We start from the raw sequence: 107,765 nt of genomic DNA, 5'->3' as shown, positions 1-107,765 counted from the left end.
GCCAGCGCCTAACGATGAGGTCGAGGGCCAGTGGCTCCCAAGCACACCACCACTGGCTCTCTTCCGCACGATCGGTGGCTCTGAAGCGCAAGATTGGGTGGCTCTCAAGGCATCAAATACTCAGCAGACACCCTGCTGGAATTTCTGGAAGCCTCTGAGTTATTGCTTTTCCAGCACCTCCCCGGCCCTGAGCTGCGGGTTCAGGCAGACCTCGGCATGATCTGGACAGCAGGATAATCACGCTCGAGCTCCTTCAGTCGGACTCGCTCCGAGACCGTCCGATCCACCTCGGTGCCGCCGTTTGGCCTCGCGGTACTTGACCTCTAAGTATTTGAAGCTTTGAGCGCCACTATTCGTGAGGTTCAGCGCCGGGTTTGTGCGAGAGAGCGCCAGCGGTCGCGTGGCCTGGCGCCTCTGACGCCCTTCGTGACAGTTGCGAAGCGTCTCGGGGCCGACACCGTACGCGGTGGTCACGTTCTTGATCGGCTTGGACGTGTTACCACCTTGCGGCACAGGTCGTCCTTGAACTCCTGGGTAGATCGTTTACGTGATGCGGTCATGCTGATCTCTACTTTCGGTAGACCCCCACTTAAAGAGGGCCCACTGTCCGAGATCTCCGTGGCAGCATACTCGCCGGTGGCGGGGTCATGGACGACGTCGAACGTGCCGCCGTCGAACACGTCTCGTCACAGTCCGCCGATCAGACGATTGGTCGGGATGGAAGCGGTCAGCGCTACCTGCCGCCCACGGGTGACAGCAGGGGCCTGCGCAAGCGATCTCCTTAGGAAGAGGTCGTCGGTCGGAAGCTGTCGCTTCGGCGGTATGGGCCGGCTGCGCGCCGGTTAAGAGTCAACAGGGACCGCCGGGCTGTTAGACCAGGCGTCGGTTTGCGGCGACAAGAAGAGTGGAAGGCATTGAGTTTTCTGTGTGGTTCGGCGCCCTCGTCGGTTCAGAAAAGCTAAGACTGCGGATCAGATAAGGATCGACAGAGGATTCTCCATGCGCTGCTTGAACGCAGCCATTAGGCGGGCAGCGACTGCTCCGTCCACAACCCGGTGGTCGGCAGAGAGGGTGCAGGTCATGACAGTGGCGATGGTCAGTTCCCTGTTGACGACGACGGGTCGTAATTCGGCAGAGCCGACGGCCAGAATACCGGCCTGCGGAGGGTTGAGGATCGCCGTGAATTCTTTCGTCCCGAACATGCCCAAGTTGCTGACGGTAAACGTTCCTCCGGAAAGTTCGCCGGGGCGGATTTTTCCAGTCTGGGCCCGCGCGGCGTAGTCTGCGATGGTTGAGCTGATTTCGGTGATCGAAATCGTATCGACGCTGCGGACGACGGGGGTGACCAAGCCGCCGTCAGTGCTTATGGCGACCGAGATGTCGGCGTGACTGTACCGGATGATGCTGTCGCCGTTGAAACTGACGTTTGCATCCGGTTCGTCACGCAACGCCAGACCGATTGCCCTTACGACAAGGTCGTTGACCGTAATTTTGCGGACCGCGGTGGCATTGACCTGCTTGCGCAGCTCGAGCAGGTTATCCATGCGTACGTCCACGGTGAGGTAGAAATGCGGGACACTTGTTTTGGATTCGGTCAGCCGGCGTGCGATTGCGTGGCGCATGCGGGTGAAGGGGATAGTTTCACCGCCCGGCTGAGCGGGTCCCCGAACCGGGGCCGGGGTGGCAGCCAGAGGAATAGTCGAAGCCACCTGGTCCGGCACGGGGGCAGGCATTGCGGCCGTCGATGTGGGCTGCGCCGCGATTACGCTTTCGACGTCTTGGCGGATGATTCGTCCGTCGGGTCCGGACCCGTTGAGCGCGGATACATCCAGACCGTGTTCACGGGCAAGTCGGCGGGCCAGCGGGGAGCTGAACACGCGTGCTTTGTCGACGTCAGGGCCGGAAGCCGCGCTGTCGTGCTGTCTCGGAGTTTCGCCGGGTTGGGAGAAAGCGGTCGCCAGGACGGCCTCGATGTCCTTCTCTGCGTCGCCGACCGCCGCGATGACGGCGATGGGGGCGCCAACGGCGACCGTCTGACCGGGTTGAGCGATGAGCCGGGCGAGGATGCCGTCCCCTTCAGCCTCCATTTCCACGGTGGCTTTCTCGGTTTCGATTTCGGCGATGGGTTCGCCGGCAGTGATGGAGTCGCCGGTGGATTTGAACCACTTGTAAAGCACAGCCTCGGTCGCGTCAGCGAGGATGGCCGGCATGTTCAGCAATGTTGCCATAAGAGTTTCTCCAGAAACGGGTAGCCGTGGGGCGGCGGGAGGTAGGAGCGGTAAAGGGCAGGCCTTAGCGGGCCAGATTGTGGGCGGCAGCGGCCAGGCCCTTGTCCATTTCGGCGCGGCCTGCGAAGGCTGCCCGTTCAAGGACCTTGGAGATGCTCGGCGACGCTTCCGCCCCGGTGACGCGCTGGATGGGCTGGTCCAAGTAGTCGAAGAACCGTCGCTGGATTTCGTCGCTGAGCCAGTTGCCGTAGGAGGTGCCGCGGGCGCCTTGCTCGGCGATCAGGACGTTGTTGGTCTTCTTGATGGATTCGCCGATAGTGTCCCAGTCGATGCTTGCCGCGTCCAGCCAGCGTAGGTCAATGATCTCGGCGTCGAGCTCGGCGAAGGCGGCTGCGTCCAGGGCGGGCTGGACCATAGCCAGGTAGGTCAGCACGGTGATGTCGCTGCCTTCCCGGCGAATTGCGGCCCTGCCGAATGGAATCTGGTAGTCAAAGTCGTTGACGGGGGCTGCGCCGCTGGTGGTGTAGAGGTCCACATGCTCTATGACGACGACTGGGTCCTCAAGCTGGAGTGCGGTGTTCATCAGCCCAACGTAGTCGAATGGGGTAGACGGGGCGACGATTCGCCAGCCGGGCTGGGTCGCGAAAATGCCGGCCGGGTCCATGGAGTGCTGCGAGCCGTAGCCGGTTCCCATTGCGACCTTGGAACGAAGGACCAGCGGCATTTTTCCTTCCCCGCCGAACATGTGGCGTGCCTTGCCGATCTGGTTGAAAAGCTGGTCGGCGGCGACCCACATGAAGTCCGCGTACATGAACTCGACCACGGGCTTGTAGCGTCCGTCCATAGCCATACCTCCGGCGAGCCCTGCGAACGCATTTTCACTGATCGGGGTGCCCAGGATCCTCTCCGGATGGGCTTCCTTGAGTCCGCGAGTGGCACCGTTGGTGCCGCCTTTGAGCCGGTGGACATCCTCGCCCATGACCACGACGGATTTATCACTGTCCATCCGTGCGTGCATGACGTCAGCGACCGAGTCGATGAATTTGCGCTCGGCGAGCTCACCGCCGAACGTGGCTTCCTCCTCGGTGCGTGCCCCCTCGAGTTCGGAGAGATCGCCGCGGATGCCGACGTCAACGAAACCTGGATCTGGCCACAGCTCGGGACGGATCCTTCGTTTGCCGGGCTTGGCTCCGGGGTCCTGCTCAGTCAGGGCGGCGACGGCGTCGTCGCAGGCGTTCTTGATTTTCGCGTTCATGTCCTTGATGGCTAGGGCGTCCATGTGCCCCATATTCTCGAGTTCCTTTGCGACACGAAGGATGGGGTCACGGTCTCGCCATGACTTCTCCTCGGCCTTGCTGCGGTAGCCGAAGGCACTGCCGGGGAATGGGCCATTCTGATGGAAGTAGCGGTAGACCTCCGCTTCGATGAGCGCCGGGCCGTTGCCGGAGCGCATGTGTTCGGCGGCTTGTTCCATTGCAAGGTGCACGGCCAAGGGGTCCATGCCGTCAACCCGCCAGGACCGGATACCGAAGCCAGGGCCGCGGCCGGACAGGCGGGACTCCCCGGTCACTTCCGCTACGTGCGTGGACACAGCATAGAGGTTGTTCTCGATGAAGAAACACAGCGGAAGCTTCCACGCTGCGGCGAGGTTCATCGTTTCCAGCGCCGAACCGATGTTCGTCGCCCCGTCACCGAAATACGTCACGGTGAAGTCAGTGTCTCCACCGGTCCGGGCGCCGTCGTGCTTCTGCGCCCAGGCATTGCCAGCGGCCAGCGGCACACCGCCGCCGACGATCGCGTTCGTCCCCAGTGCCCCGGCCTCCGCCCACTGAAGGTGCATAGAGCCCCCCCGGCCACGGCTGAAGCCCTGCTCCAGTCCGAGAATCTCTGCCAGCGTACGCTGAAGCAACTTCCTGACATCTTCTCTGAGAGGAGAAATCGGGTCCACACGCCCGCCCGTCTGCCGCGCCAGATAGGCAAGCGACTTGGCCAGGAACTGATGATGGCCTCGGTGAGTCCCGTTAACACCGTCACCGGGACGCAGATCAATCGCAGACCCAACGGCGCCGCCCTCCTGCCCGATGCTTGAGTGCGCCGGCCCATGCACCAGGCCCTCACCGGCGAGCTCAAGGACGCTCTCCTCGAAAGAACGAATGATCTGCATCTGCACCAACATTGTCTTCAGCAGCGAAGGGTCTGCCTTCTTCCAATCAGCCTCACTAGTGCGCAGTTCGACCCATTCGACATCGGGCGTGAGCGGTGTTGTTTCAGCCATCGGAATTCTCCACGGAACGTATTGGGGGCCATACCGGAACGAAGGATCCGGGCGGGGTGACTCGGGTCACTAGATTCCAAGATACTTATTAGTCGGATCCAATGCAAGCATTATGTTGGGCAAAACATTCCCAAAGAGGGGATCGGGACGTAGTATTGGATCCAATATTGATACACGTCAGCGTGACTTGGACAGGAGTTTCATCAATGAAGAACAATCTGCGGCCCCCTGTTGCTGCTATCACGGGAGGGGCTTCAGGCATAGGCCTGGAGTCCGCCAGGCGCTGGATTGCCGACGGTGGAACGGCTGTGCTGTTAGACCTTGCACGGCCGGCCTTGGATAAGGCGCTGGCGGAGCTCGGTGGTCGAGCCCGGGGAGCCGTTGTTGACGTTGCTGACAACGCCAGCGTCCTCGCCGGCTTCCAGAGCATCCGAGAAATCGAAGGCCGACTGGACGCCGTAGTCAACTCGGCTGGGATTGCCCGGCCAGGCCCCAGCAGCGAAGTAAGCGACGAGGAATTCACGCACATGCTGGATATCCACCTCACCGGCGCCATGCGTTCGTGTCGGGCGGCATATCCGTTGCTGAAGAGGACCGGGCGCGGTACTATCGTCAACCTGGCATCCGTGGCGTCGCTGACCGGCATGCCGGGGCGGGCCAGCTACACCACAGCCAAGGCCGGCATCGTGGGACTGACACGGACACTGGCCGTGGAGTGGGCACCCGATGGGATCCGCGTGAACGCGGTCGGGCCCGGCTATGTGCGCACGGCGCTTACTGACACGTTGGTGGCCGAAGGCAAGCTTGACGACGCCTTGATCAAGGCCCGGACCCCGCTGGGTCGCTTTGCCGACCCGGAGGAAATCGCCGAGGCCATTCACTTTCTGTCCACCCCGGCGTCCTCGTACGTCAACGGGCATCTGCTTATGGTCGACGGCGGCATGACCGTGGACGGGAACTGGTACTCATGAGCAGAATGGATTTCGATTTCACCGGCAAGGTCGCACTGATCACCGGCGCTTCCGGTGGCATCGGCAAGGAAGTGGCCCGGATCTTTTATAACGCCGGGGCGCACCTGGTGTTGATGGACTTGCACGAGGTCCCCCTGCGGGAACTGGCCGAAGAGCTTGGGGCTGGCAAGCGGATTTGCGTGGTGGCCGGAGATGCTTCCAACCCGGCTAATATCTCGACCGCTCTTGAACTGGCGCACACACGATTCGGCGGATTGGACTTCGTCATTCCCGTGGCCGGGATCTACCCGGAGTCTCCGGTCGTCGAGATTAGCGACGACCAATGGCGACAGGTGATGTCCGTGAACCTGGACGGTGTGTTCCAGCTTCTGCGCGCCGCCATCCCCATGGTGCGTTCGGGCGGTGCAGTGGTGAATTTCGCATCTGTTGCCGGCCACCGCGGAAGTAAGAACCACGGCCACTATGCGGCCAGCAAAGCCGGCGTGATCGCCCTGACTCGGAGTCTGGCCCATGAGGTTGGCCCGGGGATCCGGGTCAACGCGATTTCGCCAGGCACCATCGAGACTTCTATGGTCGCCGACCTGGTCAAAGCCCGGGGGGCTGACATGCTTGCCGGCACGCCCCTCGGACGGTACGGAAAGCCGGAGGAAGTGGCCGCTGTGGCTGCATTCCTTTGTAGCGGGGCCTCCAGCTTCATCACGGGCGAAACTATCCATGTCAACGGCGGCCTGTTCATGGCCGGCTAAGCGGCATATACCGTCTCTTCCGTCGTGAACACCCTAAGCTGAACGACATGGCGTTGAACGGTAAGCACAGTCCGGTAAAGGAGGCTGTTAGCCGCCGCATCGCCGAAAGCCTGCGGTCGAAAATTCTCAGCGGCAGTCTCCAGCCGGGCCAGCGTATCCGGCAGGAAATCCTCGCCGAGGAATTCGGCGCTAGCCGCCTGCCGGTCCGCGCAGCGCTGAGCATCCTGGAATCCGACGGGCTGGTCACGCTGGTGCCAACACCGGCGCATGGGCGATGAACGTAAAGGGATGTACCGAGTGCGATCGGATCCAGGAACGGCTGGATCCCCTTTCTGCCCGTATCCGCGGTCGTAAACTACACAGACGACGACATCACGCGTCAGGCGGAAGTAGCCGCCAGTATCGAAGCCGCCGACGGTGTCGAACAATGTCCAAAGCTGAACCGCAGCTTCCATCTGGAGAGCTACCGGGCCGTGCGAATGCCAATGCCGTAGTCCATGGTCGAGCGGCTGTGGAACACGACACAGCATTGCCGCCGGACTTACACCCAGTTGATCGGATGGGATGGACTCCGACTGACGCACTACGAACACCGGCTGATGGTGGAGACGTTCAGGCGCCGCGACGGCAAACAAGCCGAGCGGCTGATGTATGGGCACCTCCGGCGAACGCGCCTGGAACTGACCCGCCACCCCGATATTTTCTACGGAAAATGATCCTCCGATCTTCAGGCGCGAGTGTCCCACAGCCTCACGGCGGCCTCTTTTTCATAGGCCTTACCGTTGGGGAAGCTCACGAGTTCACATTGCATGCCCCACGGGGACAGGAAATACACCCAGCGTTGGCCAAAGCTGGGCCCAGTGCTGGCCGTCGGGTTGCCCAGCACACGGATGTCTTTGGACGCCAGATAAGTTACCGCCGTGTCCAGGTCATCAACGTAGAACGCCAGATGGTGTCCGCCGACGTCACTGTTGCGCGGCAGCACGGTGTTCTGCGCAGCCGTCTCGTACTGGAAGACCTCAAAGTTGGAGCCGTTGGCGCACCGGTAGAACCGGATCTCGCGCATCGTCGTGTCCCGGTCGACGTTGAGGTGCTCGGCCATCCAGTTTCCGTTGGGCAAAAACGGCCCGAGCGAGTAGACGTGCACACAGCCCAGGACGCCAACGAAAAATTCGTGTGCCTCTTCCATGTCCGGAACGGTAAGTCCAATGTGGTCCGCGCCCCGAAGCCCGGGCAATCCTTGATCGCTATTCATCTCTCTCCTTCATGGGGTTGTCGGCGTCGAACTTCCATATTGGATCCATATTCAAGAATGTGAAGTGTAATGACGATATTAGGTAGCTCTTTGAATTGTCATTGGATCCAAGGCGTGTCATTCTAGTCCAACGTAACGCACGTCACCAATGTCGGTGACCATCCCCAGGAGCTTCCATGTCAGACTTCCCGTCCTCAACGACGGTCCAGGACCGGCCCCCGGTTCTGTCCGCACGGCCCGCCTCCAGATCCAAGGTCAGGTCCCTCGTCGCCAGTACAGTTGGCAACGTCCTGGAGTGGTACGAATGGAGCGCGTATGCGGTGTTCGCGCCCTTCATCGCCCAGGTCATGTTCGAACCGTCGAACACGGCGTCCGGAATCCTGGCCACCCTCGGCGTCTTTGCCGTCAGTTTCCTCTTCCGCCCACTCGGCGGCGTCGTCTTCGGCTGGATCGCCGACCGCAAGGGCCGCAAATTTGTCCTTGTAACCACGATGCTCATGATGGCTGCCGGAAGCTTGATTATTGGAGTCATGCCTACCCACGACAGCGTGGGCGTCTGGGCTGCGGTCATCCTCCTTGTCGCCCGGGTTATCCAGGGCTTCGCCCACGGCGGCGAATCGGCAACGTCCACCACCTATATCGCGGAAATCGCACCGAACAACCGCCGAGGACTGTGGTCCTCGGTTATCCACGTGGCAATCGTCGGCGGATCCATCCTGGCCTACCTACTCGGAGCGGTCATCACCGATGTACTTGGCAAAGAAGACGTCATGGCCTGGGGCTGGCGCATTCCGTTCCTGCTCGGCGCCGTCCTGGCCGTCGTTGCCCTGCTGCTGCGTCGCCACATGGACGAGTCGGACGTGTTCGAGGAAGGAGCCGCCTCGCCGGCGCAGGTTCAGGCCGAGGCCAAGGCGTGGCCGCGAACGCGCATCATCAAGACGGCTACGCGCATGGTCCTTTTCACCGCAGGCATTACGGCTGTGCACTACACCTGGAGCAGCTACATTTCCACCTACGCCATCACCAGCCGGGGCATGGACCCGTCGCTGGCCTATTGGATGAGTCTGTCCGCGCAGGGCGTAGCGCTGATCAGCCTGCCGCTGTTCGGTATGCTTTCGGACCGCATCGGGCGCAAGCGCCAGGTGCTGTTCTTCGCCGTCACCTCCTCCGTTCTGGTATTCCCGCTGTCCGCCATGGTTTCGGACACTTGGTGGTCCCTGTTCATCCCGCAGGCGATTGCGCTGACCCTTTGGGCGCTGGCGTCCTCCATCTTCGCCGCGATGCAGGCCGAGAATTTCCCCACGAGCATGCGCACGCGGGGGATCGGTTTCGCCTATTCGCTTGGCGTCGCGCTCTTCGGCGGCACCGCACCATACCTGAACCAGCTCTTCGTAGGGTGGGGCCTTGGCTGGATCTTCAGCGTCTACATTGTTGTGCTTTGCATGTGCACCCTGGTCGCGACACTGACGATGAAGGAAACTCGCGGAATCGACCTTCGCGAACTGGATAAAGCGGAGTAATCCGCGCGCCGAACAATCGCAAATTCGTCGGCGCAACGCGTCCAACACGCCGGCGAGGCAGCGATACAGCCGTCTCGCCGGGGACCCGTGATGAAAGATGGGCCGCACCGACGGATTTAGATGGATACCCCGATATCCCCACGTGGCCGCTTAGTAATCCTGTAGAGGAAGACCGGGGCAGGTCGTCGGGAACGAACAACTACCCGTCTTGCCAGGACTGAAGGGTTACGCGACACCTAAAGAGTGGAGGGGGCGCACTGCCTCTGCCACCTCCGTTGGAATGGTGACGGCGGTCATGCGGCTGTCGGTTAATCGGACCATGAAAGGGCTGAAGGGAGGTGGAATCGCAATGAAGGACCAGGGACCAAGAGTGCACTGCGGCCTGCAAAGGATTCCCGCAATGAGCGCGGGCATGACCCGATTACCGCAGAGCGTAGGGTGCCTCCAGCAGTATCAATACGCTGAAGAAAAAGAAGTGCCGCAGGTGCCGCACCCCTCGTCGCGGCATGCGGCATGCGGCAGTTGGCGTGAGGGCCATTAAGCGGAGAATTGGGGGTGTGGACAGTGTCCACACTTTGGGTCCCGGACTGGGACGTACCTGCGCCGGACTGCGCCGGATTCCGGATGTTTCCGGGGGAGTCCAGTGTTTGCAAGGGCCGGAACCCGGTTCGAGTCCCACCTCGGGCACGTTTTCCAATGTCAGGGGCCCTTTTTGGGCCTCTGACGTGGTGACGGGGTACACGTTTGTCCGAGAAGACCGCTTTGACGGGTGTCGGTCACGCCGTGTTTGTCGGCAGCCTTTCTTGTGGCGGTTCCTCCCGTGCGTCGGGGCTTTCCGCTGTCTTAATGCTTCATGGGAGCTTCCGGCCGGGACGACATGACAGGGCAGGTTCCGGGGGAGTGGTGCACGGCTGAGCGATGGTTTTCTTCATACCCATTCATTTCGCTCGGGTGGGATGGCTACATGACATAGCCGCTGAAATGTTCGGGTGTCATCCGATTGATTGTGCGAACGACCGGGGCCAGGTTGTTGCGCCGGCCCGTAGTGCCAAGCAGGGGTCTGCTCGGCGACGGATAGTTCGTCGAGGAGTATTCCGGGATCCATTCCTGGGTCGAATGCCCGACCCGCAACACCGTAATCCATTCCCGCGAGGTCGCAATCCTGTCCGTGGACAACCGGCCAGGAGATGCCATCGCGTTCCATTACGACATCTTGGGCGCCGACGACCGGTAAAGCTACTTCGACTTCCCGTATGGCGGCATCTGTCAGGTTAGCGCATTCCACTGCCGTTGCTCAGGGGGAAGCCCCTGAGTGGCAGCACTAGGTGTCAAAAGCGCTGCCCCTCAGGCTGCCTTCCTACGGAGAGGGATCAAGAGCCCGGTCCCCTCACGCGGGCCTCGGATTCTTTAATGGCTCAGGGGCGCGCTTCGAAGACGAAGAGTTCGGTTCCAGCGACTTCTTCGCCGTCATCGGGGGCGGCGAACAGGCGCAGCACGCCGCCGTCAGATTCCAGGGCAACCGGGTTGCGGGTAATCGAGTGCCCGGCGGTGGAGAATTTCTGGAACGGGACCTCGTGGACGATCTTTCCATCTGTGAGGTCGGTCAGGGCGAGGCCGCCGAGCTCGAACGGGTTACCGTCAGCAGTCTTGAGGCCGGTAACACCCGAGCAGAGCTGGTGCCCGGCTCCGGCGTACTCGCAGTCCTGGTAGTCGATGAAGTGGCTCGGGTTGGCCTGCGTCCCCAGGAGCCTGCCTTGGTTATTCCATGTGAACAGCTTGCGGGAACCCCAGCTGACGCCGCTGATTCGGTTGGTCTTGCGGTCGGCGACGACACCGCCAACGTGGTCCGCCTGACGGAACTGCTCCGTAACCTCGTAGGTGTCTGGATCGATTGTGTAGACGATGGAGCTGCTGTTGGGCCGGTACTCGGCCACGGGAACCCAGACCTTCTCGCCGTCGAAGTCCGTGCCGCCCGGGTGGTAGATCGTGTCCTCACCCAGGACGATGTCTTTCAGCAGCTTTCCCTGCCGGTCGATGACGAAGACGTGTCCGCGGCCCTTGCCGGTAGTGCGGTCGTAGCCGTCGACGGGCGAGGGGTAGCGCATGGTCGGTTCAAGGATCTCGACGCTGCTGAGGAATATTTTGTCGCCGACCAGCGACATGCCCTGCGGGTGGAAGGTCGGGAAGTCCAGCTTGAGCTTCTGGACCTGGTCCCACTGGGTGTTGCGGTCCACTTTCGTGAAGGCCGCTGCTTCTGCCGTGAGGCCCTTAGGGGTTTGCCCGTTGGTGGCCCCAGCGGAGGTTCCGGCTGTCAGGGTGGCCGCTGCGACTGCTGCGATGGCGAGGACGCGCTTCATCTTCATGTCTGCTCCAGGTGCGTGATAGTGGTGCCCGGTGGCCGGGTCCGATCAAACTTAGGCGCCCGGGATGGCAAGACAGACAACGGCAGGTGTCGAGAGGGTGAAGCAAGCGACCCGGGCCGGGGACACCCCGGCCGTCGGCTTGACCAGCAGCGGGCAGCCCGGATCTGCCGGATGGAGGAGTGCAGGACTGCTGGGATAGCCAGGAGCCCGGCACCGCGGCCGAGTCCTTCTAGAAGCAGGTTGGCACCGAACTGATCCTCGTGTCCACAAGTCCGGTCAACAGGGCCGCGTCGGACGTGGACATGACGTTCCCTGGAAATGTGTTGACCAGAGCGCGAAACTTCTGCAGATCAGCATCTCAAATCCTCTGGAATCGGCGCCGGGCATGGAGGGTTCCAGAGTCAAGAGGGACCGTTGCCCGCATCTGGTCCGGCACGGGGCGGGAATTTTCGTTCGGGGCCGGCGTTAGGTCTGAGTATGAAAGCAATCGTGTACCGTGCCACGGGCGATCCGTCTGTCCTCGAGCTCGTCGACCGCGAGAGCCGCGATCCGGGGCGCGGCGAGGTGCGCATAAGGATCATCGTGTCCGCAGTGAACCCTACCGACTGGAAGTCGCGTCGCGGCGCCAAACCGGGCGAGCCCCTGCCCTTCGCGGAGGTCGTGCCGAACCAAGACGGCGCCGGAGTGGTGGACGCAGTCGGACCCGGCGTCGAGCATCTCCACGTCGGTGACAGGGTTTGGCTAGCCCTGGCTGCCTACCAGCGCGCCGACGGCGGGACAGCCCAGGAGTTCGCCGTCCTGCCGGCCGAGCGGGTCTTTCCGCTCCCGGACAACGCAGGGTTCGACCTCGGCGCAAGCCTGGGCGTTCCCGCGATCACCGCCCACCGTGCCCTGACCATCGCTGAGGACGGCCCGCGGCGGCTGCACCCGGGAACCTTGGACGGCAAGGTAGTTCTCGTCGCGGGAGGGGCCGGCGCCGTGGGACATGCGGCAATCCAGCTCGCCAAGTGGGCCGGCGCCGTCGTGATCACGACCGTAAGCGGACAGGCGAAGGCTGCGCTGGTCACGGCCGCCGGCGCCGATCACGTCATCAATTACCGGGAAACCGACGCGGCCACGGAGATCCGCCGGATCGCTCCCAACGGCGTCGACCAGATCGTGGAGGTGGCACCCGCGCAGAACGCCGAACTCGATCTGGCAGTGATCCGCAACCGCGGCTCTATCGCGGTCTACGCCAACAACGGCGGCGACCAGATGAGCCTGGACGTGCGCAAGCATTTCAGCCTCAATGTCCGCTACCAGTTCGTGCTGCTCTACACCGTTGGCATGGCGGCGGTGCACGCCGCCGCCGAGGACATCAATGCGGCCATCGTCGACGGCGCCCTTCCGGTGGGAGAGACCGCAGGCCTGCCGCTGCATCGCTTTGACCTGGCGGACACGGCTGCGGCCCACGCAGCGGTGGAAGAGAGCATCGTCGGCAAGGTGCTGATCGATGTGTCATCGGGCTAGCCGATAACGCATCGGGGGCCCCGCGGGGAACATCGCGCCGTGCAGCCGAGGAACTGAGCGGGTCGATCAGTCGGGACTGCGGACGGGTAGCCCGTTACGGAACGCCTCGGCCTCCGGAGCGAAGAAACCGGCCCCACAGCCGATCGCGGGCAAGGTCATTAGGATGCCAGCCACCGGAGCCCACGCTGGACCTGTCGCCGCGATGGACCCCCGAGCGCTTCCAGACCCGAGGAGGTCCTGCGATAGCCGCGACTCTGGCACACTCCCGCCAGGTCATCGGAGCTGGTTGGTCGATGGCCATCGTCGAGCGTACGCCCCCATAACCCCTTCGCTTGAGTCCCCCCGACCCGCGTAGGGGTTCTTTAATGACAGGACCTCGGAGCAGACGCCCCGCAGCGGTCAGCCGGTTGACCTGAGAACCAAGGAGACCGTTTGCGCGCCAGGTTGTCATAGTCGTCGGTATCGGCGCTCTTGAATTCCCGGAAACGCTGGGGCTAAGCGGCATCCGGCCTCAAGCGTGTGAGTCGCTTCGTCGTAGCCCACCGTAGCCACGTTGCTGCTCGCAACCGGAAAAGCGCCTCATCAGTTGACTTCGACTCCCCACTCGCCAGTCTTAGGTTGCTCCATCTCGGCAAACCTGGCGCCCATTGTCGCGTTGCCTCGTGTGAGCTTCCTAATCGTGAGGTCTTCGGCCTTGTCGTTCGCAAGCCGCAGGTTGTTGGCCGACTTATGCAGCGCCGCTTTCGTCTTCTCCAAGTCTCTGATCGCTTCGTCGATGCGCTTGACCGCCTCCTCGAAACCGTCGGAAGCGAGCCGCCAGTTGCGGCCGAACGCGCCCTTGAAATCCTCGATCTGCTGCTCGAAGTTTGTGATATCGATGTTCTGCGCCTTTACCAGCGCGAGCTCAGTCTTGTACTTGAGCGAGTTCATTGCGGCGTTGCGCAGCAGCGCGATCAACTGGATGAAGAACTGCGGCCGGATGACATACATCTTCGGGTAGCGGTGAGAGACGTCGACGATCCCGGTGTTGTAGAGCTCGCTGTCGGGCTCGAGCAGAGAGACCAGCACAGCGTACTCGCACCCCTTCTCGGTGCGGTCCTTGTCGAGCTCCTTCAAAAAATCTTCGTTCTTGTGCTTTGTCGCGGTGCCGTCGTTTTCGTTCTTCATCTCGAACATGACCGAGACAATCTCAGTACCAGCGTCGTCGGAGTCGCGGAATATGTAGTCGCCCTTGCTACCAGTCCGGGAATCGTTGTCCTTCTCGAAGTAGGCGCGCGGGAAGGCCGTGGCACGGATGCGGTTGAACTCGATCTCGCAGTGCTGTTCAAGGGTTTCACCGACCATCTTGGTCGACAGCTTCGCCTTCAGGTCTCGCAGCCGCTCAATCTGTTCTTCACGGTCCTTGATCTGGGTTTCGTACTTATCCTTCAGGGACTTCTCAACGAGCTGCTTCTCTAGCCCTGCGAGTTCGAGACCGCTCTTGAATTCGTCCCGCTCCTTTTCGACGGTGCTGACTGCCTCGGTGATCGCAAGCCTCTGCGCGATCTCAATAGCCTCGAGCTTCGCCTTGAGGTCTTGGATCGCCGCGTCCTTCGTCGAGGCGGCCTTCTGAAGTTCGTTGACGAGCTTCGCTTCGGCCAGCTCCACCGATGACTGCTTCTCCTGCTTCGTCTGTTCGAGCTCGTTAGCAAGCACGTCCCGCTCCTTTTCGAGGGCACTTAGGGCCTCGGTCACGGCAAGCTTCTGCGTGACCTCACCGGCATCGAGCTTCGCCCTCAGCTCCTGGATCGCGGCATCCTTAACCGCAGCAGTCTTCTGAAGTTCGTTGACGAGCTTCGCTTCGGCCAGCTCCACCGATGACTGCTTCTCCTGCTTCGTCTGTTCGAGCTCGTTAGCAAGCACGTCCCGCTCCTTTTCGAGGGCACTTAGGGCCTCGGTCACGGCAAGCTTCTGCGTGACCTCACCGGCATCGAGCTTCGCCCTCAGCTCCTGGATCGCGGCATCCTTAACCGCCGCAGTCTTCTGAAGTTCGCTGGCGGCCCTCGTCTCCGCCAGTTCGAGAGCGTTGGTCTTATCCTGCTCGGCCAACTCGAGCCGTTCGTGGATCTGCTGTTCGAACTCAGCGTCACGAACCTGCTTGACGATGTCGGCGTAGCCGGCCTCATCGATAGTGAACGTCCGTCCGCAGTGCGGGCACTTGATTTCATGCATAGCTGGAACCCCAAATCAGGCTACGTCGGCCCGAATGGCCGCACTTGAGTGTCCCTCTGGTCTCTCAGAGGGGAGAAGAATTGTCGAGATAAGCCCGTCTCCGGCTCGGCGGCATATGAACCGACCGCCGGAGCGACGAGTACCGTGCTGGGCTGGTTACGGCGCGGTGCCGAGTTGCCCGTCGGTCATAGACCCCCAAACCTCCCCCATGAACGGCGCCTATCTCGTGATGCTACTGGGCCGTGGCGGAAAACCTCCCTGCAAAGGCGCAGCGTTTCCCGAGGATTGCGCAGGTTTCCTCCTAGCTACAGGGAGTCGTGGCAATTGCACAGCAGTGGTTCAGGCGTGATTGGCGAGTGCTGCGGGCGACCCCCATGGATGCGGCCGCTAGGTGGTGGCATGCAGAGGCCGCGTCAAGGATATAACGTCGGCTATCAGCTGCCTGCCGCCAGTCGGGCACCTCTTGGCCGGGGAAAAGGCGGAGTTGCGGTCGGCTCCCCTGCGGCTGTCGTGGTCCACGCTCACTTCCTGGAGGCCGGCCTGTGGGCTGATCATGCAGGTTGCGTTCGCTTCTCCATGAGACGGTTGGAGAGGAGAGACCCGCCACCATGATGTTCATCGATTTCCAGCAGGCGGGCTGCACAGTAGTCATCCGGGATCGGTCCGGTTCCGGAGGCCTACCCTTCATGTTGAAGCGAAATCGGCGCCGAAGTGGGCAAAAAGAGGGTGTGCACAATGTGCACACCTTGGGCTTCGGATCGGGTCGTACTGCTGGCGGACTGGGCCGGATTGCGGAGGTTTTCGGGGGAGTGGCGGAAATTCAAGGGCTGGAGTCCGGTTCGAGTCCCACCTCGGGCACGCATTCCCCCTCGTCAGAGGAGGTTTTGCTTTAACGTGTGTACCTTGACCCTCCGCGGGTCCCTCTGACTGTGGCCGCGGTCTGTGCCTGGCGCTGCGGCGGCCTGCGAAGTTGTGTGGGTGGCGGGTTCAGGATCCTGGCTGTTGGCCCCTCCGCCTGCAGGGTACAGGGCTACTTGTCCTCACTTTCTGGGTTGTTCTGATGGTCGTGGTTGGCCATCACTCATTCATGGCGATGGGTTGTGCTGACGACATGACCAAGGCAATCTGGCTTCCAAAATCTTCGTCGGAAGGCGGCTTCCTTCGGGCTCCCAGCGTGCGATCATCGCGTGTTTGTCCGGCCAAAGCCGTGTGCACGTTGTGCGCACTATGAGTTGGCGGGCGACTGTTCGGCTTACATCGTGATCCCGTTCCGCAGACTTTGTGGCTGATAGCAGTTCATGCGTCCGGCCATCCCTGGGTGCATGACCTGCAGGGATCCCGGGCGCAGGGGAGACCCCGGAGCCCACAACGGATGCCGGCGTGTGGGACCGACACTCGTGGGGGGCGCAGTGTTGTCGCAGCTCAGGGGGATTTGAGGTCCGGCGTGTGTACAGATTCCGGTGAAGCGTGGACGAAGCTCGCGCGTTTTCTTAGCTGTGCGCGGATTCACCAACGAGGCAGGCTCTCCCACGGGGAGGTCCGGCCCGGCACTTCGGTTCGCTAGTGCATTGGCCGATACAGCAGGCGGTGTGCCCGCTCTGCGGAAAAGGGTCCGTTACTTTCATTCGGCGGCGTGCTGACATGTGCTCGGAGCACGTGCATCCCGGAGGACCAGCAATTGTTGGAAGGCGTGATTGACGCGACCGTCATGGCCGGACCGATACTCGCTGAACGGCCGCCTTGAGATCCTCCGGTGACGGCAGGCCAGCCAAACCGCCGGCATGCCGATAGAGCCTGCAGGTCAGGGCTGGTGCTGCCGAAGATGGGAACAGATCCATCCCCGAGGCAATGAAAGACGGTGAGCCGTGGAAGCCCAGAGTCTGGGCTTGTTCCTCGCTGCCCAGCTCGACAACCACAACGTCGCCCTCGACGCCCTCGGCTGCCAGGACCTGGACGAAAAGGTCCAGGGCAGCGGCGCTGTTGGGGCAGTCCGCGATGATCCGCAGCTCGTAGTCCATGTGCTCAGTCTTTCAGCCAATATCCCGCGGGGCGAACACCAGTGAGCCGGCGACAAACACTCCGCCATAAGCGGCGAGGATCCGGCCGAAGTGCGCGTCCGGCTGCAGCGTCGCGACGAAGCCGTAGATGCCCAGCGCGATCACGCCCAGTCCTGCCCACCACCATTTGGCGGCCTTCCCTGACTGAGTGCCAGACCAGCCACGCCCCGCCGATTTCGGCAGCCGCGGCCAGCGTGAACAGCAGGATTGTCTTCGCGATAGTCACAAATCCATCATGGCAGTCCCCGGTACAGGTTTGCGTGAATACATCGAGGAATGTACTTTTGTGCCATGGAAACGCTCACGCAGGCACCGGTGCTGGCCCGGTTCGGGTACGCGGTCTCGGACCCGACCCGCGCCAGGATACTTCTGGCCCTCTCCGACGCCGCTGCATACCCCGCTGATCTGGCCGACATCCTGGGCGTGTCCCGGCAGAGCATGTCCAACCACCTGACATGCCTGCGTGGCTGCGGCCTGGTCGTGGCCGTCCCAGACGGGCGGCGGACCCGGTACGAGCTCTCGGACGCCCGGCTGGGTCATGCGATCAAAGACCTGCTGGGGGTTGTCCGGGCTGTGGACCCTGCCTGCTGCGCCCCGGACGGGGAGTGCTTCGCATGACGGCGCTGACGCAGGCGCCCACGTCGGAACGCCGGGCCGTGCTGAACAGGCGGATCCGGCTGTTCGCGGCCGCGACCATTACCTACAACCTCATCGAAGCCGTAGTGGCGCTCTGGGCCGGCAACGTTGCCGATTCCTCAGCGCTGATCGGATTCGGCCTGGACTCTGTCATCGAGGTTGCCTCCGCCGTGGCGTTGTCGTGGCAGTTCTCCGCGAAGGACCCGGAACGCCGTGAGCACCTGACCCTGCGGATCATCGCCGTCTCGTTCTTCGCCCTCGCCGCGTTCGTGATCTTCGATGCTGTGCGGGCTTTGACGGGCGGGGAAGAAGCCCGGCACTCCACCCCCGGCATCGTGATCGCTGCGCTGAGTCTGGCGATCATGCCGGTGTTGTCCTGGGCCCAGCGCCGGGCCGGACGGGAACTTGGATCCCGGACGGCAGTGGCAGATTCCAAACAGACGCTGCTGTGTACCTACCTTTCTGCGGTCCTGCTGCTCGGCCTGGTCCTGAACAGCACGCTGGGCTGGTGGTGGGCTGATGCCGGCGCCGCACTGATCATCGCCGGTATCGCCGTCCGGGAGGGCATCAACGCCTGGCGCGGAGAAGCCTGCTGCGCCCTCCCGCACACCGACGACACCCACGGCCATGGGCGTGGGCATGGCGAAGAAGACGATGACTGCTGCGCACCCACAACCACCGTTACCATCGCGGCAGCACCGGGAGCTCTTGCTGATCCTGAGCAGGAAGGTGCCTGCTGCGGCGGGTGCCAGTCCGATGCCAAGCCTGCGTCGGTGACCTTGACTCTCGGGACGAAACCGGTGAATCGTTGAGTGCCGTCTCGACAACCGTTCACCGTGAACAGGCCCGCACCCGCCGCGCCCGCGGCAGCAACGGATGCGCAGCTGGTCAGGGAAGACAGCCACCGCGTCACGGCCCCCTGGTCGGAGAAGGCCCAGCTGGTGGAGTTCCTGGACTTCGAATGCGAATCCTGCCGCGCCGCCGAACCCCTGGTCCAGGAACTAGAGAAGGAGTACGGGGACCGGATCACGTTCATCCACCGGTACTTCCCGCTGCCCGGACACGCCAATTCCGGAACCGCGGCCCTGGCCGTGGAAGCCGCAGCCCTGCAGGGCAAGTACGAGCAGATGACCGCCAGGCTTTTCGAAACCCAGCCGCACTGGGGTGAACGGCAGGACTCCCAAGCCCCACTGTTCAGGACCTACGCCGAAGAACTCGGCCTGGACCTGGCCCGTTACGACACGGATGTCGCGGCCGAAGCAACCAAGGAACGGATCCGCCAGGACATTGCAGACGAGAAAGCCCTCGGCGTGACCGGAACCCCCACCTTCTTCCTCAATGGGGAAAAGCTCACCCTGAACAGTGAAGAACAGTTCCGCAACCTGCTCGACGACGCTGCACGATAACCTCGCCCCGGTTCCCCGGTTCCCCGGTTCCCCGGTTCCCCGGTTCCCCGGTGCGGAAGCCGGTCCCGCGAAGACTAGAGGAACGCGACCGCCATCCCCTAACCGAAAAGGCTCCCTAAAACGCTGACGATACCGTATTCTCTTATTCCATGGAGTCATGGAATAAGAGCTCGGCGGATGGGGAGAAGCTGGAAGTCTTCGATCAGCTCGCCAGGGTGGCGAAGGCGATGTCCAACGGCAAGCGGCTGGAGCTGATCGAATTGCTCGCTCAGGGCGAGCATCCAGTCGAAGAACTCGCGGCAAAGCTGGGGATGGGGGTGACGACCGTCTCGGCCCACCTGCAGCAGCTGAAGCAGGCGGGCCTGGTGGATACCCGGCGGGTGCGGACCAGCATCCTGTATCGGCTCGCCGGCGATGACGTCGCGGCGATGTATCTGGCCATCAAGCGTGTGGGCATGCTGCGTTCCGCGGCCCTGCGGGAGGCACTTGCGTCCTACCTCTCTCCCCGCGGCTCGGAGCCGGCCAGCACGATCGATCCGGCAGCTGTCACCTCCGAGATGACCGTTATCGATGTCCGGCCCCGGTCCGAGTACGACACAGCCCACTTCCCGGGCGCGGTCTCGATCCCGCTGGAGGAGCTGGCGGAACGCTACGGTGAGATCCTGTCAGGGAATCCCGTCGTGGTGTACTGCCGTGGCGAGTTCTGCAAACTCGCCCGGGACGCCGCGGCGTGGTTGTCCGCCCGAGGCATCCCGGCGATGGCCATGGACGAAGGCGTCATCGAATGGCGGGCCACACACCAGGTGGATCTCGATGCCACCGCGTGAGCCGATGCTGCTGCTCGGGGAGAGAATCCGCGCCGACGCAGCCGTTCAGGAAGTCCTGCACCGCCGGACCCTGACGGTGGTCGCTGCCAGCCAGGTCCTGGGCGGGGCAGGCCTTGCCGCCGGCGTCACCGTCGGGGCTTTGCTGGCCCAGGACATGCTCGGCGGGAACGCCGCCGCCGGTCTTCCCGCGGCCCTGTTCACCCTCGGTTCCGCACTGGCGGCCTTCCTGGTCGGCGCCGTCACGCAGCGCCTGGGTCGCCGGACCGGTCTGGGCCTGGGCTTCGCCGCCGGGGCCCTCGGGGCGCTCGGCGTCGTCGCAGCGGCTGTCCTGGACAGCATCCCGCTGCTGTTTCTGTCCTTGTTCATCTACGGGGCGGGCACCGCGACGAACCTGCAGGCACGCTACGCCGGCACCGATCTGGCTCCGGCGTCCCGCCGGGGCACGGCCGTCAGCATCGCCATGGTCTTCACCACCCTCGGCGCGGTCCTCGGCCCGAACCTGGTCGATGTGCTGGGCCGGTTCGCCGAAAGCCTCGGCATTCCCGCTCTCGCCGGCCCGTTCCTGCTCGCAGCCGCCGCATACGCCTCCGCCGGGGCCGTGCTGTTCGTCCTGCTCCGGCCGGACCCGTTCCTGCTCGCCCGGGAACTCGAGATTGCCACACCTTCACCGGGAACCTCCGACACGCCGCCCGCACCGGTCCGGTCGGGCACCGGGGTCTACGTGGGGGCCGCGGTCATGGTCCTTACCCAGATCGCTATGGTCGCCATTATGACCATGACACCGGTCCACATGCGCGCCCACGGCCACCACCTCTCCGAAGTCGGCCTCATCATCGGAATCCACATCGGCTCGATGTATCTGCCTTCCCTGTTCACCGGCGTCCTCGTGGACCGCATCGGCCGCACCCCGATGGCCATCGCCTCCGGCCTGACCCTGCTCGCGGCAGGCCTCACCGCAGCCACGGCACCTGCGGACAATCTCGGGCTGCTGATCGTGGCTCTGGCCCTGCTGGGGCTGGGCTGGAACATGGGCCTCATCTCCGGAACCGCACTGGTCGTGGACGCCACCGTCCCCGCACACCGTGCCCGCACCCAGGGAGCCGTCGATGTCCTCATCGCCGTAGCCGGTGCCGGCGGCGGCGCGATGTCCGGGCTCGTCGTGGCCCAAACCAGCTATGCGGTGCTCTCGATCGCCGGCGGGGTCCTGGCGCTGCTGCTGATTCCCGTCATCTTCTGGGCCCGAACCCGGTCCGGGACGCTGGCGGCTGCCTGATCCCGCAGCCACAAACATCCTCACTGCCATGAAGCCACCGGCAATCACGGTCGCGGATCCGGGGTACGGCTGGGTTTGCGGCAGAACCTGGCCCAATTCGCGCTCCTCGTCGCGGTAAACGCTTCTGGTCGGCGGGACCCTGGGCCAGGAGCGCACGGTGCTGCCGCTGCTCGCCGGGCAGGTGTTCCACCTTGACCTTCACACGGCGGCGCTGACCTACATCCTGGCGTTCGGTGTGGCGAAGGCCGGCACGAACTACGCCGCAGGTGCCCTGGCCGACACGTACGGCCGTAAACCGGTCCTCGTGGCCGGCTGGCTCATCGCCATTCCCCTTCCGTTCATGCTGATCTTCGGCCCGTCCTGGGGGTGGATTGTTGGGGCCAACGTGGTGCTCGGCATCAGCCAGGGCATGACGTGGTCCGCCACCGTGATGATGAAGATGGACCTCGTCGGTCCCCAACGGCGCGGCCTGGCCATGGGTCTGAACGAAGCCGCCGGCTACCTCGGCGTCGCCGGCACAGCCCTGGCCACCGGCTACATCGCCGCACAGCAGGGGCTCAGGCCCGGACCGTTCCTGCTCGGCGCCGCGTTCATCGCCGTCGGCCTGGGCCTGTCCGTCCTCACGATCCGCGAAACACGCGTCTACGCCAGACTCGAGGCAGCATCCCACGTTCCCGCCAACGCCGGCAACCACGCCCAGCTGACCAGCCGCGACGTGTTCATCCTCACCAGTTTCCGTGACAGGTCACTGTCGTCGGTCTGCCAGGCAGGCATGGTCAATAACCTCAACGACGGCCTGGCCTGGGGCCTTTCCCCCGTCCTCTTCGCCGCTGCCGGGCTGGCCGTCGACAGCATCGGCATCCTCGCCGCCGCGTACCCGGCCGTCTGGGGAGCCGGGCAGCTCCTCACCGGCGCACTCTCGGACCGGATCGGGCTCGCAAACGTCTGATCACCGGCGGCATGCTGGTCCAGGCCGCGGGCCCTAGCCATGATCGCTGCCGGGCAGGGCTTCGGGGTCTGGCCGGCCGGGGCGGTCCTGCTGGGCGCCGGTACCGCCATGGTCTACCCAACTCTTCTGGCCGCTATTGGAGACGTCGCCCATCCCCAATGGCCTGCCCGGTCAGTGGGTATCTACCGTCTGTGGCGCGACGGCGGATTCGCCGTCGGGGCCCTGATCTCCGGAATCATCGCCGACACCCTGGGCATACCGGCCGCCGTCACCACAGTCGCACTTCTCACCGGGGCCTCCGGCATCGTCGTGGCCTTGCGGATGCGCAGCACCGACCACCTGCCACGGTGACGACCGGCTCCTGACCGGCCGATACTTCATCCACGACCGTGTTAACCCCCTCGAAAATCCAGCACAAACGGTGCCCCAAACAGGGCTGTTGACACCCCACCCCGCCCGGCGTGTACTTGAATCGGCGCCTGTATTAACAGAAGCCAAGCCACGGAGCGGCCTGACCTTTCCGTGAGGCCGCCAAAGACGGAGGTCTAAAAATGGGACAAGCACGCGAGGCAATGGACCGCTTAACCGCAGCCGTGACGGCGAGGGACAAACAGACACAGGCAGCGTGTTACTCAGCTGATGCGGTGGCCTTCACGCCCGAGGAGGGCAAACTCGTTGGGCCCGAAGCCATCAGCAACTACCTGTCGCAGTTCGGGGAATCGTTCCCGGACATCACCTACGAGTACGCCGACAGGTACGAAGCCGGAAATGTGGCGATCGATGAGGGCTTTGTCGTCGGAACCAACACCGGGCCGCTGCTCATGCCGTCCGGTGAAAGCCTGCCTCCCACGGGAAAGAGCATCCGGGTCAGGAGCTGCGATGTCGCCCATGTCGAAGATGGCCTGATCACAAGCCACCACTTCTACTTCGACCAGATGGAGTTCCTCGGACAACTCGGGCTGCTTCCCGAATCCCTTTCCAAGTCCTGAACCCGCGGGACGGGAGCCCGCGGCCGCGTTAAGTTCAAGGATGCAACGACGACGACCGGCAGGTCCGCCTGCCCGGTCGGGGCGACCCGCCCCACCCGGACGTCAATGGAGAGGTAAGGTGACGGCATTGACCGGAGGTTCCCTGATCCGGCGGGTGAAAGAGGCCTACGAGAACCTCCCGCTGCCGCTCCCTGTTGTCGCCGCGATTGTCCTGGACATCCTCCTCGCCAGGCTCCGTCCGGTGCCGCTTCCCGGTCCCCGCGCCCTCCACCGGACCGCGGGGGCGGGACTGCTGCTCGCCGGCGTCGGCCTGAATATTTGGGCTCTGGCTGAACGGCGGCACCGCACTACTGGCGCGTTCGCGCTGGAGCGGCCGGAGGACCTGGTCACCACCGGCCCCTACACCATCACCCGCCACCCGATGTACATCGGATGGTGGCTCATCCAACTCGGAGCGGGAACCTTGGCTGGCTCATCCTGGGTCCTCGCGACCTTTCCTGCCGAACTGCTGGTCGAGCACCGCGCTGTCCTGGATGAAGAGGCCACGCTTGCCGAGCTCTTCGGCCGCGCCTACCTCGAATACTCCGACAGCGTTCCCCGCTACCTCGGATCCCCATTCCGGGCACAGAGCCCGTTCGATTCGAACAGCTGAAACTCCTCACCCAGCGACCGATCCAGGGCCGCTGGCGACAACCTAAGATAGGCATTGCCGCACCGCTGCAAACCCCAAGGGGAGAAGCCGATTCCAGAACAGGTGTCGAAACCGTCGTCATCGGCGGCGGCCAAGCCGGCTTGGCCACGGCCTTCCATTTGGGCGGACGTGGCCGTGACTTCATCATTGTGGATGCAAACCGCGACATCCGGCGACAGTTGGCGGTACCGCTGGGATTCGCTGCAACTGTTCACGCCCGCCGGATTCAGCCACCTGCCCGGCCTCAAGTTCCCGGCGCCACGGGCAGACAGGCCGACAAAGGACGCAATGGCTGACAGGAGCCGAAATTGCCCTTGATCTTGCCAATCCAGGTGACGCTGGGCACCATCGCTGGGTGTATCTCGCCGGCCGCGACGTTGGCTATTTGCCGGCGCTGGGCAGGTGGACCTACCCGCTCCTGCGACTACTGGGCAGGGCAGGCTCTGAACTGTCCCAAGGCGCCCTGAAGGGCGGAGCGGAACCAGTCGGCAGAATCTGCCCCGGCGCACTGGAAGCAGCTGGCATCACCCGGATACCGAATATCACCGGCTCGCGGAACGACTTCCGGTAACCGAAGACGGAAGGACCGTCAACGTGGACGCGGTGGTGTGGTGTACCGGGTTCGCTCCCGACTACCGATTCATCAAACTGCCCGTCTTCGACCACGCCGGCCACCTCACACACCTCAGGGACTTACCAGCGAACCAGGACTCTACGCCGTCGGCACACCACACCAGTCCTCCATCACATCCCACCTCGTTGGGGGTGTCGGCAAGAACGCCGAATACATCGTTAAACACATCACACGCACGGGACATCACTGATGAGTTCCGCTTCGCCTTCGAAATCCGCGCAACGGAACCCCCGGTGGAGGCGCCGCCTAACGACCCAAGCAGAAGGGCACGGTGCTGGGTGTGGAAACACATCCGCAGTTGGCGATGAAGGCGGCGGCTCTGATGGAGTCTGTGGCTCGGTTCAATCCGCTGATCGACGGCAATAAGTGGACTGCGTGCGAACGCAGCGGCGGTTTCGGAGATGGCCGGGGCGGAATTGATGACCGCGTCCCCAGATGAGCCGGAACGTGATTAGCCAACGCCCGTCGCCCGAACGTGCGAGGCGCGTCAGGCCCCGAACCAGCGGGCGCGTCGCACCGCGCCGAACTCCGCCTTCTCATCGGCGTACGCCGGCGACGGCCCCAGGAGCGGCGCGGTCGGCCCGCCGTCAGCGTGGAAATCGACGTCGACGCGACCGACGTCGCCGTGGCCGAACTCCAGGTAGCAGAGCCCGGTGCCCCCGGATGCAAGTCCGCCGGCGCCTCGGATGCTGCGAACGATGCCGTCCGCGACGACGTGGGCCGCGCTCTCGGCGAAGGTGCCGGCCTTCGGGATCCCGGTCTCGGCGCAGTCGCCGATCGCATACACCCCGGCGTACGGCGTTTGCAGCGTCACGGGGTCGACCGCGACCCAGCCGTCCCGCGCCAGACCCGCCTCGACGAGCACGTCGGGCACCCTGTGGGTCGGGATGCCAATGAACAAGTCGTACGGCTCGTCGTGGTCCTTGAACTGCGCGACCCGCGCGTCCGGGTCGATCCCGTGGATCCGGTGGCGTTTCGTGTACCCGATCCCACGCTCGGCCATCGCGCGTTCCAGCGCGGCGGATGCCTGGGGTGAGACCGGGATGGGCGACGGCTGCGGACTGACCAAGTGAAGGTTGCTGCCCTCGCGGATGCCGCGGGCGACGAGCCGGTCGTGGAGCAGCAGGATCGCCTCGTATGGCGCGGGCGGGCATTTGAAAGGGATGGAGAGCACGGCAAGCATCACCCGGCCGCCGCGGAACGCCGCCAGTTCGTCGCGCAGCCGCTCGGCGCCTGCGACCGTGTAGTACTCGAACCCTCCTTCGGCGAAGCCGGGTGTCGCGGCGAAGTCGTAGTCGGCACCGAGGGCGACGACGACGAAGTCGGGATCGTAAACCGCAGCATCGGTGACGACGTGCCGCGTCCTCGGGTCGATCGCGAGCACCCGCTCCTGGCGGAATTCCACGCCCGGCGTGCGGATCTCGCTGTAGAGGATCCGCACCTGTTCCGCGTTCTGGTGCCCGAAGAGGACCTCCAGCTTGGAGAAGCCGAACACGAAGGCGTCGTGCTGGTCGACGAGGGTGACGTCGACCTCGCCGGCAAGGCGCTCCGACAGTGTGCTCGCGAGTTCCAAACCTCCGAAGCCGGCGCCGAGGACCATGACGGTTGTTGTCATACACCTCATCTTGCGCTTTGGACGACCTTGCGTCCATGCCCGATGGGTGATGCCCGTCGAGCCGGTGGGCACCGGGTGCCGCCCTAGGAGCAGAAGACACAACACTCACAGGGCCGGGGGTTTGCTGGTCGCACCGCAGGCGGTGCAACGGTAGAAATAGACGCACGCGTTCGTCGGCAGAGACATCAGTTTGAGGCGGGCGGGTGTTCCGGGCCAGTGCTGGTCCAGTGGTCCGATGCCCGCTTTGCCGATGGTCGAGCGGAAGGCCTGGGCCACAACGATGACGTCATCGGCGTATCCGATGACCGGACAAAATGACGGGCTCGCTTGGGGCCTGTTCCCAGTACTGTTCGCCGCGGCAGGCCTGACGGTTGAGAAGATCGGCATCCTCGCAGCCGCTTACCTCGCGGTCTGGGGAGCCGGCAGCTCGTCACCGGCGCCCTTTCTGACCGGATCGGGCGCAAACCCCTGATCGTCAGCGGGATGCTTGTCCATGCGGCGCATTGGCTATGGTCGCCGTCGGGCAGGACTTCGGGATCTGGCTTGCTGCAGCTGTGCTGCTCGGGGTCGGCACCGCCATGGTCTACCCAACACTTCTCGCCGCGATCGTTGATGTCGCCCACCCAACTGGCGGGCCGGATCCGTCGGCACCTATCGGTTTTGGCGCGACAGCGGGTTCGCCGCAGGTGCCCTGATCTCAGGGATTGTCGCCGATGCTTACGGCCTAACCGCCGCCGTGGGGGTCGTTGCCGCCCTTACCGGAATATCTGGCATCATCGTTGCCGTACGAATGCCGCATCGACCACAAACCCATGCACCTGAGACAGGCACATCCTCCCTCAGGAAGCAATAAGCCCCGCTCGGACTGCCCGGTCGTTGGTCAGCGCTTCAGTAACAGCGGGGGATAGTCCCTGTTCTGGGCGTGGCGCACGTGTTCCCAGCCCAGGGACTGCCAGAACGCGTCTTCGCCTCCGGGCGGACGGGCGAACACCGTCCGGCCGGGATGCTGTTGGCGAAGCAGGTCGATGGCCCGGGTGCCGAGCCTCTGTCGGCGGCGCCCTTCAGTGACTTCCATGAAGTCGATCGCTAGCCCTTCTGCCGCCTCCGGACCTCGTCGCCGGGATCCGGAGGCGGATGATCGACCATGATCATCCGGACGACTTTCTCGCCGCCCCGGTGAAGCTGTAGAAGAGGTCCGAGCGGGAGGCAACGATGGCTTCGTTGGCCTGCCAGCAGGCTTGGGTGAAGTGCTCCCGTGCCTCAAACGATTAAGCGACCGGTGAGCACCTGCTGTGCGGTTGAGGCGGCACAGGCATTCGCAGGGCAAACCGTCGGGAATCCACGAATTCGCTGCGATCAGCCCGCACGAGCTGGCATTAATCCACCACCAGGAGGACTCTCGCCAGTTCGCAGTCTTGGATGGACGCCGCTCATGAGTCCGACTGTTCTATCGGCAGCCCTGCCGCCTTCCACTCCGGGAAGCCCTCCTCCAGTCTTGTGGCGAGGTGCCCTTCGTCCGTGAGAAGCCGCACGGCCTCGTCCGCATACAGGCAGTAAGGTCCGCGGCAGTAGGCGACAATTTGGCTCCCTTGGGAAACCTCGTGCAGCCGAGACTTAACGTCCGAGAAGGGCATGGAAAGCGCACCCGGGATATGTCCGGCCTTATACTCTTGCGCCGGCCGCACGTCCAGCACAACGACGTCGCCCTGCCGCAGCCGCAGCCGCAGTTCGTCGCGCGTGATCGTGCTCAGGTCGGCGCGATCGCCGACATAGGCACGGACGAGATCGCCCAGCTCGCGGGCGTGCGCTTCGGCTGTCTCCCGAAGTGCCCGCCACAGTCGCTCGACCGCCGTGCCGGCAAGGGAGTAGTAGATCCGTGTCCCGGAGCGTCGGGAGCAGACGAGGCCGGCTCGCAGCAGACGCTGCAGGTGCTGGGATGTGTTGGCCACAGTCTGGTGGATCTCTACGGCCAGCTCCTCAACGGACCGCTCGCCCTGCCCAAGGATATCGATCAGCTCCGCCCTCCTGCCGTTCCCCAAGGCCTTGGCAGCTTCGACGAGGGCATCGAAGAGGGCCTCCTTGTCCTGCTGGTCGGCCACTCGTGTCTCCTATTCAAGAGTTCTCTTGACAAGATTACCGTTGGGGGATTCTTATTCAAGTACCTACTTGAATAAGAAAGGGGGTGGTGGCCGTGTCCACCATCCAAACTCCCCAAGGGCAACAGTCCCGCCTTCGGACAGGTGCCGCTCTCATGACGCTGGCTGGGCTGGCCTTCGTCGGTTACGCCGTCATCTTCCTGGTACTCAACTTCACGGACGCCTTCCTCGAACTCGGCATCGGCCCCGATCAAGTGGACAAGGGGAAAGCGGAGATCGAGGCGTTCAGCCCGCAGCTGTATCACTACATCAGTCATCTGCACATCGCGGTCAGCGGCTTCATTGCCGCGACCGGGCTGGCCGTTGCAGGCCTGTCCTGGTACGGGGTGCGCCGCGGAGAATGGTGGGCCTTCGTCACAGCCGTTATCGTTCCGGTCGTCGGGCTCGCCGTGGCCCTCCCCGCGCACTACCCATGGGGTCTTGCCACGCTTGGGCACCTCGGCCTGATCTACCTCGCCGTCCTCATCTTCCTGGTAGGGGTCGTGGCAGCCTACAGCGGAATGCGAAGCCCCACTACCACACACCACTGACACTCACACAACCGACTGAATCAACCTCCAGCGGCTACGACAACGACGGAAACCTGACCTGGCCTTGTTCCTGTCAGTGCTGCACGGCGCAAGCATTCCATGTGCGACCATTTGGTCACTGAGCCGGGCCAGGCGGTACGCGGGGCTCTAGGTCCAGAATTTCTGGACATGGCAGGTCTTCCATCTCATGCCACCCACGATCAGGTAGCTAACCTCGGACGTTCGTGCCATCCGGCATTGTCGTAGCATCTAATTTTGCCATCGTGGGCTCTTGGCGTGGTGTGCGCTCTGTCAGTTCTAGGTGGGGGCGGGGCGCGTCGTGAGTGATGGGCTGATGAGTGCGGCCAGTGCCTGGCGCCTAGACCCGACCCTCCGGCCGGTGGGAGCTGGGGTAGTTTTGGATCTCCTTTGGGTCCTCAGCGAATCTCTTGGCGGGCCGCCGGGTCCACTGCCATCACGCCCGTGTAGACGTTGTCGAAGTCCACGAACATCGCGGCGCGGATGCCGACTGCCTGAACTGGGGAGAGGATCACTCAGCTCGGTGCGCCGACTGCAGTGCCGTTTTGCCCTCGCGTTTCTGGGCCTTCTGGAGCGTCCACGGAGGTGATGGGGCGGACCGGGCCTGCGACTCCGGCGCGACTTTCAGCGCCGCTGGTGACCACGCGGTCTCATGACGTCGGTCATTCCTTGGGTGCTACTGGGTAGGAACTGGTGAGGGCGATTCGGTTGAAGGTGTTGATGCCGACCGTCATCCAGGTGACCGCTGAGACCTGCTGAGGGGTGAGGAACTCGGCGGCTTCGTCGTAGAGGGGCCGGTTCGCATGCGAATCGGCTATGCCGGTGACGTACTCGCTGAGGCTCAGCGCGGCCTGTTCCTGTTCCGTGAAGTAGGACGTCTCCCGCCATGCCGACAGGACCGCGAGACGTTCAATGGTCTCGCCCTTCTTGATGGCGTCTCCCGTGTGGAGGCGCAGGCAGAAGGCGCAGCCGTTGATCTGCGAGGTCCTGATCTTTATCAGTTCGATTAGCAATGCCGGCAGGCCGGCGTCGCTGGCGGCAGCATCGGCCTGTGCGGATAGCGCAATCGCCATCTTGTACAACTCGGCGTGTTCCTTGGATACGTTGATGTTGATAGGGGTCATGACAGACATAGACTTTTCAATCCTGTTCTTGTGTAAGTCCGGTGAGGGGCTTCCTCAGCTGTTCTTCCAGTCTGCGAAGTCATGTGACCAGAGCCAAAGAAGTGGGACGAAGTTGCCGGTGGCGTGCCACCTGCATTCATGCCCAGGGGCGTGACCAGAGCAAGTCGCAAGGGGTTTTAGGTGTTGCGGTGCGGAACTCCTTTCGATCGGGCGTTTGGCCGAAAGAGAGGAAAACTCGCAGGCTATTTCGCCCGGCTCTGAGCGTGTGCAGTGGAGATTCCGCGTAGTGCAAGGTCGGTCAGCGCAGCAACGAAGGGCTCATCAATGCGCTGCCCGCTGACGAGCAGGCGGTGATGGACTGCGCCGTAGATCGCATCAATCGCGGTTCCGAGGTCCGCTTCCTTCCTGATCTGTCCGCGGCGCTGGCCTTTGACGAGGATGACCAATAACGATTTCCGGCGTTCCTGCAACAGGGTTCCCCGATACAACTGGGCAAATTCGTCGTCGTTGATCGCGTCGACGATCAACCCCGAGACGGTGGAGGCAGCGCCGGCGAAGTTCAGGCAGTAGGCCAGCTTCATCAGGTATGTCCGAAGGTCCTCGATCGCGTTCCCCGTGTCCGGCACAATGGTGAGCTTGTTGGTCTTATAGGTGTAGGCCTCGAAGATGAGGGCCTGTCGGGAGGGCCAATGCCGATAGATCGTTGACTTGCTGACGCCGGATGCGCGCGCCACGGCATCGATGGTCACCGACGGATAGCTGAGGCGGTCTATGAGATCGGCGGTGGCCAGAAGCACCGAACGCCGAGTTTCCGTCGTGGGCCCACCGACCTTCCCGGTCTTGCGGCCCGATCGGGAAGTCAACGTGACCCCGTCACCTTGGACGTGCAACCGGTCCTCCTCATCCCCGCAATGGCATCGCATAGTGTCGCCTCTTCAGCTTTACACCCACCAAATCAGGCTCCACAAGGCCATATCGCCGACGCCGTCCCGGAAGGAACGTCGTTCGTTCTTCTCTTCTTTGTTTCCGACCGGACCCGCGTGCTGAGCGGCGGGCGCAGGTCCTTCTCCCCTGCTTCCGACCGTGCCCTTCACGGCGAAATGCCCGCCGGCGATCATGGTGGCAAAACCGAGGACACCGACGACGATGTTCGGAACGACGCCCGGCAGTGCTGCACCCAGCAGCACGAGCAGAAATCCAGCAACGGCAGTGGCTGCCCCGATGACGACATGGAGGGCGGAGCGGCTACGGGCTCTTTCCGGTTCCATCGCCGTGGCAAATTGCGGGTCTTCGCCTCTGAACTGCTTCTCGAGTTGCTCCAGCGAATTCCTTTCGTGCTCCGTGAGGGCCATCAACGCCTCCCGGCTAAGGGGGTTTTGCGAGTCTCGCCGGATTTGACGTGGACTCTATGCGGACTTTGAGCCATTGGAAATTGCCTATCGCTGTGGTCGGGAAGTAGTGGGGCAGAGGCGCAGTCCGGAGATCCCCGGCTGCCAAAGGTTTGGGGCGTCGAATTGCGGGGACGGTGCCCGGTCCGCCTTCCGGCGGAGTAGCACCGTCCCTGCCGGGATAAACCCCTTACTGGGGGCGCCCGTATGTTTCGAGGAGTCGCAGCCAGACCTCGTTGACGGTGGGATAGGCCGGGACGGCATGCCACAATCGGTCGAGCGGTACTTCTGAGACGACCGCGATGGTCGCGGCCTGCAGCAGTTCGCTCACGTCCGGGCCGACGAAGGTCACGCCAAGTACTACTTGTCGCTCTTCGTCAACGACCATCCGGGCAGTGCCGGTATAGCCGTCGGCCCGCACACTGGCGCCAGCGACGTGCCCAATCTCGTAGTCGACAACACGGACGGAGTAGCCGCGCCGACGCGCCGCCGCGGCGGTGAGTCCCACGGAGGCGATCTCGGGGTCAGTGAACGTGACCTGTGGCACCGCCTCGTGGTTGGCCGTCGCCACATGGGTTCCCCACGGCGCGTCCGAAACTGCTGTTCCGGCCGCGCGGGCTGCGATGACGTCGCCGGCTGCCCGGGCCTGGTATTTGCCCTGGTGCGTGAGCAGGGCCCGGTTCGTCACGTCCCCGGCAGCATAGAGCCAGTCGAATCCCGGAACCAGCATGGTGTCGTCAGTCTCGATCCACGCCCCGGGCTTGAGCCCGATCGAATCGAGGCCTATGTCCCCAGTGCGGGGTGTGCGACCGGTCGCGACGAGCACCTCCTGGGCGGAGATGGTCCTGCCGTCCCCGGTCTCGACGATCACGCCGCTTTCGTCCCGGGTGACGCGCGTGGTTTTCGTCTCGAGGATCACGGTGACACCTTGGGCGCGGAGGGCTTCCGCTACGAGCTCACCGGCGAACGGCTCCATGCCCGAGAGAAGCCCGCTGCGGGAGATCAGGGTTACCACCGTGCCAAAGGCTGCAAAAGCTGTCGCCATCTCGGTGGCAACAACGCCGCCGCCGATTATCGCAAGGCTTTCAGGAACAGTCTTGATGCTGGTTGCCTCCCGGCTCGTCCATGGCCGGACATCAGTGAGTCCGTCAATGTCGGGCAGGAGCGCATCTGATCCCGTGGCAACCGAGACGGCATGACGTGCGGTGAGCACCGTCGTCGAACCGTCCGTGCCCGTGACGGTGACCTCCTTGGACCCTGTCAGCCGGCCCTGACCGCGCAATAGGGCTATGCCAGCGCTTTCGAGCCACTTAACCTGCCCACTGTCGGACCAGTTGCTGGCGAATGAGTCCCGGCGTGCCAGAACAGCGTGCACGTCGAGTTCACCCGTCACGGCCTGCGCGGCCCCGGGAACCTGCCGGGCTGCCCGCAACACCTGGACGGAGCGTAACAGCGCCTTTGAGGGCATGCATGCCCAGTAGGAGCACTCGCCACCGACGAGCTCATTTTCGACAATCACGGCGGTCAGGCCGCCTTGGACGGCACGATCGGCGATGTTCTCTCCGACGGCGCCGCCGCCGAGCACGATCAGGTCATATTCTGCTGATCCGATGTGGGTGCTCAACGTCCGGGCGCCCGGACGTTGATTTCCTGAAGGAGCCAGCTGTTGCCGTCCGGATCGCTGAAGGAGGCAAATGACTGGTAGTCGGCGCGTTCCGGATGCGGGCCCGCAACGCGGTACTGGTTGTCCAAGTGGAAGATGAATCCGTCCGCGTAGTGGAATACCTCGGAGACGTCGACACCCTTTTCAGCAAGATCGGCGCGGGTCGCGAGGACGTCCGTCACGGCGAAAAGCTGATTCTGGAGTGACCCTGGTGCAGCGCCGGTGATGCTCTTGCCGATCATGATGGATGCTTCCGAACCGGGAGGGGTCAGCTGCGCCACCCGGAAGTCTTCGCTGGCGATGTAGTCGATATCGACGCGGAATCCGAGCGATTCGTAGAAGGCCTTGGCCCGGTCGACGTCGGAGACTGGAACGAACAGTACTTCAAGCTTCAAATCCATGGTGATAGTCCTTCTTTCTTTTGGGGGGTCTTTTCTAGGCGCCTGGCCGTGCCAGAGCCAGTCTTGGCGGTCTTAGCCAGCGGTGAGCCGGTGCCCCGCCGCGGCCAGAGTCCGCGTCATGTGCTCCGCGTACCACTGCGGCCATTCGGTGTCGTGTACGCCGCCCAGGACTTCGGCTTCGTGTATGCCGTGAGCAGCCGCGGCCTGCTTAAGAGCGTCCGTCAGTATCTCGGTGGTGGAGTGCGCCATTGTGGTTCCTTCTCAGTGGGTATTGACGATCTGTGGGATCCCGCCGCCGGGGGAGGGACAGGGATCCTGGGGGAAGTGCTGAAGAATGCGGCAACCACTTCTGCGTCACCTGTTCAACTGGTAACGATACTGACATGCCTCATCGTCACCTGTCAAGGCGGTTACTTTACGGAAGAGGTGCCAGAGCCCCTAGCTTGACGTTTTAGTAGTCAGCTCCTACGCTCTAACTACTACAAGTGAAAGTCAGGTAGGTGGGATCGGTGTCAGTCAAGCTCAATGGCGCACTGGAGGATCGGGGCGCCTGGCGCGTGGAGAATTGCTCCATCGCCATGACGATGGACATCATCGGGACTCGGTCATCGATGCTCATCCTGCGGGAGGCGCTCTACGGCACCACCCGTTTTGACGACTTCGTGCGACGGACAAGAGGGACCGATGCCATAGTTTCGGCCCGGCTCAAGCATCTGACGGAGATTGGCCTCTTCGAAAAGCGTCCGTACCAGGAAGAGGGCAAGCGGAAGCGCTATGAATACGTGCTGACGCCGAAAGGTGCAGATCTCATGCCGGCGGTATTCGCACTGATGCAGTGGGGCGACCGGCACTTGCAGCCCGACGACGGCGGCCCGTTGCGGCTCGTGAAGCGCGGCACGGACATTCCGGTCGTGATCGGACCGCACGCCCGATCCGAGGCGCAGCTCGAGATCGATGATCTCGAAATTGCCGCAAACGGCAACTGGATCGAGCAGGGGCACGCCTGATCAATCAGCGGCACAGTGCCGCCTGGCGCGGGACCTCAACAAACAAACCAACTACGTTGCCGGAGGATCGTTGGCCGGCGGAACAGAAGCCTTTCAATGTCAGCTAGTACGTCACTCGAAACTCGTACACCGGCCGCCGGCGGTCGTTCCAGGATCCCTGCCGGGTTGGCTTTCGCGGGAAACGCGGTCACCTTCATCAGCCTGTACCTGGCGGCGGGTGCGCCTACGCCACTGCTCGCTTTCTACCAACAGCAGTGGCATTTTCCGGCAGCGGTCCTGACCCTGGCGTTCGCCGTGTACGCGATCGGCTTCCTTGCTGCCATGCTGACCGTTGGTTCGCTCTCCGACCATGTGGGCCGGCGGCCCGTGCTGATCGGAGCGCTCCTCGTTCAACTCGTAGCGACTCTGATGTTCCTCGTAGCACCCGACATCGCGTGGGTGATCGCGGCCCGCGTCGTGCAGGGCCTCGCCACCGGGGCTGCCACCAGTGCATTCACGGCTGCTCTTGCCGAACTCGCTCCCCCGACCCGAAAGAGATTGGGCAGCTTTCTTGGCAGCGTCGGCATGACCGCCGGACTCGCCGTCGGCGCATTGCTTGCGGGGTTCGCCATCCAGTTCACGGCCGAGGCGAACACGGTCATCTTCGCCGTCCTCACGATCGTGACCGTCCTGGGAATCGTCGTCGCCGCGCTCTCGCCCGAGAGTGTGACCCGCGCGCCCGGAGCCATACGTTCCCTGATCCCGCGCGTCTCTGTTCCGCCAGCCGCCAGAAGGGAATTCGTCGCGGCCGCCCCCGTGATAGCCGCAATCTGGATGCTTGCGGGTCTTTCCCTCGGACTCGCGCCAACGATCGTGCGCAGTGCCTTCCACTTAAACAGCGGCCTGGTCAACGGCCTCAGCGGTTTCATTTCGCCGGCGACTGCTGCTGTCGCGGCTGTCGCCTTCGGACTGCTTAGCCCCCGGCGCGGAATGACCGTTGGCATCTACGCTTCCATCGCTGGGACGATCGGCGTCGTGACCGGCGTGCTCGCCGGAAGCCTCGCACTCATGATCGCCGGCCTGGTCATCACGGGCATCGGCTTCGGCGCAGCCTTTTCCGGATCACTGCGCCTGATCATGCCGCTGGCCGGGCCACAGCAGAGAGCGGGAATCGTCGCCGCAATATACGTTGTTGCCTATGTCGCCTTCGGCCTGCCAGTCATCATCGCCGGCCAGCTGGCCGGTCCGCTTGGTCTCATACCGACGGTTGTCGCGTATGGAGCCGCGACCGTCGTCCTCGCACTGATCAGCCTTGTGGCGCAGCTCCGGATCAGCCGCCGCGCCCAAGCGTGAAAGTTCCGGGGAACCTGGACACGATGTCGTCGACGGGGAAATCACCCTCGACGTCATTACCGGGATAGGGGAACGCTGAAGCGGGGCGGCTATTTGCTGGCTGCAGAGACCAGCTTCCCTTCTCTTTTCCGGGCACGGTACGCGGCCGCTTTCATCTTGTTGCCGCAGGGGTCCATGGCGCACCATTCCCGACGCGCTCCCCGGGACCGATCGATGTAGACCCGCGTGCACTCGTGGTTCGCGCACTCCTTGAGCAGCGGCACCTCGGATCCGCTGAGGACCTCGATGGCATGTCGTGCCACAGTTGACAGCGCCTCTATCGGGGTTGCTTCGGTCACTCGCCCGTTTGGCGTGAGCTGCGGGATGGCAGACGGTGTGCGGGCTGCGGCGTTCACGATGGAGAGGGCGTCGCCGTCGTAGACATTCCCGTCTACTTTGGCGTGAACGAGGGAGTAGATAGCCTCTCGGATCACGAGGGCCTGGTCAAGGTCGGCCGGTTGAAATTTGGTGTCCCCGTCGATGATCCCTGATTCACGGAACCACGAATCCAGGCTCTCAGGAGAGTCGAACATCTCCAGCGGCACTTCGAGCCGCGAGCGCACCGTAGCGGCGAAGTCGAGGGCCGGATTGCCGCACACAAAAGAATGCTTCATATCACCAGTTTGACAGGTGACGATTCTGAATGCAAAGATCATCACCCGCTTAACTAGTAACGGATCTAGGGATTCGCGGCCATTGCAAGCCCATCCCTCAACAAACACACACCGCCTTCGTTCATCCCGGACCATCGCGGAAGCCTCCAGCCATCCGGCATGGAGAAGAAAATGCTTCCGCGAAACCCGATCCCGCCCACCGAACGGGGCCGTGATGTCCCTCCCAGACCACGAGCACAACCAGATTGAACAGCCAGCGACGCAGCCGCCAAAGAAAGGTCACATGCCTGCCAGCAGCCGTGGAACCACGGACTCCCGCTTCTGCCTGAACGGGGTCGATTTGAGTGCACGACGCTTGGCGTCGGGGATGTCGCGGCGGGCGATGCGGAGCAGCAGGGCGCTGGGTCGATGAGCCAGTCCGATGAAGGCAGACGGCCGGTAGAAGGATCCGGCTGGGAGGTGTTCCATATGCAAGGCTGCTGGTCCAAGGCGTTGTGCAGAACGACTTCGAAAACGTGCAGGGCTTCATGGGCGGCGCCGGACAGATCGATGTTCCACCTGTAGAGCCGGATCGCCTCTTGCAGGCCTGGTGTCTCGCGGATGTAGGGTGCCAGACGCTCGGGGCTGATCCTGTGCTGGAGGACCAGTTCGATCGGTGTTTGGTGCGCTACTGTCGTAGGAATAACCTGTGGAGGAAGACAGGGACAGGTTCCCTGTGATGGATTTCTGAGGGGTCCCGACGCCAGGCGCCGCGGGGCCTTCAGCCGTTAACTGCGAGGCACCAAGCCCCTTCTGCGAGGGCCCGGCCGGCCACGAACTCGGCTAGGTATTCCCGGCATCCAGCGTGTTCCGGCGGTGCCCGCTATGGAGCGCGCCGAATGCCACGGACGCTCCGCAGGGTTCTGGACATTCGTCTCAGGGGTAGGGTTTGCCATAGTCGACGAAGGGGTCAACATGAGCTACAAATATCGAACCGTCCGGGTTCGCGGTACTGAGATTGTTGGAACGGTTGCCCGGAAGCACGGAAGCGGGCCCGAAATCTACGAGACGGCCAAGGACCCGAGCACATCAGTGGTGCCGGTGTTCTTCGAAGCGACAGGCGAGGTCCGTTTTTTCGACAGGTCGGTGCTGGAGGACGTCGTGGCGCCTGCGGGTTAGCCGCTGAAGTACGCCTCCCGGCCAGTGCATGCTCAGCCCTTGCAGGCGGCGACCCACAACTTAGGACTGGGCGAACCCGTCCGTAGTCCGCTCTCTCCACCGCAAAGAAGATCGTGTTCCCTTAGCGGGGGAACACGGTCGCGGACTGGGCCGTATGTGGGTCGGATCGGGCCGGATTCCGCATGTTTCCGCGGAAGGCCAGTGTCAGCGTAACTTCGTTCGCGCGGCCGTCGCACGGGCGACGGGCAAGCGCCCAAGACTGATGCACCTGACTTTGGGACAGGCGGCCAACGTTCTGGAACGTGTCGGTCAGAGCCCGGCTAAGCTGACGGGCGGCGGCCGCGGGGTGCCGGCGCTAGACAAGACCGGGACGATTGCCCAGTGGACCTTGTTCGGGATGTTGGTGCTGATTGTGACGGTATCCTCGCCGATAGGCTTCGTGCTGGGCGCGGGGATCGTCGGGCTGGTGTTCCTGTTGCGGAAGCGGCGCCGCGATCGGCAGGCGTTGGAGGACGCGACCTGGTCGGGGAGTCCAGGCCGCGCCGCGGGAGGAATCTCTGTTCCTGATGTCCAGCTTGAGACACCGGCGAATCACGCGGCCCCGGAGCGGATCACTTTGGATGATCAGGCAGAAATTTCTCCAGGCACCCGGCACATTTCTCCAAGGGGTCAGCTTTACCGCGTGTCGCTCGGCCGGTCGGAATGGCCGAACGTCGAAGTCGTGGGCGAGCACGTGTACAGCCGGGCGATCAAAGCCGTGCTCCGCGCCAGTAAAGCGCCGATCGCTGTGGGGAGCGACAGTGAAGTCGAAGGCGTACAGGTGGAACTCGTGGCCGAGCCGTATAACCCGTATGACGTGAATGCCATCAGCGTTCGTTGGCGGGATCAAGTCCTGGGCTATCTCAGTCGTGAAGACGCGATCCGCTACGCGCAACCTATCAGGAGAGTAATTGCCAGTGGGCTCGCTGCGGCCACGACGTCCCGCATCTGGGCTTACGACAGCGGTGAGCGGCTCGAGGCCCGGGTCAACGTCGCACTGCCTGAGCCGGAGCTGATCGCGCCGCTCAACGAGGCCCCCACCGGCGTCAACACCCTTGTACCCTGGGGGTCGGCGATTCAAGTCCTTAAGGAAGAGGACCATTTCGACATCCTTTTCAGCCACGTTCCACCAGAAGGGGTCTGCCTCCTGCTAGTCAGTCTCCACAGGGCGATCCGCATTCTGAAGAACGGTGTCGAGCGTCCATATGTCGAAGTGCGGCTCGACGGCGAACGCGTCGGTGAGCTCAGGAGCGTCACTTCTGCACATCTGTTGCCGCTTCTCGAGCACACCGAGGCTGTCGGGGAAACCGCTCTCGCTTACGCAAAAATCACCGGCTCAGCACTCGCGGCCCAGCTTGTTCTGTACGCCGCCAAGGCCACCGAGATCAGCAACGACTGGCTATCCGACGGGCCGCACCCCGCCCCAAGGCTCCTCCCAATGGCCACAGAGTACGACGTCCCACCCGCTTACGCCATTTAGGCGATACTCTGCGAAACTGTCGGGCACCGACCTAGTGGGTGTCGTCAGCTGAGGAGAGCGGGTTGTACGAGCCTGCGGGAAGCGGCACCGTCCCGGCTACGGAGGGTGGATACTCGGTCTTATGCATCAATTGTTGAGCCGCCTGTCGGCCACGCTGTCCAGTCCAGGGCAACGGACCGCCGCCGTCAGCCAACGGCGGCCGAGGATCGTGACGTCGTGCTGGAATGTTGGTGAGTGAAGTGAAGCATTCCATCTGGGCCTTACTGGCCGCAGTCTTGTGGTTGTGCGCGTGCACCAGTCCAGGCAGTCCGGTCACGGGGCATTCCGGGGTTGTTACCGGTTTCGTCCTGACCGGCCCGGTCTGTCCGGTCGAACGTGTTGGTCAGGAGTGTCCACCGCGCCCCGTGTCAGGGGCGGCGGTTGTGGCCATGGACGGGGATGCCGAACGGGGCTCAACACAAACCGATAGCACCGGGGCCTTCCACCTGACGCTGCCTGACGGTCACTACGTGCTGAGAGCAACCAACATCGGCGGTTACGCATCGACGGCTACCAAGCTGGTGGTCATCTCAGACACGCCCGTTCACGTCACGCTGGTTGTCGACAGCGGGATTCGCTAAGCATGATCGGCGCAGGGCTGGCAGATATCGCGGTCACTCAAAGCCACGAGCGATCACATGCATCGTCGTTGCTGTGGCGGCGTGGCGAGCGTAGGCCCGCGTCGCCTGTTAGGAGAGCCCACGAGAGGGATGGAGTGTTCGCCGTACTTGTCGTAGGGGAGGTCGGCGGCGTCGGCGGCGTTGGTGATATTGAGTCGACGCAGGGGTGGCGTTGTCGGGGACGAAGGCTGCGGCGTTGGTGTTGAGCCAGCCGGGCGCGAAGTCGTAGTCTGCGGCCATGTCGGCGACGACGGGGTGGATAGTGTGTGGGTCGGCGTAGCTGGCGTCGATGTCTGCGGTGGGGCGGTTGCCGACGACCTGGAGGATGAGGGCCGCACCGCCTACCAGCTTGACGTCGCCGTGAGCTCCGGCGGCCTGTAGGCGCCTGCCGAGTTCATGGAGGAGGGCGCGGATTTGTTCGGCGGTGAGTTCTCCTTCGGTCACGCGGTGGCCAGGCTGCGTTCGCGCATGAAGACGTTCAAAGCGGCGAGTTCCGGGGGCGTCTCGGCGCGAGTGAGTTGTTTCATGGGTTCGCCGATGGTGCGGTAGGACTCTGCCGGCATCCAGGCCGCGTCGAGGGGCTTGATCCGTCGCGTCCAGGTTGGTGCTGCTTGGCCGAGCCGGCGTGCGGTGTAGTTGGTGATTCCCGCGAGGGCCGCTGACCAGTGCGGGTCTTTGAGGCGGGGGCTGCGCTGGAGCAGAGGGGTGCCGGCGGTGAGGGATGCGGTGGCGTAGTCGGCGAGCATTTTGATTGCGAACTCAAAGTCCCGCTCGGCGATGAGGCGCGTGAAAGTTGTCGCGTAGTCGCGGCGTGCCGGGTCGAAGTCGCAGCCACGGGGGATGGGATCGGTGGCGGCCAAGGACAGGCCGAGGGCGGACATGACGGCTAGCGTTTTGCCTAGTTCGGCACGGTCATGACCGGATTCCAGATCGATGAGAAACTTCCGTGACACCCCGGCCATGTTGGCAAGGGTCTGTTGTGACAGCCCCTTGGCCGTGCGGCGGGCGCGGATGATGGCGCCAGCCGCTGCGGGGGTCTCGATGGTGCTCTCCAGTGTCATGGCATCCCTTCCACTGTCCAGTATGTCACCGAATGGTGACATGTGCATACGAGGGGCGTCCGTGGCTAGGTGGATCCGATGGGGATGCCAGGATCCCGTGGACGCAATTGATCGGCCAGGTGAGTCTCCGCCGAGCGGATCATGAGATTGGCAAATGGAGGTGGTGTAGGCATGGAGATATTCCATGCCGACCTGGTCTTGTACGCAGGAGCTAATGCCTGCGGGCGCGCCATGCGGCCGTGGGTTCAGGCCGAGTGGAGCCTCTGAAAGCTTTGAAGCGACGGAAATTGGTGTCGGGACCATGTCCACAGTTGGTCTTCGGATCGGGTCTTACATCGGCGGGACTGGCTCGGATTGCCTTTGTTTTCGGGAGTTCCCAATGATTGCAGGGGAGGGAATGCAGCTCGAGTCCCACCTCGGGTACGTTTTCCCACGTCAGAGGCGTTTTTTGCTTCTGATGTGTGCACATTCTCCTTCCGCGGGGCCCTTTGAGGCCGGCTGCGGATTGCGTCTGGCGCTGCGGGCGCTATGAAATTATGTGGGTGGCGGGGTCAGGACACTGGCAAGTAGGCCCTCCGTTTGCTGGGGTGTGGGGGGCATTTGTGTCTCCTTCCGGTTGATGTGGCGGCCGTAGCTGGCCTGTCACCTTTTCATGTCTGCCCGTTGCGCTGATGACATGACCTGGATGAGTGTTTCTTGAGAACCTTCCGCTTTTCGCTCCATCTTGGAGTATGGAGGAGCGGGAATGTGGCCGTTTGTCCGGCCAAAGGCGTGTGGACACTGTCCACACCGTGTCCACGGGCCTTTATTTACCTTGCAGTTTCGTCCCAATCCTGGAACTTTCGGTTGGCACCAGTTCGTGCGCGCGGACGTTCCATTCGACATGACCTGGACGAGGAATCAGTGCCGCTCGCCTCGTGACCGTTTGATCGGCTGCCCAACTGGCCATCTCGTCAGTCTTTTCCGCTGGTCGTCCGTTTCTGATGACACGTATCCACGCTCTGCGTCGATGATCCTGACATGAACTGCGGGGGAGACCGGGGAAGCCGGCCGTGTCCGCGGCGAAGGTGCCTGAGGGCGGTTGCGCTGGCTGGAACGGCTCGCGTGACTGGGATCGATGGTGTGTGGGACTGGAGACCACCTACTTCCGCAGTGTTGTCGCAGCTCAGAGGCATTCCAGATCACGTGTCTGGACAATTTTCCGGAGAGGCCGGTTTTGCGGGTCAGGCCGCGCTTCTTGGCAAACACAGACCAGATCCGCTGGCTGCTGCACAGCCGGGCCACCCGGATTTCTCCGGCGCTGAAACCCTGGTGTTCGAGCTCGTCGGCAATGAACCGGTACCCGAACGCCGGATCGTCCCGGTGGACGTCCACCGCGGCGTTGATCAGGTGCGCATCAGTCCAGCCGCACTCCGTGACCGGCGCTGCCTTCCATGAGTAGAAGGCCTGTTTGGAGAAACCCAGCACCCAACAGGCCACCGCGACGGGAGTATCATCTGCGGCAAGGTCAAGGACCAGCAGGAACTTCATTTTGGGGGCAACTCCGGGGCGAAAAACGCCGCCGCCCGGCGCAGGATCCCATTCTCCTGCTTCAGCAGCCGGCCGCGCTTCCTGGCATTTCTGAGCTCGGTGGCTTCCTTCTCCGTCGCTCCGGGACGGACGCCGTTCTCGATGCCGGCCTTCTTCAGCCAGTTTTGAAGGGTTGCTTCGGAGATCCCTAAGTCTTTAGCGATCTGCGACCGCGGAGCTTCGTGCTTGCGCGCAACCGCGACCACGTCATGACGGAACTCAGCGGGGAGAGGCTGGGGCGTGCAGACGAAGAAAGGCCCGGCCGCTAATTGTTCATGCACGAAGGACAAAACCGCCGTCGTGGTATGCCCGCTCTTCGGCTCACGGGCTTGGGCAGGGATCCAGCGAACGACGGTTCATGAGGGCCGACAATAACGCCAGCGTCTTGAATTTGACAGTCGGTCATCGTGAACGATCCACCTTAATGGTTCGGTAGACCTACAGCCTCCGTCTCGTCCGAAATTCGCATGTGCTGCCGCGATCGATGTCTAGCTCCAGCTAGCAGGCACTAAAAAGTCTTTCGGCTCGCGGGAGTCCGCCTAGGGGCTGATCTTCGTCTTATACCATGTGATGGCTTGCGGTGTGAAGCAAAACCCAGGTGGTCTCCTTTCTGCCATATTCCAGAGTTCGCTCGCTTCGTAGTAGTGGTCCATTCCGAGCAGGTTCACTTGATGAGCACGCATCCCCACCCATATAAGGTGCTGCACCGCGTCCTCGAGAGAAGAACTTGCTGAAATAGCAAGGGGTGCGATGTTCCGGTGAATAGCGCTAAGGAGGTCTGCCAGCGTGCTTGGGGCTGGGTCGGCGGCGTGGTAAGCGCCCGCTGGACAATGGTTGCGCAGGGCCAGAGCGGCCACCAAATGCCCTAACTCCTCCACGTCAATCATGGAAAGTCTGGCGTCGCCGTCATTAATCGTGGCACCGAGAGTCTTAACCATGCGGACAACGCCCGGTATGAACCAGCGGTCACCGGCCCCATAGATGAGGCTTGGCCTAATTACCAGTCCACCCGCCGCAAGAACAGCCCTATCCAATACTGACCGGCTGCTACTTGCGGCAGACTCCGGGTGATAGTTGGCCTTCGATGCACGCATCCGGATATGAGGCCCGGAACCATAGACTGCGGTGGTGCTGATTTGAATAAGGCGCTCGACGTTAGCTTCTTCACAGGCCCGGATAACCGACAGGCCACCGTCAACATTGACCCGTCTTGCAAGCACTTCATCGTCTCCCACGTAGGAGGCGGCGTTGATAACAACGTCCGAGTGTCTAACTGCTCTTGTGATTGATTCCGGCCACGCCAGGTCGCCGCTGAGAACCTTTGTTCGAGCGCCAGCAACGAACCGGTCTGCCCTCCTTGTTAGGATGGAGAGCAGGATATTCTCGTGTGCCTCAAGCGCTGCCAGGATGCGGCTTCCGATGAAACCTGTAGGCCCAATTAGCAACACTCTCAGTGGTTGAGTCGGATGGTTGCCATAGTCGGTGAACTGCTGAGGACGCGGGCTATTGGCCGTCGCACTAGAGTTGAGGTTCATATATGGTCCTTCAGGACCGGGCGAAAGTAACGCGCGAGGCGATAATCGCCGGCGCCGCCGCCATTTTCGAAGAGCATGGGTACGGGAGTGCCAGTCTGACGCAGGTGTCTGAGACGGCCGGGGTGACAAAAGGAGCGCTGTATTTTCACTTCCAGTCCAAGGACGACCTTGCGAAAGCGGTAATTGAGGAACAGCATCGTGTCGTTGTGTCGCAAAGTCAGGCGATCATTAGGGGAAATTTCCGTCCTCTCCAAACGATGATTCTGATGTGCGGTGCCTTTGGCCAGAGCCTTGTAACGCGCCCGATAGTGAGGGCCGGCATTAGGCTTACCCTTGAAGGGACGGCGTTCGGGCATCACATCCGTGGTCCGTACGAAGACTGGATCTCGACTATGGAGAAGTTCGCCGAGCTGGGTAAGACTGAACGTCAGATTCGAACCGATCTCGATGCCGGAGCTCTTGCCAACTTTCTTGTCGCATCCTTTACCGGTGTGCAGATGGTATCTGGTGTGCTGACAAATCGTGCTGATGTTATGCGACGCATTGCAGACATGTGGACAATTATCTTGCCTGGAATCATGCATGAGGAGTATGAAGAGGACGCACGGGAACTAGTTCAGCTAGTGTTCGACGTGCCTGAGCCGCTATAGGCGCACCTTTCCTAACAGCTGATGCTACTGCCCGCATCAGAACGCTGCTTCCTGCTTGAATGCGTAGGTGCGCCGTCAAGGATTCTGTTCCGAGGAAAAGATCCTCAAGGACGACCAACGTCGAGTCTCCCAATTCAGCAATTGCCAGAAACTCGCCTTTGAAGGAACTAAAATCCAGTTTCGGGTCCTTAATGGCCAAGCGAACGGTTTGCCTCACAGCTTCCATTAGAAGGACTCCAGGTATGTGGTCAAGAGGGTGGTCGAACAATATCGGATTGGTGACATCAACCCTAAGAGGCCAGGCACACGGAAGTTCAGCCTCGCCCAGGACTACGTTCAGGACGGAGGTGCAACCAGCGCGTCCGGCGTCGACTGGAAGTATTTGGGTAGCGCCGACCCCGTTGCGTCGACGTGTCCGGATCCGATCGTACGCAGCCGCTCCGACGATACGGGCCGTTGCAGTTCCTCTGGCAACCTCGTCGCCCCCAGAAGTAAAGATCGCTGTGGAGCGAAAAGCCGAAACGCCGTTAGCTGTTCGTCGAATCTCTGAAACGGTGACATCAGCTGTAATTTCTGCGGGGTGTGAAGGATCAGAGTAAGCATTCGGCACTATGGAAATATCCATCTCAGGCATTAGAAACTGCGTGTTAAATGAAACGCCAAGTTGACTGTGCGCCACAAGCACCGTCAGTTGACGAAGCGTTTCGATAACAAGTGCAGAATCAAATTGATCGCCTCTGCAGTTGTAGAAGACGTGCCATCGTGGCCACTGAGCCGTAACCGTGAATGAGCTGTCTGACGATGCCCGGATTCCTGTGAGAAAAACTTCCGACACTGCCAATCGATGAACCAACTCTCGACTTACCGGAGCAGCAAAGGATCCGCTCGTGGAACGGACAGAATCAAAGCCTGCAGACAATTTTTACCCCCAAATATCGTCACTCAGGGAATCATACCCGGCGGTCCGTCTCGCGCCGAGGCACGTTGATCCCCTGCTTTGGTTCAGTTCCGACGACGGCCGCTACTTAGCAGAATCCGGAAGGGCACCCCTGAGTCGATTATGTCGCCGAGGTCCATCTTGTCCGAAGACTCCTTCGACTCCTATGACTACCTCGGCCCCCAAGGTATCAAATTGATGGATGGAGGGCCGTCCCGGGTCTCGTCCAGGGCAATGCCCATCTCTTGGAGGAACCTCTCGAAACTGACTTTGGGGCTCACCCCCGAATCGAAATCTCGTCGACGTGAACTTCGGCGGGTAGTCGAGGATAGCGGCGGACTTCTCGAACTGGTCGCGTGTGAGGGCCGGGTCCGCTCAAGTTAATCTGATGGCCCCACTTGAGGGGCGCCTAATTCGCACGAAACGTCCTGTACATCGTTGTCCTTACCATGCGGCGGGCCCATAGCAGGCAAAATGTAGGCCCCACCATGCTTTGTTTGACACAAACCGGCCTTTCGGGCCGGCATTTGCTGACGTCGTTGACTTAGCATGGTCGTACTGATAGAAAAATACCGATCGCCCGGTTTTTTGGTGACGCATAGGAGCCCTAACAGTCGGCTTCGAAATTCTGAAATGTTCGGGGATGAACACACACCCGAACATTGGCGTGCCACAGACTCCCACTGTTAAAGGAAGGTCGCGACGTCTATGTCCGTCGAGCTAGAGGTGGACCCAAAATGAACGTTTCAACGGGGTCGTATCAAAGAGTGCCAGGAGAGACCAGTGAACTGGGCAAGACTGCCCCGGAGCTTTGGGATCAAATGACTTCGCTCGATCCTCCTGCTCCTGTCGTAGTCGAGCGTATCGGTAGCAAGGACTTGTCCGCGGCCCGGGAAATTGTCGAAGAGGCCGTTTTTGCAATGGGTCCCAGCGGGCGACGGATGGTTCCCTCTGCTGGGGCGATCTTTCCCTACGCCATTTTGGTCCTATGTCGCTATGGGGCTGTCCAGGGAAACGGCCGAGGCACTGCGCCGGCAGCAACATGGGGATTGTTTCGTTTGGGGGCAAACGGGTCAGCCGTGACCCGCGTTCCGGTTCCAGCTGCTGCCGCCGCGACGTTGTCTCAGATTATTCCGCTATCCACGGACTTGGATCAGTCATACATCCTCACCCTGACCCGGCCCTGGCTCTCCATGCGAAAATACGGTCCACGTGGATATTTGTACTCGCAGGTTGACGCTGCCCATGCTGCAGTAAACATCTTAGGCACGGCCCTTCAAACCGTCGATGCGGCGCTGCATGTTGATCCGTCAGACCTGGCTGCGCGGTGCATCCTGGCAGATTACCTGCCCTTCCACGAATTGCACTCTGTGCTGGTACTGCGGAACCGAGCCGATCGACGCGGAACGTTTTATTTTGATGTGGAGATCGAAAATACGAGTGCCAAGAAGACCCCGGCTTTCAACTTCGAGGCGCAAGCGTGGAGCGGTCTTGTCGACCCTCTCGAAGCCAATGCCGTTTGGGTGCATGCGCCGGGTCCGGAGCCGGTCATAGCCACGAAACAGCTAGAAAGCGGGCAGGCAACTCTTATTTCTGATTGGCGTGAGTTGTCCCAAAAACGGAAATCCGCCAAGGCCTTCTCTGCCCGGAAACTCACCCTCGCGGCTCTCGACGGGGTTCTGGAGTCAATCGGAACCCCGTTGCCGACGAACCTCACCACGGGTGGGCAGGGGAGCGTGGAACTGACTGTCGTTTTGAGCCATAATGCCTCGTTCTCCTCTGCAGAGGAAGAGACGCTCGCCCGGCGCTTTAGTGTCCGCCGCATAGAGAGCCCAGACCACGCCGGGGGGATCGTCAAGGCGTGCATGGGGCAAAGACACGTCGCCCATGCTCAGGCTTTTCTGGTTCTACACTCGCGTCGCACCGATGTAATCCCAAGTCCCGAGACTCACAGCATACGGCGTGTACTCTTTCGGGCCGGTGCCGCAGCCCAGCTGGCGTATTTGGGGGCGGCTCGTCACGGAATCGGAGTATTCACAGTCGGCGGATTCGATGCCAGCGCCTGGAAAACTTACGCGCAAATCGGATCAGACGATGAAGTGTTATGCCTGCTAGCACTCGGGTCGGACGTCGCCAAGGATAGCCCTCGAGCCGACCAGGAAGAGAAGGCTACGGCCCATGGTGAATAGATTTCGGGCGAGCGCAGACACGGGTCTAATCAGCGTGGACTCTGCAAGGCAACGGCCAAGGACTCTCATTCAGGAACTTACCCGGTGCATGACGGGCAACTTCGCGGTCGTGGGCTCATCAGCCCAATACACGTCAGCAGAACTCCTGCATACGGCGCGAACCTTTTCGGCTGTACTCGGGAGTCAGGGCAGTCCTCGCGACCCGTATGACTTCCGTGTTGGGCTGATCGCAAAGAACTCACCAGAATACGTTGCGGCGTTCCTCGGAATCCTGCTCGCGGGAGCCGTCCCTTTTCTCATCGATCCGAACCTGAGGCCCGGTCAAATTGCAGACCTCCTGGAGTCCTGCGGTCTTGACTCGTACGTCAGCGACAGCGGCCATGGGGCGAATCCACAGCTGGCGACGGGTTTGTCGGGGCTTGACCTGGTCCGGTGTGCCGATCGGCCGGATCGTCCGTCACTGGCACCGACCACAGAAGTCTGCCGATTCACGTCAGGATCGACTCGAACAGCCGCGTGCATCGAGTTTTCTGGCCAAGCAGTGTTGAATGCCGCTCAAGGATGGATTACAGCGAGCGGCTTGTCGAGCCATGACCGGGTGCTGTGCTTCGCGGGTGGTTACAACGGGTTGGCATTTAACACGTCATTTGTTCCATCCCTGCTCGTTGGCGCAACTTTGTTCCTTCCTCATGCGCTGCCATCGGCGGCCTACGTGCGCCGCAAATTGGAACAGATCCAGCCGACCGTGCTGGTTGGATTTCCTGCTATTTACGATGCCCTATCCAAGCCGGGGCGGAAGTTACCGCCGCTCGATGAGCTAAGGCTTAGCCTCTCTTCCGCGGCTCAACTGGCCGAGCAGACGCGCGCAACCTTGGCCTCACGGGATAGATTGAACATCTCGGACTACTACGGCCTCGCCGAAACGGGCCCCCTAACTCTCGACCCGCGGCCAACAGACCCCGCCGGGGGTCAAGGCCGGCCACTTGATCATGTCAATATCAGCGTTGTCGAGCCAGAGGTTCATGGAGCCGACGGAGACATACTCGTCCGATCGACTTCCATGGGTACGCGGTACCTTAACTATCCTGGCCTCTTCGAACAGCGGCTAACCGCTGAAGGCTACTACATCACGGGTGATCAAGGACGCCTAGTCGGCGAGGTGCTGTTCCTGTCCGGACGCAAGGGGAGAGGCATCAACGTAGGAGGCAAGAAGGTCTCCGCTGAAGAGGTGCGCAGTGCCTTGCTGAGGCACACAGACGTCACTGATGCTCACGTTCTAGCCCTCAATGTTCCAAACGGCAACGACACACATCGCACTATCCTCGCCGCCATCCTGTCTGTGGAAGCACAGCGGGAGGGCGCGCCTCTGTCAGCTGAGGGGGTGCGAGCCCATGCCGCGGCTCTGCTAGCAGCCCACCAGGTTCCCGAGCGGATTCTCGTCGTAGAGAACATTCCCCGCAGCGGATCCGGAAAACCACAGATTCAAGAAATTCTGGCCTTGCTCGGACCTGACGGACAGTCCTAGACCTTTATCCACTACATGCCGCACAAGAAAAAGGAACTGCAATGACCACTGCACTCTTGAAAGACCGAATTTCGGAGATTATTGAAGAAGTCTCTTCGGGTAGCGTCACCAAAGAACAAGCGCTAGATGCTAAGTCCGATCTGACGGATAAAGGATTCACGTCTCTGTCCTTTCTTCAGTTGATTGATGCCGTGGAGACAGAACTCGGCGTGTACATCGACCTCGAGGGCGACACAGGGTTCCTGCAGTCCGTAGACGGCATTGCCGGCTATGTGCACTCGCAGAGCGCAGCCTGACGGGCCATGTTCATGAGGACGCCATCGGTAGGGATTGTCGGCCACACCGGACGGCTGGGATCTGCGATCGAAAAGGCTCTTCACCGCACGGGCCACCCCGTCGGACAACGCATTAATAGCGCCGTCCACGACGCCACGGGCCCGGTGGATGTGGTGATCGATGCAAGCGCGCCAGGGGACTTCAACGTGCGTTGGCTATCTGTATCCAGAACCACGCTGCATTGATCTATTGCGTTTCATCCATTTCAAGTAGCGACCGGGACCTTTTGCTGTCTTACGGCCGGACCGCGCCGGTTGTCTTGGCCCCCAATCTCTCCTTCGGCCATTGGCTCCAACTGCAGCTGATCGATCTCGTAGCCTCGTCGTTAGCAGGGCTACCAAACGCGCCGTACGTTTCCGTGTACGAACGCCACCCCCGTACCAAGGCTGACCGGCCAAGCGCCAGTGCTCTGCAACTAGCTGAACGATGGGATGCCGCTTATGGCGTTCCTGTGCGAGAGGTGGCCAGTTACCGGGCCGGAGCCCGTGTCAGTGGACACCGGATTGACGTCGATCTTGACGGAGAGTCACTGACGATCCACCACGAGGTCACCGAACTTGGATCAGCTGCCCGAGGGGCAGTCCTGCTGGCCGACTGGGCAGCCGAACAAGGTCCTGGTGTGTACGACGCCCAAGAAGTATTCGGAATGATTTTTGGAAGGAAACTCCTTGACGACAACAGTTATTGATTCGCCTGCCTTCACACCCGCTCAGATCAATCTTATTAAGCAAATCAGCATCGCTGCCCGGTCACTGTCGCTCGGAGGGCATGACGACTTTAACCAGGGCCAAGTTTCGGCACGCATGCCGGGTGCGGATACGTTCTTCATCAAAAATGCCATCACCGGCTTTGATGAGTGCACCCCCGATGACATCCTGCAGGCCAGCACAGATCCGGAGGCCCCCAAGGACCGTCTACTGCCGCCCGAAGTTGTTCTGCACCAAGCGGTCTACAACGCGCGTCCGGATGTCAATGCGATCGTCCATTCGCACGCCCCCCACACACTCGTCCTTGGTGCTACCGATTTGCAGCTTCGAGCCGTTTCACACGACGGTGCCTTCTTTGAAGGCAGAACGCCTAGGTTCACCATGACAAGCAACACGATCCTGACGCTGGATGTTGCTGAGGCAGTGGCCAGTGCGCTGGGCACCTACCCGGCCGCGCTCCTCCGGAACCATGGCGGTGTTATTGTCGGAAAATCTATCCGACACGCCACGGTCTATGCGCATCTTCTGGAACGTGCGTGCGCACTCCAGCTAACTGCCGAGAGGGTCCCAGGCGGATACCACAGCTCGGACGAGGGTGACATCGCTGCGAAGCGCGAGTTCAACTTCGCGGACTTGTCTGTGCGCTCGTATTGGGATCACTGCTCACGCCAGGTTCACAGGCTGCTTCCTTTATACGCCTCTGGTCAAGTTTCCTAATGCCCGCGAAAACGCAATCCACGCCGACAGCAGATGCAATGGCCGACGAGGTTCTGATCGGTCGGCTACGCAGCTATGCGTCCGATGTGCTGGCCCCGATGGCACCGGAATACGAAGAAGATGCACGATTTCCCGATGAGGTGCTTCGGTTTCTGGGTAAGGGCGGGCTTATGCGGCTAGCCTATCCACCTGTGACAGCGGCGCCAGACACGTCAGCCAACCCCGATGCCTCTTCGATGAACTTTTATGAGTCAATTGAAATACTGAGCACAGGATGGACAGCGGTCGCTGAGTCCCTCCACCTGCAGGCCCTGGCGACCCATGGACTGGCCCACCACAGCGGGGAGGACCTCCGCGCCGAACTGCTGGAGGACATGCTCTCCTTCCAAAAAATCGGGGGCAACTGCTTCTCGGAACCAGACGCAGGTTCCGATCTATCTTCCTTGACGACACAAGCCATAGACCGGGGCGATCACTTTGTGCTGAACGGCACCAAGTCATGGGTAGGGCATGCACCCGTGGCAGACCTGTTGAATGTGTACTGTCGCACCGGAGGCCAAGGCATAGCGGGGATTTCATGCCTGCTGGTCGACGCCAGGACCTCAGGAATCACCATCGGCGCCGCGGAGCCGAAGATGGGTGTCAAGTCTCTCCCTACGGCTCAAGTGCGTTTCGTTGACGTCAAGGTACCCGCCAATCGCCTGCTTGGCCGCAAGAACCGGGGAATGCTCATAGCCGCCGAAGTCTTCCACAAAGGCCGCCTCGGATTGGCCGCGTGCGCAAACGGCCTCGCCGAAGCGGCCCTCAACACGGCCGCTTTGTATGCGAAACAACGAGAACAGTTCGACAGGAAGATCATTGAATTCCAGGGCATCTCCTTCATGCTGGCGGACATGTCTACCCAACTCGCTGCCTCGAAGGCTTTGACACGTCATGCGATAGGTGAAACTGGCTCTCCCGGAGCTCTGCTCCTTGCCTCGCAAGCCAAACTCTTTGCCACCGATATGGCCATGAAAGTCACCACCGACGCGGTGCAGGTCCTTGGTGCATACGGTTACACCCGGGCCAATCCCGTCGAGCGCTTTATGCGAGAAGCCAAGCTTCTCCAAATCATCGAAGGTACTAACCAGATACATCGCGCAACTATCGCATCGCACCTCTGATGCCACAAAGGATACCTATGCTCTTGCCGTCGAAATTTGGCTGCTTCCTCTCTCCCCTTCATCCCATCAGCGAAAGTCCACAACAGCTCATTCAACATGACCTCGAATTAGTCAGCTTTACCGAAAGCCTCGGGTTTGATGAATTCTGGGTCGGGGAGCACCACTCGGGAGGGTGGGGCCTGATCTCCAGCCCTGAACTTTTTATCGCTGCCGCATCAGAGCGTTCCTCACGGATCAAGCTCGCCACAGGCGTGGTCAGCGCCCCGTATCACCATCCCTATATGGTCGCCGAACGCGCTACGTTGTTGTCCCACCTGACCCAGGGCCGGTTCATTTTGGGGTTGGGCGCTGGATCAGTTACGGGCGATATGCACATGCTCGGAATCCAGCCATCAGAGACGCGCCCTATGACAGCGGAGTCCGTCGAGGTCATTTCGGAACTGCTCAACGGAGTAGAGGTCAGCCGCGACTCGGACTGGTTCACTCTCAATAGCGGTCGCGTCCAGCTTCGACCTTACGGAAACCGGCCGCCGGAGATCGTTGTGGCCAGCGCCGCAACGCCGTTCGGCATGAAGCTGGCAGGGCGTCTGGGGATCAACGCCCTCTCACACGGCGCACCCGCGTGGGGAGTGATCCGTCCGGGAGCTGATCTTGGCGTTGCTCAGCTGGCCAAACAGTGGGAAGCCCACGAGAGCGCAGCCGAGGCCAACGGCCACCGCGTCGAACGTTCCACCTGGAGAGTGTCGTTCCCGGTGCATGTCAGCACGTCGAAGGAAAAGGCACTGGACGAGATACACGATGGATGGGTGTACCAGCGCAACGAATTATGGAAGAGAACCATGGGTCTGCCCATGTCCCAAGCCAGCATCGCGGATGACAAGGCCTTTGAAGCCACCGTGCAGCAAGGAGGAATCATCGCCGGGTCAGTTGACGACTGCGTTCACCAGATCATGGAACTTGCCCGCGACTCGGGCGGGTTTGGCACACTTCTTGTCACGCTTCAGGACTGGGCAAGCCGTGAGAACCAGAAAAAAAGCCTAGATCTGTTCGGACGGTTCGTCATCCCGCGCCTCACGGGCCAAACGCAGTGGCAGCATGACTCCCGGGCGTGGACTGAGACCATGAAGAGCCAGTTCCAGACCCTTAATTCTGCGGGCCGCGGGTCCAACGTCTCAAAGGAAAAGAGTCGAGAGGCAACGCATGTCTGATACGACCCTCAAGAGTAGTGCGCCGGCACCGTTGCGGCGCAAATCGATGCCATCCCGAACCACTCAAGTCCTGATGCTGTGTCAGGCTCTCTACTACGCTTGTGTCAGCATCGATCTGACTCTGACGGCCATCGTTGGTCTGAGCCTTGCGCCGAGTGTCGCGTTGGCGACAGTTCCGTTAGCAATGATCACTATCGTCGGGACACTCGGCTCTGTCCTTGCAGGGCTGGCAGTCGCCCGGTTCGGATATCCCGCCGTCATGATGGCTGGCGCTATCGCCGGCGTCGCAGGCGGGGCGCTGTCCGTGACAGCAGTTTGCCTGGACTCATTTCTGCTTCTGTGTATTGGGACCGGAGTCGTTGGCCTCTATCGAGCAACGGGCGGATACATCCGGTTCATGGCAGCCGATCTTGCACCGCCCGGTGGGCGAGAACGGGCACTGTCATACATTCTTGCCGGCGGTCTCCTGGCGGCATTCGCCGGACCGTGGATCGCTACATCAACGGAGAATTTGTTCACTGTTAACTACGCCGGGTCGTATGCCATGGTTTCCGTGATGTGCTTGGCCACTCTTCCGCTGCTTCTGGTTATCGGGGGGGCAAAGTCACGACAGGCTGCAATCACAGGGCCGGTCGAACCCGGTGACGCCTCGTCCACCGCGAAGCCCCTCCGCGTCTCCGAGATCGCAAACCGTGGGGATTTTCTCACTGCGTTGCTGACCCTCGGCGTTGCCGGCGCGGCCATGACGATGATCATGGCCGTGGGCCCATTAGGTAGCGAACACCAGGGCCACTCCATGTCCATGAGCGCAGCGATCATCCAATGGCACTTGGTCGGCATGTTTGCCCCTTCGTTGTTCTCGGGCGCTCTCATGGACAAATGGGGTAAACGCAACATTGCCCTCATAGGCACGATCTTGCTGTGCGCCGGAACTGTCGCGGGCAGCCTCGGCAGTGGCTTCATCAACTTTCTCTCATCATTGCTGCTCAACGGCATCGGCTGGAACTTCCTGTTTGTAGCAGGTAGCGCCTATCTTGTCTCCTGCTACCCGCCCGGCCGCGGCGGAAGACTTCAGGCCATAGCAGAGGGAGTCGGGTCGGGTGCCGCTGTGGCGGCGTCCCTGGCCGCCAGCATCGTCTTCTATTCACTGGGATGGGAAGGGACCAACCTGCTCGCGCTCGGCCTGGGAGTGGCCTTGGGCCTGTGGCTCCTGGTTGGCGCGAGGAAATCCCGCTTCTCGCCGGCCGCAAAGGCTTGAACCGTCACGATGCCAGTCAACGACGTCAAGGGGCAAGCCTCCGAACTGAACAGCGTTACAGCAGTCCGGCTTGTAGTGCATGTCGGCGTCCTCTCAGCCTCGGATGATGAGTGCCTGGCTGTACCGGAACCGAGTGTCGGGGCGGCGATGCGCCGGCTTGCGCCGGCGAAAGCCGCATCGGCTCTTCGTGGGAGGGCACTCGCCGCGCGGATGCTCACTTCGATCGGTGCCGCGAGTGGCCTCGTCACCCGGTCCGTGACTGGCGCTCCCTTGGCAGCTGGCTATTCCATCAGCATCACGCATGCCGGAATCTACTCCGCTGCGGCGGTCTGCGTCGGATCCCACAGGTTAGGCATCGATCTGGAGGCGTGGCACATGCCAACGGCCAGCCAGGCCCGGCGGCTCGGATGCGGCACAGAGCCCCCGGACTTCACTAAACGCTGGACCACGCTAGAGGCCTATAGCAAAGCCTCAGGAATCCCTCTGGTGCGGTTACTGGGGAAAGCCCAACTCACGGTGGGTCGGCAGGCCACACCGGAGATGAACGAATGTATCCGTCAGGACCGTGAGTCTTGGCAAGTAGCAAATTTCGTGAGCCTGCCTGCACCGGCGCTGCATGAAATGACACTGGCCGTACTCGCCCCGGACCACGAACTCGTTGTCCGGCAATGGAAGGAAACGAATTGACGCAAACATCGACTGTTTCGGCGGGGCCGCTTACGTTCGGCCAGATGTCAGTATGGCGGGACATTGATGCCCTGCCAAGAGAACGTTGGCACGAACCGAACTACGTGACAATCATCAGGTTGCCGCCGGAAACCAGCGCAGGCATGATCGAATCGGCGCTTGTTGCCCTCGACACCCGGCACGAAGCCATGAGGACGCTATTCGATCTTGGAAACGCTAAGGAACCGCGTCAGATCCTGATGCCGCCGCTGCACGCCATCGATGTAAGCGTTCATTGCGTAAGTGCCGAAGACGTGGAGACAAAAGCGGACGAACTGCGGCGCCAACCCTTCGACCTGCAAAAGGTCCGCCCTTGGCGTGTTGTCGCACTCGCAGCCTCACCAGACACCGGCTTGCATGTAGACGGCGACGGCGAAGTCTCTGACCCAGGATTTGACCGGCTCACCCATGTCCTATTTGCCAAGCATCACATCGCGTTTGACGCGTGGGCGGTGGAGCTCTTGACGGCAGAGTTTTTGAACCTGCTCCGAGCACCTTCCGCGGAGTGGGATTCTCGGCCTGTTCACAGCCTCGCCGCCATCGCCGATGAACAGCGCCACACAGATGTTTGGGCTGCTCGGTCAGATGCAGCTCGACGGCATTTTGGTGCCGTCTACACCACGATTCCCGCGCGTTTCACGGCGGTCGCAGACGAACAGGCAGTATTGCAGGCCTCGCTGACTTCAACCGACTTGTACCGAAGCGCAACCGGGCTCGCGGTGTTGCTAAAGGTCTCTGTAGGGACCGTCGTAATCACGGGTGTCGTCCAGGCTGTTCGGCAATACACGGACAGCAGACCAATGGCCGTCGGACTCATGTCGTCCAACCGATTCGCGTCACGTTGGCGGGACCTGATCACCTCCATGAATCAGTGGATTCCGATCTCCCTGCCTCTTGCACCCAGCATGACTTTCCGGGAACAGGCCGAATTGATTCAGCGCAAGTCCATGGGGGCGTACCGGCTAGGCATATACGACGTAGACGTAATCTCGGACAGGGAGTTGGCAGAACAGGCCAGCACCGCAAGCCAGCCGACGGTGCATGTTAACGTCATTAGTTCCCGTGCCGCCGACGAAAAGCTGACGGAACCGGATGAAGCCCTAGAGATCGAATGGGAACGAGTATTTTCCTCAGTGGGGCCACGGTGCTACCTACGCATCTTCGTCGGTGAGAAGAACTTGGTCCTGAAGTTGCGCACGAATGGCTTGCCCGAGCACGTGCTGGAGGGCATCCTTCGCGGTACCCGTGACGTCGTTACGAAAGCCCTGCAAAGCAGAGAACTCCTTACCGCTACACCCGAAGGCTGCGTTTGACTTATGAAGATTCACGAAAGTTCACGAAGTCACATTCTGATTGTCCACAGGTGGCGCGGTGAAGTGGCAAGATATGCCGAATATATTGATCATGCATCCGCAGCGGTCACCTACGTCGTCACTCAGGCGGGCATGGACTCATTTCCTATGCAGAGAGCCTTTGACACCGAAGTGGTGACGACGAGCGGCCAACCCATCGCAACTGACACGGACATCGAGGTTTACGCGGCCGCCGTCCAAAAGATGGTAGGGCGGGTGGGGCCCGTAACGAGGCTCATTGCATTGCACGAGGGCGACCTTCTTGCGGCCGCTGTGATCCGCGAGCGACTGGGAATCGCCGGAGATCGCACTTCGGACGTCCTTCCATTCCGCGACAAGCTGGTCATGGCTAGACGGCTAGAGACAAACGGGGTTGATGTGCCGGCCACCGAACCCGTCGAAACGAGTCAAGATATCCTCAAATTCGCTTCGAATCGGGGGTGGCCGGTGTTCGTGAAGCCGCGCGCTGGGACAGGATCTTCCGGCACGTCCCGTCTGGACGGACCTCGCGAAGTTGAACGTTTCGTTCTCCCGGACGACGAGGCAATGATTGTCCAACCCTTCATTCAGGGCACCGTGGTACATGTTGACGGCTACTTCACTGGAACTCGGCTTGAGGTGTGGAAGGCGTCCCACTATCTCAACACGTGCTACGAGTTCGATTCCGGAGCGACACTGGGCTCCGTCGAAATCGACGACCGTACCTCCCTGGACCATATCGCGGATTTCACCACCAAGGTTCTCTGTGGAATCACCCAGGACCCGCAGGTCTTCCACCTGGAACTCTTCGCCCGGAACTCCACGCTCACAGAGTTCGATTTTCTCGAAATTGCGGCACGGGTAGGGGGCGCCGAAATACCGTACGTGTGGCGCGAGGTGCACAACACTGACCTCCTCGCCATCGCCTTCTCGATTCAGGCTGGCCAGCAAATTTGCATACCTCATCGGCCGCTTGAGAAGACCACCAGCGATGTCGCGGGCTGGCTAATAGTACCGCCATCATCCGCCAGCCCATGCGTCGTGGAAGCAGCCGACAGCCGGATCGGCGCCCCTGGTGTGTACGCCGAGGTCCTGCCAACAGTCGGCGCCGTAATGCCCAACGTCGGCGGATATGAAATGACCGGGGCACGATTCAGGTTCCGCGGTCCAGACACCGCGACCGTGGCAAAGGAACTCCTGACGGTCGCCGCCGACTACGAACTCACGACGCGCGCCACGGCCAGGGAAACACTGCTGGTATTTGGGGCAGGTGCCCACAAATACAGGGAGTATGGGCTCCAGAGCTTGGCTGGCCAGGCGAATATCGTTCTGCTCGACACCGTGGACCCGACATGGCAGCAGGACTACATAGACCGGCACCTGAGAATCTCACGCGACACGCCTCAGGAGACAATTCGGCTCGTTGCGCAGGTCCTGCTGGAGACAGAGGGACCAGTGGCCGTGATGACGTGGGACGAGACGCTTGTCGCCCTTGTCGCAGAGATTGCAACTATTCATGACTTACCTGGCATGTCACCGCAGGCAGTCGCCAACTGCCGCGACAAGTACGCAACCCGTTCACTACTTAACGCGGCGGGAATATCGCCTGTCCACGCCAGCTTGGTCAGCTCCGAAGAAGAGGCCGTTCACCAAGTCAGGAGTAGTGGAGGATATCCTGTCATCCTCAAACCCCGTTCCTTGGCGGCAAGCGTTGGCGTTGTGCTTGCAGCCGATGAAGCGCAGCTGCGGGCCGCCTACCGGCAAAGTGAAGGCAGTGTGTATCCCGGACTCGGGCGACAGCCGGGAACCCTGATTGAGCAGTTCCTGGAGGGTGACGAGATCAGTGTGGACTGCATCGTTTTCCAAGGGAATGTACGCTGCGCAAACGTTGCCAGGAAACGTCTGGGCCCAGCACCGCATTTTGAGGAGATCGGCCACCTTGTCTGTCCATGGACCGATGAGGCATGGTTCGCCGAAGTGGAAGACATGCTGCAGCATGTTCATACTGCCCTAGGGGTAAGCAGCGGCATCACGCATGCCGAGATCCGGCTCACCGGGAGAGGTCCTCGGCTCGTTGAACTCAACTGCCGCCTCGGCGGAGACCTCATCCCTCATCTCGGCTATCTGGCCCACGGGACGAACCTCGTCATCGCAGCGAAAGAGATCGCATTCGGGCGCCGTCCCGCGGTGCACCAAGGTGGCACCGGATTCGCAGAAGTGTCCTTCATCTATCCGGATGAGGACTGCGTAATTGAGAATGTGGACGCTACCGCCGCCCGAACCGTGCCAGGTATCCACGCCGTACATGTGCTCGCCGAAGCAGGCCAAGTTCTTCAGCTACCTCCCCGAGGCGTTGTGCCCCGTGCCGCTGCAATCATCGCCACCGGAAGTTCCGAAGAGTCGTGCGCCGACACCATCAGAAAAGCGGCTGACCTCCTTGAGATAAGGTCCAAGCCTCTGGCGGCAGCCCCCGCCTGAAAGTACGAGCGATCGTAGCTCGTCGTCTGTTGCTGCTGCGAAAAGGTCCATACCTATCAACAGCCGGCAGACGTCATTTGGTTCCGTCCAGTTAGCCCGATGCGCCTTACTCTTCGGTCCTGTTGACGCCGGATGTGATGCGCGCTACAGTTGACCGAAGTTATACGAATAACCCACCAAAGCAACTGGCCCGAGGAGGTGCCCATCATGGCTGGATCACGGCCTAAGTCCGGACCGACTATGCATGACGTCGCTGCTGCTGCCGGCGTTTCACAGGCCACCGTGTCGTTGGTGCTGAATTCGGCCTCCGGGTCGCGCTTCTCCGAGGATACCCGTAAGCGAGTTCGGGACGCCGTGAACCGGCTCGGCTACCGGACCAACGCCCATGCGAAAGTCCTTCGCGAGGGCGTGGCCGGCATGATCGGGTTCATCGGCGATTCCGTGGCCACTACCCCTTTTGCCGGCGCCATCATCGAAGGTGCGCAGCAGCGGGCGTGGGAGGACGGGCTCTTGCTGCTCGCTGTGAACACCGGTGGAGATAGGCAGCTCGAGGCCGCTTCGTTGGACACCATGCTCTCCTACAAGGTTGCCGGCGTGGTCTACGCCGCCATGTATCATCGGCGGCTGGAAGTTCCGGAGGCCCTGGCGGGCGTCAGGTCCGTGGTGCTGAATTCGCAGGACCGGGCCGGTCGGGTCCCGAGTGTCGCCCCGGACGAGGTCAAGGGCGGGTACGCGGCCACCACCCGACTGCTCGAGGCGGGCCACACCAAGGTAGGGATGATCAATATCGAAACCCTTGAAAGCGGCCTTCCTGCCGCCGTCGGCCGCTATGAGGGCTACTGCGCGGCACTTGAGGAAGCGGGGCTGGACGTTGATCCGTCGCTGGTCCGTTTCGGTCAAGGCGGTGAGGAGCATGGCTACAAGTACGCGATGGAGTTGCTGACCTCCAGCAACCCGCCGACCGCTATTTTCTGCGCGAACGATCGCGGCGCCTGGGGTGCCTATCAGGCCGTCTCGGACCTGCGCCTCTCAATCCCTGGGGACGTCTCGATCGTGGGGTTCGATAATCAGGCGACTCTGGCGCCGTTTCTTCGTCCGGGATTGACCACTTTTGAATTGCCGTTCGTCGCCATGGGCCGGCGCGCGGTTGAGCTGATCCTCCAGGATGCGGAACCCGATGGCCGGGTCGAGCTGATGGACTGCCCTCTGATTGAAAGGAATTCAGTGACTCATCCTAAGGAGATGCCATGAGCCGCACCATCCCGGCCCGACGCGGGCGTCCTGCTGCGGCGCCGTTGCCGCAGCGGAAAACTTCTCTTTCGCTCCGCTTGAAGAGGATTTCCCAGGCCTGGCAGTTATACGTATTACTAGCCCCGGCGATCATCTACGTTCTGGTCTTCAAGTACTGGCCGATGTACGGCGTTCAGATCGCTTTCAAGAACTACAACCCGGTGGACGGGTTTTCGGGCAGCCCCTGGGTGGGCCTGACCCACTTCATCAGGTTTGTGAACTCCTACCAGTTCGGCCAGGTGGTCGGTAACACCTTGTGGATCGCCGTCCTAGGCCTGCTGCTGGCCTTCCCCATTCCGATCATCCTGGCGTTGCTGGTCAATCAGCTCCAGAGCGAGAGGTTCAAGAAGTTCACGCAGACGGTGCTGTATTCGCCCGCATTCATCTCCACCGTGGTGGTGGTGGGCATCATGTTCGTCGTTCTGTCCCCGAGGTCGGGGCTGGTGAACAACGCCATCCAGCTGGGCGGCGGTGAGCCGATCTTCTTCATGGGTTCGGCGGAGTGGTTCCGTCCTATCTATGTGATCTCGGATGTCTGGCAGAACGCCGGCTTCTCGATGATCGTGTACCTGGCGGCCCTGGCGGCCATCGACCCGGCGCTCCACGATGCGGCCAAGGTCGACGGTGCCTCGAAGCTGCAGCGCATCCGCCACATTGACCTGCCGGGCATCATGCCGGTGGTGACCATCCTGTTTATCCTGGCTATCGGCAACCTGCTCAACGTCGGTTTCGAGAAGGCGCTGCTGATGCAGACGCCGCTGAACCTCTCAAGCTCGGAGATCATCCAGACCTACGTCTACCACGCAGGCCTGCAGCAGGCGCAGTTCAGCTACTCGGCCGCCATCGGCCTGTTCAACTCCCTCCTCAACCTGGCACTGCTGCTCGTCTTCAACACGATTGCGCGCCGGGCCAACCAAGCGACCCTGTGGTGATGCCGAAATGTCCCTGACAACCAACCGCCGCACAACCGTGAACCCGAACCGGCCCCTCGGCCAGGTCCGCCCCAAGCAGATACTGCGTGCCAAATACGGCGACCGGGCATTCAACTTCGCCGCCACCACCGTCCTGCTGCTATCCATCCTGTCCGTGGTGTACCCGCTGTACTTCATCGTCATCGCCTCCATTAGCGACCCGAACGCCGTCTACGAAGGTAAGGTCTGGCTGTTTCCTTCCGGTGTCACTACCGAAGGCTACGAACGGATCTTCGCCGACAGCCGCATCTGGAACGGCCTGGGCAACACCGTCATCTACACCGTGCTCGGCACCGCCGTCAGCGTCAGCACCATCCTGTGCGGCGCCTACGCACTGTCCCGCAAGGACATGCCCGGCAGGAAGATCCTGATGCTCCTGTTCGTGATCACCATGTTCTTCGACGGCGGACTCATCACCAAGTACCTGGTGGTCCGCGACCTGGGCATGCTGGACACCGTCTGGGCCGTGGTCCTTCCCGGCGCGGTGGGCGTATGGAACCTGATCATCGCCAGATCCTTCTTTGAACACACCATCCCGAACGAACTACGCGAAGCCGCCCAGATGGACGGCGCAACCGACTTCAAATTCTTCTTCAAAATGGTGCTCCCGCTGTCGAAGCCGCTGATCATGCTCATGATCATGGTCCACGTCGTGGCCCACTGGAACTCGTTCTTCGACGCACTGATCTTCCTCAACGACGACTCCAAGTACCCGCTGCAGCTCGTCCTGCGCAACATCCTCATCCAGTCAGACGTCTCATCCACCGGAACCACCGGCGGAGACATCGAATCCTATGCCGCCGCGCAACGGATCGCAGAGCTCACCAAGTACGCCATGATCGTCGTCTCGAGCCTGCCACTCATGATTGCCCTGCCTTTCATGCAGAAGCACTTCACCAAGGGCGCCATGATCGGCGCCGTCAAATAGGTCTCTTCCCGCACTACCCGCCGCCCGGGCAACCGCCGTCGGACGGCAGCACACCCACCGCAAGACCCCACCTCAGAATAGGAATGACCATGGCATTTAGCCGCAAACTCGCCGCCCTCGGCGCCGTCCTGGCCGGAACATTGATGTTCACCGCCTGCTCCGGCGGCGGCTCAGGCACCACGGAAATCAAAGACGCCTCCGCGGACTTCGGCTTCCAGGAAACAGGCTTCCCGATCGTCAGCAAGCAGCTGGACCTGACGTTCTCCGGTACCAAGGCCGCACTGGCCCCGGACTACAACACCATGACCGTGGTGAAGGAATGGGAAAAGGCCACCAATGTCCACATCAAATGGGAGAACCTGCCGGAAACGGTCTTCCAGGAAAAGAAGAATCTGATCCTAGCCAGCGGTGACCTGCCCGATGCTTTCTTCAACACCGGGCTGACCGACGCCGAGATCGCCACCTACTCCGGCAGCGGCACCCTCATCCCGCTCGAAGGGCTCATCGAGAAGAACGCACCCAACCTCTCCAAGCTGCTCTCGGAACGACCTGACATCAAGGCAGCCATCACCTCGTCGGACGGGCACATCTACTCCCTGCCGTCGGTAGAGGAGCTCGGCCTGGTCCAGTTCCCCAACGAACTGGCCATCAACATTTCCTGGCTGAAGAAGCTCAACATCCCGATGCCGAAAACCATCGATGAGTTCCACGACGCGCTGCTGGCGTTCAAGACCCAGGACGCGTCCGGGACGGGCAAGACCATCCCCTTGAGCTTCATGCCGGGCTCCTGGTGCGGGGACATCGTGGACCTGATCGCCGCCCTCGGCGGAGTGCCGGACAACATGGACCACCGCATCGTCCAGGACGACAAAGTCATCTTCACCCCTACCCAGGACGGCTATAAGAAAGCCATCCAGACCCTGCACGAGTGGTACCGAGAAGGCCTGATCGACCCCGAGTCCTTCTCCCAGGATGACAAGGCGTACCTGGCCAAGGGCAAGGCGGCCACCGAAAACCTCGGCTCCTTTGTCTGGTGGGAAGTCCCCGAAATGGTCGGCGCGGACCGCGCCAACCACTACGCTCTGGTCCCGGTCCTGGAAGGCGTGAACGGCAAGCGGATCGCCAGCCAGTCCAACAACCAGGAAATCGCCCGCGGCGCCTTCGCCATCACCCGGACCAACAAATACCCGGCAGCGACCATGCGCTGGGCCGACAACCTCTACGACCCCATCCAGTCCGCCCAGGCCAACTGGGGACCCATCGGTGAAACGCTGCAAAAGGACGCCAGCGGCCTCCTGACCCAGATCCCCGCCCCGGCCGGGACCAGCGAAGGCGAACGACGCCAAAAGGTCGCCCCGGGCGGCCCGAAGGCCAACACCGCCGAGAACTTCACCTCTGTCGTCGCTCCCGAACCGCGCGCCGCCGAACGCCAGAAAACTGTCAACGAACTCTACAAGCCCTTCGCCGGCAACGACGGCTACCCCCCGGTCGCCCTCTCCAACGAAGAACTCCAGCAGATCAGCACCATCCAGACCGACACCACCTCACTGGTGAAGCAGAACATGGCCAAGTGGATCGTCTCCGGCGGCATCGAGCAGGAATGGGACGGCTACGTCTCCCAGCTCAAGAACGTCGGCGTCGACAAAATGATCGAGGTCTACCAGCAGGCCTACGACCGTTACCAGAAAAACTCCTAGCGCCACAACCGGGGTGGGCCGGCGTAACCGGCCCACCCCACCTTCCGGGAGCCCTTTGAACAAGGGTTCACCCGCAGATCTGCACAGAAACGAGACCTCACCTTCATGACTGCCGCGACCGCCACCACGGCCGACACCTTCCGGCCGGCCCTGCACTACGCAGCCGCGAACACCTGGCTTAATGACCCCAACGGCCTGATTTTTCATGAGGGCGTCTATCACCTCTACTATCAGAACAACCCGCTGGATAACGTTTGGGGAAACATGTCCTGGGGACACGCCACCTCCCCGGACCTGATCACGTGGACCGAACACCCCGTCGCCATCTCCTGTGACGAGGAGGAAGACATCTTCTCCGGCAGCATCGTTTTCGACCGGAACAACACCAGCGGATTCGGGACCGACTCGGCTCCGCCGTTGGTCGCCGTCTACACCAGCGCCTTCAAGCCCGGCTCCGCATACCAGGGCCTCCAGGCACAGTCCCTGGCCTACAGCCGCGACGGCGGCTACACCTGGACCAAACACGCCACCAACCCCGTCCTGAACCGCGGGTCCGCCGAGTTCCGGGACCCCAAGGTCATAAAGTACGACGGCGGTGCCGGCAGCTACTGGGTCATGGTCGCCGTGGAAGCCACGGACTTCCAGGTGGTGCTCTACAAGTCCGAGGACCTGAAGAGCTGGGAGCTGCTGAGCACGTTCGGCCCGGCCAACGCCACCGGAGGCGTCTGGGAATGCCCCGACCTCTTCCCCCTCCCCGTCGACGGGGACCCGGAGAACATTCAGTGGGTCCTCACCGTGAACCTCAACCCGGGCGGACCCAACAAGGGCTCTGCCGGGCAGTACTTCGTCGGAGACTTCGACGGGACCGCGTTCACTTCGGCCACCACCGTGACCGAAGGCCTCCAGGACCCGGACCGGCTGGGCGAGTACCAGTGGCTGGACTGGGGCCGGGACTACTACGCCGCGGTCTCTTTCAGCGACGTCCCCGACAACCGGCGCCTCATGATCGCTTGGATGAACAACTGGGAATATGCCAACCAGATCCCCACCTCGCCCTGGCGCAGCCCCATGACGCTGGGCCGCGAATTATCCCTCCGCACCTTTGACGGAAAGGTGCGACTGATACAAGAGGCCACCGGAGATTTCGCCTCAATTTCCGATCCGGCCCGGGCGTTCAGCCTGGCGCACACGGAAATCGCTGAGGGTACACACATCCTGGACGGTGCAGCGGGCAGCGTCCAACGCATAGATATCACCCTGACGCCCGGAAGCGCCACGGAATTCGGGCTTGTGGTCCGCGGCGACGGGGACCAGGGAACCCGCATCGGCGTCAGGCCCGCGGAAGGCACTCTCGTTGTTGACCGGCGCGATTCAGGGCAGACAGGCTTCCACGAAACCTTCGCCTCCATCGACGCAGCCCCCATCCACGGGATCGAGGGCTCCTACAAGCTCACGATCTTCGTGGACCGCTGCTCCGTTGAGGTCTTCGCCCAGGACGGCCAGGTCACAATGACGGAATTGATCTTCCCGGCACCCAACAGTACCGACGTCGCCGTCTACGCCCTCGGGGGTACGGCCACGGTCGCCAACCTGGATGTCATTCAGTACGCCTGACTCAGCACCGCAAGACAGGCATCATATGCACAACCCCGACACCGTCGGCCATGCGCGGCAAACCTTCGATGTCCTCGTCGTTGGCGAGGCTCTCACGGACGTCGTCACCTCACCGGAGGGAAGCGTCGAACACCCCGGAGGATCACCGGCAAATATCGCCTACGGGCTCGGCGGGCTCGGCCTCGCAACCGGGTTGGGTACAGCGTTCGGTAACGATGACCGCGGAGCAGCCATCGAAAGGCACTTGCATGGCGCCGGCGTCGCACTGCTACCGGCCTCCCGTTCGCTCGGCAGGACTTCGACGGCCACGGTAACCCTCGTTCCGGACGGCTCGGCGAGCCACGACTTCGACATCTCCTGCTGCGGGCGGGGCGAAAGGCCTTGGAGCCTGCGGGAATCGAGGCCTGATGGCGAGTATCGGCGAGGAACCACAGACTGACCCAGTCCTGGATCTCCTTACGGAGAGCAAGGGCCTGCCGGACTTCCTCTTGGGGCTGATGCTGAGGGCAGCGTCCCTGCTCGGCGGGCAGACGCCCTTGCCCTATTCCATCAGCGGGCAACGGGGCAAGATCCCCGCGGGATTGGCCAGTAGCAGCGCACGGGCCCGGCGGCTGGATCGGATGCAGCACGAAGTGGGAGAAGGCCCCTGGCTGGTGGCCCTGGGCGGGAATAGCCAGGTTTTCGTCCCCCGAGCTTCGCTCGGACGGTCGTTGGACCGGATTCGCCGCCACGGCGGGCCGCGAGGGAATCCGGTCGATGCTGGCCGCCCCGATTGATGCCGGTGTCTCCGTCAAGGCTGTCCTGAGTTGCTACTCCGCCTCTCCATCCACCTTTGAGCAATCCGTTACTGCAGCGGTGCAGAAACTTGCCGGCCATATGTCGCAGACCGTTCAGATTGCCCAAGGCAGACATTCCCGTGACCCGGGGTCGGAGCAATGGTGTGCTGCACTGAGATCCCGTGCTGTGGTAGACGGCGCGGTCGCGCTCATCATCGTCCAGGACCGGTGCACCAGAGGGGACGCGATGATGGTCCTTCAGCGGGGGCCGCATGAGCGGCCGGCCGCTTCTTGACGAGGCAGGGAAGGTCATATGCGTGAAGTTTCCCCTCATCATCTGAGCCGCTGCGATGGGGGATAGAAGCCCGGAAACCGGGCGTCCATGGACCCCTGAGGCCTGCAGTTCCACTCCCAGGAGCCGTGGTCTCAAGCCCGGCTCTGGGGCAGGCAGCCTCTTCTCTACAGGTCGATGCCACAGGTTCCGTCAATCTGCCCAAGCCTGGAGGGGCCTTTTCCTATGCCTGAGGACGTGTTCGGGCCGCCCGAAAACCTAGTCGGAATGCTTTGCAGGAGTCCCCTTGCCCAAGGTGCCACGTATCCGTAGCACTCCAGGTATGCGGTGGACTGCAGGCGCAGGCTGGTCGCCATTGATGAGATCAAGCAGGAGTTTGGCGGCCTGGGCGCCCATTTCGGCCAGCGGCGGGGCGAAGGTGGTGATCCCGGAACCCCAGATTTCGAACCAGTCGGGGTCGCCGTATCCGGCAAGGGCGAGGTCATCGGGGACGCTGATGCCAGCTTCCCTGGTGGTTCGCAGGACGCCCATGACGAGCCGGCTACTCAGCGGCAGGATGGCCTGGGGCGGGTCGGCCAGCAGCGTGCGCATGGCACGGGCGCCGCCTTCAGCCGTGAAGTCCGTGGACACCACGCGAAGACGTCTTCCGGTGGCCGCATTTTCATCGAAACCGGCCTGCTGTGCGGCAGCCCTGAAACCCGCGAGCCTGTCACGGCTGGTGCTGTAGGCGTCGGGGCCAACGATGGCGGCGATGTCGGTGTGGCCGGCGTCGATGGCCAGTTGGGTGAGTTCTTTGACGCCGTTGTAGTCGTCGCTGACCACGGCGGGGACGTTCCGTCCGCTGTAGCGGTTCAGCTCGACGACGGGTACGGGGGAGGGCTGGATGGCGGTGGCTCCGGAGGGGACATGGACGACACCATCGACGCGGCGGGCCGCCATTTCCTGCAGGGCCTCCTGTTCGCGTCCTGGGTGGTTGCCGGTGGTGGCAACCAGGAGGTGGTGGCCTGCGGCGCGGAGTACTTCCTGGAGGACTTCGGCGCTGGCTGTGTAAAACTCGTTGGTCATATCGGGGACGATGAGCCCGACGCTTCTGGTCCTGCGTTCGCGCAGGGCGCGGGCGGTGGCGTCGGTGGTGTAGCCCAGGGAGCGTGCTGCTTCGAGGACGCGGGTGCGTGCGTCGCCGCCGACTGGCCCTTTGCCGCTGAGGGCGCGGGATGCTGTGCCGTACCCGACCCCGGCGGCGCGGGCTACGTCGGTTAGTTTCACCATGGAGTCCATCCTATGGGCGGGGTCGGGTACGGGAGCAGTCAGGGCAGGGACAGCCCGATGGCGGAGCCGATGCCGATGACGGTGAGGAGGATCAGCGGAATGGTCACCAGGTCGGCCACGACACCGGTTTTGATCATGCGCAGCATCGGGACGTAGCCGGAGCCGTAGACGATGGCGTTCGGCGGTGTCGAAACGGGAAGCATGGCGCCGGCGTTGCCACCGAAGATCGCTGCCATGGCGGGGATGAGCGGATCAACACCGATCGCCAGGGCGATCGGGATGATGATCGGCACCACGATGCCGACGCTGGCGGTGTTGCTTGTGGTTTCGGAAATGACCATGCCGAGGACCACCGCGACAAGGCAGAGCAGCAGGACGCTGTTGACGCCGGTGACGTCTGCGACGGCCGTGCCGATGGTTTCGGCGAGCCCGGTGGCCTTCATCATGGCCCCGACGGTCAGGCCCACGCCAACCAGAATGACGGTACCCCAGTCGATCTTTGCCGCTTCGCTCCATTCGAGCGTAGGGGTCTTCTTCGCCGTGGGAATGAGGAACAACAGGCAAGCCAGCAAGACGACGACGGATCCCTCGTTCAGGTGGGAGGCGATCATTTTGATCACCGGGTTGGAGATCTCGAGTGTTGTGACGACGGCCGGGAAGGTCCAGAGCACGACGGTGAGGGCGAAGACGAGTGCAACCGTCTTCTCTCCCCGCGTCATGGCGCCCAACTCGGCGTACTGCCGGCGGAATGACGCCGTGCCGTTGGGGATGTGATGGGTTTCGGGTTTATTCATGAGCACCAGGGCAATGAACATGAGGGTTCCGAGGCCCAAAACGTAGGGCCCGGAGATCGATACCCAATCGAAGAGCGGAATCTGGTAACCGGTCATCTGTTCGACCGTGCCGCGGCCGATGACATTGGCGATACCCGTGACGGGGGTCAGGACCGAGCCGACGCCGGCGCCGTAGGCGATAGCCAGCATCACCATGCAGGAGAAGCGGGTCTGGTAGCTCTTCCGGCCGCTGGCCGGGTCGTGGATAAGGTCGCCCACGGTGCGGACCACACCGATACCGATCGGGAGGAGCATGGCGGCGGTCGCGGAAGCCGAGACCAGCATGGCGAGCAGGGTTGCTACGACCATAAAGGCCAGCGCGGTCAGATGCGTGCTGTCTCCGACCCGGGGAAGGGACAAGACTCGGAGGGCGAACCTACGGTCCAGGCCATGGACGGTCATGGCCCGGGCGAGGATGAACGCCCCGATGACGAGGAACACGGTGGGGGAGCCGAAAGCGGAGTAGACCTCCGCGGGGGAGCCGACGCCGAGGAGCACCAACAAGGCGATGCCTATGAGGGCGGTCGCGGGGATGGGGATGGTCTCGGTGATCCAGAAGAGGACGATGAAGCTCAGGACACCGAGCATGGCCCGCTGTTCCCAGGGCAAGTCCTGGGGCAGGAAGAGGGCCAGTGCCATGAGCGGCAGGGCGGCCCAGAGGCCGGCGCGTGCCCGGAGGTAGTCGAAGCGGCTGCCTTCTCCGACGTCGTTGTGAGTGGTTACCTCAGTTGCGCTCATGCGAGGTCTCCTTCGGCTCCGCTGGGGACTGCTGCCAGGTCAGCGATGGGAGGGCACTCAGCCTGAAGAGTGGTGTGCGAGTGCCAGATCCTGACGGCAGTCTTGCAGATGGAATCCGCTTCGCCCAGGTAGTCACGTGCCTGAACGAGGGATTCGGGAAGCAGCTCTGACATGCCATGCTCTGCGGCCACGGCGCGGAGGGCGTCACTGAGGACGGTGCCGGTTTCCCGGGCGCGCGTGGATGCTGCGTAGAGAAGGTCGTGGGCGTCTTCGCGGCCGACTTTGTCAGCAAGCTGGATCATTTGGGCTTCGGCGAGGACGAGGCCGCCGTCGAGTTCCATGTTCCGGCGCATCCGGTCGGCATCGACGCGCATGCCATCAACGATGACCATCGTTTCCCGGAGGGCGCTTCCGGCCAGAGACGCGAGCTGAGGGATGACCTGCCATTCGATCTGCCATTCGCCTGCACTGCGTTCATGGCCCGCCTCCTGGATGCGCGCCAGCGAGGAGGCAAGCGCCCCTGCCGTCCCCGAGAGCCCGATCACCAGTTCGGAGGAGATCGGGTTGACCTTCTGCGGCATGGTCGACGAAGCGCCCCGGTGGGGGGTGTACGGCTCGAAGACCTCGGCGATTTCAGTGCGTGACAGATCCACGATGTTGCGGGCAAACTTCGCGCACGAGGCGGTGATCGTCACGCACAGCCAGCCGAACTCCGCCAGGCTGTCACGTTCCACATGCCACGGAACGTCCGTGTCCTCAAGACCAAGAAGCTCCGCGACCCGAGTACGCAGCGCCGCGGACTGCGGACCATAAGCCGCGGAGGTTCCGCCGGCGCCGAACATCGAGATAACAGCGATACGGGGCATTGCCTGGCCGATGCGCTCCCGCTGCCGGGTGAACTGGTTCAGCATTGTCGCAAGTGTGGCGCCGAACGTTGTCGGGACCGCCTGCTGGGCGTGCGTACGGCCCGCCATAATGGTCTCGCTGTGGGCCAGGACCTGCTCCGCAAGACGGTCGCCGAGGCGTTCCAAGTCCTCGTCCAGGAGCTTGAGGGAGCGCTGGAGTTGCAGGGCAAGGCCGGTATCCATGATGTCCTGCGTGGTGGCGCCATAGTGCACGCGGCCATTGGCGCCATCCGGCAATGCGGCGGCAATTTCACGAACCACGCCCAGGATCGGGTAGCCCACGTTTCGCGCGGATGCCCAAAGGCGGTCGGGGTCGATGTTCGCCGGGACAGCGGCCTTGACGATTGCCTGGGCATCATGGCGGGAAATAATGCCCAGCTCGCCCTGTGCCTGAGCCAGCGCCCTTTCCGCGGCAAGCCAGGACTCGACGGCTTCCGACGGAGAAAAGAGCTCAGACTGCCGGGTGTCGCCGACAAGGTGCATGAGCAGTGAGAAAGGGGAAGTGGTCAACGTTTGCCTGCCTTCGTTTGCGTCGTTGCAGTGGATTCGAATCCATATTGGCGAAAAAGAGAACTACCAGGAGAAAGTGGATTCGAATCCATTAGAGCGGCTACACTGCTTGTTGTCAAGGTCACAGTGAAAACCCGGCGGCATCTGAGAACAGGGGTCCAGCAGCCGGGCCTTCTGCCTGAGGGTCTCCCGGCCATCTTGTCGATCGTGTTGGCCATCGGGGTCCTCCGGATGACCAGACGCAATGCGGTCGTGAAGGAGCACCACTCAGTAGAATCCCTGGGCTCCGCCTCGGTCATGGCGGCAGACAAGACCGGAACCCTGACGCGGAACGAAATGATGATCGGCCGGATCGTCACCGCATCGGGGCAGATTGAGCTCACCGGAGAACACGCCCGCCCATGGCAGATCCAGGGCGACCCCACGGAAGCTGGTGGGGGTTAGCGAACGCGTCGGGGAGTTCGCACGGCAGGGCGAAGTCCCGTTCACCTCGGAATGGAAGCTGAGGCCTGCGCTGGCGCGCCACACGGAGTTCGACGAACTGACCCTGGTCACCAAGGGCGCCCCGGATGTCCTCCTGAAGCGCTGTACCCGGATGCAGGTGGGCGTGGAGGTTGTTCCCCTGGGCGTGGCCTACCGCCGGTACGGGGAGCAGGACCGGCACGAAGCGGACGTGATCGACGAAGCGGACGACAACGAGCTCGTCTATCTGGGTGTCGCCGGCACTATTGACCTGCCGCGTGCCGAAGCGGCGGCCTCCGTGGCCGAGGCCCGCCGGGCAGGCAGCGAGGCGCAGCGCAATGTCGTTGCCATGACCGGAGACGGCGTTAATGACGCCCGGCCCTGAAGTCGGCCGACATCGGCATGCCAAGGGCATCACGGGAACCGAGGTGACCAAGGAATCGTCGAAGGTAATTCTCGCCGACGACAACTTCGCCAGCATCGTTTCCGCGGTGCGCTAAAGCCGGGTCATCGTCGAGAACATCGAAAAACTCCTGCGCTATCTGCTGTCCTCCAACATGGGGGAAGTCTTCACGGTCTTCCTTGGCGTGATATTCGCCGGCACCATCGGTTTGGGAGGTGCCGGCAGCGAGCCAGTGGCGCTGCCGCTGCTGGCCACCCAGATCCTGTGGATCAACCTCGTCACCGACTCCGGGCCCGCACTGGCGATGGGAGTCGACCCGGAAAGAGACGACGTGATGGCCCGCCCGCCGCGGAAAATGACCGACCGCATCCTCGGGCGGCGGATGTGGACCGGCATCCTGGCCGTAGGCCTGGTCATGGGAATCGCGACACTGCTGACCATCGACATCTTCCTGCCCGACGGTCTCGTCCACGGCAGCGACTCCCTGTATGTGGCCCGGACTGCAGGGTTCACCACCCTGGTCTTCGCGCAGCTGTTCAACGCCTTTACCTCGCGTTCCGACACCGCCAGCGCGTTCCACCGGCTCTTCGCCAACAAGTGGCTGTGGGGCGCCGTCCTGCTGGCGGCGGCACTTCAGTTCGCCGTGGTGGAAAGCCCGCTGCTGCAACAGGCCTTCGGGACCGCGTCCCTGGACGCGGCACACTGGGCCGTCTGCATTGGCATAGCATCCACCGTGTTGTGGTTCGACGAACTCCGCAAAATGTTCTACCGCTCCGCCCGGCGCAACAAATCTGCCCCGGCACCACGGGGATGAGTGCATGAACCCTGCAGGCGTGCCCCTGTTGCCTCATAATCATGCCTGACGGGAATAGGATTCCCCCGCGACCGCGAGGTACCAAACCCCTGGCGGTCGCGGCTCACCCTACCTTTTTGCCGCTATCGATCGCCGTGGCTGTTCATGACATCGGAGGGAGGGCAGGTCTTTCTCCCCTAGAAGGCGGGGTCTGGGAAGCGTTGACTTGGACTGCGGGGGGAAGAGCCCGCGGGACGGGAAGTGCAAGGCTCCACGCCGGATAGAGAGGAAATCCAGTGAGAAGTGGTATCGGTGGCAGGACCATGTGACGATCGCCGCCGGACTCTTCACGGCTGCCCTTCTGGTCCTCTCGCACTGGGTGGGGTCCTACACCTCCGCCGCGGGGGCCGCGTGGAGTTCATGGATCGCAGGGGTAGTGGCCCTGGTTGTCACAGCGGCCGCTATCCGGCCCAGCACCCAATCTCAGCACAACGTGCGCATATCCCATGAGCGGCGGAAACCTGTCATGACTGAGTTAACGCGGTATGAAGTGGGCTCCTGGACGGTGCTTGCTGAGGCTGATGACATCAGTCATGGCGTGGATCACCCGGGCCGTAACGGACAGGGGATCCCGGACGTGGGCAGGCGCCTGGAGGATGCTCTCGCCAGCGTCCGACCGGCCGCTCGGGCGGCACTGGAAGCCATGGCAGAGCTGACGCCTGAAAAAGTGGAGATCGAATTTGGCGTGAAACTGGCCGGGGACGCGGGCGCGGTGATCGCTCGCAGCAGCGCGGATGCCCATTTCATCCTGAGGATGTCGTGGAGTCCCGCGGGCGCGGCTCTCGTGCACGACAAAGAGACGATCTGACAGGGGCCAGCGATGTTCGAATTCCTGGACAGGGCCGATGCCGGCCGGCGGCTGGGACAGCGGCTGGCCGGCCTGCGGGACCGGGATGTGGTTGTCCTGGGGTTGCCCCGCGGCGGAGTTCCGGTGGCCGCCGAGGTGGCGGACGCCCTCAATGCGCCGCTGGATGTGATCGTAGTGCGGAAATTAGGGGTTCCGTTCCAGCCTGAGGTCGCCATGGGCGCCATCGGCGAAGGCAACGCGCGGGTCCTGGCCACACGTGTGATCGCTCTTTCCCGCGTCACGGAAGAGGACCTGGCGAGGGTTGAACAACGTGAGCGGGAACTTCTGGAGAGCCGGGTGGCCCGGTACCGGAAAGGGCGTCCCCGCATCGACCTGAACGGACGCATCGTTATCGTAGTGGACGACGGTATCGCTACCGGCTCCACCGCGCGTGTCGCCTGCCAGGTGGCCAGACAGCTTGGCGCAGCCCGGGTGATCCTGGCGGCGCCGGTGGCTCCCGCCCGGGTCATCCCCTCGCTGACGGAAGCGGACGACGTCGTCTGCCTGGCTTTCCCGCGGAACTTCCAGGCAGTGGGTTACTACTATCATGACTTCTCGCCTACGGAGGATGACGAGGTGGTCCGGTTGCTGGACGACGCCGCCCGGCGCCTGCACCGCGTCCAGGAAGGTGCCGGGCCAGGAGAAGCAGCTCAGGGGGCGGAGGAAGATGTCGAGATCCCTGCCGGTGCCGTGCGTGTGCGTGGCACCCTGTACGCACCTCCGAGATCCGAGGGCATCGTCATTTTCGCCCATGGCAGCGGCAGCAGCAGGCACAGCCCCCGCAACCGGTACGTAGCCTCAGTCCTTCACGCCGAAGGCCTGGGCACGCTGCTGCTTGACCTGCTCACACCCGCTGAGGAAGTTAACCGGGTGAACGTGTTCGACATCGCCCTGCTGGCCCGCCGGCTGGGGGCTGCAACCCGTTGGCTCGAAACACGGCAGGACGGTTGGCGCGGCCGGATTGGCTACTTCGGGGCGAGCACGGGAGCCGGCGCCGCCTTGTGGGCAGCTGCCGAACCGGACGCGGAGATAGCGGCGGTGGTGTCCCGGGGAGGACGCCCGGATCTTGCCGGAACGCGGCTCGCCGCCGTGCGGGCTCCTACCCTGCTGATCGTCGGCGGCGCCGATCTCCAGGTGCTTGACCTGAACCGGCAGGCGATGGCCCTCATGCGGGCGCCCACCAGGCTGGAAGTGGTCCCGGGAGCCACCCACCTCTTCGAAGAACCGGGGACACTGGCCCGGGCGGCATCGCTGGCGGCCGACTGGTTCAGCCGGTACCTCCTCTCTGCTGGCAAAGGGACACCTGCGCCGGAGGTGCACCGATGAACGCGCCGGACGAACCTGAGCTGGAAACCGAGCCCGCGGGCTTCCAGTGGATATGAGGGATGGAACCATGAAAGCAGCAACAGCGCGTCCCACACGGTGGCCCATCATTGCCAAGGACCCGGCGTCCTTTCGCGTGCCGCCCAACCTGGACGAGTATGAGGAAGTTCGGAAGTCCTTCACGTGGGACCAGGCGCGGAGGGAGTTGGCAGGGCTCCCCGGCGGCCGGGGGCTGAACATCGCCTACGAGGCAGTGGACCGGCACGCCGCAGGCGGCAGGTCGGGCAGGGAAGCGCTGCGCTTCATCCGGGCAGACGGTGGCACCCGCTCACTAAGCTATGCGCAGCTGGCCAGTCAGACGAGCAGGTTTGCCGCGGTCCTGCGGGAACTTGGCGTCGGGAGGGGCGAACGGGTCTTCTCCCTCCTGGGCCGCAGTCCGGAGCTTTACGTGGCGGTCCTGGGCACGTTTAAGAATGCCAGCGTTTTCTGCCCGCTCTTTCCGGCGTTTGGTCCGGAACCGGTGCGGCAAAGACTGCGTCTCGGGGCGGGGCGTGTCCTTGTGACCAGCCGGGCGTTATACCGGAAGAAGGTCGCACCCATCCGGGAAAATCTTCCCGAGCTGCGCTTCGTCCTCCTGGCCGATGCGGACGGCCACCCCGAACCGGACACCTTGGACCTCACCGCGCTCCTGGCCCAGGCTTCGCCGGACCGGGACATCGCGGCCACGCAGCCCGAGGACATGGCCCTGCTGCACTTCACCAGCGGAACCACCGGCACCCCCAAAGGGGCAATCCACGTCCATGAGGCCGTGGTTGCCCACTATGCCACCGGCCGCTACGCCCTGGACCTCCATCCTGGGGACATCTACTGGTGCACAGCCGATCCGGGCTGGGTGACCGGCACCTCCTATGGCATCATCGCTCCCCTGGTGCACGGGGTCACTGTGGTGGTGGATGAAGAAGAACTCGACGCTGATCGCTGGTACCGCATCCTCTCCGAACAGCACATCACGGTCTGGTACACGGCCCCGACGGCGCTGCGCATGCTGATGAAGGCCGGGGCGGAGAGGGCTGCAGGCCACGACTTGTCTGCCCTCCGCTTCGTCGCGAGTGTTGGCGAGCCGTTGAATCCCGAAGCCGTGGTGTGGGGACAGGATGTCCTGGGCCTGCCGATCCATGACAACTGGTGGCAGACCGAAACCGGGGGCATCATGATTTCCAACTACCCTTCCATGCCCATCCGACCCGGCTCCATGGGGAAGCCGCTGCCGGGAATCGAAGCTGCGCTGGTAGCGCGGGACACCCAGGGTAAGCCCATCATCCGGGACGGGGAAGCCAGGCTCGTCACCGAACCGGACATGATGGGGGAACTGGCGCTCCGGCCCGGTTGGCCCTCCATGTTCCGCGGCTACCTCAACGAGGACGAGAGGTACCGCCGCTGTTTCGCCGGCGGCTGGTATCTCACCGGCGACCTGGCTAAGCGCGACGGCGACGGGTACTTCTGGTTCGTGGGCCGCGGGGACGACGTCATTAAGTCATCAGGTCACCTGATCGGTCCCTTCGAAGTGGAAAGCTGCCTGATGGAGCACCCGGCAGTGGCAGAGGCCGGGGTCATCGGCGTTCCCGATCCGGTGGCGGGAGAAGTGGTCAAGGCATTTGTCGAACTGCAGCCAGGGCAGGAACCGTCCGAGGAACTCCGATTGGAGATCATCGGATTCGCCCGTAAACACCTGGGCGCCGCGGTCGCCCCCAGGGTCCTCGACTTCACCACCGACCTGCCCAAGACCCGCAGCGGAAAGATCCTCCGCCGGCTGCTCAAGGCGCGCGAACTGGGCCTGCCCGAAGGTGACCTGTCAACGCTGGAACAGGCCGGGCAGCGGCCGTGAACGCCCTGCGGGAGCAAGCCATCCAGGATGTTGGCCACGCCCGGCATCTGCTGCGGCAGATGCTGCGTGTGCGCACGCTAGAGGAAAAGTGCATCGAACTCTACAGCGCCGCTAAAATCCGCGGCTTCCTGCACGTCTACATCGGCGAAGAGGCGGTGGCCGTAGGGGTCCTGGAAACACTGGCCCCGGACGACGCGGTGGTGGCCACGTACCGTGAGCACGGCCATGCGCTCCTGCGCGGGGTGTCCGCCGGCGTCATCCTGGCCGAAATGTATGGGCGTCTGGAAGGTTGCTGCCGCGGGCGCGGTGGTTCCATGCACCTCTTCGACGCCGCCACCCGCTTCTACGGCGGCAACGCGATTGTGGCCGGCGGCCTGCCACTCGCCGTCGGCCTCGCCCTGGCCGATCGAATGGCCGGCCGGCGACGGGTGACTGCCTGCTTCTTTGGGGAAGGTGCGGTAGCGGAAGGGGAGTTCCACGAAAGCCTTAACCTTGCGGCGCTGTGGCAGCTTCCGGTGCTTTTCTGCTGCGAGAACAACCTGTACGCCATGGGTACGGCACTGGTCCGCTCGGAGTCCCAGACGGACATGGCCCTCAAGGCCGCAGGCTATGAGATTCCCGCCTGGACCGTCGACGGGATGGATGTGCTCGCGGTCGAGGAAGCTGCCCGGCGGGCCGTTGATGCTGTGCGCTTCGGTGGCGGCCCGCATTTCCTGGAACTGCGCACCTACCGCTTCCGCGCCCACTCGATGTTCGATCCTGAGCTGTACCGGGAGAAATCCGAGGTGGCCCGGTGGATGGAACGGGACCCCATCCTGCTGCTCAAGGCCGCCCTGGAGGCGGCAGGTCAGCTGCCGGACGAGCAGTGGGCCGCGCTGCAGGCCGACGTCGATGGCGAGGTGGCTGCCGGCGTCGAATTCGCAGAGGCAGGCACGCTTGAGCCGGTGAAGGACCTCACCCGGTTTGTCTACAGCGAGCGAAACGGCGCAGCAACGGAAGGCGGGCCGGCAGAATGAAAACCACCTACCGGGAAGCGGTGCGGGCGGCCCTCCGGGACGCCCTGCAGCGCGACGAGCGGGTGTTCCTGATGGGTGAGGACGTGGGCCGCTACGGCGGCAGCTTCGCGGTCAGCCTGGGCCTGCTGGAGGAGTTCGGCCCAGAGCGCATCCGTGATACTCCGCTGTCCGAATCCGGCTTCGTCGGCGCGGGAATCGGAGCGGCCCTGGGCGGAATGCGTCCCGTCGTCGAAATCATGACAGTTAACTTCAGCCTGCTCGCCCTGGACCAGATCATCAACAACGCAGCGACCCTGCTGCACATGTCCGGCGGCCAGTTCAACGTGCCGATAGTAATCCGGATGACCACAGGGGCTGGCCGCCAGCTCGGCGCCCAGCACTCGCACAGCCTGGAAGGGTGGTACGCGCACATTCCAGGCCTGCGCATCCTGGCCCCCGCGACCCTGGCGGACGCCCGCGGGATGCTGTGGACAGCGCTCCAGGATCCGGACCCGGTGCTGATATTCGAGCACGGGTCGTTGTACAACGTGGCCGGGGAGCTGGAGGACGGTGCCGGTCCGGTGGACATCGACAAAGCCGCCGTCCGGCGCCAGGGGACAGACGCCACACTCATCACCTACGGCGGCACTCTTCCCACCGTGCTCGAGGCCGCGGACCACTTGGCGGGGGACGGCATCGATGCTGAGGTCCTTGACCTTCGTACCCTCCGGCCGCTCGACGACGGGACCATCCTTGACAGCGTGGGCAGGACCCACCGGGCGGTGGTCGTGGACGAAGGCTGGCGGAGCGGCAGCCTCTCGGCCGAGATCGCCGCCAGGATCAGCGAGCACGCCTTCTTCGACCTCGACGCCCCGGTGGAGCGGGTCTGCAGCGAAGAAGTTCCTGTGCCGTACGCCAAGCACATGGAGTTAGCCGCGCTGCCATCGGTTGAGAGGGTCGTGGCCGCGGCACGGAAGGCCGTGGGAAACCGTGGCTGAGTTCCGAATGCCGTCCCTGGGCGCCGACATGGAGCATGGCAAAGTGGTGGAGTGGCTGGTCAAGCCCGGCGACTATGTACACAAGGGCGACATGGTCGCCGCGGTGGACACCGACAAGACCGTGATGGACATCGAGTCATTCGAGGAAGGCGTGGTTGCTGAGTTCCTTGTGGACATCGGCGACACCGTGAACGTGGGGACACCCATCGCCCGGATCACTGCGACACCCGCAGACCAGAGCCCGGCCCCATCAGAACCAAGTCCCGCGCTGGCGGCGGCTCTGGAACCCCGGCCGGCTCCAGCCGTTGTGGAACCCGCAGTCGCTTCGCCCCCGTCAGCCAAACACGGCAGCCATATCACCCCGCCGGTCCGACATCTGGCACATACGCTTGGGGTCGACGTCGGCTCCGTCCATGGAAGTGGCCTGAACGGCGAGGTGACCCGGGCCGACGTCGAAAGCGCTGCCGAAGGTCCTGTCGGTGAAGTGCCGGCAATCCCCAAAGCGAAGGGCGGGCCGGCGGGGGAGCGCAGGATGCGGTCCTCTCCGCTTGCCCGGCGGTTGGCGGTCCAGCTTGGGGTCGACCTTCAAGAGGTGGCGGGCACCGGGCCCGAGGGCGCCATTACCGAGTCCGATGTCCGTCGCACCGCGGGCGCGGCCACCGGGAAACGGGTGGAGGCGATGGCGTCCGAGCCTCCAGCGCAAACGGAGCCTGCAACGGACGCTGCACCGCGGCGGAGCCGGAAAGAGATCGGCGGGGATAAGGCCAACACTCTAAGGCAGGCCATCGGCTCCCTCATGTCCCGTTCGAAGAAGGAAATTCCGCACTACTACCTGGCCAACACTCTTGACTTGGCAACCGCGATGGCATGGATGCAATTGCAGAACCAACAGCGGCCGGTCTCATCCCGTCTGGTACCCTCAGCTCTGCTGCTGAAGGCGACGGCCTTGGCCGCCCAGGAAACACCGGAGATGAACGGTTTCTTCACCCGGGGGACGTTTCACCCGAGCACCAGTGTCCATCTTGGCGTGGCGGTGGCCCTGCGCCACGGAGGCCTGGTGGCCCCCGCCCTGCACGATGCCGAAACGCTGACCCTCGATGAACTGATGGACCAGCTGCGCGGCCTCGTGAGCCGAGCCCGGGCGGGCCGCCTGCAGCGCGCCGAAATGGCCGACCCCACCATCACCGTGACCAACCTGGGCGACCTCGGCGTGGAAAGCGTCTACGGCGTGATCTACCCACCCCAAGTGGCCATGGTCGGCTTCGGCAAGGTCCTGGAGCAGCCGTGGGCCCGCAACGGGATGCTCGGCATCCGCCACACCGTCACCGCAACGCTTTCGGCAGACCATCGCGTCAGCGACGGGCTGCGCGGCGGCCGCTTCCTTTCCCGCATCGATGAATTGCTGCAGAGACCGGAGGAGCTATGAAGGAACAGGACGCCCGGCAGGCAGTGCAGGCAGCAATCAGCCAGGTCGCCCCCGATGTTGAGCCTGACGATCTCGAAGGCCGTGCCCGGCTGCGCCAAGACCTGGAACTCGACTCACTGGACTTTCTTCGCCTCGTGGAAACCATCGCAAAGACCACCGGTGTGGACATCCCGGAACGCGACTATCCGGCGGTGGCAACGGTTGACGGCCTCGTCAACTACCTCACCGGTCATGGCTGAACGCGGTGAACACGGTTTCGGCGACCTCGGCCTTCGAGACCACAGCCACTCATCGGACAGTTCCTGCAGTCCTGCGTCCCGGGCCAAGGACATCACCGGCAGCAGCCCGGCAGCCGACACGAGATTCGGCTTGTCAAAGGAAACTGACACGGGAGGCACGCCAAAGACGGGCATTCTCGGTCTAACCGCCGTCGGCACCCCGACCGTCATCAGTGGATCAAGGCCAAGTCCGTCCTTTAGTTCCGGCTGCACCGTGGGCGGTCAGGAAAACGGGCTTGAAAGAATGCCACTGTGGAACGACCAGCGGCAGAGACGACGACGGGGCGGACTCGCCCATCTGCATCGGTTCACTTTTGAAACGCCGCCCGTCGAGACCCTGGCATGGCGTGCCACGTCCACAATCGTAAAACGCTTGCTGCTGTCAGAGCCGCTGTTCATTCCTGTTCACCCTCTTGGTAGCGCCTGTGTGCGTCGCTAACGACTCAATGCTGGGACGGCGTTGAGCTGGTGATGGTGAATGTCGTACGGATGAGGTCTTGGCCACGTGAACTGCTTCCGACCAACAACTCGAAAGTCCCTGCCTCCACGATGCGTTGGCCGTTGGCATCGACCAAGGAGCATGCAGAGGCCGGAAGCGAGATGTCGACATCAGCGGACTCACGTGGCGCGACCGTGGCCTGTACGAATGCCTTGAGCTCCCGGTCAGCCCAGGTAACGCTGGTGACGTTGTCACCGATGTAGGCCTGGACCGTTTCGGTTGCCGGGCGGTTTCCTGTGTTCGTGAGCGTGATCGTGGCCGTCAATGTCCCGTCCTGGCCGATGGATTCGTTGTCGAGACGGAGATTGGAGTATTCGACGGTGCTGTAGCTGAGTCCTTCGCCGAAGGCGAAGAGCGGGTCCTGGGTGAGGTCGGCGTAACGGTTTCCGTGCTGGCCGCGTAGCTGGTTGTAGTAGACGGGCAATTGACCGGAGTGCCGGGCAAACGTGACGGGTAGACGGCCGGCGGGTTCGATCAGTCCAAGGACGAGTTCCGCGACCGCGCGGCCGCCTTGCATGCCGGGGTTGAAAGCCTCGATGATGGCCGCGGCCCCGTTCAAGACGATCTCTGGAAGGGTTGATGGCTTGGACTGAATCAGGACCACAACGACCGGTTTGCCTGTCGCGATGAGCTGCTCAAGCAGGACATTCTGTGCGCCTTGGAGGTCAAGGGTCGCCGTTGATTTCATTTCACCGGCGAGGGCCACGGTGTCGCCGACTACAGCGACGACGTAGTCAGCGTCCGTGGCCGCTTGAACCGCGTCGAGCTGCAGAACCTCATTGACTGATGCGGCGTGGAACAGCGGCGGGCGGGGCTGTCCGTCGGGATAGGTGTCTCCGGCCGGGTCGGGAAGGAGCTCGCCTATGTCGGCGCCCCTTGAATGCGTAATGGTCCAGCTTTCTGGAGCGACGCACTGTTCTGGTGAGTTCGCGGGGGTGGCCGTCGGGCATCCAGTTAATCTGCCCGGACGCTCCGGCCCAGTCCCCGAGCTGGGCGTGTTGATCATCGGCGTTGGGGCCTATGACGGCGACGGTCTTGGATTGACCGTGGTGCCGAGCCCTGCCGTCGGAGCCGGGTTCCAGTCCGCCGGCCAGTGGCAAGGTGCCGTCGTTGCGTAAAAGAACCAGGGACTTTCGGGCCATCTCCAGGTTCAGGGACGCGTGTTCCTCGCACCCGATGACAGCGCGCTGGACGTCTGCGTCGGGAAAGCGCGGGTCCTCGAAAAGGCCGAGATCGAACTTCAATGTGAGGATGCGGCGGACCGCGTTGTCGATCAGTGATTCGCTGAGGTGCCCGTTATGAACCGCCTGCTGGGCAGCGGTGAAGAACTGTGGGGTGTTCATGATCAGGTCGTTGCCGGCATCGACGGCGACGCCGGCTGCCTCGGTGTCGGTGGGGCATACTTTTTGTTCCCAGACCATGCGTCCGACGTTGTCCCAGTCAGTAACGAGCGTGCCCTCGAAGCCCCATTCATCCTTGAGGACTTCGTTGAGCAGCCAGCGGTTGGCGGTGATGGGAACTCCGTCAATGGCCTGGTAGCCGAGCATGAAGGTCCGGCAACCGGCCTGAACAGCTTTCTCGAAGGGTGGCAGGAACCAGGACCGGAGTTTGCGTCGGCTCAGGTCGGCTTCGCTGGCGTCCCTGCCGCCCTGGGTTTCGGAGTAGCCGGCGAAATGCTTGGCGGTGGCGAGCACCGCGGTCTTGTCGGTGAGCCCCTTCCCTTGGTAGCCCCGGATCATGGCAATCCCAAGTTCGCCGATGAGGTGTGGATCTTCCCCGAATGTCTCGTTGACGCGCCCCCATCGCAGGTCGCGGGTGATGCACAGGACCGGGGAGAACGTCCAGTGTAATCCGGTGGCGGCTATTTCCACGGCGGCTGCACGGGCACCTCGCTCAATGAGGTCCGGGTTCCAGGTGCAGGCCATGCCGAGCTGTGTCGGAAAGATGGTGGCGCCGGGCCAGAAGGAATGTCCGTGGATGCAATCGTCAGCCATCAGCAGGGGGATCTGCAGGCGGGTTTTGGCTACGAGTTCGCTGGTTCGGATCATCGTCTCCGGGGAGGCGTGGAGCAAGGACCCGCCGAGCTTGGTGCAGACGAGGTCTTCGACGTCGCCGCGGGCGTCGAGTTGGAGCATCTGGCCGACTTTTTCCGCGAGCGTCATCCGGGACAGGAGGTCCTCGACCCGATCAGGGGTGGGCACTGAAGCGTCCCTGTAGAGCTCTGTTGTGCCTGTAGGGGTGGTTGTTTTCATGATGCGGGGCTGCCCTTCAGAGGCTTGGGGGAGGGTCGTAAGCATGAGCGGGAGCGGGATGCGGATTCTGGACCTCCTGGTCCGGGATCCCCACCTATGTCAGCTGGCCCGCCCGGGAACCAGGAGTCGCGTGGAACTGTCAGCAACAGTTAGCCTTCGGCCATGTCTCGAACCGGTGGCTGGCTCACGGCATTTTTCTATCGTTGACGCGTCAGGCCTTCGAGAACAATGGACTGGGCAAAGTGAGGACATGGTCGCCAGGCGCGAGCTCGGCGTCTTCGTTTCCCGGCCAGCGCAGCACGGCGGATGTCCCCTCGGGCACAGTCACCTCGACGGTGATGTCGTCGTTGGTAAGGGTCCATGCAACAGCCGCGAACCCGTGCGGTGTCTGCAGCGAAGTGCGGGCCCAGTCGATTCCCTCCGCGATCTGCGGTGCGACGAGGATTCGCTTATACCCCGCGGTGAGGGGTGCCAGGCCGCCGATGACGCGGTGCATCCAGTCGGCGACCGCGCCCAGCGCGTAGTGGTTGAAGCTGGTCATGTCGCCGGGGTTGATGCTCCCGTCGGGAAGCATCGAGTCCCAGCGCTCCCAGATGGTAGTGGCGCCCATGGTAACGGGGTAGAGCCAGGAGGGACACTCACGCTGCAGAAGCAACCTGTACGCAGTGGCCGTCTGCCCGGTGGAGGTCAGCGCGTCCGCGATGAAGGGCGTGCCGGCGAAACCGGTGGAGATGTGGAATCCGCTCGCGTCGACCAGCTCGGCCAGCCGTTCTCCTGCCCATCGCTGCTGTTCGGCGTTAAGGAGTCCAAAGACGATGGCGAGGGAGTAGACGGTGGTGCAGTCGCTGTAGATTCTCTCTGCCTTGATGTACTCGCGCTGGAAAGCTGCGCGCAGAGCCAGCGCGTGGGAGGCGAATTCTTCGGCCTCGGATGTGCGGCCCAGCAGTTCTGCGGTTGCGCGGATACGCTCGGCGGTGCGGAAGGCGCACGCGGTGGCGACAACGCCGGGGTCTGCCTTCGCGTCGCCGGGATGATCTGCCGGCGCGTCGGGGTCCAGCCAGTCCCCGAACTGGAATCCGGTGTCCCAGAGTCCTGAGGGGGACAGCAGGGAGCGGACGCGGCGCCCGTGCGCGAGCATGGAGGGGAAGGCCGCTTCGAGGGTGCGGAGATCTCCGTAGGCTTCCCAGAGCGCCCAGGGGACCCAGACGGATGCGTCGCTCCAGAACGCGGCTGATTCGCTCGCGCCCGCTCCCTCCTGCGGAGTGGAGGCGTATTTGAGGATGTCGGGCACGATGTAGGGGACGATGCCGAGTCGCATGTTCGGCCAGCCGGCGCCACGGCCCAGCGGTGCTGATGCAGAATGCTTCAAGGGCTGGACAACGCAGGTCTGGGGCCAGACGGTGGCGATGGCCTCGGGCAGGTCCTTGAGCCCGTCACAGACCACGATCAGGCAGTCCCGGGTGCCCCCGGTTCTTGATCTCGGACAGGACCCGCAGCCAGTACTTGCCCCCTCCCCGTCGCCGGGCCGACCACCGCCGTCTCGTCAATCACATCAGTCACGGGAACCTCCTAATTCTCTGGAGTTACACCGCTTGAAGTTACAGTCCCTATGGTTTGGTCTTCAGAGCGCGTACGAAGGGAGCCTTGCCAAGGGCTGTCCTTTCCAGCTGGTCCACCATCCTCACGTCCACGCTTGTTTCTATGACGCCCGCGTCGGTAAGGGCGGTGTTTATGCCGGCACGGATTGCCTCTTGTGAGTTTCCGGGTGTGAGGCCCGCCAGGAAAACGCGCAGCTTGCCGGGTTCCTGGATGACTTGCCATCCTGCGAGAGCGGCCTGATCCAGCACGTGGTGGAACACGATGGGATGCACGGCTACCGTTCCTGTCATGCCTGGCAGGTGCAGGATGTCTTCGAGCCTGCCTTCGATGTCCCCCATGAGCCTGAAGGAGCGGCCGCAGGGGCAACCGCGGCCGCCAAGCCGCACGGAGTCCGACATCTCGTAGCGGATCAGCGGGAGGGTGCGTGAGAACAGGACGGTGACGAGGAGCTTTGCCCCGGTTGTCCCGGCGGGCACGGGGTTTCCGTCCTGGTCCACCGGTTCGATGATTAGCAGGTCTTCGTAGACGTGGCGGTTCCGGTAGGTGCACGGGGAGGCGATGCCGGCCGTTTCTGTTGCCGCGTAGACGTCGAAGGGTGCGGTTCCCCAGGCCGTTTCGAGTTCCGAGGCGGTGTGCGGGCTGAGCACTTCGGAGGCGGACATGACGCCCTGCGGCGAGATGTGCAGGCGTCCGGCGCTCTGCTCAGCCGCTAGGGGTTTGAGTGCCGAAGCGTACCCCACCAGGATCCTGGGCTGGAATCGGTTCAGCGCGGCGACATTCTCCTTCATGGGTGCGGTGACGTCCAGGCGGAGGGTCGGGACGAGTCCCGAGCGCAGGGACGCCCCGACGACGGCGGACTGGTGCGTGGGGACGCGGGAGCTGACCAGCGCCATTTTCAGGGGCTTGGTGATCCCGGCGGAGATCCCAGCCCAGTCATTTGCCCGGGCGTAGGAGGCCAGGACGGTGCCCCATTCCGAACGGCTCCAGACAAAGGTTCCGCGCCTGCCGGTGGTCCCTGCCGTCGCGGCCGCCCACCACCGCCCCTGCCAGGGCAGTCCCGGGTCTCCGCCGTGTTCGGTCAGTGACCGCAGGTGCGCCTCCAGATCCGCCAGCCGCAGGTCCGGTGTGGTGACTGCCTCGTCGAAGTGCTCCATCAGGTCAGCCTTCGTCAGAGGCGGCAACCGGTGCAGGGGCGCATCCTGGAGTCCGGCGTGGTGGCGCCGGTAGAACTCCGACCCAGCGTAGGCTGCCCGGCGAAGCTCCTGCAGGGCGTGGCCCTGGTGTTCGATGATCCGGGCGGCGTCCCACCGGTCCCGTTGTCGCCACGCCGCCCGCAGGAACAGCACCCTGGAGATGAGGCGGAGGTCCATGGCCCGGCGGCTAGCGGTTACCGGCCGGGGCCAGCGGGCGGGAGGGGCGGGCTGTGGTGGCCTCGGGTGTTTCGGGCCGGGGCAGCTTGAGCCTTTTGAGCAGGAGGGCGTTGACGGCGACCAGGAAGCTGGACCCGGACATCGACAGGGCCGCGATCTCCGGGCTGAGGACGATCCCGGCGAACGCGAACACCCCTGCGGCGATGGGCAGTGCGACCGCGTTGTACCCGATGGCCCAGCCAAGGTTTTGGCGCATCTTCCGCAGGGTTCCTTTGCCGATCCGCAGGGCGATGGGCACATCCAGCGGGTCCGAGCGCATCAGCACGACATCGGCCGTTTCGATGGCAACGTCCGTGCCGGCGCCAATCGCGAGGCCAAGGTCCGCCTGGGCCAGGGCGGGCGCGTCGTTGACGCCGTCCCCGACCATGGCCACTCTTTTACCCGCCTGTTGCAGTTGGGCGATCTTCGCTGATTTGTCCCCTGGGAGCACTTCGGCGATGACAGTGTCGATGCCGAGCTGGCCGGCGATCCTTTGGGCGGTGGCTTCGTTGTCGCCGGTGAGCATAACCACTTCGATCCCGGCCTCGTGCAGGGCAGCGATAGCAGCCGGCGCGGTTCCCCTGGCCGCATCGGCCAGCGCGATCACCGCCGCGGCCTGGCCGTCGACGGCGACGAGCACGGCGGTCCGTCCGGTTCCTGCCAGTTCGCTGCGTACGGCGGCGAGCGGGCCGAGGTCAATGTTCTGGTCTGCCATGAGTTTGCGGTTGCCGACCAGGACCCGGTGTCCGTGAACGGTTGCGCCGGCGCCGTGGCCTGGGACGTTCAGGAAGTCGGTAGCGTCCAGGGGGGCGGCGCCGTGTTTCTGGGCATGCCGGACCACTGCCGCGGCGAGGGGGTGTTCGGATTCCTTTTCTACGGCGGCGACCAGCGACAGAAGTTCGCTTTCGCTCATTCCTTCAACGACGACGTCGGTGACTTCCGGTTCGCCCTTGGTCAGGGTGCCGGTTTTGTCCATGACGACGGTGTTGATCCGGGCGGAGACTTCCAGGGCGGTGGCGTTCTTGAACAGCACGCCGCGTTTGGCCCCGAGTCCGGTGCCGACCATGATGGCTGTGGGTGTGGCCAGGCCAAGGGCGTCGGGGCAGGTGATGACGACGACGGTGATGGCGAACAGCAGGGCGGTTTGGATCCCGGCACCGGCGGCGAGCCAGGCGGCGAACGTCACGGTGCCGCCGATCAGGGCGACCAGGACCAGCCAGAACGCGGCCCTGTCGGCCAGTCGCTGGCCGGGGGCTTTGGAGTTCTGGGCTTCCTGGACGAGGGCGACGATCTGGGCCAGGGCGGTGTCGGCTCCGACTTTGGTGGCCCGGACCCGCATGGTGCCGGTGGTGTTGATGGACGCGCCAATCACTTCGGAGCCGATGGTCTTGGTCACCGGAAGGCTCTCTCCCGTGACCATGGACTCATCAACCTCGGATTGGCCTTCTTCGACTTCCCCGTCAACGGGGATTTTGGATCCTGGCCGGATCAGCAGCAGGTCCCCCACCTGGACCTCGGAGGTGGGGATCTCGACTGTCTCGCCGCCGCGGATGACGACGGCGGCGGGCGGGGCGAGTTCGAGAAGCGTGCGAATTGCTTCGTTCGCCCCGCCGCGTGCGCGCATTTCAAACCAGTGGCCCAGCAGCACGAAGGCGGCCAGGACGGTCGCGGCCTCGTAGAACACTTCACCACCGCCGGTGAGGGTGACCCAGACGCTGTAGAGCCAGCCCGTGCCGACGGCGATCGCGACCAGGACCATCATGTCCAGGGTGCGGGCCTTCAGTGCCCGGTAGGCGCCGTCGAAGAAGATCCAGGCGGAGTAGAAGATGACCGGCAGGGACAGGATCAGGGCAATGACGTCATCGCGGAGCCCGAAGGGTGTGGGGGCGGTGAAGCCGAGCATGTCCCGGCCCATCGGGGACCAGAGCGTCACGCCGATGGACAGGACCGCGGCAACCAGGAACCGGTTCCGCATGTCCTTGACCATGTCATCCATCGACATACCGGCGTGGTGTCCGCCGTGGCCCATCATCTCCTGCGGGGTTCCGTGCATCGCCCCGTATCCGGCGGGGCTGTGGCCTGCATGTCCGCTTGCCTCAGGATGCGCATGCCCTGTTGCCTGTTCCGACGGTACTGGCCCGTGCCCTTCGTGCATGCCCTGGTGGTCCCCGTGCGCCGCGTGGCGCTGTTCCATGGGATAGGCAGCGGGGTGGACGTGGCCGGATGGCCTATGGGATTCCGTCCGGGGCGCGGCACCATGGGTCATGCCCGGGACATGCAGGGTTTCCTCCATCGGGTAGCACACATGGTCCGGGACGGATTCGCCCCGGCAGTGGTATCCGCAGTCCCGGACCCAACCGGAAATCTGCTCCACAGTAGCCAGGGACGGGTCAAACTTCACGGTCGCGGTCTGGGCGACGGGGTTCGCATCGACGGCGGCGACTCCGGGCCGCTGCAGCAGCACCCGCTCGATGACTGCCTTGGAGGTTGCCCAGTGCAGGCCGCGCACCTCCACGACGGTGCTCTTCAAAGGAGTTCTCACTGCTCCTTCGGCGGTGGCCTTCGGGTCAGCAGTCATGGCCGGTCCTTTCGCAGGGTTGTCCTAGGTGGGCAGCGGGCGTTTCACCCGTTGTCGGACCTTCACTGCGTGGGGGCTTTCGCCGCGACGTCATTTTCGGGTTAGCCCCGAATGTATACCCCCTAGGGGTATAGGTCAAGGTGTGCATGGGCTACCGTTCACCGGGGCCTGCCGCGTCCGCGGCGCAGTGCCGCCAGCCGTGCTGTGTATTCGCTTTCATCGATTTCCCCGCGGGCAAACCGTTCTGCGAGCAGGTCTTCGGCGATGCCGCGGCCCGGCGTTCCGCCCTCGTACCGCCGGCTGCCGGCTCCCGTGGACCGTGCGAAAAGGACGATCGCGGTGATGATGGTGCCCCAGAACAAGACGAAGCTCAGGACCATCAGGACGTAGCCCCAGCCGCCCATGTCTCCGCCCCAGTACATCATCGCCGTACCTCCTGCACCTCAATACGCCAGTGTCCTACCGTTCACTATCGTCCCCGGCGCTGTGGAGGGGTCAGAGTCTTAGGTCCCCAATGTCCGGGAAACATGCGGGCGCCTAAGCATCGGGAGTGCGCCACTTCGGTGAACCAGGCCAGGAAAGCCGTCGGGCGAGAAGGGTCCCCGCGGTGACGGCTGCGGCCGCCAGCAGGGACAGCCAGGCTCCTTGTTCCCCGCCGCTACCCCATCCCACGGCCAGCAGGCCGGTGAACCCGAGGATGATGCCAAGCAGGGTCCGTGCCGAGGGCAATTCCCCTTAGAGCCACCCATGCCGGCAAGACAATCGGCAGCGGCTGGGCGTTGGCCAGAACCGCAGCGGGCCCGATGGCCATCCCGGCCGTGCCGGCAAACATGGCGGAGAAGGCGACCGTGACGTTCGTCAACCCCATCAAGGTGATCAGCCACCAGGTCCGCCGCTCCCGGGGAAGACCCCTGCCCTGGAGCAGGCAGAGCAGCAGCAGTGCCGCTGCCGCGATCAGCGCCCGGAGGGCGGCAAACCACAGGACCAGGGCATCCTGCAGACCAACCCGGATCGCCAGGAAGAACAGGCCCCAGGCCGCGGTGATGCCAAGCATTATTGCCGGGCGGGGCGCGACTCTGGCCTGTTCTGCAGCCGTCCCGTTCATCGCGGCTCCGGGGTCACTGGGCGAGCTGGCGCAGGTGGCACTGCTGGATCAGTTCGACGGCCTCATCAATGTCGTCGGTGCACCGCAGCCGGCGGATGTCTTCGGCGGTGATGAACCCCTGGCCCTGAAGCCGGTCCCGGATCCAGTCCGTGAGCCCGGCCCAGTGCGCGGTCTCGATAAGGACGACGGGGAATTCGTGGATTTTTCCGGTCTGGACGAGGGTCAGGGCCTCGAAGAGTTCATCCAGCGTGCCGAACCCGCCGGGAAGGACCACGAAGGCTGAGGCGTAGCGGATAAACATGAGCTTGCGGGCGAAGAAGTACCGGAACGTCATCGACACATCCACGTAGGGGTTCAGTGACTGTTCGCGGGGAAGTTCGATACCCAGGCCGACGGAGGTGCCGCCGGCTTCCATGGCGCCGCGGTTGGCAGCTTCCATCAGGCCTGGTCCACCCCCGGTGATGACCGCGAACCCGGCCTCAGCGAACCTTGCTCCCAGGGTCCGTGCCACCGCGTAGCGGGGATCAGGCGGCCCTGTCCGGGCCGATCCGAAGACCGCGACCGCTTTACCCAGCCGGTGCGAGAGCAGACCGAATCTGTCTTTGATTTCGGTGCTGATCCGTTCCAGCCGGGCCGGGTCTTCAGCCGGGTCCGCGAGGGCGGCGAGAAGCTCCTGGTCGGTCATTTTCATGCCGGCGCCGCTTCCGGATGCATGGCGCAGTAGCGGTTGTGCTCCCCGGCTTCTTCGGTCGTGAGCCGGCCGTCTTCGATGGTGATGACGCGTTTGGCGGCGGTCCGCAGCCGCTGGTCGTGGCTGACGATGATGACGGCCCGGTTTTCCCGGCAGGCCGTCCCGCACAGGAGCAGGGTCACGTCCTGGCCTGTTTTTGCGTCCAGGTTTGCGGTGGGTTCGTCGGCGAGGATCAGCCGGGGGTCGTTCGCGAGCGACCGGGCGATGGCCACGCGTTGTTTCTCGCCGCCGGAGAGGTCCCTGGGCAGGTTCCGCAGCCGGTGTCCGAGCTGGAGTTGTTCCAGCGCTGCCCGGGCTTTGGTCCGGGCCTCATTCCGCGGTGTTCCTGCCGTGATCAATGGCAGCATGACGTTTTCCTCGGCGGTGAGGGCTGAGAGCAGGTTGAAGGTCTGGAATACGAAACCGAATTCGCGCAGCCGCAGCCGGGACAGCCGAGCAGGGTCCAGGGTGGAGGTGTCCTGACCGGCGATGAGGATCCGGCCGCTCGTGGGGGACATGAGGGTGCCGATCATGGACAGCAGGGTTGTTTTTCCGGACCCGGAGGGGCCCATGACCAGCACGATATCCCCGGCGTCAACGCTCAGGGAGACGTGCTCCACGGCGGTCACGGCGGTGTGCCCGGATCCGAAAGTCTTGGAAACGTCCTCCACCGTCACAACGCTCATGCCCGGAACACCTCTGCCGGGTCGATCCGGGACAGTCTGCGCACCGGCAGCAGTGACGCCACCACCGCCATTACCAGGGTGACGACGAGGATCCAGGCGGCGTCAAGCCACCGGATTTCCGTGATGAATTCTGGCACATAGCTTCCCGCGGCCGCGCTGACGGCAAGGGCAAGGGCCGCCCCGAGGAGGTATCCGAGCACCGCTGCGGTGATGGCCTGTTCGATCACGACGGTGTAGAGCTGGCGGTTGCTCACCCCGATGGCCTTCAGGACACCGTATTCGCGGGCCTTTTCGATGGTCGAGGTGAAAATGGTCAGGCCGATGACGGTAATGCCCACAGCGATCCCGATGAACAGCAGGACCAGGATGATGGGCAGGAACGTGTCCCGGACGATGTTCGTGTTGTTCTCCACGAACCTGTCCTTGGAAATCGCATCAACCGCAGGGTCAGCTTCGATCCGGGCCGCGACCGCACCGGCGTCGGTGCCCTCTTTGACGGTGACGAGGAAGAAATTGGTGGCGCCGGGAAGCTGGAGGATGCTCTCGGCGTCTTCCTTGGTCGCGAACGCGAAGGAAAAACTGAGGATGTAGCCGCCCTCGGAGTAGCCGGCGACTTTCAGCGTCCTGCCGGCAACCGGGATGGTGTCGCCGATCCGGATGTCCTGGCTGCGCCCTACCACCCGGTCGATGATGATTTCGCCCTTGTCCGGGATGGCTTTGCCCTCGACCACCCGGGCGGGGGCGCCGACGTTGTTCTCCGTGTCATCGGCGATGACGTAGAGGTTGATGTCTTTGCCGTTGCGCGCGAAAGCGACCCGCCGGCCGCTGAAGGGTTTGGCGCTGGCGACGCCGTCGACACCGGTCAGGAAATCCCGGACGGTCAGGGGCAGCACGGAGGGAGTGTGGAACATGTCCGTCGCACCGGTCTGGGTGATCCAGTAATCGGCCGGGACGGTGCGGATGTATTCGCCGATTTTGTTGCTCCAGCCCTGGTAGAGGCCCTGGATGCTCATGATCAGCAGCACGCTGAATGCGACCCCGCCGACACTGATCAGCAGCCGGGTCTTCTCCTGGAGCAGGTTCTTTAGCGCCAGGAACAGCATGCCGCCACCCCCTGGGCCGTCGCCGGCACGGTTGTCATGGGCCCTCCTGCAGCCTCTGCCCGGTCCCGGCACGGCCCCGGCCGAACCGGGGGATGAAGCCGGGGACCTGCCGGCGGTAGGCGGCATAGGCGTCGCCGAACTCGGCATCCATCATCCGCTCCTCCTTCCGGGCCAGGCGCAGATAGACGATGACCAGGACTGGGAACATCAGCAGTGTCAGCAGCGTGGGCCACTGCAACAGGAACCCGGTCATGATTAACAGAAAGCCTATGTACTGCGGGTGCCGCACCCTGGCGTAAGGGCCGGACACGGCCAGCCGGTGCTCCCGCTGGGCCGCGGACAGGACCTGCCAGGACCGGTAGAGCAGGATAAATCCGGCTGCGATCAGGACGTTGCTGAGCAGGTGCAGCGGGCTCAGGTGAGGGTCCCCCTGCCAGCCGGTGAGGTCCTGCCACAAATGGCCGGTGTTGTGGCTGAGCAGGTCCAGGCCCGGGATCCGGTTCCCGAGCCACCCCGAGAGCAGATAGATGGTCAGCGGAAAACCGTACATCTCGGTAAAGAGCGCCACGATGAAAGCCGAGAAACCGCCCAGGGCGCGCCAGTCCAGCTTGGTTCTGGGCCGGACAAAACTGAACGCGAAAATGATGAACACCGCTGAATTGAGGATCACCAGCCACCACAGGTCATACCCGTAGTCAGTGGACATGACTGGCACCCCCGCCGGACTCCGGCCGCCCCGCACCGTGGCCGGCATGACCGTGGCCCCCGTGCCCGCCGTGCATGAACAGATGCATCGACATCATCAGCACCACCCACAGGTACGGCAAAGCGTCCAGGATATGCAGCCAATGGTTGGTGATCAGGTACACCGCAGCGGCGGCGATAAGGACCGTCAGCAGTCCCTGCACCCAAGGCCGCGATGCCCGGGGGGTGGGAAGTTGCCGCGGCTCCGGGCTAGTGCTCATACCCGAAAGTATTGGCCCCGCCACGGCACAGGGAAAGGGCCGAACGGCCCGAGGAAAACACCTTTTCCCGTGAACGGACAGCACAGAACCCTTTGCCAAGCCCTTCCCCGACATACCCCCTATGGGTATAATTCTTGTGTTGTCAGTGAAGTGGTTTGTCCAGCCTCCGGCCGTTACAGCCGTTCAACCCCAACAACCCCCTCTATCCCTCCTGCAGAAGGAAAACTGACATGTGTGGAACCACCGAAACCCGGACCCAGCTGCCCCTCGCCTCAGCAGCACAGCACGGCTGCGGCTGCTGCTCGCCCACAGGCGCAACCCAGGACACTGCCCGGGCCACGGCAAATGCGGCGTCCCCAGCTGCAACAGGAGCAGAGTACGCCCTGGAAGGACTGACCTGCGGACACTGCGTCCAGACCGTGGAAAAGGCCGTCGCCGGCGTAGCGGGCGTGGAGACCGCAACGGTAAAGCTGGTCGCCGGGGGAACCTCACGCCTGACCATCACAGGCAGCGCGCAGCCGGAGGAGCTGGCCGAGGCCGTCCGGTCATCCGGATATGTCCTGGCGGGCGCGGCGAGCTAGGGGGCCGCAGCACGGCACTGGGCCTGCACCGGCGTCAGTGGCCGCCGGTGTGCCCGCCGGTGTGTTCCACCGTGGGGGCCGGTCCGGGGGGCACGTCCTCCGTTCCGGCGCCGCTGATCGCGGGACCGATGACGAACGCGGACAGGGAGAACATGGTGGCGAAGACCAGCAGCCCCAGCACTGGTGCCATCCAGCTGCCAAACCGCCGGTAAAGCCTGACCAGCATTGGAATGGACGCCAGAAGCCCCAGGGCGCCGAACAGTGCCGTGCCGCCGGATCCTGCCACCAGGGCGGTCCCGGCGAGCAGGCCGATGTGGTGCAGAACGTGCGGCAACAGTCCCATGACCAGGCCGACGGCACCGACCACCGTGTGCCGCAGCGACTGGAGCCTGCCCCGGATACCCGGGCCGGCGGGAACAGCTCCGCCCGGTGGCCCAGCTCCTGGGTGCACGTGGTCGGAGGGCTGATCAGCGGTCACGGGCGTTGCCCTGTCCGCTTCGCGTGCCCCGCCGGGGCAACAGCCGGTTCATACCTGTGCGCCGGGCCGTGTCCGGACCCACAAGCACGGGACAGGGCGAGTGATGAAGGACCTGTGCCGACACGGAGCCGAGCAACAACCCGGTGAAACCGCCGCGTCCTGGATCAGTCGTTCCATGCCGACCGTGACCGGGGGGAACTCCCACGCGGTCACGGCGTTCAGCTGCCCGTGGCGCAGCCTCGCCTCGGTGACGGCCCATTCCAGCGCCAGCCTGGACGGAGCCGAGCCGTCCACGCCCACTAGTATCCTGAACACTTCATCGCCGGCCATGAGCTCCGCCTTTCCTGAGGTCCCCGCCATTGTTGCCCCCAGTGTGCTGCCCGCCTGAAGTGCACCGCAAGGGCCGAAACTCCCTACCTGCCCTGGTCGGCTGACTGACGGGGGTGAAACCGAACCCGCCCCAGGATCGTTGTACCGGACAGTGCACTGCCGCAGGGCCGATAGTCTTGAGCGGAAAGCGTTGAACGCGAAAAGGAGGACCCATGACCGCACCGGTATACGGCCCTGCGGTCGCGATCCTTCGCCGCGCGGGCCTCTTGTTCGCCGTTCTGGCCCTGATGGCCGGGATCTTCGGCATGCATGTCCTGACCACCACCCACGCCCTGCACTCGACGGTGTCCTCCGCTTCCGTCGAAGCCCATCACGGCTCATCATCTGCAGCGCAGCCGGCCCACCACACCACGGACACTGTGCCCCGGGATGGCATGCAAAGCGCACATTGCGCAGACCCGGGCCACTGCACCAGTGCGCAGGCCATGAACGCTGCCTGCACTCCGTCAGCGAAGGCCGGCTCCCTAGCCGCGCCGCTGCCCGGGAACGCCATCATCGCCAGGCGCACCAATGCCCGCGACCTTACCGTGACCAGCACGCGCTGGTCCTACCTTCCGGTCAGTCCGTCACCGGGCGAACTGTGTATCAGCCGAACGTAAAATGCTGCCCGCGCCGGGACTGCACCGGCGCTCAGCCCCTGCCCGGCACTTTCTGAAACGGGCGAATCACCAAAGCACATGAACCGGGACGCTGACGTGCCCGCCGATGCCTCAAGGACTTGAATACCAATGATTAATAAGAAGTTTGCCGCCCTTTCCGCGACTGCTGTGGCCGCTGCCCTCGCCCTCACGGGCTGCTCAACCAGCTCCGCCACCTCGCCCAGCAACACCATGTCGGGGATGGACCACGGCTCGGGGATGATGTCCAGCAGCGCACGTGCCGCCACATCTGACCACAACGCCGCCGACACCATGTTCGCCCAAGGAATGATCCCGCACCACGAACAGGCCGTGGAAATGTCCGAAACGATGCTGAAGAAGCAGGACATCCCCACAGCCGTCACTGACCTGGCCACCAGGATCAAGGCAGCCCAAGCGCCCGAAATCGAAACGATGACAGGATGGCTAAAGAGCTGGAACGAATCCGCGACTATGGGCGCAGGCCACAGCATGGACGGCATGATGGGCGACGACGACTTGAAAAAGCTCGAAGCCGCCCAAGGCGCCGAAGCAGCCAGGCTCTTCCTGCAGCAAATGATTGTCCACCACGAAGGCGCCGTGATGATGGCCAAGACCGAAACATCCCAGGGCAAGAACGCGGAAGCGATCAAACTCAGCAAAGACATTGTGACCGCACAGGAATCTGAAATCCAGGAAATGAAGGACCTGCTAGCCACCCTCTAGCCTGCAACACCGCCGGCACCGGCCCCGCCGAGCGGGGCTGGCGCCGGCCCTTCCCATTTCACGGACAAACCTCTGGAGTTTCCCATGCCCCTGCACCCTACAACCACCAAGCCCGCAGCCGCCCTCACCGCCGCTGCCCTCCTGCTCACCCTCTCCGCCTGCACGCCAGGCCCCACCCCCGGCACCCAGCGCGGCTCTGGCCCTTCAACCACTGCATCCGGGCTGCCCAGCTCACACGTCCACGGCCTGAGCGTGAACCGCGAAACGGACCAGGTGCTGCTGGCCACCCACGAAGGCCTGTTTGACGTTACCAAGTCACCGGCCACCAAAATTGGCGGCACCAACGACCTGATGGGCCTTACCGCCCCAGCTGACCAAGGCGTCTTTTACGCATCCGGACACCCCGGCCCCGGCTCCGACCTGCCCAACCCCATGGGCCTGATCAGATCCGTCGACGGCGGCAAGACATGGGAGCAGCTCTCCCGCCAAGGCGAATCCGATTTCCACGCCCTCGCCGCCACCAAATCCGGCATCGTCGCCTACGACGGGACGCTGCAAACCAGCCCGGACGGAAAAACCTGGACCCCGGCAACGGCGGGATTTGTTCCGGCCGTCCTGGCAGGCACCCCGGAAGGTGACACCGTTCTCGCCACCACCCGCGACGGGCTCCAACGCTCCACCGACGGCGGGGAAACCTGGGAACTGAACACCACCGCGCCCATGGTCCAGTTCGTCGCTTTCGCCAGCGCCACGGAAGTAATCGGCGTCGAACCCGGCGGGGCGGTGCACTACTCCACGGACGCCGGAACAACCTGGACACGCACCGGCCATATCGAGGGCCAGGTCCAGGCGGCGACGGCCGTAACCGGCGCGGAAGGCAAACCATGGATCTGGGCCGCGACCACCGAGGGGCTCGTCGTGTCCACCGACGGCGGAGCCACCTTCAGAGCTGCTGACGCCGCATGACGATACAGGCACCACGGCCCTTGCCCAGACCCTCTCAGGCTGCCCTGGCCCGGGGGTCCGCTGGCTTTTCCACGCACTGCTGAGGATCCCAGGCCCCGTGAACCGGGGCCTCGGACTCTATCTGTCGGCGCATGTTGCGTTGAGACTCGGGGTGATCCTCTAAAGCGAGAGAACCGCCATGATGTGGAGTTACGGGCAAAGCAGGGACTGGACGTGGCTGTGGGCTTGGCTCCTGCTCATCGTGATCACGCTGCTGGTAGGGCTGGCGGTCAGGATCACCCGCGCCGGCGTCCATGACGGAAACAGGCCGCCCGACCCCGGGGGCCGGGGCGCCGTCCGCCGCGGGCAAGGCACGCCAAATCCTTGACGAGCGCCTTGCGCGAGCACAAACGGCCAGTTGCAGGTTCGGCTACGCGCCGGCGACGCCCTGAAGCTTCAGCTCGTCAACCAGCTGGTCCGGCCCACCAACCTGCATGTGCATGGCCTCCACGTGTCTCCCGAAGGCAACGGGGACGACATCTTCGTCACCGTGAGCCCCGGCAGTACCTTCAACTACGAATACAAGCTCCCCGACGATCACCCGCCGGGCGTGTATTGGTACCATCCGCACCACCATGGCCTGGTCGCCGATCAGATCTTCGCGGGTCTCTTCGGAGCGATCATCGTCGAGGACGCGGATCCCGTCGACGCCAGTACGGAGCGTGTACTCATAATGTCGGACACCACGCTCGACGGCCTGGGCAGATGGCGCCTCGTCAACGCGTGCGTAGCTCGGTACCTCCGGCTGCGGCTCGATTGACAAGATCTGCAGCTCCTCGGCAAGGACTCCGGTCGCCTCCCCGCACCAGAGACAGCGGAGGAAATACTGCACACCCCTGGAAACCGGGTCGACCTCCTTGTGACGACAGAGGCCCCGCACTGCCCACCTTCCATGTAACAGGCGAACAAGCTGCACCGCTGTCGCCGGTTTCCGTCCGGCAGACAACGGGAGACCGGACCTTAGCTATGAGTCAACTCGGACTCTGTTGGAGCGGCGGGTCCGGGCATATACTTAACGAGCCTGCAGGTAACCATCAGATGACGCCGGGTTGTTCAGGACATGCGAATGTCCGAGCCTTCTCTTAGCGAGATCGCGAAGGTACTTGCAGGTTCTGCGTTTTCTGACCGTTGTGCGGCCGCGTGATGCGCCGGAGCCTGGGGCACCCAGGAACACGCGGTGGGTCTGATCTGATCGGTGGCTGTCTGCCGTAGACGAGGCAGGAAGCGCCAGAATTCCAGCAAGATCGGGAAAGATGTTCGTCGTAACGGAATCAAACAGTCGAAGCCCCTTCAGCATTGCTGGTGGGGCTTCCCCTTTTCGGCCTCCGAGGCCGTGGCGCTCTGCCCCGGAGCCACGCCCATGGCAGTCGTCAGGTTCTGTGTGGATGGACTGTGTGCTTTGACCGATGGGCTTGGCTGGCGTCTTTGGGTTGGGCTGCTTCGAAAATCCTCCCGGTGCCGTGCGCGGCAAAGGCGCTGTGGGCGCGGTTGCGGATGAAGACGATGTCGTCCCCGCTGAGCTGTAATTGGCCGTGGGAGTCTTGAGGAAGCGGCCGGCCGGCGACCTCGCAAAGCTTTGCGGTGATCTTGCGGGGCACGATGGTGTTTCCGGTGTGATCTATGAACCACTGTCGGGTTGCCGGGTCCAGGACAGACCAGAGGGATCTGATGTCCATCCCGGACTCAGTGTTGTCTAGAGGCGTTGTCATGTCATCCGCGTGTGATGGGAAGCTTTTTCGGTTCCGTGGGCAGGGCATCGTCCGGCAGCGGGGCTCGGACTTCCAGTACGCCATTGGTGTAGCTGGCTTTGATGTCTTCTTCCTTCACGCCGTCAGGGAGGGGAATGTTGCGGCTAAAGGATCCGTAGCGGAATTCGGACCGGTAGCGGCCGTTGTCCTTGTGTTCTTCTTTTTCCTGGCGTTCGGCGCGGATCCGTAGGAACCCGTCGTCCATGGTCACTTCAACGTCTTTGTCAGGATCGACGCCTGGCATCTCGGCGCGCACCACCAGTGTCTTGCCATCGACAAACTCTTCCACCCGGATGGGGGCCGGGCCTTCTGTGGTTGCGAACATGCGTTCCATGGCATCCAACAGCTCCGAGGGGGACGTTAGGACGGTATGGAATGGTGAGGTCCGCCGCGAGGATGCAAAGGGTGACCATTTCAGCAGATCAGACATGACGGGTTCTCCAGACTCTTGGCAGGGAGGGCCGGTACAAGGCCCGGTGCCCTTTCAGTAGAAACCCGGTCGTGAGGGGGCAACAGGGGCATAAGGCCCTGTCTTCGGGTCCGGGGGGTGCCTCCATGGTTTTTGTCAAGCGACTGACGGTGTTCGCGCTTCGTAGCGCGGCGAACGCGGATAGGAACCGGGCTCTTTTGAGGATCTTGTTTCCTTTCCGGGAGGGGTGGTCGCCGCGGATGGACGACCCTGATCGCCAGGTCACGGGCGAGGCCTGCGTAGGAGGCCAGGTGTCCTGCGGTGCGAAGTCTTTGCCGGCGATCTCGGTGAGGATCGGTGCTGCGGTCCTGACGCCGACCGCCGGGAGCGACGCCAGGACCGGGTGAAGAGGGTGGGCCTCCACGAGGGCTTCGACCTGGGTGAAGACGGTGTCCCGTGATTCGCGGATGTCGGCGAGCATCCGGGCAAGCTGGGCTATCGAGATCGTCGCAGCATTCGTTCCAACCACGGTCACTGTTTGCTGGTTCACGGCGTCGATGATCTCGGCGGCAAGGCGTTCACCCATCCTGTGCGCGAGCTTTGTCAGCCTTTTCCCGATCCCGCGCCGGGCGGCTTGGTGGGGCGCTTCGGGGTCGGCCAGGTCCGCAGCAGATCCAGCACGGCCGGGTGGATCGGGTCAGCAGGCCCAGGATCCTGTTCGACGTCGCGGTGGCCTGTTTGGCCAGGTCGTCGTCGAAGCCGCAGAGCATGGTCAGTTCGGCGAGCTGTTCGTCGGCGATCTGGATGGAGCGCAGCGTGCAGGGTCCGCGATTCGGCGCATCGCCAGTCCGGGCAGGTATCCGACGGTGACACCGGCGGCTTGGGCAACCGCGACGGGGGAGTGCACCGATTGTGGCTGGCTGGTCAACCACATGCAAGGATGCTGCCGTGCTTGTTCAGAGTCAAGGATCTCGCGCAGCCTGACCTCGGGGAAGAAGCTCCCCGACAAGGGGTTTCTCCGGCACCTACCGGACCCCGGTGACAACACCCCGGATCGTTGACGACTGGGGGCGGCAATCATGCCGGGGCCAGCAGGCCAGCACACTCCTCATCCTGCAACAGGACTGGGGCTACGAAAAAGGTAAAGGGAGGATCCCATACTGGTGGGATGAGGCGTGAATTAGGGGTTTTTCTCCTGCCGTTGTCGCGGGCCCGGGCGTAGTCTGGACATAAAGGCTGATCGTAAGAATGGCTGTTATCCGCGGATGCAGGGTGACCTCCTCTCTCACGTTAATCGCGCAGACTTTATGCCCGGATGGTCTCTAACGGCTTGAAGCCTCGCCAAATGAGGCCCCTGATGGGCCTGGAAGATCTGTATTATGGCTGGTCGCTTCGAGCTCTTCACCGATCATCGGTCCCATGTCCGTTTCCGGGTGCTCGCGCCCGACGGGACGGTCATAGCCGTTTCAGTTCCGTTTGATGACAAGAAAGCCGTGGCGGCAGCGATAGCCGCCGTCCGGGAGTGTGCAGGTACGGGCCTGGTCGAAGACCGTAGCTTTACGGCAGATACCCGCGCCCCGGGCTCTGCGTCCAGTTCGTTTCACCACCGGAACCAGCGTCCGGGGAGGGCGGTTAAGGCAACGACCGTGGCAGCACGGGGCTCCGGGGAAGACTCCGGGGGGGATGGATGGTTTCACGTTGGAAAGCGAAGCCGTGGGGGAGGTTCTTGCTGACATGGCAGCCCAAGCGGTGACCTCCCTCTCGCTTGCGTGTTCTGGTGTGTCGTGCGGGTTCAGCGTTTTCCGCCCCAAGACGACTCCGGTGTTCGGAGGCAGCGGACTGGTGCGGGTGCTGGATGAGCTGCAGGGAAGTCTTGGTGAGGGGCCTGGCCTGGCGGCCAGTACCGGACAGGGCACAGTCCTAGTGCGTGATTTGGCTTGTGATGGCCGGTGGCCGCAGTTAGCCGGTCCTGCTGCGGGGCAGGGCCTCAGGTCCGTCCTCGCCGTGCCGGTGCCTGCTGGAAGCGAGGCCAGCATCGTACTCACGGTGTGTGTTGACCGCCCGGACGCGTTCGACAATGGTGACATCCTTGCCGCGGAAGAGTTCGCGATGGAGGCATCGAGGATCCTCCGGCCGGCACTGCGGATCGCCGAGCTCAAGGACACTTTGCAGAACCTTCACGCAGCACTTGAACACAGAAGCGTCATCGATACGGCTCTGGGCGTGGTGATGGCCCAAAACCACTGCGATCACGACGCCGCGTTCAAAATCCTCATGCGTGCAGCCAGCACCAGAAACGTGAAGCTTCGGGACATCGCGGCAACCGTCCTCGACTCGCTCTCCGGAGAGCCCCTCCGTGCACTTTGACCCCTGACCGCCCCTCAACCCTCGGGCACACACCAGATGCTGCAAAGAATGGTCATGCTTGCCCTGGGCATCTTCCTCAGCAAGGGAACCGCCGGAAGCCCAAGGGGCCGATAGCCGGGAGAAGAACGGTTCCAGGCGCGGCACCAGGCGATTCAGGTTTACGCGCACGAGCCGGGCTTCGCCGCGCCATGTGGTCCATGACCACATGCTCCCAAGCCCTGTACGCCCGCCATCCCCGCAACATCCCACACAGCCACTACGATCTGCTCCTTGCCGGTTAGCAGGCTCAACGCAGCGCATCGCTGCACCTGAGTATGGCCCTACCGGTCTCAGGCGAATCCTTCACACTCCCAGTCGAGCCAGTTCCAAACCCATGGCGCGCGCGAAAATGGCTCCGGGTACATTCTCTGCGTCGAAATGTACGCTGCAGTGCAGCCGACCGGCGTATGAGACAGCCGCCACGCCGAGCCGAACGTTGGCGGCGAGAACGGCAACCGGCCAGATCGCGACGACCGGGGCACCTGCCAGTCGAAACGTGCCAACCGGGCCTTGCACGTTGGTGACGAACCCCGCGACGAGGTGTTGCCTGCGAGCCACTCGGTCCATAATATGGGCTCCGATTGGGCCGCGCATGAACTCAAGGGTTCCCTGCTCCCTCGCCCGCGCTTTCTCTTTGCGGGTCTGCTCTGCAATGAGCCGGACGTGCTCGTCCGTATCTGCCTCGCCAAGCGGCAGCCGCACGAGCATTACCCCGACTTGATTTCCCGATGCCCCGCGGCGCTGCAGCGCGACCGGCACTGAGACGGGTAGCCGGGCGGGGATCTGCTCGCCAGCGGCGGAAAGCAGTGCCCGGTAGCCCGACGCCACGGCAGCGAGCAGGGCGTCGTTGACGGTGGCGCCGGCTGGCCGAACATGCGACTCAAGCGCATCGAGGTCAGCGTCCATAAACACAACCGCGCGGCGGGAACTACGCTCGCCGAGCAGCACAGTGGGACCGACCTCGCGGCCGGCCAGGGTCAGCCGGACGCGACGAAGTGCGAAGCCGAGCCGCCCGAGGGCGTGCCGCAGGTCGCGCCGCCGAGTCTGCTTCGGAACCCGGACAGGATGGGCCTGCGCCGACACCCCTTGCGAATCCACAGGGTCGAAGAGTTTCTGTACTATCGCGGCAGCCGAGATTCCGTCAGCGACAGCGTGGTGGATACGCAGCACTACCCCCATCCCTCCCACGTGCGCGCCCGGCATGACGAGAATCTCCCACAGTGGACGATCCATCCCAAGCGGCGCACTCATCAGTTCCGCGCAAGCCTGCTCGAAGCCAGCGACCCCATCGACCGTCTTGACAAGCCGGATGTGGTGATCCAGGTCGGGCTGGACCTCAACCCAGTGGTGCAGGGGCCCCCGTGCCACCGCCCTCCTCCGGAGCTGCGGCAGCGTCACGATCCGCTCGCGGAGGGTGTCGCGAAACACCACCAGGTCAGGCGCGCCATCGGGACCGACGAAACCGCCCGACTCAAGAACACAGGCGACCAGGAACACATTGACCTGCCCGGCGTGGTCAAGCACCAAGTTCGCCTCGTCGACCGCGGCGAGCCGGTGTGTCTCCGGGCGCATGCAAAAAGCGTAGCAGCCACCCCCCCAGCGTGTGAGGGGAGGATCTGGAGGCGGCCAGGCCTGATTTGCAGATGACGCACCCGCATTGCCTGCGTCAGCCTGGCGTACCGGCTGCGCGTGCGCGGCGACCGATGCTGAGGGCTGTTCTGATGTCGACCTTGGATGTGTAGGAGATGGATCCGTACTGAAAGAGCCGGACGCCAAGGAAGAACATGAGGACAGCGCCGGTGAAGACTATGGCAATGACAATTGCTGCCTCACCGAGGCTGAGAGATCCGAGTCCGTTTCGGAGGAGGGCGGTGACCGGGGCGGAGAACGGGAAGTACGTGAAAACCTGCACGATAAGTGCCTGTGGGTTGGAGAAGATCAGGGAAACCGCGTAGAACGGCACAAAGATCAGCGCGATAATGACGGCCATGAAGTTTCCTGCTTCTTTTGCCGTCGGCATAACGGCGCCGATTGCCACGAGGGTGGTGGTGAACATGGCGAAGCCTCCCACGAGGATGAGGAAGCCGGTGATCATGGGGCCAGGTTCAAAGACCAGGGCCGAGACATCGAAGTCCGGGATGTTGATCTCTTCGCGGAAAAACAGGTAGCCGATGACTATCGGGGAAACGAAGACCACTATCTGCAGTAGCCCGATCGCGAAAAGCGCCAGGACTTTGCCGGTAATCAGGGTGGTCGGTTTTAGGGTGGTCAGGATCATCTCGGTGACCCTGTTCTCCTTCTCCTCCAGTGTCGAGCTCAGCATCTGCCCGGCCAGAAGGATAATCAGCCCGTAGAAGATGACCAGGTAAAACAGCGGCGGCACAGCAGACATGACGCCGCCGGTCTCTTCACCGTCACGGTAGGTCTTCATTTCGATGGTGGCGTCAGAGCTCGCCAGGGCAGAAAGTTCGGTGGAGCCGATACGGGCATTAACGGCTTGGGTCAGCATCGCCTGGGCCACGGCAGAGTACTTGTTGTTTTCGAACAAGCCTTTGTCGGTCCCGTAGACCTTTACGGCTTGGGTTGAAGGGTCTGCAGGGAAGTCAAAGAATGCGTCCAGTGTGCCCGACTGGACGGCCGACATCCCCTCATCCGGCGAGCCTGCCCTTGAGGCCCGGAACGCTGCGGCATGCTCAGGGGTGATGAGGCCGGAGGCGTCGGTGTAGGAGATCGAGAATGCGGCGCTTTGCTGTTCGTCGGCGGCGCTGGCCGTCGCGCTGTTACTGAGGAAGATCAGCCCGAAGACCACGGCCATGATCAGAGGGACGGACAGCGTGCCAACCCAGAAACGTTTCTTGGTTATGGTGCGGAAGAACTCGAAACTGATGACCGTCCTGAGGTTGTGCTGTGCCACGTTATGCCCCTGCAAGTTGGTAGGTCGCCACGTCGGGCTTGTTCTGGTCGCCGTAGACATGGATAAAGATGTCCTCCAGGGAGATTTTGGTGGTGGTGAAGGAACGGACGGCGACGCCGGCGGCGACGAGTTCCTTCAAGATGTCGGCTTCGTCGGTATCATCGGTGACGGACAACTCCGAGTAGTTCGTGTCGTTCAGGGTGATGGTGTATCGCGGCGAGTCGGGGATCTGGCCGGTGTGTTTGAGCCGGATGATGCGGCCGCCGTACATGTTCTGGACTTCGTCGATGGTGCCGTAGGCTTCGGCGGTGCCGTTCTTGAGGAGAATGACCCGGTCACAGAGGCGTTCGACTTCCTCCATCTGGTGGGTGACCATGACGACAGTCGAGCCGTTGTTCTTGTGTTCGTCGATGATGTCCATGAGCAGGCGCCGGTTGACCGGGTCAAAACCTTTGGTCGGTTCGTCCAGGATCAGCAACTCGGGCTCGTTCATGATGGTCACGCCGAGCTGGACCTTCTGTTGCTCGCCGCCGGAGAGTTTATCCAGCTGCAAACCTGCTTTGTCCCCCAAGGCGACCCGTTCAAGGTACTCCTGGGACCAGCGCTTGGCGGCGTACCGGTCCAAGCCTTTGAGCCGGCCGAAGTAGATCATGATGTCCAGGACCTTTTCCTTCTTGTAAAGGCCCCGCTCCTCCGGCAGGTAGCCGAGCCGCCCTCCGTCCTCGGGCCGAAATGGTTTGCCTGCAATGTGCAGGATTCCACCGGTGGGCCGGTAGATGCCCAGCAACGCCCTGATGGTGGTCGTTTTCCCTGAGCCATTGCTGCCCAGGAACCCGAACGTCTCACCTTTGTGAACGTCGAAGGACAGATCGCGGATGACAGTTGTATCCCCGAAATCCATCCGGAAATCTTCGATGTGTACGAGCGCTTCACTCATGCCTGCTCCCAAGTCAACAGATGTAGGCAAGGGCGTTATCGTTCCTGCAGTCGGCGTTGAACTCATGGTTGGACTCTTTTGGAGTCGTTGGCAGGCTCGTCCGGCTGCGTGGGAACATCCTGCGTGGCGATGGTGAGCCGATGGAGATGCAGCGTCCCCAAGACCAAGAAGAGCATCGACAGGAGAACTGCAGGCCAGAAGGCGGAAGGACTCAGAACGGCGCCAAAAAGTGGTTTGACGATTTCGCCTAGGGCGAGAGAAAAGATGACAGTGAATCCAAGGACGTACAGCGCCGGAAGGAAGATCAGACCCATTCTGTGTGACCTAAAGGCCAGGATCGAGAGAATAAGGAACGCCGGCATGATGAAGCACAGGTCCAGGATGAAGATCGAATACAGTGAATCGATCTGCTCGCCAGTGCGCATCAGCGGCAGGAGCATAGCGATCCAGAGCGGATAAAAGATCAGCGGCTGTAGGAGGGCGCCCGCGGCTGAGGCGAGCCGCAGCGTCCTGGGCAGCGCTGCGGCGCGCGTTTCTTTTCTGAAAGTCGCACCGGCGGAGATTAGCGCCCAAAAAGACAGCGTGAATATGGCCATGTAAACCAGGTACAGGCCGTTGTAGGCGCGTTCGATGACGTAGATGCCGTACGCGTAGAAGAGGTAACCCAGAATCCCCAGGGCGATGATCTGCTGCTTGGGCTGGTTCGAACGCCGGGCCAGCGAGAGGCAGAGCAGGATGATGGCCGTGGCCGCGGAGATGAGGTCTTGGGAATAGGCACCGGGAATGATGGCCGGTGCCACGATCCCGGTGTAGATGTCCGGCTCCCAGATGCCTACGACTGACACGAATAGAGTAAGCAGACCTGTCAGGCCCCAGACTATGCTGTTGGCTTTCGGGTGGGCGAGCATTAATCTGCCTTCCGGATACGCGACGGGCCGTGGACGGCCAAGGATGGTGTCAGCTTCCGGGAGAGGTTCCACAGCAGGTACATGGTTCTTGAACGGGTGCTTGTTCCCGAGTGCCTGTTTCCGTGTTTCCCAGTTTTGCGTGCGTCCTCCGGCCGCAACAGGGTACAAAGTCCGCCGTGGATACCCTGCGACGGTAGCGATTTTGCTGCCTAGCAGCGCCGGTTCAGGTATCCGCCGAGCCACCGCTCCATTTCGCGGTAGGCGTTTTTCCTTACCGGGGCTGGTGAGAGGAAGATGTCGTGCACGGCCTTGGGGATCCGCTCCACCGTGACATTGTTTCCGAGGGAAAGAGGCCGGTGCGCGACCACATCGACGTTCACGGCAACGTCGGCCTCCGTTGCCGTTTCCGTCCATCGGGGCTGAAGGTGATCCCGGGTTGAGAGCGGGGTCAGGATCGGGACGTCGATGCTGAGCCCGGCGTCGACAGCACTTTGGGCCTGGAATACGGCTTTGAGGAAGGCGCTGGTGACAGGGAAGCCCCCGGTAGGGGCGCCAGTGTTTGTTGTTCCGCGCCTTGAAATTCCCGCGACGAAGCCAGGGGTGTTGCCAGCCCGTAGGCTGCGGCCCTGGTTATGCAGGGCAAGAGCGAAGAACCGCGCGCCGTTCCGGTACCGGAAATGTGCCAATTTTTGTTGGAGAAAGCAGTCGGACCAGCCAAGGAGGTAGAGGACGTCGGCATCGGCCGCGACGGGGTCCGGTTCTAGTTTTTCACCGGATTGGTACCTCACGAGGGTAGCGACCTCGTTGTCGGTGAGGACGAGCTCCAGCTGTTCGAATCCCTCACCGAGAACATCTTTCGTCCATGATGAGTCCACGGCCTGATTATTCAACAGTTCCTGGAGGCTCGGCTGGTTCAAGGGTGGGCTGCTCGCCCTGTCCACATCAAATGATCTCATCGGCCGCCGTCGACCTCTAGCCTCCCAGCAGCGCATCCAGGGTGACGAAGCCGTAGCCTTGCGCGCTGATCCGCTCGATGATGCCAGGAAGTGCGTCGGCGTCCAGGGTGCTGCCGTCGTCGGGATTGGATCCGATGTGCATGAGGACGATCTCACCGGTCTGGAGTCCTGCGAGGACCCGCTCCGTGACTGTTTGTGTGCTGATGCCACTGCTGGTGCCTTTCCAGCCGAGCGTATCCACGGTCCACCGGACCGCCACGTAGCCGAGGTTGTTGACGGCAGCTATGGTCCGTGCGTCCCGTTCGCCGTAGGGGAAGC

Annotated in this window: 96 protein-coding genes and 11 pseudogenes (1 of these 107 cut by a window edge); 58 read left to right on the top strand and 49 right to left on the bottom strand. The window is 63.0% G+C overall.

Translation table 11 applies throughout. From position 1 onward, the window contains the following. Positions 1-971: 971 nt before the first annotated feature. Positions 972-2,210, bottom strand: coding sequence for a dihydrolipoamide acetyltransferase family protein (locus tag NFC73_RS07115; protein ID WP_254748849.1), 1,239 nt, complete (start codon positions 2,208-2,210; stop codon positions 972-974). A gap of 82 nt (positions 2,211-2,292) precedes the next feature. Further along, entirely contained in the window at positions 2,293-4,503 is a 2,211-nt protein-coding gene (locus tag NFC73_RS07110; RefSeq protein ID WP_254748847.1) for an alpha-ketoacid dehydrogenase subunit alpha/beta, read from the bottom strand. A gap of 206 nt (positions 4,504-4,709) precedes the next feature. Here NFC73_RS07110 and NFC73_RS07105 point away from each other — a divergent pair, with 206 nt between their 5' ends. The 4 genes from NFC73_RS07105 (at position 4,710) to NFC73_RS07090 (ending at position 6,936) form a co-directional block, all read left to right on the top strand. After that, complete coding sequence (locus NFC73_RS07105) at positions 4,710-5,474, top strand: SDR family NAD(P)-dependent oxidoreductase (protein ID WP_254748845.1); 765 nt, start codon at positions 4,710-4,712, stop codon at positions 5,472-5,474. Then, positions 5,471-6,220 (top strand): SDR family NAD(P)-dependent oxidoreductase, encoded by a 750-nt coding sequence (locus tag NFC73_RS07100; RefSeq protein ID WP_254748843.1) that lies wholly within the window; start codon positions 5,471-5,473, stop codon positions 6,218-6,220. Before NFC73_RS07105 ends, NFC73_RS07100 begins: the two co-directional genes overlap by 4 nt. Positions 6,221-6,267: 47 nt before the next feature. After that, positions 6,268-6,498 (top strand): GntR family transcriptional regulator, encoded by a 231-nt coding sequence (locus NFC73_RS07095; protein WP_254748841.1) that lies wholly within the window; start codon positions 6,268-6,270, stop codon positions 6,496-6,498. A gap of 219 nt (positions 6,499-6,717) precedes the next feature. Next, entirely contained in the window at positions 6,718-6,936 is a 219-nt protein-coding gene (locus tag NFC73_RS07090; protein ID WP_254748839.1) for an FCD domain-containing protein, read from the top strand. An 11-nt stretch (positions 6,937-6,947) separates the two neighbouring features. Here NFC73_RS07090 and NFC73_RS07085 read toward each other — a convergent pair whose 3' ends face one another. Further along, positions 6,948-7,475: a VOC family protein gene (locus NFC73_RS07085; RefSeq protein ID WP_254748837.1), complete on the bottom strand. Its 528-nt coding sequence runs from the start codon at positions 7,473-7,475 to the stop codon at positions 6,948-6,950. A 176-nt stretch (positions 7,476-7,651) separates the two neighbouring features. Between NFC73_RS07085 and NFC73_RS07080 the strand changes: the two genes are divergently transcribed. After that, on the top strand, positions 7,652-8,995 hold the full coding sequence (locus NFC73_RS07080; protein ID WP_254748835.1) for an MFS transporter: 1,344 nt from the start codon (positions 7,652-7,654) through the stop codon (positions 8,993-8,995). 1,415 nt (positions 8,996-10,410) lie between these two features. Here NFC73_RS07080 and NFC73_RS07075 read toward each other — a convergent pair. Beyond that, positions 10,411-11,358, bottom strand: coding sequence for a DUF6454 family protein (locus tag NFC73_RS07075; RefSeq protein WP_254748833.1), 948 nt, complete (start codon positions 11,356-11,358; stop codon positions 10,411-10,413). A 477-nt stretch (positions 11,359-11,835) separates the two neighbouring features. On the opposite strand from NFC73_RS07075, the gene NFC73_RS07070 reads away from it, so the two are divergent. Continuing rightward, a complete protein-coding gene (locus NFC73_RS07070; RefSeq protein ID WP_254748831.1) occupies positions 11,836-12,867 on the top strand; it encodes an NADPH:quinone reductase in 1,032 nt (343 codons plus the stop codon). Between the two features lie 582 nt (positions 12,868-13,449). Here the strand turns inward: NFC73_RS07070 and NFC73_RS07065 are convergent. From NFC73_RS07065 to NFC73_RS07055, 3 genes and pseudogenes are all read right to left on the bottom strand, one after another. Beyond that, entirely contained in the window at positions 13,450-15,078 is a 1,629-nt protein-coding gene (locus NFC73_RS07065; protein ID WP_254748829.1) for a DUF2130 domain-containing protein, read from the bottom strand. Between the two features lie 1,706 nt (positions 15,079-16,784). Then, positions 16,785-17,096, bottom strand: coding sequence for a hypothetical protein (locus NFC73_RS07060; RefSeq protein ID WP_141140320.1), 312 nt, complete (start codon positions 17,094-17,096; stop codon positions 16,785-16,787). A gap of 33 nt (positions 17,097-17,129) precedes the next feature. Beyond that, positions 17,130-17,361 (bottom strand): annotated as a pseudogene (locus NFC73_RS07055) (YnfA family protein); the annotation flags it as partial. Positions 17,362-17,426: 65 nt separating this feature from the next. Here NFC73_RS07055 and NFC73_RS07050 point away from each other — a divergent pair. The 8 genes and pseudogenes from NFC73_RS07050 to NFC73_RS07015 all read left to right on the top strand — a co-directional run bounded on the left by NFC73_RS07050 (position 17,427) and on the right by NFC73_RS07015 (position 23,867). Beyond that, complete coding sequence (locus tag NFC73_RS07050; RefSeq protein WP_254748827.1) at positions 17,427-17,753, top strand: ArsR/SmtB family transcription factor; 327 nt, start codon at positions 17,427-17,429, stop codon at positions 17,751-17,753. Further along, positions 17,750-18,583 carry a cation diffusion facilitator family transporter gene (locus NFC73_RS07045; RefSeq protein ID WP_254748825.1) on the top strand — a complete coding sequence of 278 codons (834 nt, stop codon included), beginning with the start codon at positions 17,750-17,752 and terminating at the stop codon, positions 18,581-18,583. Before NFC73_RS07050 ends, NFC73_RS07045 begins: the two co-directional genes overlap by 4 nt. 21 nt (positions 18,584-18,604) lie before the next feature. Next, positions 18,605-19,177, top strand: a pseudogene (locus tag NFC73_RS07040) (DsbA family protein); the annotation flags it as partial. Positions 19,178-19,326: 149 nt separating this feature from the next. Then, the gene (locus NFC73_RS07035; protein ID WP_254748821.1) at positions 19,327-20,004 is read left to right on the top strand and encodes an ArsR/SmtB family transcription factor; all 678 of its coding nucleotides are present in this window, start codon (positions 19,327-19,329) and stop codon (positions 20,002-20,004) included. Then, positions 19,991-21,277, top strand: a complete 1,287-nt coding sequence (locus tag NFC73_RS07030; RefSeq protein ID WP_254748819.1) for an MFS transporter — start codon at positions 19,991-19,993, stop codon at positions 21,275-21,277. The genes NFC73_RS07035 and NFC73_RS07030 overlap by 14 nt, the downstream gene beginning before the upstream one ends. Positions 21,278-21,346: 69 nt before the next feature. Beyond that, positions 21,347-22,577 (top strand): annotated as a pseudogene (locus NFC73_RS07025) (MFS transporter). 200 nt (positions 22,578-22,777) lie between these two features. Continuing rightward, positions 22,778-23,215 (top strand): ester cyclase, encoded by a 438-nt coding sequence (locus tag NFC73_RS07020; protein WP_141140326.1) that lies wholly within the window; start codon positions 22,778-22,780, stop codon positions 23,213-23,215. A 118-nt stretch (positions 23,216-23,333) separates the two neighbouring features. Further along, positions 23,334-23,867 (top strand): methyltransferase family protein, encoded by a 534-nt coding sequence (locus NFC73_RS07015; protein ID WP_254748817.1) that lies wholly within the window; start codon positions 23,334-23,336, stop codon positions 23,865-23,867. Between the two features lie 1,160 nt (positions 23,868-25,027). Here the strand turns inward: NFC73_RS07015 and NFC73_RS07010 are convergent. Continuing rightward, positions 25,028-26,155, bottom strand: a complete 1,128-nt coding sequence (locus NFC73_RS07010; protein WP_254748815.1) for an NAD(P)/FAD-dependent oxidoreductase — start codon at positions 26,153-26,155, stop codon at positions 25,028-25,030. A 310-nt stretch (positions 26,156-26,465) separates the two neighbouring features. On the opposite strand from NFC73_RS07010, the pseudogene NFC73_RS07005 reads away from it, so the two are divergent. Then, positions 26,466-27,008 (top strand): annotated as a pseudogene (locus tag NFC73_RS07005) (MFS transporter); the annotation flags it as partial. Positions 27,009-27,035: 27 nt separating this feature from the next. Here the strand turns inward: NFC73_RS07005 and NFC73_RS07000 are convergent. Together NFC73_RS07000 and NFC73_RS20865 are read right to left on the bottom strand one after the other, a co-directional pair. Then, positions 27,036-27,230 (bottom strand): hypothetical protein, encoded by a 195-nt coding sequence (locus NFC73_RS07000; RefSeq protein ID WP_254748813.1) that lies wholly within the window; start codon positions 27,228-27,230, stop codon positions 27,036-27,038. Between the two features lie 355 nt (positions 27,231-27,585). Next, complete coding sequence (locus NFC73_RS20865) at positions 27,586-28,254, bottom strand: ArsR/SmtB family transcription factor (protein ID WP_141140333.1); 669 nt, start codon at positions 28,252-28,254, stop codon at positions 27,586-27,588. 152 nt (positions 28,255-28,406) lie between these two features. Here NFC73_RS20865 and NFC73_RS06990 point away from each other — a divergent pair, with 152 nt between their 5' ends. Continuing rightward, complete coding sequence (locus tag NFC73_RS06990; protein ID WP_254748811.1) at positions 28,407-28,841, top strand: hypothetical protein; 435 nt, start codon at positions 28,407-28,409, stop codon at positions 28,839-28,841. A gap of 680 nt (positions 28,842-29,521) precedes the next feature. Here NFC73_RS06990 and NFC73_RS06985 read toward each other — a convergent pair. From NFC73_RS06985 to NFC73_RS06960, 6 genes are all read right to left on the bottom strand, one after another. Further along, the gene (locus NFC73_RS06985; RefSeq protein WP_254748809.1) at positions 29,522-29,992 is read right to left on the bottom strand and encodes a carboxymuconolactone decarboxylase family protein; all 471 of its coding nucleotides are present in this window, start codon (positions 29,990-29,992) and stop codon (positions 29,522-29,524) included. A gap of 233 nt (positions 29,993-30,225) precedes the next feature. Then, positions 30,226-30,780, bottom strand: coding sequence for a TetR/AcrR family transcriptional regulator (locus NFC73_RS06980; protein ID WP_254748807.1), 555 nt, complete (start codon positions 30,778-30,780; stop codon positions 30,226-30,228). A 144-nt stretch (positions 30,781-30,924) separates the two neighbouring features. Beyond that, a complete protein-coding gene (locus NFC73_RS06975) occupies positions 30,925-31,335 on the bottom strand; it encodes a DUF3040 domain-containing protein (RefSeq protein ID WP_254748805.1) in 411 nt (136 codons plus the stop codon). A gap of 226 nt (positions 31,336-31,561) precedes the next feature. Further along, positions 31,562-32,983: a dihydrolipoyl dehydrogenase family protein gene (locus NFC73_RS06970; protein WP_372494595.1), complete on the bottom strand. Its 1,422-nt coding sequence runs from the start codon at positions 32,981-32,983 to the stop codon at positions 31,562-31,564. 8 nt (positions 32,984-32,991) lie between these two features. Continuing rightward, positions 32,992-33,435 (bottom strand): VOC family protein, encoded by a 444-nt coding sequence (locus NFC73_RS06965; protein ID WP_254748801.1) that lies wholly within the window; start codon positions 33,433-33,435, stop codon positions 32,992-32,994. 72 nt (positions 33,436-33,507) lie between these two features. Beyond that, positions 33,508-33,684, bottom strand: a complete 177-nt coding sequence (locus NFC73_RS06960; protein ID WP_254748799.1) for a hypothetical protein — start codon at positions 33,682-33,684, stop codon at positions 33,508-33,510. Between the two features lie 260 nt (positions 33,685-33,944). Here NFC73_RS06960 and NFC73_RS06955 point away from each other — a divergent pair, with 260 nt between their 5' ends. Continuing rightward, positions 33,945-34,442, top strand: a complete 498-nt coding sequence (locus NFC73_RS06955; protein ID WP_254748797.1) for a winged helix-turn-helix transcriptional regulator — start codon at positions 33,945-33,947, stop codon at positions 34,440-34,442. A 96-nt stretch (positions 34,443-34,538) separates the two neighbouring features. Continuing rightward, positions 34,539-35,774 carry an MFS transporter gene (locus NFC73_RS06950; RefSeq protein ID WP_254748795.1) on the top strand — a complete coding sequence of 412 codons (1,236 nt, stop codon included), beginning with the start codon at positions 34,539-34,541 and terminating at the stop codon, positions 35,772-35,774. An 89-nt stretch (positions 35,775-35,863) separates the two neighbouring features. Here the strand turns inward: NFC73_RS06950 and NFC73_RS06945 are convergent, their stop codons facing one another. Together NFC73_RS06945 and NFC73_RS06940 are read right to left on the bottom strand one after the other, a co-directional pair. Next, the gene (locus NFC73_RS06945) at positions 35,864-36,427 is read right to left on the bottom strand and encodes a CGNR zinc finger domain-containing protein (protein WP_254748793.1); all 564 of its coding nucleotides are present in this window, start codon (positions 36,425-36,427) and stop codon (positions 35,864-35,866) included. 279 nt (positions 36,428-36,706) lie between these two features. Beyond that, complete coding sequence (locus NFC73_RS06940) at positions 36,707-36,895, bottom strand: hypothetical protein (protein ID WP_254748791.1); 189 nt, start codon at positions 36,893-36,895, stop codon at positions 36,707-36,709. A gap of 486 nt (positions 36,896-37,381) precedes the next feature. Here NFC73_RS06940 and NFC73_RS06935 point away from each other — a divergent pair, with 486 nt between their 5' ends. From NFC73_RS06935 to NFC73_RS20710, 3 genes are all read left to right on the top strand, one after another. After that, a complete protein-coding gene (locus NFC73_RS06935) occupies positions 37,382-37,585 on the top strand; it encodes a hypothetical protein (protein WP_056343633.1) in 204 nt (67 codons plus the stop codon). 154 nt (positions 37,586-37,739) lie between these two features. Next, complete coding sequence (locus tag NFC73_RS06930) at positions 37,740-39,104, top strand: HIRAN domain-containing protein (RefSeq protein WP_254748789.1); 1,365 nt, start codon at positions 37,740-37,742, stop codon at positions 39,102-39,104. A 224-nt stretch (positions 39,105-39,328) separates the two neighbouring features. Next, positions 39,329-39,724 carry a carboxypeptidase-like regulatory domain-containing protein gene (locus NFC73_RS20710; protein ID WP_256548678.1) on the top strand — a complete coding sequence of 132 codons (396 nt, stop codon included), beginning with the start codon at positions 39,329-39,331 and terminating at the stop codon, positions 39,722-39,724. Positions 39,725-39,832: 108 nt separating this feature from the next. Here the strand turns inward: NFC73_RS20710 and NFC73_RS06920 are convergent, their stop codons facing one another. The 4 genes and pseudogenes from NFC73_RS06920 to NFC73_RS06905 form a co-directional block, all read right to left on the bottom strand. After that, positions 39,833-40,207, bottom strand: a complete 375-nt coding sequence (locus NFC73_RS06920) for a DUF6036 family nucleotidyltransferase (RefSeq protein WP_254748784.1) — start codon at positions 40,205-40,207, stop codon at positions 39,833-39,835. Continuing rightward, the gene (locus NFC73_RS06915) at positions 40,204-40,824 is read right to left on the bottom strand and encodes a helix-turn-helix domain-containing protein (protein ID WP_254748782.1); all 621 of its coding nucleotides are present in this window, start codon (positions 40,822-40,824) and stop codon (positions 40,204-40,206) included. Before NFC73_RS06915 ends, NFC73_RS06920 begins: the two co-directional genes overlap by 4 nt. A gap of 1,209 nt (positions 40,825-42,033) precedes the next feature. Beyond that, positions 42,034-42,674 (bottom strand): annotated as a pseudogene (locus NFC73_RS06910) (transposase); the annotation flags it as partial. A gap of 258 nt (positions 42,675-42,932) precedes the next feature. Next, the gene (locus NFC73_RS06905) at positions 42,933-43,928 is read right to left on the bottom strand and encodes an NAD-dependent epimerase/dehydratase family protein (protein ID WP_254748780.1); all 996 of its coding nucleotides are present in this window, start codon (positions 43,926-43,928) and stop codon (positions 42,933-42,935) included. Positions 43,929-43,930: 2 nt separating this feature from the next. Between NFC73_RS06905 and NFC73_RS06900 the strand changes: the two genes are divergently transcribed. Further along, complete coding sequence (locus tag NFC73_RS06900) at positions 43,931-44,578, top strand: ScbR family autoregulator-binding transcription factor (protein WP_254748778.1); 648 nt, start codon at positions 43,931-43,933, stop codon at positions 44,576-44,578. Here the strand turns inward: NFC73_RS06900 and NFC73_RS20985 are convergent. Beyond that, entirely contained in the window at positions 44,505-45,497 is a 993-nt protein-coding gene (locus NFC73_RS20985) for a ScbA/BarX family gamma-butyrolactone biosynthesis protein (protein WP_504967592.1), read from the bottom strand. The genes NFC73_RS06900 and NFC73_RS20985 overlap by 74 nt on opposite strands. 755 nt (positions 45,498-46,252) lie before the next feature. Between NFC73_RS20985 and NFC73_RS06895 the strand changes: the two genes are divergently transcribed. The 17 genes and pseudogenes from NFC73_RS06895 to NFC73_RS06820 form a co-directional block, all read left to right on the top strand. Continuing rightward, positions 46,253-47,704 (top strand): nitroreductase family protein, encoded by a 1,452-nt coding sequence (locus tag NFC73_RS06895; RefSeq protein WP_254748776.1) that lies wholly within the window; start codon positions 46,253-46,255, stop codon positions 47,702-47,704. 88 nt (positions 47,705-47,792) lie between these two features. Beyond that, positions 47,793-49,229, top strand: a complete 1,437-nt coding sequence (locus tag NFC73_RS06890) for a class I adenylate-forming enzyme family protein (protein WP_254748774.1) — start codon at positions 47,793-47,795, stop codon at positions 49,227-49,229. A 41-nt stretch (positions 49,230-49,270) separates the two neighbouring features. Beyond that, the gene (locus tag NFC73_RS06885; protein ID WP_254748772.1) at positions 49,271-49,525 is read left to right on the top strand and encodes an acyl carrier protein; all 255 of its coding nucleotides are present in this window, start codon (positions 49,271-49,273) and stop codon (positions 49,523-49,525) included. Positions 49,526-49,716: 191 nt separating this feature from the next. Then, entirely contained in the window at positions 49,717-50,253 is a 537-nt protein-coding gene (locus NFC73_RS20980) for a dihydrodipicolinate reductase C-terminal domain-containing protein (protein ID WP_372494590.1), read from the top strand. After that, positions 50,234-50,989 carry a class II aldolase/adducin family protein gene (locus NFC73_RS06880; RefSeq protein WP_254748770.1) on the top strand — a complete coding sequence of 252 codons (756 nt, stop codon included), beginning with the start codon at positions 50,234-50,236 and terminating at the stop codon, positions 50,987-50,989. The genes NFC73_RS20980 and NFC73_RS06880 overlap by 20 nt, the downstream gene beginning before the upstream one ends. Beyond that, entirely contained in the window at positions 50,989-52,152 is a 1,164-nt protein-coding gene (locus NFC73_RS06875) for an acyl-CoA dehydrogenase family protein (RefSeq protein ID WP_254748767.1), read from the top strand. Before NFC73_RS06880 ends, NFC73_RS06875 begins: the two co-directional genes overlap by 1 nt. Positions 52,153-52,169: 17 nt before the next feature. Beyond that, positions 52,170-53,360 (top strand): LLM class flavin-dependent oxidoreductase, encoded by a 1,191-nt coding sequence (locus tag NFC73_RS06870; RefSeq protein WP_254748765.1) that lies wholly within the window; start codon positions 52,170-52,172, stop codon positions 53,358-53,360. Next, positions 53,353-54,618, top strand: a complete 1,266-nt coding sequence (locus tag NFC73_RS06865) for an MFS transporter (protein WP_254748762.1) — start codon at positions 53,353-53,355, stop codon at positions 54,616-54,618. The genes NFC73_RS06870 and NFC73_RS06865 overlap by 8 nt, the downstream gene beginning before the upstream one ends. A 9-nt stretch (positions 54,619-54,627) precedes the next feature. Further along, on the top strand, positions 54,628-55,305 hold the full coding sequence (locus NFC73_RS06860) for a 4'-phosphopantetheinyl transferase family protein (protein WP_254748760.1): 678 nt from the start codon (positions 54,628-54,630) through the stop codon (positions 55,303-55,305). Beyond that, positions 55,302-56,657: a condensation domain-containing protein gene (locus tag NFC73_RS06855; RefSeq protein ID WP_254748758.1), complete on the top strand. Its 1,356-nt coding sequence runs from the start codon at positions 55,302-55,304 to the stop codon at positions 56,655-56,657. The genes NFC73_RS06860 and NFC73_RS06855 overlap by 4 nt, the downstream gene beginning before the upstream one ends. A 3-nt stretch (positions 56,658-56,660) precedes the next feature. After that, complete coding sequence (locus NFC73_RS06850; protein WP_254748756.1) at positions 56,661-59,153, top strand: ATP-grasp domain-containing protein; 2,493 nt, start codon at positions 56,661-56,663, stop codon at positions 59,151-59,153. A gap of 207 nt (positions 59,154-59,360) precedes the next feature. Further along, positions 59,361-60,404 (top strand): LacI family DNA-binding transcriptional regulator, encoded by a 1,044-nt coding sequence (locus NFC73_RS06845; protein WP_256548677.1) that lies wholly within the window; start codon positions 59,361-59,363, stop codon positions 60,402-60,404. Then, positions 60,401-61,375, top strand: a complete 975-nt coding sequence (locus NFC73_RS06840; RefSeq protein WP_254748752.1) for an ABC transporter permease — start codon at positions 60,401-60,403, stop codon at positions 61,373-61,375. Before NFC73_RS06845 ends, NFC73_RS06840 begins: the two co-directional genes overlap by 4 nt. Positions 61,376-61,382: 7 nt before the next feature. Then, entirely contained in the window at positions 61,383-62,342 is a 960-nt protein-coding gene (locus tag NFC73_RS06835; RefSeq protein ID WP_254748750.1) for a carbohydrate ABC transporter permease, read from the top strand. A gap of 89 nt (positions 62,343-62,431) precedes the next feature. Then, a complete protein-coding gene (locus NFC73_RS06830) occupies positions 62,432-64,039 on the top strand; it encodes an ABC transporter substrate-binding protein (protein WP_254748748.1) in 1,608 nt (535 codons plus the stop codon). Between the two features lie 105 nt (positions 64,040-64,144). Further along, complete coding sequence (locus NFC73_RS06825) at positions 64,145-65,653, top strand: glycoside hydrolase family 32 protein (RefSeq protein WP_254748746.1); 1,509 nt, start codon at positions 64,145-64,147, stop codon at positions 65,651-65,653. Between the two features lie 25 nt (positions 65,654-65,678). After that, a pseudogene (locus NFC73_RS06820) lies at positions 65,679-66,008 on the top strand (PfkB family carbohydrate kinase); the annotation flags it as partial. Between the two features lie 971 nt (positions 66,009-66,979). On the opposite strand, the gene NFC73_RS06815 reads toward NFC73_RS06820, so the two are convergent. From NFC73_RS06815 to NFC73_RS06805, 3 genes are read right to left on the bottom strand one after another with little or no spacing between them, the layout of a single operon-like run. Next, positions 66,980-67,990, bottom strand: coding sequence for a LacI family DNA-binding transcriptional regulator (locus NFC73_RS06815; RefSeq protein WP_254748744.1), 1,011 nt, complete (start codon positions 67,988-67,990; stop codon positions 66,980-66,982). Between the two features lie 38 nt (positions 67,991-68,028). Then, positions 68,029-69,561: an SLC13 family permease gene (locus tag NFC73_RS06810; RefSeq protein ID WP_254748742.1), complete on the bottom strand. Its 1,533-nt coding sequence runs from the start codon at positions 69,559-69,561 to the stop codon at positions 68,029-68,031. Next, a complete protein-coding gene (locus NFC73_RS06805; protein ID WP_254748740.1) occupies positions 69,558-70,976 on the bottom strand; it encodes a class-II fumarase/aspartase family protein in 1,419 nt (472 codons plus the stop codon). The genes NFC73_RS06810 and NFC73_RS06805 overlap by 4 nt, the downstream gene beginning before the upstream one ends. A gap of 231 nt (positions 70,977-71,207) precedes the next feature. Here NFC73_RS06805 and NFC73_RS06800 point away from each other — a divergent pair, with 231 nt between their 5' ends. The 11 genes from NFC73_RS06800 to NFC73_RS06755 all read left to right on the top strand — a co-directional run bounded on the left by NFC73_RS06800 (position 71,208) and on the right by NFC73_RS06755 (position 80,407). Further along, positions 71,208-71,420 carry a hypothetical protein gene (locus NFC73_RS06800; RefSeq protein ID WP_254748738.1) on the top strand — a complete coding sequence of 71 codons (213 nt, stop codon included), beginning with the start codon at positions 71,208-71,210 and terminating at the stop codon, positions 71,418-71,420. Next, positions 71,410-71,823 (top strand): hypothetical protein, encoded by a 414-nt coding sequence (locus tag NFC73_RS06795; protein ID WP_254748736.1) that lies wholly within the window; start codon positions 71,410-71,412, stop codon positions 71,821-71,823. Before NFC73_RS06800 ends, NFC73_RS06795 begins: the two co-directional genes overlap by 11 nt. Further along, on the top strand, positions 71,807-71,938 hold the full coding sequence (locus NFC73_RS20705; RefSeq protein WP_256548675.1) for a hypothetical protein: 132 nt from the start codon (positions 71,807-71,809) through the stop codon (positions 71,936-71,938). Before NFC73_RS06795 ends, NFC73_RS20705 begins: the two co-directional genes overlap by 17 nt. Before the next feature lie 57 nt (positions 71,939-71,995). Continuing rightward, positions 71,996-72,655, top strand: coding sequence for a cation transporting ATPase C-terminal domain-containing protein (locus NFC73_RS06790; RefSeq protein WP_254748734.1), 660 nt, complete (start codon positions 71,996-71,998; stop codon positions 72,653-72,655). A 304-nt stretch (positions 72,656-72,959) separates the two neighbouring features. Then, on the top strand, positions 72,960-73,502 hold the full coding sequence (locus NFC73_RS20860) for a CU044_2847 family protein (RefSeq protein ID WP_254748732.1): 543 nt from the start codon (positions 72,960-72,962) through the stop codon (positions 73,500-73,502). 12 nt (positions 73,503-73,514) lie between these two features. Further along, positions 73,515-74,867: a phosphoribosyltransferase family protein gene (locus tag NFC73_RS06780; RefSeq protein WP_254748730.1), complete on the top strand. Its 1,353-nt coding sequence runs from the start codon at positions 73,515-73,517 to the stop codon at positions 74,865-74,867. A gap of 67 nt (positions 74,868-74,934) precedes the next feature. After that, entirely contained in the window at positions 74,935-76,749 is a 1,815-nt protein-coding gene (gene acsA, locus NFC73_RS06775; RefSeq protein ID WP_254748728.1) for an acetate--CoA ligase, read from the top strand. Beyond that, on the top strand, positions 76,746-77,765 hold the full coding sequence (gene pdhA, locus NFC73_RS06770; protein WP_254748726.1) for a pyruvate dehydrogenase (acetyl-transferring) E1 component subunit alpha: 1,020 nt from the start codon (positions 76,746-76,748) through the stop codon (positions 77,763-77,765). The genes acsA and pdhA overlap by 4 nt, the downstream gene beginning before the upstream one ends. Beyond that, on the top strand, positions 77,762-78,742 hold the full coding sequence (locus NFC73_RS06765; RefSeq protein WP_254748724.1) for an alpha-ketoacid dehydrogenase subunit beta: 981 nt from the start codon (positions 77,762-77,764) through the stop codon (positions 78,740-78,742). Before pdhA ends, NFC73_RS06765 begins: the two co-directional genes overlap by 4 nt. Further along, a complete protein-coding gene (locus NFC73_RS06760) occupies positions 78,735-80,168 on the top strand; it encodes a dihydrolipoamide acetyltransferase family protein (RefSeq protein WP_254748722.1) in 1,434 nt (477 codons plus the stop codon). Before NFC73_RS06765 ends, NFC73_RS06760 begins: the two co-directional genes overlap by 8 nt. Next, positions 80,165-80,407, top strand: coding sequence for an acyl carrier protein (locus NFC73_RS06755; RefSeq protein ID WP_254748720.1), 243 nt, complete (start codon positions 80,165-80,167; stop codon positions 80,405-80,407). The genes NFC73_RS06760 and NFC73_RS06755 overlap by 4 nt, the downstream gene beginning before the upstream one ends. A 482-nt stretch (positions 80,408-80,889) precedes the next feature. Here the strand turns inward: NFC73_RS06755 and NFC73_RS20975 are convergent. The 11 genes and pseudogenes from NFC73_RS20975 to NFC73_RS06700 form a co-directional block, all read right to left on the bottom strand. Continuing rightward, positions 80,890-83,197, bottom strand: a pseudogene (locus tag NFC73_RS20975) (glycoside hydrolase family 3 N-terminal domain-containing protein). Positions 83,198-83,408: 211 nt separating this feature from the next. Further along, entirely contained in the window at positions 83,409-84,641 is a 1,233-nt protein-coding gene (locus NFC73_RS06745) for an alpha-L-rhamnosidase-related protein (RefSeq protein ID WP_372494589.1), read from the bottom strand. A 163-nt stretch (positions 84,642-84,804) separates the two neighbouring features. Then, positions 84,805-86,166, bottom strand: a complete 1,362-nt coding sequence (locus tag NFC73_RS06740) for a phenylacetate--CoA ligase family protein (protein WP_254748718.1) — start codon at positions 86,164-86,166, stop codon at positions 84,805-84,807. 10 nt (positions 86,167-86,176) lie between these two features. After that, a complete protein-coding gene (locus tag NFC73_RS06735) occupies positions 86,177-88,783 on the bottom strand; it encodes a heavy metal translocating P-type ATPase (RefSeq protein WP_254748716.1) in 2,607 nt (868 codons plus the stop codon). A 158-nt stretch (positions 88,784-88,941) separates the two neighbouring features. Further along, entirely contained in the window at positions 88,942-89,208 is a 267-nt protein-coding gene (locus NFC73_RS06730; RefSeq protein ID WP_254748715.1) for an SHOCT domain-containing protein, read from the bottom strand. A 233-nt stretch (positions 89,209-89,441) separates the two neighbouring features. Beyond that, positions 89,442-89,888 carry an EamA family transporter gene (locus NFC73_RS06725; protein WP_254748714.1) on the bottom strand — a complete coding sequence of 149 codons (447 nt, stop codon included), beginning with the start codon at positions 89,886-89,888 and terminating at the stop codon, positions 89,442-89,444. A gap of 13 nt (positions 89,889-89,901) precedes the next feature. After that, positions 89,902-90,579: an LOG family protein gene (locus NFC73_RS06720; protein ID WP_254748713.1), complete on the bottom strand. Its 678-nt coding sequence runs from the start codon at positions 90,577-90,579 to the stop codon at positions 89,902-89,904. Then, positions 90,576-91,304, bottom strand: a complete 729-nt coding sequence (locus tag NFC73_RS06715; protein WP_254748712.1) for an ABC transporter ATP-binding protein — start codon at positions 91,302-91,304, stop codon at positions 90,576-90,578. Before NFC73_RS06715 ends, NFC73_RS06720 begins: the two co-directional genes overlap by 4 nt. After that, positions 91,301-92,407, bottom strand: coding sequence for an ABC transporter permease (locus tag NFC73_RS06710; RefSeq protein WP_254748711.1), 1,107 nt, complete (start codon positions 92,405-92,407; stop codon positions 91,301-91,303). Before NFC73_RS06710 ends, NFC73_RS06715 begins: the two co-directional genes overlap by 4 nt. Positions 92,408-92,441: 34 nt before the next feature. Next, positions 92,442-93,113, bottom strand: a complete 672-nt coding sequence (locus NFC73_RS06705) for a methyltransferase family protein (RefSeq protein WP_254748710.1) — start codon at positions 93,111-93,113, stop codon at positions 92,442-92,444. Further along, positions 93,103-93,372, bottom strand: a complete 270-nt coding sequence (locus NFC73_RS06700; protein ID WP_254748709.1) for a DUF2933 domain-containing protein — start codon at positions 93,370-93,372, stop codon at positions 93,103-93,105. Before NFC73_RS06700 ends, NFC73_RS06705 begins: the two co-directional genes overlap by 11 nt. 230 nt (positions 93,373-93,602) lie before the next feature. On the opposite strand from NFC73_RS06700, the gene NFC73_RS06695 reads away from it, so the two are divergent. After that, positions 93,603-93,953, top strand: coding sequence for a heavy-metal-associated domain-containing protein (locus NFC73_RS06695; RefSeq protein WP_254748708.1), 351 nt, complete (start codon positions 93,603-93,605; stop codon positions 93,951-93,953). 34 nt (positions 93,954-93,987) lie between these two features. Here NFC73_RS06695 and NFC73_RS06690 read toward each other — a convergent pair whose 3' ends face one another. From NFC73_RS06690 to NFC73_RS06680, 3 genes and pseudogenes are all read right to left on the bottom strand, one after another. Continuing rightward, the gene (locus tag NFC73_RS06690) at positions 93,988-94,431 is read right to left on the bottom strand and encodes a hypothetical protein (RefSeq protein ID WP_254748707.1); all 444 of its coding nucleotides are present in this window, start codon (positions 94,429-94,431) and stop codon (positions 93,988-93,990) included. Then, a pseudogene (locus NFC73_RS20970) lies at positions 94,421-94,591 on the bottom strand (universal stress protein); the annotation flags it as partial. The gene NFC73_RS06690 and the pseudogene NFC73_RS20970, both read right to left, overlap by 11 nt. Before the next feature lie 83 nt (positions 94,592-94,674). After that, positions 94,675-94,761 (bottom strand): annotated as a pseudogene (locus NFC73_RS06680) (universal stress protein); the annotation flags it as partial. A 212-nt stretch (positions 94,762-94,973) separates the two neighbouring features. Between NFC73_RS06680 and NFC73_RS06675 the strand changes: the two are divergent. The 5 genes and pseudogenes from NFC73_RS06675 to NFC73_RS06655 form a co-directional block, all read left to right on the top strand. Then, a complete protein-coding gene (locus NFC73_RS06675; protein WP_254748706.1) occupies positions 94,974-95,420 on the top strand; it encodes a DUF6153 family protein in 447 nt (148 codons plus the stop codon). A 129-nt stretch (positions 95,421-95,549) separates the two neighbouring features. Then, the gene (locus tag NFC73_RS06670) at positions 95,550-96,164 is read left to right on the top strand and encodes a DUF305 domain-containing protein (protein ID WP_254748704.1); all 615 of its coding nucleotides are present in this window, start codon (positions 95,550-95,552) and stop codon (positions 96,162-96,164) included. An 84-nt stretch (positions 96,165-96,248) separates the two neighbouring features. Beyond that, a complete protein-coding gene (locus NFC73_RS06665) occupies positions 96,249-97,130 on the top strand; it encodes a F510_1955 family glycosylhydrolase (protein ID WP_254748702.1) in 882 nt (293 codons plus the stop codon). 178 nt (positions 97,131-97,308) lie between these two features. Beyond that, a complete protein-coding gene (locus NFC73_RS06660) occupies positions 97,309-97,497 on the top strand; it encodes a hypothetical protein (protein ID WP_254748700.1) in 189 nt (62 codons plus the stop codon). A 36-nt stretch (positions 97,498-97,533) separates the two neighbouring features. After that, a pseudogene (locus NFC73_RS06655) lies at positions 97,534-98,040 on the top strand (multicopper oxidase family protein); the annotation flags it as partial. Positions 98,041-98,539: 499 nt separating this feature from the next. Here NFC73_RS06655 and NFC73_RS06650 read toward each other — a convergent pair. The 3 genes and pseudogenes from NFC73_RS06650 to NFC73_RS06640 all read right to left on the bottom strand — a co-directional run. Next, complete coding sequence (locus tag NFC73_RS06650; protein ID WP_254748698.1) at positions 98,540-98,878, bottom strand: hypothetical protein; 339 nt, start codon at positions 98,876-98,878, stop codon at positions 98,540-98,542. Between the two features lies 1 nt (position 98,879). Continuing rightward, on the bottom strand, positions 98,880-99,347 hold the full coding sequence (locus NFC73_RS06645) for an Hsp20/alpha crystallin family protein (RefSeq protein ID WP_254748696.1): 468 nt from the start codon (positions 99,345-99,347) through the stop codon (positions 98,880-98,882). A gap of 160 nt (positions 99,348-99,507) precedes the next feature. Further along, positions 99,508-100,286: pseudogene (locus NFC73_RS06640) on the bottom strand (IS110 family transposase); the annotation flags it as partial. 419 nt (positions 100,287-100,705) lie between these two features. On the opposite strand from NFC73_RS06640, the gene NFC73_RS20840 reads away from it, so the two are divergent. Further along, positions 100,706-101,059, top strand: a complete 354-nt coding sequence (locus tag NFC73_RS20840) for a DUF1508 domain-containing protein (protein ID WP_308292653.1) — start codon at positions 100,706-100,708, stop codon at positions 101,057-101,059. Positions 101,060-101,330: 271 nt separating this feature from the next. After that, a complete protein-coding gene (locus NFC73_RS06630) occupies positions 101,331-101,693 on the top strand; it encodes an ANTAR domain-containing protein (protein WP_254748694.1) in 363 nt (120 codons plus the stop codon). A 342-nt stretch (positions 101,694-102,035) separates the two neighbouring features. Here the strand turns inward: NFC73_RS06630 and NFC73_RS06625 are convergent, their stop codons facing one another. The 6 genes from NFC73_RS06625 to NFC73_RS06600 all read right to left on the bottom strand — a co-directional run. Continuing rightward, a complete protein-coding gene (locus NFC73_RS06625; protein WP_254748692.1) occupies positions 102,036-103,304 on the bottom strand; it encodes a wax ester/triacylglycerol synthase domain-containing protein in 1,269 nt (422 codons plus the stop codon). Positions 103,305-103,398: 94 nt separating this feature from the next. Beyond that, on the bottom strand, positions 103,399-104,646 hold the full coding sequence (locus NFC73_RS06620) for an ABC transporter permease (protein ID WP_254748690.1): 1,248 nt from the start codon (positions 104,644-104,646) through the stop codon (positions 103,399-103,401). Between the two features lies 1 nt (position 104,647). Further along, positions 104,648-105,583: an ABC transporter ATP-binding protein gene (locus tag NFC73_RS06615; RefSeq protein WP_254748688.1), complete on the bottom strand. Its 936-nt coding sequence runs from the start codon at positions 105,581-105,583 to the stop codon at positions 104,648-104,650. Positions 105,584-105,645: 62 nt separating this feature from the next. Further along, complete coding sequence (locus NFC73_RS06610; protein ID WP_254748686.1) at positions 105,646-106,491, bottom strand: hypothetical protein; 846 nt, start codon at positions 106,489-106,491, stop codon at positions 105,646-105,648. A 209-nt stretch (positions 106,492-106,700) separates the two neighbouring features. Continuing rightward, the gene (locus NFC73_RS06605; RefSeq protein ID WP_254748684.1) at positions 106,701-107,366 is read right to left on the bottom strand and encodes a hypothetical protein; all 666 of its coding nucleotides are present in this window, start codon (positions 107,364-107,366) and stop codon (positions 106,701-106,703) included. A gap of 97 nt (positions 107,367-107,463) precedes the next feature. Further along, positions 107,464-107,765, bottom strand: the 3' end of a protein-coding gene (locus NFC73_RS06600) for a polysaccharide deacetylase family protein (RefSeq protein WP_254748682.1). It continues 676 nt past the right edge of the window; 302 of the gene's 978 nt are visible here — the last part of the coding sequence; its start codon lies beyond the right edge, outside the window — the gene reads right to left on this strand; the stop codon is at positions 107,464-107,466.

The organism is Pseudarthrobacter humi (assembly GCF_024294965.1).
GTDB classification, from domain to species: domain Bacteria; phylum Actinomycetota; class Actinomycetes; order Actinomycetales; family Micrococcaceae; genus Arthrobacter; species Arthrobacter humi.
This window is presented reverse-complemented; position numbering and strand designations above follow the sequence as displayed.

Bases quoted from the DNA above. Each gene is read 5' to 3' on its own strand.
- NFC73_RS07115 (WP_254748849.1), bottom strand. From the start codon at position 2,210: ATGCCGGCCATCCTCGCTGACGCGACCGAGGCTGTGCTTTACAAGTGG.
- NFC73_RS07110 (WP_254748847.1), bottom strand. From the start codon at position 4,503: ATGGCTGAAACAACACCGCTCACGCCCGATGTCGAATGGGTCGAACTG.
- NFC73_RS07105 (WP_254748845.1), top strand. From the start codon at position 4,710: ATGAAGAACAATCTGCGGCCCCCTGTTGCTGCTATCACGGGAGGGGCT.
- NFC73_RS07100 (WP_254748843.1), top strand. From the start codon at position 5,471: ATGAGCAGAATGGATTTCGATTTCACCGGCAAGGTCGCACTGATCACC.
- NFC73_RS07095 (WP_254748841.1), top strand. From the start codon at position 6,268: ATGGCGTTGAACGGTAAGCACAGTCCGGTAAAGGAGGCTGTTAGCCGC.
- NFC73_RS07090 (WP_254748839.1), top strand. From the start codon at position 6,718: ATGGTCGAGCGGCTGTGGAACACGACACAGCATTGCCGCCGGACTTAC.
- NFC73_RS07085 (WP_254748837.1), bottom strand. From the start codon at position 7,475: ATGAATAGCGATCAAGGATTGCCCGGGCTTCGGGGCGCGGACCACATT.
- NFC73_RS07080 (WP_254748835.1), top strand. From the start codon at position 7,652: ATGTCAGACTTCCCGTCCTCAACGACGGTCCAGGACCGGCCCCCGGTT.
- NFC73_RS07075 (WP_254748833.1), bottom strand. From the start codon at position 11,358: ATGAAGATGAAGCGCGTCCTCGCCATCGCAGCAGTCGCAGCGGCCACC.
- NFC73_RS07070 (WP_254748831.1), top strand. From the start codon at position 11,836: ATGAAAGCAATCGTGTACCGTGCCACGGGCGATCCGTCTGTCCTCGAG.
- NFC73_RS07065 (WP_254748829.1), bottom strand. From the start codon at position 15,078: ATGCATGAAATCAAGTGCCCGCACTGCGGACGGACGTTCACTATCGAT.
- NFC73_RS07060 (WP_141140320.1), bottom strand. From the start codon at position 17,096: ATGGACTACGAGCTGCGGATCATCGCGGACTGCCCCAACAGCGCCGCT.
- NFC73_RS07050 (WP_254748827.1), top strand. From the start codon at position 17,427: ATGGAAACGCTCACGCAGGCACCGGTGCTGGCCCGGTTCGGGTACGCG.
- NFC73_RS07045 (WP_254748825.1), top strand. From the start codon at position 17,750: ATGACGGCGCTGACGCAGGCGCCCACGTCGGAACGCCGGGCCGTGCTG.
- NFC73_RS07035 (WP_254748821.1), top strand. From the start codon at position 19,327: ATGGAGTCATGGAATAAGAGCTCGGCGGATGGGGAGAAGCTGGAAGTC.
- NFC73_RS07030 (WP_254748819.1), top strand. From the start codon at position 19,991: ATGCCACCGCGTGAGCCGATGCTGCTGCTCGGGGAGAGAATCCGCGCC.
- NFC73_RS07020 (WP_141140326.1), top strand. From the start codon at position 22,778: ATGGGACAAGCACGCGAGGCAATGGACCGCTTAACCGCAGCCGTGACG.
- NFC73_RS07010 (WP_254748815.1), bottom strand. From the start codon at position 26,155: ATGACAACAACCGTCATGGTCCTCGGCGCCGGCTTCGGAGGTTTGGAA.
- NFC73_RS07000 (WP_254748813.1), bottom strand. From the start codon at position 27,230: ATGGAAGTCACTGAAGGGCGCCGCCGACAGAGGCTCGGCACCCGGGCC.
- NFC73_RS06990 (WP_254748811.1), top strand. From the start codon at position 28,407: ATGACGCTGGCTGGGCTGGCCTTCGTCGGTTACGCCGTCATCTTCCTG.
- NFC73_RS06985 (WP_254748809.1), bottom strand. From the start codon at position 29,992: ATGTCTGTCATGACCCCTATCAACATCAACGTATCCAAGGAACACGCC.
- NFC73_RS06975 (WP_254748805.1), bottom strand. From the start codon at position 31,335: ATGGCCCTCACGGAGCACGAAAGGAATTCGCTGGAGCAACTCGAGAAG.
- NFC73_RS06965 (WP_254748801.1), bottom strand. From the start codon at position 33,435: ATGGATTTGAAGCTTGAAGTACTGTTCGTTCCAGTCTCCGACGTCGAC.
- NFC73_RS06960 (WP_254748799.1), bottom strand. From the start codon at position 33,684: ATGGCGCACTCCACCACCGAGATACTGACGGACGCTCTTAAGCAGGCC.
- NFC73_RS06950 (WP_254748795.1), top strand. From the start codon at position 34,539: ATGTCAGCTAGTACGTCACTCGAAACTCGTACACCGGCCGCCGGCGGT.
- NFC73_RS06945 (WP_254748793.1), bottom strand. From the start codon at position 36,427: ATGAAGCATTCTTTTGTGTGCGGCAATCCGGCCCTCGACTTCGCCGCT.
- NFC73_RS06940 (WP_254748791.1), bottom strand. From the start codon at position 36,895: ATGGAACACCTCCCAGCCGGATCCTTCTACCGGCCGTCTGCCTTCATC.
- NFC73_RS06935 (WP_056343633.1), top strand. From the start codon at position 37,382: ATGAGCTACAAATATCGAACCGTCCGGGTTCGCGGTACTGAGATTGTT.
- NFC73_RS06930 (WP_254748789.1), top strand. From the start codon at position 37,740: ATGTGGGTCGGATCGGGCCGGATTCCGCATGTTTCCGCGGAAGGCCAG.
- NFC73_RS20710 (WP_256548678.1), top strand. From the start codon at position 39,329: ATGTTGGTGAGTGAAGTGAAGCATTCCATCTGGGCCTTACTGGCCGCA.
- NFC73_RS06915 (WP_254748782.1), bottom strand. From the start codon at position 40,824: ATGACACTGGAGAGCACCATCGAGACCCCCGCAGCGGCTGGCGCCATC.
- NFC73_RS06905 (WP_254748780.1), bottom strand. From the start codon at position 43,928: ATGAACCTCAACTCTAGTGCGACGGCCAATAGCCCGCGTCCTCAGCAG.
- NFC73_RS06900 (WP_254748778.1), top strand. From the start codon at position 43,931: ATGGTCCTTCAGGACCGGGCGAAAGTAACGCGCGAGGCGATAATCGCC.
- NFC73_RS06895 (WP_254748776.1), top strand. From the start codon at position 46,253: ATGAACGTTTCAACGGGGTCGTATCAAAGAGTGCCAGGAGAGACCAGT.
- NFC73_RS06890 (WP_254748774.1), top strand. From the start codon at position 47,793: ATGACGGGCAACTTCGCGGTCGTGGGCTCATCAGCCCAATACACGTCA.
- NFC73_RS06885 (WP_254748772.1), top strand. From the start codon at position 49,271: ATGACCACTGCACTCTTGAAAGACCGAATTTCGGAGATTATTGAAGAA.
- NFC73_RS06875 (WP_254748767.1), top strand. From the start codon at position 50,989: ATGCCCGCGAAAACGCAATCCACGCCGACAGCAGATGCAATGGCCGAC.
- NFC73_RS06870 (WP_254748765.1), top strand. From the start codon at position 52,170: ATGCTCTTGCCGTCGAAATTTGGCTGCTTCCTCTCTCCCCTTCATCCC.
- NFC73_RS06865 (WP_254748762.1), top strand. From the start codon at position 53,353: ATGTCTGATACGACCCTCAAGAGTAGTGCGCCGGCACCGTTGCGGCGC.
- NFC73_RS06860 (WP_254748760.1), top strand. From the start codon at position 54,628: ATGCCAGTCAACGACGTCAAGGGGCAAGCCTCCGAACTGAACAGCGTT.
- NFC73_RS06850 (WP_254748756.1), top strand. From the start codon at position 56,661: ATGAAGATTCACGAAAGTTCACGAAGTCACATTCTGATTGTCCACAGG.
- NFC73_RS06845 (WP_256548677.1), top strand. From the start codon at position 59,361: ATGGCTGGATCACGGCCTAAGTCCGGACCGACTATGCATGACGTCGCT.
- NFC73_RS06840 (WP_254748752.1), top strand. From the start codon at position 60,401: ATGAGCCGCACCATCCCGGCCCGACGCGGGCGTCCTGCTGCGGCGCCG.
- NFC73_RS06835 (WP_254748750.1), top strand. From the start codon at position 61,383: ATGTCCCTGACAACCAACCGCCGCACAACCGTGAACCCGAACCGGCCC.
- NFC73_RS06830 (WP_254748748.1), top strand. From the start codon at position 62,432: ATGGCATTTAGCCGCAAACTCGCCGCCCTCGGCGCCGTCCTGGCCGGA.
- NFC73_RS06825 (WP_254748746.1), top strand. From the start codon at position 64,145: ATGACTGCCGCGACCGCCACCACGGCCGACACCTTCCGGCCGGCCCTG.
- NFC73_RS06815 (WP_254748744.1), bottom strand. From the start codon at position 67,990: ATGGTGAAACTAACCGACGTAGCCCGCGCCGCCGGGGTCGGGTACGGC.
- NFC73_RS06810 (WP_254748742.1), bottom strand. From the start codon at position 69,561: ATGAGCGCAACTGAGGTAACCACTCACAACGACGTCGGAGAAGGCAGC.
- NFC73_RS06800 (WP_254748738.1), top strand. From the start codon at position 71,208: ATGACCAGACGCAATGCGGTCGTGAAGGAGCACCACTCAGTAGAATCC.
- NFC73_RS20705 (WP_256548675.1), top strand. From the start codon at position 71,807: ATGACGCCCGGCCCTGAAGTCGGCCGACATCGGCATGCCAAGGGCATC.
- NFC73_RS06790 (WP_254748734.1), top strand. From the start codon at position 71,996: ATGGGGGAAGTCTTCACGGTCTTCCTTGGCGTGATATTCGCCGGCACC.
- NFC73_RS06780 (WP_254748730.1), top strand. From the start codon at position 73,515: ATGTTCGAATTCCTGGACAGGGCCGATGCCGGCCGGCGGCTGGGACAG.
- acsA (WP_254748728.1), top strand. From the start codon at position 74,935: ATGAAAGCAGCAACAGCGCGTCCCACACGGTGGCCCATCATTGCCAAG.
- NFC73_RS06765 (WP_254748724.1), top strand. From the start codon at position 77,762: ATGAAAACCACCTACCGGGAAGCGGTGCGGGCGGCCCTCCGGGACGCC.
- NFC73_RS06755 (WP_254748720.1), top strand. From the start codon at position 80,165: ATGAAGGAACAGGACGCCCGGCAGGCAGTGCAGGCAGCAATCAGCCAG.
- NFC73_RS06740 (WP_254748718.1), bottom strand. From the start codon at position 86,166: ATGGACCTCCGCCTCATCTCCAGGGTGCTGTTCCTGCGGGCGGCGTGG.
- NFC73_RS06735 (WP_254748716.1), bottom strand. From the start codon at position 88,783: ATGACTGCTGACCCGAAGGCCACCGCCGAAGGAGCAGTGAGAACTCCT.
- NFC73_RS06730 (WP_254748715.1), bottom strand. From the start codon at position 89,208: ATGATGTACTGGGGCGGAGACATGGGCGGCTGGGGCTACGTCCTGATG.
- NFC73_RS06725 (WP_254748714.1), bottom strand. From the start codon at position 89,888: ATGAACGGGACGGCTGCAGAACAGGCCAGAGTCGCGCCCCGCCCGGCA.
- NFC73_RS06720 (WP_254748713.1), bottom strand. From the start codon at position 90,579: ATGAAAATGACCGACCAGGAGCTTCTCGCCGCCCTCGCGGACCCGGCT.
- NFC73_RS06715 (WP_254748712.1), bottom strand. From the start codon at position 91,304: ATGAGCGTTGTGACGGTGGAGGACGTTTCCAAGACTTTCGGATCCGGG.
- NFC73_RS06710 (WP_254748711.1), bottom strand. From the start codon at position 92,407: ATGCTGTTCCTGGCGCTAAAGAACCTGCTCCAGGAGAAGACCCGGCTG.
- NFC73_RS06705 (WP_254748710.1), bottom strand. From the start codon at position 93,113: ATGTCCACTGACTACGGGTATGACCTGTGGTGGCTGGTGATCCTCAAT.
- NFC73_RS06700 (WP_254748709.1), bottom strand. From the start codon at position 93,372: ATGAGCACTAGCCCGGAGCCGCGGCAACTTCCCACCCCCCGGGCATCG.
- NFC73_RS06695 (WP_254748708.1), top strand. From the start codon at position 93,603: ATGTGTGGAACCACCGAAACCCGGACCCAGCTGCCCCTCGCCTCAGCA.
- NFC73_RS06675 (WP_254748706.1), top strand. From the start codon at position 94,974: ATGACCGCACCGGTATACGGCCCTGCGGTCGCGATCCTTCGCCGCGCG.
- NFC73_RS06670 (WP_254748704.1), top strand. From the start codon at position 95,550: ATGATTAATAAGAAGTTTGCCGCCCTTTCCGCGACTGCTGTGGCCGCT.
- NFC73_RS06665 (WP_254748702.1), top strand. From the start codon at position 96,249: ATGCCCCTGCACCCTACAACCACCAAGCCCGCAGCCGCCCTCACCGCC.
- NFC73_RS06660 (WP_254748700.1), top strand. From the start codon at position 97,309: ATGATGTGGAGTTACGGGCAAAGCAGGGACTGGACGTGGCTGTGGGCT.
- NFC73_RS06650 (WP_254748698.1), bottom strand. From the start codon at position 98,878: ATGACAACGCCTCTAGACAACACTGAGTCCGGGATGGACATCAGATCC.
- NFC73_RS06645 (WP_254748696.1), bottom strand. From the start codon at position 99,347: ATGTCTGATCTGCTGAAATGGTCACCCTTTGCATCCTCGCGGCGGACC.
- NFC73_RS20840 (WP_308292653.1), top strand. From the start codon at position 100,706: ATGGCTGGTCGCTTCGAGCTCTTCACCGATCATCGGTCCCATGTCCGT.
- NFC73_RS06625 (WP_254748692.1), bottom strand. From the start codon at position 103,304: ATGCGCCCGGAGACACACCGGCTCGCCGCGGTCGACGAGGCGAACTTG.
- NFC73_RS06615 (WP_254748688.1), bottom strand. From the start codon at position 105,583: ATGAGTGAAGCGCTCGTACACATCGAAGATTTCCGGATGGATTTCGGG.
- NFC73_RS06610 (WP_254748686.1), bottom strand. From the start codon at position 106,491: ATGCTCGCCCACCCGAAAGCCAACAGCATAGTCTGGGGCCTGACAGGT.